The organism is Rhodococcus sp. 15-649-2-2 (assembly GCF_002258645.1).
Lineage (GTDB): Bacteria > Actinomycetota > Actinomycetes > Mycobacteriales > Mycobacteriaceae > Rhodococcoides.
Window position 1 is genome coordinate 115,343 of record NZ_NPFM01000002.1, and the last position, 115,343, is coordinate 230,685.

A 115,343-nucleotide genomic window follows, 5' to 3' on the forward strand; every position below is an offset into this window, starting at 1 on the left:
TGCGCTCTGATCTCACCGTGGAACTGGCCTATCCAGACGTCGGTCATCAAAGTGATCTACGGAATCGCCGCCGGCTGCACGATGGTGCTGAAGCCGTCGGACGCCTCTCCCGCGTCCGGTGTCGCGCTGGCCGAGATCATGCACGAGGCCGAAACGCCTCCCGGTGTTTTCAACCTGATCGTCGGTCGAGGAAGCGTCGTGGGCGATGCCCTTTCGCGCCACCCCGATGTCGACATGGTCTCGTTCACCGGTTCGACCGGCGCCGGCGTCAAGGTCGGCGAGTCGGCGGCTCGCACCATCAAGCGCGTCTGCCTCGAACTCGGCGGCAAATCGGCGAACATCGTCCTAACCGACGGTGACCTGGAGAAGGCTGCGCGGTGGAACGTACAGCGGGGCTTCTCCAACAGCGGCCAGTCATGCCACGCACCGAGCCGGCTTCTCGTGCACGAGTCGCAGGTGAAGGACATCATCCCGTTCATCACGGACGAGATCGGTCGGATGCGCCTCGGCGACCCCCGAGACCCTGCCACGACCCACGGTCCGCTCGTGCACGCCCAGCAATACAACAGCGTGCAGAACCACATCGAGACAGGCCTGAACGAGGGCGGAAGTCTGGTCGCCGGCGGCTTGGGCAGAGCAGACGGCTTCGATCGTGGATTTTTCTGCAAGCCAACCGTTCTCGCGGACGTGGATCGCGAGATGACCCTTGCCAAGGAAGAAATCTTCGGCCCGGTGCTCGTCGTCATGCCGTACCGAACCGAAGCGGAGGCACTCGACATCGCGAACGATTCGATCTTCGGCCTCGGCGGCTACGTCTTCAGCGAGAACCGCGACCGCGGTTACGAATTCGCCTGTGGAATCCGTGCGGGACGGGTGTCGTTCAACGGCGCGAACACCAATTCGGTGACGCCCATGGGCGGCTACAAGCAGTCCGGTATCGGTAGGTCGATGGGCGAGTACGGTCTCGAGGAGTACCTCGAGGTCAAGTCCATCTACGGCTTCGACGGAGAATGACACCTCACTCGCGGGGAATGCGTTCCCCGCGAGTGAGGCTCCTGGTGACCGCAACACCGAAGAGAAGTACGAGCGAGATCGCGACGACCACCCAACCGGTGTGACGAATGCCGTCGTCCCCCACGCTGGGGCCCGCGGTGAACTGCAGAACCACGGCGGCCAGGTTCGCTCCCAGGAATTGCACCGTGCGATACATCCCCATGGCGGTTCCGACTTCCTCGAGGGAAGTCGCGGAGTTGACCATGTTCTGGTTGCTCAGGTTGTTGAACCCGCTCGGAACGCCGAGGACTGCGGCGACCAGCAGCACCACGACGATGGGTGCCGTCGTCCGTTCCACGATCGCCAGGAGCAGTCCCCCTGCGGTCAACGCGACTGACCCGACCGTGAGCGTGATTCGAGGACCGCACCGCCGTAACACTTTCGAGGCGACGTACGTCGACAAGATTCCCACCGCGGCGACCGGCAACATCGTGAGGCCGGTCTGAGTCGCGCTCATGCCACGTTGGTATTGCAACCACTGGGGAACCGAGAAGAACACCGAATAGAACGCGACGTAGGTGAGCAATGTTCGGACCAACGTGGCGCTCAACGAACGATTGTGGGCCAGCGCCCGCACATCGATGAAGGGCTCATCGGTATGCCATTCTCGGACGACGAAAAGGACCAGGGCGATCGCCGGAACAGCGAGCAGGAACCACGGCGGCGATCCCCCGGCCGAAAGCAGGAACATCATGGTGGTGGATGTGAGCACGACGAACAGGCCGACTCCGAGCAGATCCAGCGAACGAAGCAGGCTGCGTCGCGAATCACTTTGTCGTGCTGTCGAATCCGGAGCGACGTAGCGAAGTACTGCAGCTCCGCTGAGGGCTATGACCGGCAGGTTGATCCATAGGATCGATTGCCAGCCGAACGTTCCGACCAGCAGTCCGCCCACAGTGGGACCGAGGGCCGCAACGGATTGACTGCACAGGACGAGCGTCAACAACGCCGATTTCGGATCGCTCCGGTGACGATCGGCGTAGTCGCGAATGATCGTCATCGCGTTCGGAAAGTGGGTGGCCATCCCGATTCCGAGCAGTACATACGCGGCGATGAGCCAGTTGATATCGGGCGCGAAGGACCCTACGACCGTCGCGACGCCGACGATCCCCAGACCCATCAAATAGATCCTCCGCGCTCCGAAGATCGTGCCGAGCTTTCCGCCGATCGGAGCGGAAACCGCTGTGGCGATATACATCCCGGAGATCAACCAGGATGCTCCCGCCGGCGAACCGAAGTGCGTGACGATAGCGACCATCGCCACCGCGATCATCGACGAGTTCAGCGGCTGTAGCACGCTCGCCGAGGACGCGGAGATACTGACCTTCGCCGGTACCGCCGCCCCGAGGGCTCTCTCTGTAGAACTCATCGAGCGAAGCAACTCACGCTCGATGTACGACCTTCGCCGAATCGGATGCGTCGGTCTCGTCGGTACGCCCCGGCACCGCGGAACTGGGCAGACCGTAGACGGACGACCGCAGATCGGTGTTCTTCGTTTCCGGCACAAGCCACACGCCAACCAGTCCGATGAGGCCGATTCCCGCCATCGCGTAGAAGGCAGGAGCGACCGGATTTCCGGTAGCGCTGATCAGTGCTGCTGCGATGAGCGGCGTGGTGCCACCGAAGAGAGCCACGGAGAGGTTGTACGAGATTCCATGGCCACGGCACCGAAGCGCCGTCGGAAAGATCTCGACCATTCCGGTGAACATCGCCGCTCCGTACATCGACAGGCCTATCGAGAGAAGTGCCTGTCCGACGAATGCGCCGGCTACCGTTCCTGACCCGGCAAGTGCGAACGCGGGATACGCGGCGACGAAGAGCCAGATCGCTCCGGCGTAGTACATCGGTTTGCGTCCGAGCCGATCGCACAGCTTTCCCATGACGGGAAGTAGTGCCGCGAGAACCATGATGGCCGCCATGTTCGAGAGCAACGCACTCGTGGCCGGTATACCTCCATGGCTGACCACGAAGGTGTACATGTAGCCGCTGAGCAGATAAGCGCCGATCGCGTACGGCGGCTGCAACAAGATGACCAGAAGCATGGACTTGCGCGTGCCGAAGGCTCCCCGCATCGCGCCGGACACCGTCCCCGCGTTCTCCGGAGTGTTCATCTTCTCGTACTCCGCTGCGGCCTCGACGAACTCGTCGGGATCCTCCAACGTCCGGCGCAGCACGTAACCTACGACGGCCACGACTCCACCGAGGATGAAGGGGATTCGCCATCCCCACGCTTCGAATGCTTCTTCTCCCAACGCCGACCGAAGGCCGAAGATGATCGCAGCCACCGCGGCCACAGGCCAATACGAGAACGACTTCACCGTCCCCATCCAGGACGCTCGTTTCGTCGCGGGAGCCGACTCCACGATGTAGCTCTCGACGCCTGTCGTCTCGCCTCCGATCGACAGTCCCTGCAGCAATCGACACAAGATCAGAATGAGTGTCGCGGCCAGGCCGATGGACTCGTAGGTGGGAATCATTCCGATGAGCATCGTTCCGACACCCATCAGCACGACGGTCCAGGACAAGACGGCAAGGCGGCCGAACTTGTCACCTACGTACCCGAAGAGTGCGCCGCCGAACGGCCTCGCAACGAATGAAAGTGCATACACGGCAAAGGTTCCCAGGATCGCAGCCGCTGGGTTTCCTGCCGGGAAGAAGTGAATCGCGATGGTCGGTGCCATCAGCGCGTACACCGAGTAATCGAACTGCGTACCGATCTCACCTATCGCCCCGCCGAGCTTCTTTCGACGGTCACTGTCTTTGTGCGACTCGGTCATTCGCTCTCCTTTTGTTCTGCGACGAGAACCCCTGCCGGCTCAGGGCCTCTTTGATTGCGGCACAGATGGGTTCGCGTGATGCAACGGACGGCACATCCAGATACATGCTGTATCACAAGGATCTGTATGTCAATAAGGACGTTAGGTAATTGTCATACGTTTTGCCATCAAGGGTATGAGGCACAGCAGGCGGGGTACAGAAAAGCCCGTGGTCACCCGATATTTGATCGAATACTGGGCGAGCAGGTGGGGTGAAACCGGTCGGACACGGACCGCAATTCGACGCGGCTGCGATTCGACGATCGGCACTGGGCTTCCGTCCACTGAACTGCCGGCATCGCAGTCGTGAGAACACCCTTTACGGGGATGCCGCTACATCGAAGGTCGGTGCCGAATCCATCGGCCCTGCAGAGGGTGTGCGTGCCCGGCGCCGTACGAGTCCCACGCCGTACGTGATGGACATCAGGCCGACACCGGCAGCGATGAAATACGGCGCGACGTTCGGATTGGCACCGACGGTGCTACCCACCACCAGCAAAATGGTCACCCACAACGCCGCGGCGGCAAAATTGCACAGCGCGAAAGTTCGGAACGACATCGGGGAGGCCGCCGCCAACCGCGGACCGAAGGTTCTGGTGCCACCGAACAGATGACTCGCAATGGAGGCGACAGTGGCATGGCGATCGAAACCACTCTGTGCCCGCCTGACAAACTTCGATGAAGACATACTGTTCGGGGGAAGGGGCATCGAACTCGCGCCACCACGACGGCGGCGTAGCAAGAAGGCTGTCTGCGCACCCCCGGACGACGCCACTACCATCACTACTGCCGCAACGATCGGATCCACGCGGCCGAGCCCGACGACCGACCCGACGATGAGCACGGTGCTGGTTCCGGGAAGGACGAGACCCACCAGCAGCGCAGACTCCGCTAACAGGACAACCCCGGCTGCACCGAGAAGATACGGCGCACAGACTCCGGCCAGGCAGGCGAGAACAAGTCCGATATCGGGCACGGGCCCCAACCTTCCAGTTGCGTACGAGTAGCGGAGTACGAGGCATCGAGCGCTACCTCGCAGTGCTGCCGGTTATAGACGTCACCGCACTGGCCAGTCGGAGCGCTCAGCATGGACGGCGGATTTCGAAGACCAATCAATCCACGATGCGCGGGCTGAACCGGTCGGATTTCGTGACGGGAACAGCATTGCACGCGAACCCGAAACATGCGACGTTGCGACGGTGCCCCCGCGAAAGGTGTACAGATAGGGCATCGTTCATTGCCGCAATTGACTCTACGCTCAACCCATGGACAACAAAGCGGAGGTACGGGAGTTTCTGATGACCCGCCGAGCCAAGGTCTCGCCTGAAGATGCGGGCTTGACAGGCGGCGGAAACAGGCGTGTGGCCGGATTGCGACGTAGCGAAGTTGCTGCTCTCGCCGGTCTGTCAGTCGAGTACTACGCCCGCATCGAGCGCGGCGCGATCGGCGGTGCGTCGTCATCCGTACTCGACGCGCTATCGCGCGCACTGCGACTCGACGATACCGAGCACGCACACCTTCTCGATCTTGCGCGTGCTGCGGATGGCGTCCCCACCTCCGGACGCCCGCGCCGAAAGACCGTGCGGGCCGCTGCTCCTCGGATAAGCCTCCAGTGGGCACTGGATTCGATTACCGACGGCGTCGCTTTCGTACGCAATCAGCGACAGGATCTTCTCGCCACGAACAATCTCGGCAAAGCGTTCTACGCGCCGATCATCGGAGACGGTGGGCGGGTTCCAAATCTTGCACGTTTCCAATTTTTGGACCCGGTATCCCGCGAGTTCTATCCCGATTGGGATGCATTTGCTCAAATGTGTGTGTCCATCATGCGAGCCGAAGCCGGACGCGATCCACACGACAAGGGCCTGCAAGACCTGGTGGGTGAGCTCTCCACCCGCGACGAAACTTTCCGAACTCTGTGGGGCGCACATAACGTTCGCTCTCACGGCGCTGGTAAGAAGCGCTTCAACCATCCCATCGTCGGTGAGGTCCACCTCGCCTACGAGGAACTCGTCATCACCGCAGATCCAGGTTCCATCCTGATGGTCTACACAGCGGAGCCAGGTTCTCCGAGCGCGGAACGTCTGCACCTCCTCGGCTCTTGGGCCGCCGAACACAGCCCGAGCAGTAGTCGTTCCTGAGGTAGCTCGTCTCGAAACTGCCCCAATTCGTATCCAGCTCTGCCGCAACGACATCGGATCGGCATAGTCGCCGCCTTGGGCAGTCGTCGAGATGATCGTAGAGAACCGCGTCGTGCACCCGCCCTCCGACTGTAGGACGGGTGCACCGACAGACCTCGTGATGTCAGTGGACGTTTCAGTCCGATCGAGTAACGGTCACCGTCACGCTGCCATCGATCGCGCCGACAATGTCGGGTCCGGTCTCGTCCATGCTCCCCAGGATGACAATCCCTGGGAAGTAGCTCTGGTCACCGTAGTAGAGCACGAAATCGTTTCCCGGGGCGTAGTACCCGATGTCACCCGGATTCGGGTCCGCTCCCGAAGGTGAACCCTCGGTTGTCAATTCGACAGGTAGCGGTCCGGTCTTTTCCACCGAACCGTGATCGGCCATAGTGATTGTCAAAGGAAGCTGAGCCAGCAGGTCGCGGCTCGACGCGCTGTCGTTCAGCGTTCCACTCACCGTTCTGTCGCCTACCTGAATTTCGACGCGCATGGATTCTCCATTCTCTGTCGTGACGCTCTCCTCGCTGGTCGTCGCGGTATCCGCGGTCCGTGGCGGGGCAGAAGCTTCCGATGGTGCAACGTCAGGGGCATCGGCTCCCCCGGAGCAGGACGCAAGTGCAAGGACGCACATCAGTCCGACCGCGGACGACGCCCCGCGCATTCTCGACCGGACCCTGGTTGTCGTGCCCGTCTCGCTCACGCGCTGGAGTGACGTTCGTAGGTCACACGAAACCCGTCGGCCGGATCACTCGGCGTCAGGACCAACGTGTCGCCATCGACCTCGTAGTTTCGATCGAGGGTCTGCCCGATCAAATCGCGTGCCAACGCCGATTCGACTGTGATGGTGAATGTTCCGGCATCCGGATCGGTGGTCAGGTCGCCGTAGAACGCCTCGTATCCCTGCACCGTCAGAGCCGTGTCGGGTGCCTCGGTGTCCGGATTCATGGCCTGAACGGACACGGTGTCGCCGGTGAAGGTGATCTGTCCCGAGTACGGAACCGGCTGCAGGTCACCTTCGGTGCCGACCTCGAGCGAGGTCATGCGCCACTCTCCGGTCAGAGGGTCGCTACCCGCACCGTCCGCGCTCTGTGAACACGCGACGATCGAACCCAGCAACCCCAATGTGACGGCCCCGGTGAGTATTTGCTTCTTCATTGTTCCTACCTCAAGTGTGAGAAAAATTGTCCCTACAAACGGTAGGTGCACAAATCGGACAATGGGAGTCCCTGCCAGGGCACCTATCGCGATCCTCGGGCCGTCCGCGTACCGACCGATCAGTCTGTGGAGGCAACCGAACGGGACATTCGAGCGTCGGCCTCACCGGTCCGGTGCGGGCAATGGATTGACATCTGGCGGCATCGGACCACGATCGCCGGCACCGGCGACCGCCCGGTCCGGCAACCAGATGACGAACGTGCTTCCCACACCCAACCTACTGAACAGGGCCAGCCGGCCTTCGTGACTCTCCACGATCTGCCGGGCAATGGTCAATCCGAGGCCACTGCCCCGGCGTCGGCCCTCGTTGCTCTCGACGCCGCCGACGCCCTCGCCCACTCCGCCTTGTCGGAACCGCTCGAACACCACTTCTCGGTCGGAATCGGCTATGCCTGGTCCGGCATCGCGCACTGCGATCCACGCCCAACCACTGTGGCTCCCAACGCCAACCGTCACAGAAGATTCATCGGGGGCGAACCTGATCGCGTTGGACAGTAGGTTGCCCAGTGCGCGCCCGAGCGACTCCGGTTCCGCGTAGACGACCGGTCCGGTGGTCGCTCGAACCACCAATTCCAACGCGCGCTCCTCGGCGGGAAATCGGTACTCCTCGGCAGCATCCGCGGCAATACTTGCAAGGTCCAACTCGCGTTCGACGAAGGCACCGGAACGGCGGCGCGCCGTGGCCAGCAAATCCTCGAGTAATCGAGACATCCGCGCCGTTGCCCGTGACACGATCACCATCGCGTCCGCCCTTTCGGCAGGCGTCGAGTCCTCGTTCGCGAGAACAGCTTCGACATTTGCCTGCAGAACAGCTACCGGATTGCGCAGTTCGTGGCTGACGTCCTCCACGAGAGTCCTCTCCGTCCGAAACGCTGTTTCGAGACGCTCGAGCATTCCATCCATTGTGTCGGCCAGAGCACGTAGCTCGTCGCGCGGGCCGGTCGCGTTGATTCGCCTCGACAGATCGCTACCACTGATTTCGCGAGCCGTCGCGGTGATACGTTCGATCGGGCGCAGCACTCGCCCGGCTACGTACCAGCCGATGACAAGAGACAGCACGAAGATCGACACCAAAGCGATCAGCGAAGCGCTGTGCAAGGTGTCGAGGGTGTTCTGGTTGACCGCTCGTTGCACGCTTGCCAGATCGGCCGCCTGAAATTGCTCCCCCTGCCGGTATTCGATCGTCCCATCGGCGCTTTGAACGAACTTCTTGACGGTGACCGGATCCAGCGGGGCTGCCTCTACCGTGCTGGACAACGTGACATAGACCGCGGTCAGTAGAGCTGCTGTGACAAAAAACAGCAACGCGGAAGTGTTCAGCGCCAATCGCACTCGGATGGTCCGGAACCGCTCCGGAATCGAGATCATGCTGTGTTCCGAAGTCGATACCCTCTTCCGATCATCGTCTCGAGCACAGGCGGCTCGGACCCGACGGTCAATTTGCGCCGTAGAGTTCCCACCGTGACACGCACGGTCTGGGTGAACGGATCGGCATTCTCGTCCCAGACATGAGTCAGCAACTCTTCGGCGGACACCAGGTGATCGGGCTTGCTCATGAGATACCGGAGCACCGCGAACTCCTTGAGCGTCAACGACACTTCACGGTCACCGCGCCGAACGATGTGTCGAGCCGAATCGAGAGTGATCTCACCGACCCGAGCGACGACGGACGGGCTGATCACTTCCCGCCGCAGCAATGCCCGTATGCGTGCCGAAAGCTCCATCAGAGCAAATGGTTTGACCACGTAGTCGTCGGCACCTACGTCGAGACCGCGCACCCGATCAGGTAGCCCGCCCCTGGCCGTGAGCATGAGTACTCGAAGATCGGTACCCGATTCGCAGACGAGTGAACCATCTCGCACCTGCTGGGCGAGAGCAAAACCGTCACCATCGGGCAAGTTGACGTCGAGCAGCATCAAGTCATAGGCGTTCGTGACCAATTTCAGGCCGGCATCCGCGCACGTGTACGAGACGTCGACCGCATACCCCTCCCGCCGAAGTCCGATTTCGAGCGCGCTCACCAAACCTTCTTCGTCCTCGACGATCAATAAGCGCATATCCAGAAGATACCGCCGGCCCAGGCCGAAATCGAATGGTCTTTCGCTCGATTTTCGTCTGCGTTGCCGATGATTTTCGTATCGCGGTGGTGAACTGTCACCACTCTCGACGCTGCACCACGAACAATTCGAGGAGATAGCAATGACCCCGGAATACACAGAGACCCCGCGCCGGACCGTGAGGTACGGAGTCCTCGCAGCGGCCATTGTCGCCTGCTTCGCCTCCGCCGGTACTGCCTTCGCCGACACCACCGACGAACCCGAGGTTACGTACGGAGTCGTCGTCGACTCGGCGGGAAACGACATCACCGAATCGAACACGCCCATCGAACAATGCAACGGAACGGACGAACGACGGTGAACAACATTCATGCAGCTCCCGGAGCCAGGCTCGAACAGGCGCTATTCGAAGTCAAACGCGTTGTCGTCGGACAAGATCCGATGGTCGAGCGAATGCTCGTGGGGCTGTTGGCCCGCGGACACATTCTCGTCGAAGGAGTTCCCGGTGTTGCCAAGACCCTCGCCGTGCGGACAATCGCGGACGTGTTCGGCGGTACATTCCGACGCCTCCAATTCACTCCAGACCTGATGCCCGGCGATATCGTGGGTACCCGGGTGTGGCGGCCGTCGACCGAAACTTTCGACACGGAGCTCGGACCTATCTTCGGCAACCTCGTGCTCGCGGACGAAATCAACAGAGCGCCCGCGAAGGTCCAATCAGCGTTGCTCGAAGCGATGGCGGAAAAGCAGGTCAGTATCGGTGGACGGACCTTCGAGCTCCCCGATCCGTTCTTGGTACTCGCCACTCAGAATCCCATCGAGACCGACGGCGTGTATCGGCTTCCCGAGGCGCAGCGTGATCGATTTCTCTTGAAAATCGATGTGTCGCATCCGACGGAGGTCGAGGAGATGGCCATCGTCCGACAGATGGGGACTTCACAGCCGAGGGCGAAGAACCTGTTCACCCCCGAAGAGGTGGTAGCGCTGCAGGACGCGGCAACCGATGTGTTCGTCCATCACGCGATCGAGCACTACGCAGTGCGTCTCGTGATGGCTACACGGTCGCCGAGCCACTACCGTGTCCCCGAGATCGCCGGCGCTCTCGAGTACGGAGTGAGTTCCCGCGGAACGCTAGGACTGGTCGCAGCGTCTCGAGCGCTGGCGCTGCTGCGAGGCCGTGACTACGTCCTGCCTGTCGATGTGGCGGATCTGGCACCCGATGTCCTGGCCCACCGACTGGTTCTGACCTTCGACGCCGCTGCGGAGAATGTGGATGCGCGGTCCTTGATCGAGACTGTCGTTCGGACGATCGTCCCGCCGCGACTTGCACCGCACGAGAGCGATGCCGAGCGGGTGTCTGCATGAGGACCAGCAACTTTCAGTCTCTGGAATTACAGATTCGTCGGCGTGTGTCCGGTCTTCTGCACGGTGATCACGACGGTTTTCGGCTCGGTCCCGGCAGCGAAGCAGAGGAGATCACTCGCTACCACCCAGGGGACGACGTTCGCAGAATCGATTGGAACGTCACAGCGCGTAGCCAGGAACCGTACGTGTGGCGCACACGAGCCGAGCACGAACTCGAGTCGTGGGTGCTCGTCGACGAGACCCCCAGCATGGCATTCGGATCTGCGAAGACGGAGAAAGTCGATCTCGCACGGCTTGTCGCTGCGGCTTTCGGACTTCTTACCGATGCTCCGGGAAATCGAGTGGGAATCGCACGGGTCACAGTCGACGGCGTGGCCTACTCACGCCCGAGGGCTTCCCGCAAGGCGGCCCATCACACGATGGATACATCGGTGACTGCCTCACGTGACGGTATCGCAGCGCTCGATCTCGCGTCTGCGCTCGGTGAGCTGAACCGACGGGCACGCCGACCCGGCTTACGAATCATCTTGTCGGACATGATGGCTCCCGACGGACGCGTGGAACGCCCATTCGTCTGGGAGCCGAATTTGCGGCGGATGGCGGCCTGTCACCAAGTGATCGTCGTCGAGGTCATCGACCCTCGCGATCTCACGCTGCCCGACGTCGGTTCCGTCGTGTTCGTCGACCCCGAATCCGGCCGTCGACGCGAAATCTGGACCTCGGACCGCAAGACACGCGAGCTGTACAAGCAGCAAGCCATTGCGTTTCGCGCGGACGTCGCGGCTGCGGTGAAAGCTGCTGGGTCCGGACATCTGGTCCTGCACACCGATCGTGACTGGTTGCTCGACCTGTCGCGTTTCGTCCACGAGTGGAATCGATCATGAATTTTCTCACCCCGTGGGGCTTGTTGCTGTTGATCCCGGTGGCCATCATCGCGATCACGTATCTGCTGACCCTTCGCCGCCGCAGCAAATACGCCGTGCGGTTCGCAGCCCTTCCGATGCTCGACCGCATAGTCCCCGAACGACCCGCGTGGCGACGCCACGTTCCGGCCGCGGCTCTCTTGCTCGCATTCGTCACTCTCGGCCTGGCGGCGGCGAGACCCGAAGTGGCGGTTCAGGTTCCGCGAGAGCGCGCCACGGTGATCATCGCGATCGACACGTCGGCGTCGATGCAGGCCACGGACGTCGCGCCCAGCCGCATGGCGGCTGCGGTCGCTGCTGCATCCGATTTCATCGACGATCTCCCCAACAGTTTCGATGTCGGAGTAGTCGCGTTCTCCGGTTCCGCCGCCGTCATCGCGCCACCCAACACCGACCATGCGGCCGCCATAGCGAGCCTCCAGAATCTGCTGGTGTCGAGTTCGACAGCTCTGGGCGAGGCTGTCTTCACCTCCCTCGACGCCATCGCCTCGGTCGACGACGTTCCGGTCGACCCGAGGGCCGAGCAACCAGCCGAGTCGGTTCCCGCACGAATCGTGCTGCTCTCCGATGGGTCCAATACAGCGGGAAGACCTCCGGCCGAGGCCGCGCAGGCCAGCTCCGACAACGCGGTTCCTGTCTCGACTATCGCGTACGGAACACCGAACGGCATGTTGGACAACGCTTTCGGTGGAATGCCGGTACCAGTCGACACGGAGACCCTGAGCGGGTTGGCAGAGCAAACCGGTGGACTCGCGTACACCGCCCAGAGCAGCGACGAACTTGAGGACGTCTACCGCGACATCGGAGCGTCCATCGGTTATCGAACCGAGTACCGAGAGATAACCATGTGGCTCATGGTCCTGGGACTGTCGTCAGCGCTCGCCGCCGCAGCCATGTCGATGCGATGGTTCGCCCGGATGCTCTGACGCTCGACCGACAACAGCCATTCGACGAACCGACAGGGACATTGTGATCGATCGACCAGTCCACCGCTTCCGCCCGGAGTTCATCGCTCCTGATGTTCGGCCGACGCCTGCAACGGCACCGCATCCGTCGGTGCCCCAATTCACCGAACCCGACTTTCCTCCGCCGCGAGCCTTCGAACGCCCGCGTAACGGCACCTGGCGCTTGGTTGTCGGGTGCCTGCTGATCAGCGCTGCGACAGGCGTGGCAACGGCCTACACAATCGACACGACCACTGTGTTCCAGGCCAGGACCGGGCTGACCCAGTCAGCGGCTACGCCGGGGACAACGACCGCCGAAACCGCTGCTGCCCAAGTACTCCCGAGTGTGGTGCAGGTGGTGGCGGGTCGATCGACCGGCTCGGGCTTCGCAATCGACGGTGCCGGCCATATCGTCACCAACCATCACGTCATCGACGGCCAGTCCGCGATCAGCATTCGGCTCGCCAGCGGTGATCGTGTGCGCGCCACTGTCGTGGGAAGCGATCCGGCCAATGACATCGCGGTGCTGCGGGTGGATGGTCCGCCGCCGCCGATCGTGCAACTCGGCACCAGTGCGCCCCTGCAGATCGGGCAACCCGTCCTCGCTGTAGGTTCGCCACTCGGGTTGAGCGGCACCGTGACTGCGGGAATCATCAGTGCACTCGATCGGCAGTCACGTGGAAGCGCCGGAGGTGGTCCGATGATTCAGACCGACGCTTCGATCAATCCCGGTAACTCCGGTGGACCGCTCGTCAACTTGGACGGGCAGGTCATCGGCGTGAACACGCTCATCGCGACGCTGGGCGGGGAAGGGTCCGGCAATATCGGCATCGGTTTCTCGGTGCCGATCGACCGGGTGGTGCAGGTGGCCGAGCGATTGATTGCCTCCGAGTAGCTCAGCGGCCCTCGTACTGGTCGTCGGTGATGTGTTCGGCCCAGGTCGTCGTCGTGGCGGGATCTTCGCCGTTCTGAAGCATGGCGATATGCTCCATGAACACGCCCGGGGCTGCAGCGTGCCAGTGCTCTTCACCGGGAGGGGTGTACAGAGTCTGCCCGGGGTGCACCTCGATGATGGTGCCGTCTCGGCTTCCGAATCGGGCAATTCCTTGCGTAACGCGCAGGTATTGGCCGTTCTCGTGGGAGTGCCATGCCGTGCGGGCTCCTGGGGCGAAACGAACCGTCGCGACGACCATGGTCTGACTCGACTCGTGCGGGAGCGCGATCGGATCCAGCCAGACATCACCGGCGAACTGGGCTGCGGGGTTCTTCGTGGTGGAAACGGGGGGTTCGATATTCACAATTCTACCTTCTATCGATCGGTTCAGCCCAATGCATTTGCAGCTCAGCCTTTTTCGGTACCTGCCTGGTCGTCGAACAACTTCTTCGCAACACCCATCGCCGCCATCCCCTTGGGCCAGCCCGCGTACAGCATGACGTGCGTGATCGCCTCGATGAGCTCGTCCTGCGTCACGCCGTTCTCGATGGCGCGGCCGAGGTGGAACCCGAGCTGCTCGGTGTCACCGCCGGCCGTGAGCACCGCTACCGTGAGGAGGCTTCGGTCACGTGCGGCGAGTTCGGTCCTGTTCCAGACGTCGGCAAAGAGCACGTCGTCGGTGAGTTCGGCGAGCTTCGGGGCGAATTCTCCGAATATCGCCCGCCCACCTCCTACTTGCTTGGGTTGGTCTGTCACGGCGTTCCTTCCTGGTCGATGTCACCAGCATGGCGCGAAAGGCCCGAGGAGGGAAGGCACTGCCGAGGAGCGCACCGACAGGGCACCGTTCATTGCCGCGCCTAACGATACGGACCCGTCAGGCTTCCGCGAATTTTGGCCGGCGCTCTCGAACGACCCCTGCTGCCGATCGACCGAGCTACGTCAATCGAAGACGAAGACACCCTTCCCGATCTCACGTCGATCGAACAGGTCGTACGCGCGTTCGGCATCCGAGATGCGGAACTCGTCGGTGAACAGTGCCTCGATGTCGAGGCCACGCTCTGCAACGAACGATGCGCATTCCTCTTGGAGATTCTTGCTGAACGTGAGCGAGCCCACGATCGTCTTGTGAAGGTGAATCAGTTCGTCACTGCTGATCTCCAACGGTCCGAATACACCTACCATGCACGCAGTCCCCCACTGCCGAATCGACCGAACAGCGTCTTGGCGCACGAGTGCGTTGGCGCTGCACTCGATCGACTTGTCGGCACCTTCGCCGGTGCTGCTCAGCGCTCGAACGGCGTCGACAGCATCCACCTCGGCGGGGTCGACGACGAAATCGGCACCGAAAGACTTTGCCATTTCGAGCCGTGCAGGATCGATGTCGACCGCGATGACGCGAGCTCCGAACGCTTTGGCCAGCAGGGTCGCACTCAATCCGACCGGCCCTTGCCCGAAGATCGCGACCGTGTCCGTAGCGGTCAGACCGATCCTTTTGATCGCCGCGAACGCGGTACCCGTTCCGCACGAGATTGCAGCTCCGGTCTTGAAAGACAGAGAATCGGGCAGTTTGATCAGCGTGTGCGCAGGGACCTTCATGAAGTCAGCATGTCCGCCGTCACCGTTGAGACCCCCGTACACGACGCGGCCGTTCGGGCAGTACTGCGTCCAGCCCGAGCGGCAGTACCGACATGCGCGGCAACCGTCGTAGTGATGAACCATGACCCGATCCCCCACCTGTGCCTCGGCGGGTCGAACCGTAGTTCCGACCGACTCGACAACGCCGCTCGGCTCATGACCTTCGATCACCTGTGCGTCGTCGGCCCGCAGCGGACTGTGCAGGTGATGCAGGTCGCTCCCACACATCCCGGAAGCTTTGACGCGAATCACGACCTCATCCGGTCCCGGCACCGGATCCGGGACCCGCCGAACCTCGATCTTGTTCTCGCCGAGAAAAATTACAGCATCCATTTCGTGGCTTTCCTGTGTGGTCGAGGGTTCAGCGACCGGTCCGAGTGGGTCCGACCGGTGCGTCGGCATCCTTCATGGGTCGAGAGTCGGCTTCTCGACCATCTCCGGACTGAGCCTCCTCGGAAATCTGGCTGAGAGCCTCTCGAGAAGTATCGACACGGGCGACGGCATACATCAGGGTCGCGATCACATACAAGCCAGAGAGAGCCAGAATTACTCCGACAATTCCGAAGTGGGAGTACAACCACAGAACGATGAACGGGGAGAAAATCAAGCCCACCCGACCGACGGTCTGAGTCAGTCCCCCTCCGCGGAATCTGAAGGCAGTGGGGAAGAATTCGGGCACGGTACCCAGACACATCGTCAAGAACGATGCGGCCATGGCCACCAGGATGAACCCGATGACGACAATCAGGGCAGGCTCCTGCATAAAGGGATAGATTGCCGCGAATATCGCCGCAAGCGTTCCGAACATCACGATGCTGGTTCGACGACCGATGCGGTCTGCGATCAGAACGCACAGCAACGGCCCGACCACATACCCGGACATGATCGCGGCGTTGAAGCCCAGGGATCGAGACACGGTCAACCCCTGCTCGACGAAGAACGTGGGCATCCAACCAGTAATCACGTTGGAACCGAACAGACAAATGACAGTGAGGAACAACGCCATTGCCGTCCGAGCGATCACCGGACGGGAGAACAACACCGTGATCGGCACCCACTCTGTCTTCTCGCTGGCCGAGGTCGACGCGGTGTCGGAGCTCGACGGTGAGTAGGTCAGGGTGTTCGGGGTGCCGTTCTGCCTCTCGATCTCCTGCATTACCGCTTCGGCTTCCTCGTACCGTCCGCGTGACTCCAACCAACGCGGCGACTCCGGCATCGAACGGCGCAGCCACCACGCAACGAGCGCACCGACGCCCCCGATCACGAACATCGCGCGCCACGAGAATGTAGGAATCACCAACCAACCCAAGACAGCGGACACCGTCACCCCCAGTCCGCCGAAGAAGCCGAGGATGCCCAAATACCGACCACGGCGAGCACGCGGAATGAATTCGGTGATCATGCCGTAGCAGATGACGTATTCGGCGCCCATTCCGATACTCATGAGAAAGCGCAGAGCAATGAGAATTTCCATGTTGGGTGCCAACGCGGCGCACAACGCCAACACCGCGAACAACCCCAGGTTGAACTGAAATGCGAAGCCTCGGCCGACGCGGTCACTGAGCCAACCCGCAAACGCTGCCCCGATTGCCAGTCCCGCGAAGGTGAACGACAGAAACAGCGAATTCAGTTCCAGCGTCGAAAAGCCGGTAGGCAGCATCGAGGCAAGAACCGCAGCAGAAAGCTTGTTGTCGAACGCATCCCAGAACATTCCGAGCCCAACCAGAATGATCAGGCGCCGATGGAACTTTCCCATCGGCAAGTTGTCGAGTCGCCTGCCCGCATCGATGTGTGTGCTCACTGCCCCGCTCCCCTCGACACCGGGTCGGTATCGAGACCGAGGAGGCGTACACCTCGCATGCATTGATCGACCGGACACCTTCGAAGTCGAGATTTCACAGCAACATACCTTTGGTTGGTTTTCGTATGACGTCGGGCGCAACCGCCGATCACCAGGTGGCCTCTGCCGACTCGTTCAGGAATCCCATCCCGCAGCCCGAATCCTGTCGGGGAGAGTGAAGTCGATCGAACACCTTCGATCTTCGTCGCCTCGTTCCCAATCGAACCCCGCCGAGAACAGGTCGGCCGCGAAGCGCTCCCAACGGTTACCACCTTTGTGCCGATACCGTTGACGGAGACCGGCGCGATGCGGCGCATGGTCGACTGCACTATTACTGGTCCTCCATGTCGCGTAGATCACGTTGGGCTCGTTGACCATTAAGTCGTCACAGCCCGCTCACGTCCAATACCGAAAGCCGATTCGGCTTATAGATCCGAGCGATACGTGCCGACGGACTGCTGGTCGATGGCGGTGCCGAACGCAGCGGATGCGTTTCGCATCCTCGAATTTCGGTCGGCCACAGCGCCAGTCGCCATGCTCGAGCTGAGCCTTCTCGACGATGCGAACGCCCACCGACCGAACGCGGATGTACTCCCATGACATACATGTCACCAAGCAGGAGGGTGTCCACGACAGATGTTCAGCTGCAGTGCTATTCGAGGGCCGACTGCCGTTCTTCGAGAGACTGCTCGGTGCCGACGCCTCTGCGGGATTCAGCGGGTCAGAGTGTCCAGGGTCGCGACGGCGAATGCCTGGGCGGCGTGATCCCACTGCCCCAGCAAACCGAGCAGGTTCTCCCCGTCCGCACGATACGACGGCAACTCACGTTCCAGAACCTCCAGAACGCCAGTTCGCAGCTCCGTGTTGAAGTTGATTTTGCCAACGTTCATCGTTGTCGCCCTGACCAGATCGTCTGCGGGGATTCCCGACGCCCCGTGCAAGACGAGTGGTATCGAGGTGCGAGAAGCGACGTTGCGTAGAACGTCCCATCTCAACTGTGGATCGCCGCTGTATCGGCCGTGAACGTTGCCCACTGCAACGGCGAGTAGCTGAGCACCGGTCCGATCCACGAAGTCCGCGACCAACTCCGGATCAGTGAGGCGGGCATCGGACGCCTCGGTGCCGGACGCGACGTGAGCACGGTCCTCGTCGCCGGCGAGGCCACCCAACTCTGCCTCCATCACGATGTTGGGGCCGATGAGCTCGCGTGCCGCTCGAACCAACGCAATGTTGTCCTCGTACGACAGCGAAGAACCGTCTACAAGAACGGAATCGGCTCCCGCCGCCACGGCGGAGGCGATCATCTCCAAGTCTCCTGCGTGGTCCAATTGTATTGCGACGGGAACGCCTGCTCCGTCTGCGAGACCTCGAAGCGCCGTTATCAGCCGGCGACCGTGCTCGGTCGCTGCCGATTTGGGGGCGACCAACAACGTCGTTCCGCAGCCGGAGGCCTCCGCGGCGGCAACAACGGCGAGCGCCGTCGTGAAGTCGTAACAGGTGAAGGCCGGCACAGCCGACCCATGCGTCAGGCTTGTGCAAACCAGATCATCGAGTCGAGTACGCATCAGAGGACGCCTTCCCAAGTCCCGGCAATCGAACCCAGTTGTAGACCTACCCGTAGTTTCGTTCCGCGATACGTGCTCACGCTCGCCCCCCGACTTCTTGGTGGAACTTGCTACTCAGCTTTCGAGTGACATCGACCAATGACAGATCGTCGCCGACGTTGCCAGGGAAGACGACGTACGGGATACCCCGGCCGGGCCCCTCGGCTGGCTCCCACAACGAGACAATGCCGGGCAGCATCGGCCCACGAACGATCGCGTGGCGGATCTCCATCCCGTGTGCAGCAACGTCGGAGGATGTAATGCCTCCTTTGGCGATGACAAATCGAGGTGGAAAGGCTTCGAGGGTCCGCTTCACCACAGCAACCACCGCCGCCGAGACGGTACGAGCTATTTCCAAACTCGACGACGCGTCGTCGGTCTTGACGAGCGATCGACAGGTGTGGACGATGACATCGCTGCCCTGCAGGCCATCGACAACATCGGCGACGATAGCGTCCACATAAGGATTGTCGAGCGCTTGGCGACCGGCAAGCAGTAGTTGCTCGACATCGATTTCGATGACACGAGCCGAGCCATGAGCCGCTGTGAGGGCGTTGAGCTGACGTGTGGTGATCGCGACATGCGAGCCCACCACGATCAATCCGCCAGCGTCGGCGGAAGTGCTGCCCGCGTAGACATCGTCCGAAACCAGTGCGGCACGAATCTCTTGGCCGATGCGTGCACGGACGAACGGCGGGCCGACTCGGTAGAGCAACTTCTTCCCGCGGCGTTCGGATTCCAGCAGTCCCAACGCCAGCGCTCGAAGGTCGTTCTCGGTGACGACGTCTGCGACGATCGGAGTCGAGTTCGTTGCAGGCTCGATTGCATCGGCGATAGCTTTGGCCGAGATGAGCGGGTCCTGCGCTGCCGCACCCGCTCGAATCACATTCAGATCCAGAACGATCACGGACTGTGAGGGAAGTCGACCGTCCGACTTCTCTTCGATGTACTCGGGCAACGACGAGTGGACGAAGCCGAAGCTGGCATCGTTGGCGAACTCCGTTTCCCCTACGGGGATCAGTTTTCCGGTCTCGGTGCCCGAAGCGCGCATGTAATGAACTCCACCGATGGTTACCCGCCCTGCGTCGGGAAACGCGGGTACCACCACAACGCCATCGGTGCCATCACCGGTCACTGCGGCTACGGTTGCGGCAATGACGTCGGGCTCGAGCGGAAAATGTCCACGCAGGGTCGAATCACCCCGACTGACGAACGACAGAGTCAAATCTCCACCGACGGTGGCCGCTGCTGTCAGCGCGTTTCGTACCGCCTCCTCGTTCCGAGCAGCGGCCTCAGCCGGGCTCAGGCTGCGAGTGTTGGTCAGTACATAGACGGCGGGCTTGGTTCCCTCGTCTCGAATGCGATTGAAGGCCCAGTCGAAATCACTCGGTTCCCAGCTAGTGAGTACCGGTACGTCCCACACGGACTGAGTACCTGTGGGGTCATCGTCAAGAACGACCAACACGCGAGGACTATCGCCGTCGTGCGCAATGTTCTCCGACACTGTCGAGGCCGAAATAGCTACCTCGTCGGGAAAAGCTGACAACACTTCATGTTCGAGCAACACTGCGCACCCCATTGTGACGGTTAGTTCGGTTTCGAGACAGACCAACTGGAATCTGTCAGACGGCCAATTGAGAGACACGTTGAGCCAGGTAGCCAACACCCATCCGCGGACTGGACAACACCGTAACGCCGGTCTTCTCCTGCAATACCTCGGCGAGGCGGTTCATGGAAGCTTGCGCCAGGACGATCAAGTCGACCTTTTCGGCGAGGTTCGTCGCCTGCTCGATGATGAGCGCGTCGTGCTTTTCGCGGTCTCCCGCCATCAGAACCGCGAAAGCGCCTTCGCACAACCGCTGTTCGATCTCCACATCGCGGCCGATCTCGACTGCCTTCTTTTCGATCAGATCGGACGTAGGGCCCAGAGTGGTCGGCACCGTTGCCAGCACGCCGATCCGTCGACCGTCGCTGGCTGCTTGCAAAGCCATTGCCTCGTCGATCTTGACCACGGGCGTCCCGACGTTCTGCGCAGCAACGTCCAAAGCCGGGCCGAGCGAAGAGCACGCGGAAAAGATGATGTCGGCACCAGCGGCCTCTGCAGCCTGAGCAAGACGCGTCATTCGCACTTCACTGTTCGGCGAGATTCCCTGTTCACGAACAACTGTGGCCAAAACATCGGAGTCCACGAAATGCATCACCTCTGCACCGGGGATCAACTCGGCGATCAAGTCGTTGATCACAGGCTCGACGGAGACGAAAACGAAACTCGTGTGAAGAATTGCAATCTTTTTGGTCACGATATCCTCTTTCTTGGTGGCACCTGATTCTGAATCGGCGCGAAGTGGGCGAAGTGGGCGAACACTTCGTGGGACAACCTGCCATATCCACAGGTCGCGAGGCCAACACCGTGTCGCCCCCGAGCAGCGGGCCGGCCGTGACCTCACCAGAAGCGAGACCGGACCGACGGTCAACGCGCTTGCGAAGCGACAGGTCCGCGGATACGGGCGACTGCATGGGCGCAGTCCGATCGATGTTCGAGCGCGATGCCACGATTCCCTTCGCCTTGGACGTCCGGTAGGTCCACCACCATTAACAGGCATCGACTATTCGATGTCCAATATCGGTTTGTGATCAGCCATATAGCCTGCCACTATCGACTCGTGCTCTGTATCACCACACGGGTTCAGTAGGACGGCCGCGCGCGATTGCTCAATTCCTTCGCGTACAACATGTTTGACGATCGACGTAGAGTGTAGTCGACCGCCGGGGCACGGCGCGGTCCCCGATTAGCCTCACCGACGAGTATTCGACGCCCAGAGCAAGGATCGAAATTGGCATCGGCATTACGAGAACGAAATTGGACCATCCGTCTGCTTATCCTCGCCCTATCGGCTTCCATTGCAGTAAGCATCATCTATCTTCCACAAGCGCTCCTGACCGCCATGGCGGAGTCGTTCGGTGTCTCACCGTTGGTCACCGGTGCAGTGGCAACCGCGGTCCAACTCGGATATGCGATCGGAATATTCCTGTTCGTTCCACTTGCCGACCGAGCACATCCGCGTCGACACATTACGATTCAGTCGGCTGCGCTGGGAGTGGCACTGGCAGTTTGCGCCCTGATGCCCAACGTCATTGCGCTCGCGGTCAGCTTCTTCGCGGTTGGGCTGGTGGCAAATATTGCGCAGGTCCTCATTCCGGTGGTCGGTAAATTGGCTCCGGGTGACAGACGATCCAGGGCGACCGGGACCATGGTCGGCGCTCTTCTGGTCGGGGTCTTCGGAGGCCGAATCATCGCCGGCCTGCTGGTCGAATGGATCGGATGGAGGCTCGTCGTCGCCTGTTTCGCTGCGACAATCCTCTGCACCATTCCGCTGACTCGGCGAATTCTGCAGGTGCAGTGGGTAACTCCAGCGCCGGGCAAAAAGTATCGCACGCTTCTGGCAGACACTTTGAGGCTCACCACGCGCAGCCCCGAACTCATCGGGTCCTCGTGCATACAGTTTTTCGCGTTCGCGACGTTCAACATGTTCTGGACTGTCAGCGTGATACACCTGACCTCGGAGACCCACGGCTGGTCTATTGCATCCGCGGGACTATTCGGACTGGTCGGGCTCTCAGCGGTTGTCTTCACCCCACTGTTCGGTCCAATCATCGACCGATTCGGATCTCTTGCAGTGATCGGAGTGAGCCTACCGATCCTGTTGTGCGCGTGCATATCTGTCGCATTCGACTCCAATCACATCGCACTGTTTGCGGTGTCACTGTTCGTCGTGACAGCCTGCAACCAATCGCTGCAAGCGGCGAACCAGACGAGGGTGCTCTCTGCAAACGAACAGTACGAAGCGCGCGCCAACACCATGTTCATGGTCGCCGTCTTCGCGGGCGGTTCGACGGGCGCTGTCCTCGCACCTCTTGCGTACGGGCTCGGCCGCATGCCTGCCGTCGCGGTGATCGCAGCAATACTCATCGTGCTCGATATCGCAGTGTGGTCCGCGGTCCGCGCGCGTCACAAGCGACGCACCGCGGGCCCATCGAGCGATCTGGAGCTGGTCGACGAGTCGACCAGCTCCAGATAGTCCAATACAATTGGCAGGCAGCTTATTTCAGTGGAAGGACCGGCCACCATCGGTCGCTAGCGCTGAGCCTGTGACGTATGACGACTCCGAGCTGGTCAAAAAGAGAATCGACCGAGCAATTTCGATCGGCTCAGCCAATCGGCCCAGCGCATAGTTCCCAACGTTGTTTCGGTGTCCATCCGCCATCGCGGTGTCCACCATCCCGGGGCACACACTGTTGACTCGCACTGTCGGTGCAAGCTCGGCGGCAAGAACGCGGGTCAGGTTCAACACTCCGCCCTTGGAGGCGGCGTATGCGGTGTATCCGGGAGCATTGGGTAGCAAACCTTGCGCTGACGCGATGTTCACAATCGTCGCGGTCTCCTCCTTCTGCAGCCAGGGGATACAACTACGCAGAACTATGTACGCACCGGTCAAATTGACCTCCAGCACGTGCCGCCAGTCACCCGCTGTGACATCGGATGCCAAGCCGCGAAACATAATTCCAGCGGCATTGACTACACCGTCGATGCCGCCCAGCGCAGTGGCCGCCCGATCGACTACGTCCGTGACCGCCTCCTCGTCCGTGATGTCGACTGCGTAACCGGTTCCGCCGGTGAGTTCGGCAGACCGCAGTACGCCATGTTCGTCACGATCCAGTAGCGCGAGCGAAGCGCCCTCACTAGCGAAGAGCTGGGCAGTCGATTTTCCGATCCCCGACGCCGCGCCGGTCACAACAATTCTGCGCCCGAGCAGTCGTTGCCCAGGCGTCGTCAGATGAGCTTCCATGGTTTCCGAAGGCGTCATGATGCCGCGTCTCTCTCTTTCGTATTCCGATCTCAACGATCAACGATCCGACTCAGCGCATCACGAAAGCATTGGATGGTGCACCGTCGTCGGTGGCGATAACAATGCTTTTGGTATCGAGATATCCGTCCACGGCTTCGATTCCGTGTTCGCGACCCAAACCGGACTGTTTGGTACCGCCGAATGGAACCATGTAGCTGTACGTACGGTAGGTGTTCACCCACACGGTGCCGACGTCGAGGGCCTTCGACATTCGTAGCGCGCGCCCGACGTTTTCGGTCCACACGCCAGCCACGAGGCCATACGCCACGTCGTTACCGAGGGCGATCGCGTGCTTCTCGTCCTCGAATTCGATGATCGAAAGGATGGGGCCGAACACCTCCTCCTGCGCGATCCGCATGTCGTTGGTGACGTCTGTGTAGATTGTCGGCTCGATGAACTGACCACCGGTCAGATCCGAGCCACTGGCCGGCTTTCCGCCGAGAAGGCAACGAGCTCCTTCGGCGTTTGCAATGTCGATGTAGTCCAGTACTTTTCGATATTGCGGTGGTGTAGCGATGGGGCCCACATTGGTCAGTGGATCGTTCGGATCGCCGAGTCGGATGCTGCGGGCAATCTCCACCAACTTTTCAGTGAACGCGTCCTTGATGGAACTGTGGACGAGCAACCTCGACCCGGCGGAACACATCTGGCCCGAAGCACCGAAAATCCCCGAGACCACTCCTGTCGCAGCCTTGTCCAGATCCGCATCCTCGAACACGATGTTCGGTGATTTTCCGCCCAGTTCGAGCGACACGCGCTTCATCGTGCGGGCGGCGCTCTCGTACACCTGTGCCCCGGTCGTATCGGACCCGGTAAAGGTAATCTTCGCGACATCGGGATGTTCCACGAGCGCCGAGCCGACGTCCGGGCCGAGTCCTGTCACGACATTGAACACACCGGCTGGGAACCCGGCCTGCCTGGTCAGCTCGGCGAATTCCAATGTACTGGCAGAAGCGAATTCCGACGGTTTCACGATCACGGTGCACCCGGCGGCCAGAGCCGGTGCACACTTGACCGCCGCGAACCACAGCGGCGAATTCCACGCAGTGAGAGCTGCGACAACCCCGATCGGCTCTCGGTACGTGAAAGCAACCGAATCGGACTTCTCTATGGGAATTGTCGATCCCTGAATTTTGTCAGCAAACCCGGCGTAGTAGTACCAAACCTCAGCAAGCGACGCCAACTGTCCGTTGACTTCAGCGAGAAGCTTTCCGTTGTCACGAACCTCGACGGCTGCCAAGTGATCGGCGTTCGCGAGGACGAGATCACCCAACCGGCGCATGATCTTCCCGCGCGCCGATGCCGACATCGACGACCACGGTCCATCGGTCATTGCGCGGCGCGCTGCCGATACCGTCCGTGTGACATCGTTCTGGTTACCGAGAGGGATCTGTGCCCACGCTTCACCTCGATAAGGATCGACGGTGTCGGTCCATTTCCCTCCGTCGGGGTCGACCCAATCTCCGTCGACGAACAGCTGATACTTCTTCATAGTCGGTTCCCTTCGTGCGATTTGTCATGCGAGAAATGCCCTTGCGAGTTCGATCACGGCGCAGGTCGAGCTCCGGCTGCACCGTGCACTGTGGCGGCAACTCCGTCGGTCGTGTATTCGGCCAGCTCGATGTGACGGCCCTCGTCGAGATTGGACACCGCGTATACGGATCCGACAATCACTGCCAAGGTGAACACCATCACCAAGCTTGTGCCACCTACGGCGGCGAGAGCTGCTGCAACGAATGGTGCCGGGGCCGAGAAGATCAGGTTGGCGAACGTATGCGACAGGGCAGCGCCTGAGAAGCGCACCTCGGTCGGAAACTGCTCCGCGAACAGTGCAGGCTGAGCGCCGCTGAGGAATTGAATGGAGCACAAGACCAAGGTCACTATCAAGCCTGTGACGAGTGCGTTCGCGCTGGCAAGGGTGAAGAAGAGCAAGATTCCGGCGAAGCAGCTTGCAAGTCCGATGTAGAAGACTCTTCTACGTCCGATGCGGTCACACACCCATCCACCGGCGATCGAGAAGAGGATGGATACGCCGTTGGCAATCATCAGGATCACGAACGCCGTCTGCGAGGACATCCCCGTCTCACTCGGAAGGTAGCTCAGCCCGTACACCGCGATCAAGTAGAAACTGAGTGACGAGCCGCCCCAGGCAAGAGTCAGCATGAAAACCTTGCGGGGGTGCGTCTTCAAGACCGACAGTCCGGCACTGCGGGACTTCTCGATCTTTTGCTCGACAGCACTGTTGACGACGAACGCCGGGGTTTCCTCGAGCTTCATTCGAATGAAGACGGCTACGACGACGATAAGGATGCTGCCGAGGAACGGTACCCGCCAACCCCACGACTCGAATTGCTCCTGGCTGAGTGTTGCACTGAGAACGACCAAAGCGAGGTTCGCGAGTACCTGACTGACCGGCGAGCCAACGATGATGAACGAGCCCAGTAGTCCTCGCCGGCTCTTGTCGCCGTGCTCCATCGTCATGAGTTGGTTTCCGATGGCTTCGCCGCCCAACGAAAATCCTTGAACGAACCTGAGACCCACGAGCACAGCGGCAATAACGAACCCCTGTCCCGTCGGCAAAAAACCGATCAGGATCGACGAGCCGCCCATGAGAATCAGCGTGGCGAACAAAACGGGCTTACGCCCATGTCGATCACCGAGATGGCCGAATACCACCGCACCTACCGGTCGTGCGACGAACCCGACGCCGAACGTCGCGAACGACGCCAGGAGCGCACCAGTCGACCCCAGACTGTGGAAGAACAGGACCGGGAACAGTGTGGCGGCGAGAGCGCCGTACACGGCAAAATCGAAATACTCCAGAGCAGACCCCAGCGTGCCACTCACGACGGCGCGAGTCTCCATCGTTCTGGGATGCGTACGCGCGGCCGGGATAGGAACCGCCGACTTGGGTTGACTACCTGTGGTCACTTCATTCTCCGAATCTCTCCATTGAGTCGCCAGGCGGTCGCTGCGGTGGACCGGGGCCTGAACGTCCCGATACGGAATAGCTGATCGATTTTTGGTATCGATGTTGCTTCGATCACAACTCCCCTGATCCCATTAACCCCTGTCCGTAGACCCACGTCCAATACCGACATCCGAACACCCGGATAGCCGCTTCCTATTGCCCGCGTATCTTCGCGATGCTTCTTGACCCGACGTTTCATATATGAAACTATTCGGAAATCACGACGACTACCGCGAAAGTTGGGCTAGGAATTGAGCGCAGAAGCACAGGATCAGAAGTACCGAGCGCCCGCCCTGGCGAAGGGTCTCGACATTCTCGAGCTTCTCGCTTCAACCGAAGACGGTCTTGCTCAGGCCGAAATCGGTAAGCAACTGGGAAGAACGACATCTGAGATCTTCCGAGTTCTGATGGTGCTGCGCGAGCGAGACTACGTCCAGGTCGATGAAGCCGACCGTTACCGACTGACGACAAAGTTGTTCGAGATGGCGCACCGCACCCCTACGATTCAGCGTCTCACTGCAATTGCAGGGAGCGAGATGCAAAAGCTTGCCAATCGTATCGGCCAGAGCATTCACCTCTGCATCCTTCATTCTGGTCAATTACTCGTCGTCGCTCAGGTCGATTGCCCCGATACCAACGTGCACACCGTTCGGCTGGGTGCGCTTATTCCGATCGATAATTCCGCATCCGGCCGGGTACTTGCCTCGCAAATGGATCCCGGCGACCTCGACATTTTACTTACCCTTGCCGGGCCCGGTGACAATGACCAACGCACCAGGTTTTTAGCAGATCTCGCCCAGGTACGGGCAGCAGGCTACTGTCAAGGCAGATCCCTTACGATCGAAGGTGTCACGAACATTTCTGCACCTGTCTTCGACTTCACCGGCAATGCCGTGGCTGCGATGACTACCCCGTTCATACACCGACTGACGGGAACCGGAAATGTAGATCCAGACCATGCTCGGTCGTTGTTGGTACAGACTTGCGAAAGCCTTTCCCGCAGAATGGGAGCTGGAGCAAGTTGGAAACACTGATCTTGAATCGGATACCGTTTCAACTCAATCGGCTCAGCTCCGCTGCGCCTTTTCGATCCGGTTACTGCGCGAGGGGTCTCGCTGCGGAACCTTGACGAAAAGCAATAGAATGAAGGCCAGAGATAGTGCGACCAACGGGACGCTCATTCCGACGATGATGTCGCCGGGGGTCGCTATCTTACCGATGAGGAACGGTCCGAAAAACCCGCCTGCGGAGGCGAGCGAGTTGATCACTGCAATACCGACAACGGCCTGGCGCTTGGTCAGAACCTCGCTGATCAAGGCCCAATATGTCGGAATGTTCCCGATGACGCCGCATGCAAGCAGTATCAATCCGATCATCCCCAGCAGCGGCGAGTCTCGGAAGACACCCGTTGTGACAAGACCTACTATCGCAGTGGCAAAGCAGAGCAGAACAATCGGCTTTCGTCGACCACTGATATCGGCGTACCGAACCAAGAGCAACATCACGATGGCACCGCAGACGTACGGAATAGCTCCGTAAATTCCGATGCTGGTGGGTGAATATTGCGGATTCAGCTGGGACACAACCTGCGGGAGGAAGAACGTCATGCCGTACGTGGCAACTCCGGCAAGGGCATTGATGAGTCCGAGGTAGAGAACCTTGCGATTCTTCAGTGTCTTGAGCTCACTCGAGTGCTCCTGATCGTCGTCCGGCATTGCCGCGTACTCGTCCGCAATCGAAGTCTCCAGCCAATTTTTCTCATCGTCGTTGAGCCACTTCGCTTTGTTCGGACGGTCCGCCAACGTCAGCAAGATCCACACTCCGAGCAGGACTGGGGGCAAGCCTTGCAGGATGAAGATCCAGCGCCATGAACTGAGCCCGAACCATTCGACGTGATCGAGAATTAGCCCACCGCTGAGGCTACCGACGATGAGGGCGAACGGCATTGCAAGTGCCATCACACCTATCGCGCGGCCGCGATCGTTGTTGAGGAACCAAAACGTCAAAAACAGAATTAGCCCCGGGAACAACCCCGCTTCAGCGATGCCGAGCAAAATTCGTGCGACGTACAGTTGGGTAACGGAGTGTACGAATCCGGTTGCAACAGTGACCAAGCCCCAGGTAATCGCGATCCGCGCCAGCCATACCCTCGCACCGACCCGAGCAAGGATGATATTGCTCGGAACTTCCAAGAGCACGTAAGCGAGAAAGAAAATTGCCGCAATTGCACCGTAGGTTGCCACATCGATGCCGAGCTCACTACCCATCGTGAGTTGGGCATAGCTGATCGATGAACGATCCATATAGTTGAACGCATACAGCAGAAAGACAATCGGCAGGATCGTCTTGCGTACTTTTCTGACAACGGCCTTGCCGTCGACCGGCGAACTTACCGGCTGAGGATTTGTAGTCACCGCGCTACCTCCATCTTGATTGGACCAGAATGGTTTGAACAGGAATTTAGGAAATCAATACTTCTACGACAACGACCGCTCAGCGAACGAGCTCGATGATTTCGGTCAGGTTGTTGCACTCCTCCAACCCCCAGAGCAGGGTCGTCACGCGGTCGATGTCATCCGTCGGTAATGGCCGAATAGACACACGTGCACAGTCATCGAACTTCTTGGCCAGCTCTTCTACAGTCATCGGTCGCTCCGGCGTGCCTGGAACATCGGAACCCCGGCGGGTAAAGATTTGTCCGTTACGAAGTTGCACCTCAACTTTGCCATCCGGCAATTTCAGATCCCAGTTGAGTTCGGCATCCTGTACCGGAACCACCTTGCTCGCCACCGAAAGGACTTCAGCATCTTTCAAAGTGTCAATAGAGAAGTCGGACAGAAGCATCGATCCCTTCACCAGTGCTACTGCGACTGTGAACGGTAGCGAGAACTTAGCGTCCATCATGGTTTGAGGTGCTTGTCGAGCGTGGAGTGGGAGAGCCATCCGTTCTGCGAAGTTGCCCACGTACACTCTGACCTCGGCGATGTCGGCAGCGTCGAAGGGGTTTTCGCGTACCAGCTCGATTGCGGCATGAATATATGTGTGCGCGTTTCCGACCGCTGGCCAGTACTTGTACGTCATGCCTTCGCTCAGGTAGTCGACTCCCAGGCCCGCAAGCATTTTCGCACGGTCGAAATTGCCACCGAAGTAGACATTGAAAATTCCGGCCTCCCCCTCGAAGAGGTTCTGCATTCCATGCATACCCTTCCCTGCCAGGAGAGTTGCATTCACACAGCTTTGAGCAATGAATCCCGCGTACAGACCACGGACATCGCTACCGACACCGAATATCTGCTCCATGGTGCCGCCCGCGGTGAGGCTCGAGATGCCCAACGAGTGGGCTATTTGCTCTGCGGTCAGCCCCATCAAGGAGCCACAGGCGGCAGTGCCCGAGTACGTCCCGACGACACTCGACAGATTCCAGTCCATGTTCCATCCGACATTGCAACGGAGCCGGATGAACAACTCTTGCCCGATCGCCACCGCAGTGATGAGGTCCTTGCCGGTCACGGAGCCCTTGCGTTCGGCCAGAGCGAGGAGAGCCGGCACAAGTGAGCTGTCCGGGTGCGCACCCCACGGAGTCTGACTGTCGTAGTCGAGACCGTGTGCGAGAGTGCCGTTCGCGAAGGCCGCGGCCGCGGCGGGGACGCGGCCACCGAAGCCGAGGATGCTTGCTTCTTCCTTACCACCCGCATCGGTGACAAGCTCGACGATCGGTCTGACAGCGGGCTCCATTCCACTTGCGCCCAGAATTACTCCAATTGTGTCGAGAATGCTCTTCTTGGCGGCCTCGACCGCGCCAAGCGGCAAGTCCACATATCGGGTGTTTGCAGCGAACTCTGCAAGGTCCTGAGAGAGGTCACGATTCGTCATCGTCAGTTTTCTCCAATTAAGTGATTGGTGTTTTCGGGTTATCGGGGTGGCCGTTTCGACGGCAATGCAGATCTCGAAACAGCAGGCCGCCGATACAAAGTGTCGGTGGTGACCAAGCACCACCACTTCTGTGCCCCTAGAGGCAAGCGGTCTGTCCGCCGTCCACCGAAACGACTGAGCCCGTCATGAAGCTGGCGTCATCGCTGAGCAGAAAAGCGATCGCCGCCGCAATTTCTTCGGGATAACCGATTCGACCAATTGGATGTTTTGCGTTGATCGATGCAGCCTTCACCGGGTCGTTCATCATGTAGTCGGTGAGCGGTGTTCTGGTCATTCCGGGGGCCACCGCATTGACGCGTATCCCTAACGGTCCCAACTCAGGGCACATCGATTTCGTGATTCCGGAGATCGCGAACTTAGACGCGACGTACGAGAGCCGGTTCGGCACACCGAGAATGCCTGCCCCTGAGGAGATATTCACGATCGCCCGCGGTCCCTGGGCGTCCTTCACGGCCAGCACGAAGGCCTGGCACATGTTTATTGTGCCGTCAAGATTGACAGACATGATCTTGCGATGCGCCTCAGGGTCAAGGTCGACGATTGTTCCTGCACCGGTGATTCCGGCGCAATTGACGAGCCCATTGATACCGCCGAGCTTCTGTCGCGTCGTGTCGAGAAGATTCACGGCTGCGGCGTGGTCGCAGACATCCAGCACCGCTCCGTGCACGCGGTCTGCGTTGGACACGTTGGCGATTGCCGCGTCTACCGCCTCCTGCGTCACGTCCACGACGACAACGGTCGCACCCTCGTCGATCAACCGAGCCGAGGTCGCGGCACCAATTCCGCTACCCGCGCCTGTCACAACGACAGTCCGTCCTTCAAATCGCAACATCACTCAATCTCCTACTGATCGGCAGAGGCGCTCAAGCTCACACCTGACGTTGGATGTGATGAGACGCACTTTCGTACATGAAAGAGCGTTTCATATATAGAGGATGCCGTCAAGGCCCGTGAACCCACCGGCTGGGGCGGTCGCTTCAGATCGAGAACCACGACCAGCGCCAGCAGGTCGACTGGGCAGAGGTCCCGCGCTTGCCGGCACTGGCGTTGTAGGGCAGCTCGTTTCGGCAAATCCGTCGGGGTCGACAACAATCGGCGAGTTCTCCTGGGGTTGGCATAAGCCGACTTCGGTCAGGCAACGATGACGATGCAGTTATGCGCCTGAACCACATCGAGGACCATCGGTGACGTCCGGTATTCACCCCAGCCCGGGTTACACGGCCTCGCTGACATTTCAAGCTGTCTCTCAACAACGCGAAGAATCCACAGCGACGGCCGCGAAGCCTCGGTCCGGGGTACGCATCCGGGCGAACCGGATCCGTTCTGCCCCGCCTCCCCCGGGAACACAGCGCAGCTGCGGGCGGACTCGAGCGGCGGTCGCAACGTGCCTGATACCTGCGAATATGCGTGTTGATTCACCCGGGTTTCTCACGTCAGGTTCGGATGCCGCTCTGGTCACTGCGTAGCACTGGTGTGCGGCCGCGGTCGACGCCTCGGTCGAGAGGCCGATTCTTGTCGTTCGAGGAACTGGAGTTCATCGCCAACGGCGTCCGGGACGAGTGGACAATGCCCGCCATCGCGCCGCGCCTGGACCCAGCAGCGCCGATCCTGATTCGAGAATTCGAACAGCACAGCTATTCAGTGGTCCTCGCAAGGATCACCGGGCCCAGCGTGCTGCCCGTAAGTCAGTCACAACCCAAAATCTCGTAGCTGGCATCGACCAGCTGCTTCGGGAACGGGTGCAGGTGCTTCTCGAATGGAGAACTCGCCGAGCAGATCTCGGCGACATTGAGGAAGGAAGTTCCCCACTCGGCGAAGGTGCGTGCATCGCACGAAACGATCTACCGAACCCGCTATGGTCAAAGTGAAGCCGGAAGCCCAAGGAGCTGCGCAGGCAATCCCCTGACGGGCGAACCTGTGAAACTTACGCACGTGCGTACCACCGAGCGCGAATCCCGCGGATGCTCAACATCTCCGACCAGCCCGCCGATGTCGCCGATCGAAGCGTTCCCGGCCACTAGGAGGATGATCTGATCATCGAGACCAAGGGCGGGTCGACGATCTGGACGCAAGTGGTGATGTTTGTGTATTGCCCATCGCTTATTCGGCGTCGTGGGTCAATGATGCGATGAGGGCAAAGATCGCGGAACTGCCTGCGAACCTGGACCCTTCGCTTGGCAGGGATCAGGGTCGGGGAGATGGCCAGATATGCCGAGATCAAAATCGCCACGGGAGCGCAGATCCAGTTCTGCGATCCGCACTCCCCGTGGCAGAGGGGCACCCACGAGAACACCAACGGTCTGCTCCGTCAGTACGTCAAAAAGGTACCGACCTGTCAGCGCACGACCCCGAGCGATCCGACGTGGTCGCGGTCCTACTGAACCCCCGCACCCGCGCAGCCCTGGGATGGGCTACTCCGTTCGAGGAGCAGGAGAGACGAGGGGCTCGTTGCGACCACCACATGAACGCGTCGCGCTTCCCGCACCAGATCGACGCGCCGGTCGTCAGTGGATTATCGGACAAAGCTTTCGCTGAAGAATTGTGAAATCTTGTCGAACGGGATGAGGTCTGTGCGATCGTAAAAGTCGATGTGTCGAGCGCCAGGGACCACGACAAGCTCCTTCGGCTCGGCAGCCTGCTCGTAGACTGTGTCACTGAAGTATCGAGAGTGAGCATGCTCGCCTGTGATCAACAGGATCGGCCGCGGCGAGATGTCCGGCAAATGAGCCAACGCGCCAAAGTTGATGTGCGAGGGACTACTTGTGACAGTGAATCCGCCGATCGACCGAGGGTGGCGACCGCGGTCGGTCACGTAGTACTCGTGGAATTCCGCCGTGACCGGATCGACGGCGTCGGGATTGAACTCGGAGGGAAAGACCGGCGTCAGCGCCGGCTCACCTGAATCTACGTCCAACCAGCGCTGCGCGGCGATGGCTTGCAGTGCTGCCCGACGCTCCTGGTCGGTTTGGGAGTCGAGCCATCCGCCTCGCGCGATGCGGTTGATGTCGTATAACGCGGAAGTTGCAACAGCTTTGATTCGAGGGTCGACCTGGGCTGCGTTCAGCGCGAAGCCCCCACTTCCGCAAATGCCGACAGCACCGATTCGGTTGCGGTCGACGTAGCCGAGCGATCCCAGATAGTCGACTCCTGCACTGAAATCCTCAGCAAAGATTTCGGCCGACGACGCGTGCCGTGATTCACCGCCGCTTTCCCCATTGAAGGAGGGATCGAATGCAAGGGCGACGAACCCGCGTCTGGCGAGTTCGTTGGCGTACACACCGGGGCTCTGCTCTTTCACTCCACCATAAGGCGGTCCGATCACGATTGCCGATTGCGGAACCGACCTGTCGACGTCCTTCGGCGTGTACAGGTCGGCGGCGATGACGATCCCGTATCGGTTCTTGTACCGAACGGGAGTTCGCGTGACCTCGGTCGATGGAGAGAACGTGAGATCGCCTTCTTCTTGTGCCATGGCGACTAGAGCTCCTTCTTGATCGGGTTCCGATCAGCCAGACCCGACTGACCAGCGATAGTGAACGTGCAAGCGTGGTTTCGAGTGGGGAGGCAGGCCGGGACTACGGGGGGGTGCCCGACACACCCCGCTGATACGAAGCTCGCCGTGTTGTGGACAGGTGGACGAGGTAGAAAACAGATTTGCCGTGCAGAGCTTTCTGACGACACGGCGGGCTCGTTTAGGCTCCGAGGACGTTGACTCCGTGCTGGTGCGGGGCTACGCCGCGACGAGGTCGCAGTCTCGGCTGGGGTGAGGATCGAGTGGCATAGCCGGCTGGAAAGTGCACACATCAACCGTATGTCGGATGAAGCAGATGTCTACCGATCGATGAAGTTGACCCTAATATCCCGACAGAATTCCTCGCCGAGGCGGACCGTTATTAGGTCACGGCGTCCGCATCATTCCTGCGGACCGTTCCGGATTGCTTGACATCGATTGTCCACGTTCCAGACGCATACGAACCTACCCGCACATGATCATCGTCCAGGACCAGAATATCCCCGCCTTGCATTAGGCGAACGAGGCATGTCATCGGGTAGCAGTCTGCTGCCCCATCGCTGATCACGTGGATACAGCTGCGGTTCGGACCCGAGTCGTAACGCCCTGAGACCTGACAGTCTTCTGCGATCGTTCCTCTCGTGTTCGTGGTCATTCAGCTGCTTTCGAGATCGTGTGAGTATCGGCTGACGGTCGGAGATCGGACTTCCAAGAACGACCTCGGACCAATTTGACAGCTTTCCCAGAGCCAAGTCCAGTATCGAAAGGCAATACGACTTATAGGCAAAAAGAGTAACTTCTCCTTGACGTCGGTCTCCGTGCGGTGCTGCAGGATAGAGTCCGCTGTGCAACGGCAGCTTCACCTTGCGCCCGAAGGGGGTGGGACCATCGGACCGAGGTCTCCATCGGGAGCCACATCCAGGTCCATCAGCACTGGGGCGTGGTCGCTGGGTCGTGATCCTTTTCGGGCACCGCGATCTACCCAGGCCGCACACACGCGTTGTGCCACAGGAGCACCCGACAGGATGATGTCGTAACGCACCCCAAGATTCTTGTGAAACATTCCGGCTCGATAATCCCAATAGGTGAACACACGCTCGTCAGGCCACCGCTGACGTACCACATCGTGCAACCCCAAAGACGTCAGTCGCAGAGCGACAGCGGCTTCTTCTTCGGTAGCCGCCACGCCGACCTCGAAGGCCTCGGGTCCGTACACATCAAGCAGAGACGGCGAGACATTCAGGTTGCCTGCCAGCACCACCGTATCCGGACCAGTTGCAACCAGTTCGCACAAGGCAGCCAGCCATTCGAGCCTGTAACGATGTTTGGGAGACGCATCGCCAGGCCCGCTGGGAACGTACAGAGAATGAAAGCTCACCCCGGCACACGTAGCCATGACGGCCCTACCTTGCGAACCCGCCAATCCCGATGCAACGTCATCGAGTCCGACACGAGAGAGGAGGGCTACGCCGTTTCGCCCACCCTCCCCTGTATGCGAGTACTCGTATCCACGTTCAGACAAATCGACGTCGAGCAAATTTGCAAAATCAGTATCCGAGACCTTGGTTTCCTGCAAGCAAACTACATCGGGTCGCCGCAAATCGAGCCAATCGACGAACTGAGTTCGTCGTTGCCTGATGGAATTGACGTTCCATGTGCTCACACGAATTTCTGTTCACCTCACCAAAGTTGCATTGCCGTCTTCTCGTCGAGTTGATGGGTGAACCCTAGTGCACTTTCGCATCCGACAATCGATCCATCACCGAGCGGACTGCCCAGATTCATTCGACTCACGTCGTACCGCGACGAGAATCCTGTTCGGTACCGATCCGAGGGCCGAACCGTCCACGACTGCAACCCAGGCGGATAGCTACCCGATGCCGCCGAACACAGCCTTCGCAACGCTGCACGTCGTCGTCGACGGCACCTAACGACCACCGGCACTCGTTACACGTACGCCTAGACGCAACCATCTTCTGCTCCGTCATGGTCTTGACCCGAAACGGCATACCCGTATTAGTTGATTCCAGCTCGAGTCCCCAGGCCACGCTAAGCGATCCGTTTCGCTACGGCGTCTGGCCATTGGAACACGAAGTACAGGGCACCCCGCGCCGGGGCTGGTTGGACGCGTGGGACAGTCTCTGTCATCGAGTACCAGCTCGAGATCTCGAGGCACCGTGGTCGCGGGCAAGAGCTTCTGCATCAGTCTGAATTGCTGAGATCAATAAGCGGTATCGAGTTTCGATATTGGACTTGACTCGCCGGATGGTGGATAAAGAAGGCGTATCTGTGACAGCACCTACCACTGCAGCGGATGCGCACAGTAGTGACCCCGACGGTTTCCTGATTCGGCGAATGCTCGACAGCCGTATCCCCGTCCCGGATATGGAAGGACACCACGATTCTCGTATCTGACACGCCCGAGCTCACCCCTGCTCTCGCGCAGCGCATCCACAGACACCACGTCGTCATCATCGGCTCCGGGTTCGGTGGATTGTTCGCGGCGAAACAGTTGCGTAAGGCCAATGTGGACGTCACTCTCATCGCGAAGACCACCCACCACCTTTTTCAGCCCCTGCTTTATCAGGTGGCCACCGGCATCCTCTCGGAGGGCGAGATCGCTCCATCGACACGGCTGATCCTCAAGAACCAGCACAACGCGTCGGTCGTCCTCGGCGACGTCACCACCATCGACATCGATAACAAGGTCGTCACCTCACGCTTCCTCGAGCGGATCACCGTCACCGAGTACGACAGCATCATCGTCGCCGCGGGCGCGGGCCAGTCTTACTTCGGCAACGACCACTTCGCCGAGTACGCACCCGGAATGAAGACCATCGACGACGCCCTCGAACTACGCGGACGCATCCTCGGCGCATTCGATCAAGCCGAAGCCGCCACCGATCCAGCCGAGATCGAAAGGCTGCTCACCTTCGTCGTCGTCGGTGCCGGACCTACCGGAGTCGAAATGGCAGGCCAGATCGCCGAACTCGCACACAAGACCCTCGACGGCACCTACCGCCACATCGACAGCCGCAACGCGCGCATCATTCTGCTCGACGCGGCCCCGAAGGTGTTGCCGCCGTTCGCGGATTCCCTCGGTCAGGCCGCCGCGAAGCGGCTGTCCAAGATGGGCGTGGACATTCAGCTCGGGGCGATGGTCACCGATGTCGACGCCGACGGTCTGTCCGTCAAGCACGCCGACGGAACGATCCGACGCATCTCGGCGCGCACCAAGGTGTGGTCTGCCGGTGTTGCCGCCAGCCCCCTCGGCAAGCAACTCGCCGATCAGTCTGGAGCCGAGGTCGACCGTGCCGGGCGCGTGCTGGTGGGCAAGGACCTCACGCTTCCCGGTCATCCAGAGGTGTTCGTGGTCGGCGACATGATGAGTCTCGACAAGCTCCCCGGTGTCGCGCAGGTTGCTATTCAGGGCGGACGTTATGCTGCACGGGTCATCGAAGATGGCGTCGAAGCTGTACGGGCGGGCCGAAAAATGCCTGCGCGCAGTGACTTCAAGTACTTCGACAAGGGCTCGATGGCCACGGTGTCTCGTTTCAGCGCCGTCGCGCAAGTCGGTCCGATCAAGATCACCGGGTTCATCGCCTGGGTCATGTGGCTGCTCGTCCACCTGCTTTACATCGTCGGCTTCCGCAGCCGACTGACCACCGTGATCTCCTGGCTGACGGCGTTCTTCTCCAAGGGGCGAGGTCAGCTCGCAGTGACCGAACAGCAGGTCGAGGCGAGGGCAGCAATGGTCTACTTCAACGCGCCGGATACGAGCGATGCAGGCATCGAAGTCACCGCACCGGAACCGGCGCTCGCCGCGCACCCACTGCAAGCGACCCGCGCGTAACCAGTAGAAACACGCACGATTCCGCCGAATGCAGTACTGCAAGCTCTCGGAAGAGGTAAAGCATTTGCCGTTGATCGGTCGGACTTCGCACATTTCTGATCGATTTTATGAAACTATGACCCGAAAGAGTAAACATGCTCCTGAAATCAGACAGAGCTATTTTGGATTTCGCTTTAAAGTGGCTCCCGTGGGGAGGGGGGTCTGACGAAGACATTATGGTTGGATTCGGACTATCGGCTGTGCAATTCTACTCACGCTTGCAGGCGTTTCTTGATTCCGGAGCGCGTCCGCAAGATCTGAACGAGACAAAAGTGATCGAATTATATCGACTGTGCAATTCACATCTTGCACAGGTTCGACGCCTGCGAAAGTAAGTCAATTCAGCACACACCAGATCTCGCACAACATTTCACGCTGGACTCTCTGCCTCCTTGCACACACTACATGCGTTGCGTCGGAACATGCCCTCGTCGGTCTGTCTCGAACGGCAGCTTTGGACGACACAGCCAATAACATCTTAGTCAATTCCGTGGGTACCAGATATTTGGACCGTCCGCCCCTCGCGAACAGAGATCCGGCCAAGCTTGATGCTGCGGCTGCAATCCAGCCGCTAGGTCGATTGGCTCGATCAATGGAAAAGCATCCATGATCGTCTTCCTGTGCATTTCAGCGGTGGCCTTCGCAACCCGGGGCACATGTTCCCGTCGACGGTGGATACCTGGACCGCTGACTTCTTTGCGGACATATGCCGGCCTAAATGAGCTCGCTCAAACATTATTTCGTTCCTACATTTCTACAAACTCGCTCTGATCAGAAAGCAACCCTATGACCGCTGATCCAAGAATTACGAGACACACCAAAGTCGGCGTCCTCCGCGAGTCATCGGACGGTGAACGCCGTGTGGCTCTGGTTCCCAAGATTGTTGGCTCCTTGATCGGCAGGGGTGTGGCGGTTGTTGTCGAGTCGGGGGCCGGTCTGTCCGCCCTCATTCCGGATCAGTTGTACGTCGAAGCAGGAGCCGAGATCGGCGACCCGTGGTCTGCCGACGTGGTGGTGAAAGTTGCCCCTCCCACCGACGCCGAAATAGCGAAATTGTCGCCGGGTACGACGTTGATCGGCTTCCTCGCACCTCGTAACGCCGACAACAAGATCGAGGCGCTCGCCGCAGCAGGAGTGCAGGCATTCGCCGTCGAGGCAATTCCGCGTATCTCTCGTGCCCAGGTGATGGACGCATTGTCCTCGCAAGCGAACGTCGCGGGTTACAAGGCAGTGATTCTGGCGGCGTCGGAGTCCACTCGGTTCTTCCCGATGCTCACCACTGCCGCGGGCACGGTGAAGCCGGCGACAGTACTTGTGCTCGGCGTCGGTGTCGCCGGTCTGCAGGCACTGGCCACGGCGAAGCGTCTCGGCGGTCGACCGACCGGGTACGACGTGCGTCCCGAGGTTGCCGATCAGGTGCGTTCGGTGGGTGCTCAGTGGCTCGATCTCGGCATCGATGCCGCTGGCGAAGGTGGGTATGCGCGTGAACTGACCGAAGACGAGCGCGCCCAGCAGCAGCAGGCTCTCGAAGAGGCCATCAAGGGCTTCGATGTCGTCATCACCACCGCATTGGTGCCGGGTCGTCCCGCGCCTCGTCTGGTCACTGCCGCAGCGGTCGAGGGCATGAAGCCCGGAAGTGTGGTCGTCGACCTCGCAGGTGAGACCGGCGGCAACTGCGAGCTGACCGAACCGGGCCAGACCGTCGTCAAGCACGACGTCACGATCGCCTCGCCGCTGAACCTGCCCTCAACGATGCCCGAGCACGCAAGCGAGCTGTACTCAAAGAACGTATCTGCACTGCTCGAGTTGCTGCTCGACGAGAACGGTGCCCTCGCACCCGACTTCTCCGACGAGGTCATAGCACAGTCCTGTGTGACCAGAGCGGAACCGGACGAGCAAAGCGAGACCGCAAATGCTGGCTGAAGTGACTTCTCTCGGACGTCCCGCGAAAGCAATGGCCGACCGGTTGACGTCACTTGTCGGCCACCTGGTTTCTGCCCTCAGCAAGCCCCTCGAAGCTCGGCATCTCAGCCTTGAATTGGACGCGGCATCGCGTTCCCTGATTCCGGACAGTGAGTATTGATGTACACCCCACTTCTCGCGAACATCGCGATTCTTGTGCTGGCCGGCTTCGTCGGCTTCGCGGTCATCTCCAAAGTTCCCAACACTCTGCACACGCCGTTGATGTCGGGCACCAACGCCATTCACGGCATCGTCGTGCTCGGCGCGCTCATCGTCCTCGGTCGCTTGCCGGAGGACGCGTCGTGGGGCGTGCGCATCATTGCGTTCGTCGCGCTGATCTTCGGCACGCTCAACGTCGTCGGCGGGTTCCTGGTCACCGACCGCATGCTCAGCATGTTCAAGTCCAAGCCGGTGCCCGCCAAGACCGAGAAGGGTGCCGACTCCTGATGAACAACCTTGTCAACATTCTCTACATCGTCGCTTTCGGCATGTTCATCTACGGCCTGATGGGTCTGACCGGTCCGAAGACCGCCGTGCGCGGCAACTGGATCGCCGCCGTCGGTATGGGAATCGCTGTGATCGCAACGCTGATCGAGGTGCGCGACGCCGCCGCGATCAACTGGATCCTCATCGCCGCGGGCCTGGCGATCGGTGTGCTCCTCGGAGTTCCACCGGCCAAGCGCACCAAGATGACGGCAATGCCGCAGCTAGTGGCACTGTTCAACGGTGTCGGCGGCGGCACAGTGGCGTTGATCGCGTGGGCCGAGTTCATCGAGACCGACGGATTCTCGGCATTCCAGCACGGTGAAGAACCGACGGTCCACATCGTCGTCGGATCCTTGTTCGCTGCCGTGATCGGTTCGGTGTCGTTCTGGGGCTCGCTGGTGGCGTTCCTCAAGTTGCAGGAACTGCTCAACAAGAACGTGGAAAAGGCGTTCGTCAAGAACGCACGAACCTTCCAGCTGACCAACATCGTCCTGCTGATACTCGCCGTGGCGGTCGCGATCTACATAGGAATCGAATCCACCCCGGGTCATGGCACCTCGGTCCTGTTCATCGTGCTGCTGCTCGTCGCTGCCGGTCTGATGGGCCTGTTAGTGGTCTTCCCGATCGGCGGCGCCGATATGCCCGTGGTGATCTCGCTGCTCAACGCTCTGACAGGTCTCTCCGCTGCGGCTGCCGGTCTCGCACTCGACAACACAGCGATGATCGTGGCAGGCACGATCGTCGGTGCCTCGGGCTCGATCCTGACCAACCTGATGGCAACAGCAATGAACCGGTCCATTCCGGCGATCGTGTTCGGATCGTTCGGAGGCGGCGGTGCCGACGCCGCTATCGGAGCAGACACATCCGGCGGCGTCGTCAAAGCAACGTCAGCAGCGGATGCAGCGATCCAGATGGCCTACGCCTCGCAGGTCATCGTCGTCCCCGGTTACGGCCTTGCCGTCGCGCAGGCCCAGCACGCAGTAAAGGACATGGCGGCAATCCTCGAAAGCAAGGGCGTTGAGGTGAAATACGCCATCCACCCCGTAGCGGGCCGTATGCCAGGGCACATGAACGTGCTTTTGGCCGAAGCCGACGTCGACTACGACGCGATGAAAGAAATGGACGACATCAACGGCGAGTTCTCACGCACCGACGTCACCATCGTGATCGGTGCCAACGACGTCACCAACCCGGCCGCGCGCAACGACCCGTCCAGCCCGATCCATGGCATGCCAATCCTGAACGTCGACGAGTCGCGCTCGGTGATCGTGCTCAAGCGCTCGATGAGCTCCGGCTACGCAGGCATCGACAACCCGCTGTTCACAGCCGACCGCACCTCCATGTTGTTCGGCGACGCCAAGAAGTCGGTCAACTCTGTGATCGAGGAGCTTAAAGCGCTCTAAACACCATTGTTGTAAGTGAAATGTAGGCCGGCTATCTCTTCGAGGTGCTAAACCACTCCGCAGAGATACCCGAAAGGTGATGACGCGACTTTGAGCACGAAGGGTAAGTGGTTATGGCGAACGGCACCGTGAAGTGGTTCAACGGGGAGAGGGGCTTCGGCGTCATCGAGCAGGAGGGTGGCGGATCCGACGTGTTCGTCCATTACTCCGAGATCGAGGGGCAAGGTTTTCGCAACCTGGATGAAGGTCAGCGCGTGGAATTCGAGATCGGTCAGGGCATCAAGCGCCCGCAAGCAACCGGCGTTCGCAGCCTCTGATAACGCGGAACACGCACCAGGGCAACCGCATCGACACCTGTTCGAGCAGGGAGGGGCGGTTCGCATCCCCCTCCGCTGCAGCACGATTCGCCGTCAGCCATGCCGCCGGCCTCGACTGGCCCGACATCACCGTCACCATCACCATCACTCCAGTCTCCGACGGCGCCGACGACGTCTGTGTGTCCGGTACCGCGGGCGAGATCGACTGCACGCTCGCCGCCATCCCGGCCTACAGCGCCGGCATCCGCACAGCGCGGATACCGGCACCGGGCTACCTGCGTGCCGCCGTCGACGAGGTCGCCCTGCCGATCCAGTGGCAGGGCGGCGTCGGCCCCGATGGCCGCGTGAGTGCTGAAGCCGGCGTCGATGTGCGTGTGCTCTCGACTCGGCCCGACCCGCTGCCGAACTCGACGCTCCCGCTCGGACAGTGGGCACCGGACCTCGCGCACGACCTCGCCCGCTCGATCACCGAGCGCAGTGGTCAACGCACCCCGGCCACCGCGACATACCTCCCCGACCAGGGGCTGTACGAGATAACCCATCCCGTCCCGATCTCCGATACCGACGCCGCCGCGGTGGCCCGGTACATCCGGATCACCCGACTACGAGCCAACCTCGCCGCCCTCGACCCGGTGGCCGACGCGGACTGCGCTGTCGGTCTCGCCGCCGAGCTGCATGTGCTCGAAAGCTATTCCCGCCGTGTCCCTTCCACCAACGACAGGACAGTTCGATGAGTGCGATGCAATCCCCTCCCCGTAGGCCCAGCGATCCGTTCGTTCCGTCCGAGGTCTGGGTCGGTGCCGCTCTGATCGTTGGGCTGGTGTTCGCTGTCGCCGGCGGCGGCATGGTCTCCTCGCTGGTCTCGGGCACGGTGATCGCGATGCCCACCAGCCTCGCTGAGCTGTTCTCGATCTTCCGCGGACTGGTCACGAACCCGTCGGACCCCGCGGCCGCGTGGCCGGCGACCGCGCAGCCGGGCCCGGCGTGGGTGACCTGGGTGTGCATTCTGGTGCTCGGTGCGCTGTATACCGCTGTGGCCCTGTGGATCAACTCCGAGATCGACGACTGGCAGCACCACCGCGATCAGGCGCAACGTGGATTCGCTGGCCGACGTGAACTCACCCGAGCAGGCATCGACGAGAAGAGTGTCCGCACCGCTGCCGTCGCCACCCGTTCGTCGTTGAAGGGCACGCGGGCCTCGAGACTTGATTCGAGCGAGGTCGCGATCGCGTTGGGCCGCAACATGGTCGACCCCGACAGGGTCGTCTACATCAAACAGAACGACTGCATGCTCGTCGAGGGCGTCACCGGCTCGGGTAAGACCTGGCGCGTAGCGTATCAGCGTTCCATGGACGCACCCGGTCCACTGCTGGTGACCTCGACGAAAGTAGACCTGATCTCGGCAACGTACGAGCACCGCGCCGCGCTCGGGCGGGTATCGATCTTCGATCCGGACAACATCACCGGATGGCCCGATCCGATCCGCTGGTCGATCCTCTCCGGTTGCCAGGATCCGGACGTGGCGATCCGCCGCGCACAGAGCTTGGTGTCGGCAATACCGATGGGAGACACCAAGAACGGCGGCTACTGGGAGGACAAGGCAGTAGTGCTGCTGCGCTGCTACCTGCACGCCGCCGCGATCAGCGGCGCGGACCTGGCCACGCTGCGCGTATGGGTGAACTCGCGTAAAGGCCGCGAACCACGCGAGATCTTGATGCGGACGACGCCCGGCTGGGAAGCCGAACTAGGCCAGATCCTCGACTCGGGATCGGATTCCTCCGACGACATGATCGGCGCGGCCAGCAGACTCCTCGCCCCGCTCGCCTCCCCCGCATTGCTCAAGGCGATCGATGTACCGATGCGCGAGTCGTTCGACATCAACGAGTTCATTCGATCCGGCGCGGACACGCTGTATCTGGTGTCGAAGGGCAAGGACAATTCTGCGGCACCGTTCATCGCGGCCCTGGCCAGCGAAGTGCACTACCTCGCCGATCGCCACTCGCAGTCCTTGCCCGGTGGCCGATTCGATCCCCCGATCCGGTTCGAGCTCGACGAAGTCAACAACGTCGCCCCGATCCCGGGCCTGCCGGATCTGATGTCGGACTCGGGCGGCCGAGGCATCACCATCCACGCCTACGCCCACAACGAAGAGCAGAACAAGCTCCGCTGGGGCGCCGTCGCCGGCAAGATGTTCGCCGACAACTCCCCCGCGCGCCTGATCCTGCCCGGCCTCAAAGGCGATGAGCTGCGGGCGATCTCGAAGATGCTCGGCGACCGATACGAGTGGCAGCCCTCCGGCAACGCCCAGTCCGGCCCGACGCTACGAGAGGTACCGGTGATGTCGCCGGCGCAGATCCGCCAGATGGACCCCGACCAAGGCCTGCTGATCTACCGGACCGCGCCGCCGATCCTGGTGCACCTGCCGACGGTGTGGGACGAGAAACCATCACGTGCCGCGGTGCTGCAATCCCAAAAGGTGTTCGACGAGATCGTGGCATCGGGCACCGCACCTCGTGCCGAGGCCGAGTCCGGCGCGGTGGTGCTCGACAAGGTCGGTGACGGGACGACGCTGTCGTGACCGCACCGCAGGCCGAGCAAGAAGAATTGGTGCCGTCACGGTTCACCTGGCGCTACCTCGACGCCGAACAGGCGCGGGCCCTGTGGTCGGAGCTGATCGACTGGACCACGTGGCTGCGTGAGCGCTACGAGCTCGGCACCAAGATCCCGCCGTGCTGGTACCGCCACGATCCCGTCGTCGAGGAACTGAGCGCCCTGATGGCGGCGTGGACCGATGCCTACTATCGCGGTGACGGGTACCGGGACGACCTCACCGCCTGGCACACCCAATGGTTTCGGCCGCTCTTGGCGCGTATCCGTGACATCTCGGACTTCGACAGTTGCACCCACAATCGGTGCGCACACCGCCCGTTGCCGTCGGCCACGCTCGCCGGCGTCGAGGAGTTCGTCGACGCCATCGTCGACGCCCGCCCCGAACCATCGCCGACCCCGCCGGCACCGGTCGTCGACGTCACCGCGGCCGAGGAAGTGCGCACCATCTCCGCCGACGACATGGACATGGCCATCGACTCCGGCCTCGCCGAACCGCTCGACCCCGCCGATCCCGCCAGCCCGATATTCTTCGAGAACCAACATTGGACCTTTAACGCTCGGATGAAGAGTTGGACACCTCGTTGGAATTGACCTTCAACCCTAGATGTGCGATCCATACCGTCGAGATGAACGCCCATCCCATCGGGCCCATGGACTTCACCACTAGACATCGATGAGACCCTCAGCCCGCGAATTCGCTTAGCTCGTACCAGTTTCCGATACATCGGCCCCGTCGTTGGGGTCGATTCCGTCGAACTCCATAGGCGGCCGAAAGTCTTGGTCTGCACCCGAAGCTGTTTTCGGCTCTCCGGTCGTCGTGCCAACTCCTCCTGCGCCGTCATCGTTGCCACCTTTAGGGTCGGCGGCGCTGGGTCGATGCGGGAGTGGACCTGGGGTTGATTCCTGTTGAGTGAGGTCTTCTGGTTCGTGTTTCGCGCGGTCACGAGCCTTTCGCGTTTCCTTGGTCTCTCTTCGTACAATCGTCCGAGCAGCGCTCCGATTGCTAATATTCTGCAGGTCTTCCCTGCATGTATGCGTTCGCTTCTTTCGTCCCGCCAGCTCGCGCGGCCTACTTAATACCTCATCGAAAGCTACTGCCTCTTCCGCGAGCAGCTGAGCACTTCGCAGCCTCTCGCCGTCAACAGAAGCGGGCAATTCGCCAAGCAACTCATCGCACCATTCCTCGTGCAATTCAGCCTCAATAAACACGTGTGCATTGCTGAGCATGAACGACTCATGCTCAGCAACATACTGCGTCTGCCGCCATGTACGCCTCTGCAACAGCGCCGCTATGCCTGACTCAGACAGACAGGCTTTCCTCGAAAAGACCTCCAACTTGGCGCTCGGAACACGACCTGCTAAGTCGAGCGCAGCGTAGAACTCATTTCCCTCCGTCAAACCCATACCTGCCAAACCCGGTAGCGGGAGCTTGGTTTTGTGCAAGTTCCAAGCACTTCCGGGAACCGGAGTACCTTGCAGAATCCTCACAACCTCGACTCGAGGCTTCAGAACCGGGCCGTCGCGCATGGCGCACGGATGCGATACAACCATCGCCAACTCGGACCCGTGGCTCTCAGTTTCGTCGACGCCAGGGATGGGTCCAAGGTGGAAGACGTCTCCCGTCAAGATGGGCCGGTTGGGGTTCAGCTCCTCTGGCCCTTTCGCAAGCCACAGGTCCTCGTCTCGGCGAGGTGCCCATAAATCAACCACGCTATGTCCTATGGATCGAGACGGACCCGTCGACTTCAACCACCAGGTCGTGTTCGACCCTAGCCGCAGTCGACCGAAGAGTCGGGTCCAGGAAGTCTAAAAGCATGTGGGGGTCCATCCCTGCCTGCGCTGCGTACTCCAAAAGCGCTACCGGAGCATCGTCGTAGCGGGCGTACAACCATCGAGGGGTGATGTAGAAGTCCCTGGGCAGAACAGGCGTATCCATCCACGCTGCAACGTCGTCGATTGCGTACTGCGACAATGTGTCAAAAAATGCGCTCAGCTGGTTTAATCGAGCTCTGTTCGGCCCAGATACGCCGCCTGATTTGCGCCATTTCCTGAGTGCGGGAACACTGATTTGCAGTAAGTCAGCAATTGATGCCCATCCAAACCCCCGGTCGTCGGACAACGACGAAAGCAACTCGATCGCAGACTTTCTCGACTTTGTATTAGAACGTGCCCGCAAAGACGTTGCGAAGGCCTCGCGGTGAGTCCCGGTGATGTCTTCACTGAGGTGACCGACCTGATCGCGAAGTGTCCCGGCCACGTCTACGGCATTCTGGGCGGTTCCCGCAAGATCCTGGTTCCAGTCGAAATCCGACGCACTAGGATCTGGCTCGGACGTCGAATCATCGGCGGATACCAGATCATCACGGTCCAACTTTGAATGGCGCGACATCAATTCTCCTCTCCGATATTTTCAAATGAACTAGCAACTGACTCTCCCGGAACACGTCGATGGTATCCTTCATACAAGTCAGTTACGCATGCCTTGAATATCCCATCGATAGGCGCCTGCAGCTCTTTGAGCACATGATCCACTGTCACCTGGTCGGCTGAAAGTGAGCGTTCGGAGTAGCTGTCAATATCAATCATGAAAACTCCACCGGGAGACTTTCGGGGCCGCGTCCGGAGTCTGGCCGGACTTATACGAAGAGCAGGACTGGGAAGCGCACCGTAATTCAGATTGATCTCATGCTCATCACTTAGAGAAAACTGTAAACGACCTGACAGTCGGCGAAAGTCAGGAGAATTACCAAAGAGCTCTAGGGGAGCGAGCAACGGCTCGGCAATCATACCTTTCCACTGTCGAGGATCTCTGCCTGACCAGGGCAGAGAAATTTCGTCCACAGTCCTGAAACCAACTCGACGCAGCGAAGCTACGGTTCCAACCTCCTCCAATGCGACTACAACCTGAGACACAAAATCCCGGAAGCGGTCGTGCCCGTCGTACAGACCCACCTCCAGTCGGATCAATTCAGGCCGAATGCTGACGGCTCTACTGCGATCTCGGTCGAGGAATTCAGCAGTCCTCGTCGTGTACCTCGCAGACGCGACTTGTGAACCAGCAGCAGAACCTGACCAGTTGGCATCGGGCAGGAAGTACTCCACCCCCGCAAACAGCGCCTCGGCCGTACGCTCGAACGCATCCGGACTTAAAACTTCGTCAAATCGCGCCTCGAAAGCCGCGAGGACCAGAGGAAGCGGCTTCCCGACCCTCACCACCTCACAACTCCACCCATCTAGTTCGAGCTAAACCGCTACACATACTGACACTGTAACCGAAGCCGCAACCTCCAGTGCCCGCAGACAGGTGCGCACTACCCATGCACCTCGGGTCGCAAACAGGACGCGTGCAAGGTGGTCCAGACAATGGCGTCGCAACGCATTTAGCTCGGTGGCGATGTTGGGGCGGAAGTACGGGTCGTGGGTCTCAGATGCGTAGCCCATGGGTCGGTCCGGGTCGTCGGGCTTGTTGTTGGCGAAGTTGTTCGCGGCGTTCGGCTTTACGTTGCTCGGCGAGGCAGCGTTGTTCGGCCGCCCGCTGCTCCGCGGCCTCTCGGCGTGCCCGGTCGGTGTCGACGATCGGATCGGGTGTCGCGGGTTGCGGGGTCGGTGCCGACTGCGGTCCGGGGCCTGCGTGTGCGGGCACCTGAGCGGGCGCGATGACTGTCTTGATGCGGGCGTTGACCTGATCCCACGCGCGAGCCGCTTCCCGTGTTCGGGTCGATCGCCGATGAGAGTGCGGTCGGTGTCGATGCCGAACTGTTCTCGGTAGGCCCCGACTTGGCCGGCGGTTATCTGCCAGTGCAGTCGGGCACCGCCGGAGTCGGGAACCTCGCCGAGGTGGCGGGTCCAGGCAGGTTGTTCGTCGACGGCGTTCTGCCCGAGCTCGCGGGTGCGTTCGGCGATCTCGGTGTATCGGCGGCGGCTCCAGGCGACGAGTTCGGGGGCGATTCCCTCGCGGTCCTGCATCGGCGGCAGCACCCAGCTCGGGGCACTGTGGTCGCGTGCCTCTCGGCCGAGGGGCCAACGCCGTTCGGCGTCGTCGAGCAGATCCGCTGCACTCGGGTCGGGGTCGGTGACACCGCGCCGCAGTTCCACGATCGCGGCTTGGGGGTCTTTGCCGGCGCGTTCGGCATTGCGTAGGTGCGCGGCGAGGTCTGGCCACGCCCCGTCGTCGCCGAGGATGGTCTCGGCGTGCTCACCGAATTGGGTGCGCAGCGTCGGTTCGATGCTCTGCGCCCACGCGTGCATCTCGTCCGCACCGTTCTCGATGTGCTTCTCGAGTCGCCAGTGCATCACGGCGGAGACGGAGTCGGCGCTGGCAAGTTCGCGCTCCGAGCGGGCGGAGGCGAGGGTCGGGGCGGCGTCGAGCCCGAGCTGCTCGGCGCGGCGGTACTGGTGGACGAAGGTGTCCCATTCGGCTTCGGCGATCATCGTGTTAGCCAACTCCGGACCCATGTTCTCGCGGACGATCGCTTCGATACGGTGCGCGTCGATGAGTTCGCCCGCGTACTCGTATCCGCCGACGTTGTAGTCGAGCTTGCGGTGCGCGACGGCGGCGTCGCGCTGCTCTTCGGTCGCCGAGACGTCAGAGCCGTCGCGGCCGATGATGGTCCGCACGACTTCGTCGGCGATCTTCTTGTCCGGATGCACGTGGATCAGGTGCGGGTCGACGATCCGGTCGATGGGCACGTACAGCTGGTTTCCGTCACGGCCGCGTGTGAGGGCGACGTAGAGAGCTTGCCGGTTCATGGTGTCGTCGACGAGGACGTGGACCTGGTCGACGGTCATCCCTTGCGACCGGTGGATGGTGGCGGCATAGCCGAGCTCGCAATACTCCTTGACGTAGTCGGCCGGCAGGCGGATGCTCCCGCCGTGTTCGAGGTGGCGCACGGTCAGCGACCCGTCGCGGTGCGCGGTCTTGACCGTCCACAGGTCGCCGTTGCGCACTCGTTCACCTCGTGTGCCGGTGACGCGCAGGCTGGTGCCGTTGCGGCGGGTGACGATGCGGTCCCCTGCGCTGGCGCGCAGTCCGTCGGAGAGGTCGTTGCCGCCTTTCTTGACCAGTCCCTTGGCGAGTCGTTCGGTGCGGGCCCGGTCGTTGAGATCGCGGACGGCGTGGTTGCTGCTGGCGATCATCAGCGACGTCGTGTCGGTGTCCGAGGTCTTCGCCCAGGCGGTGAAGACCTTTTCAGCGAGGTCATCGGCCATGCCGTGTTGGACGCGGTCTTTCGCGGCGTACCAGGCGGCGACGGAGGTATCACCGTCGCGCAGTCGCAGCGAGATCTCGGCTTCTTCCTTGTCGCGGAAGCGGTGGACGTCGACCAGTTCCGGTGCCGCGCTCGATCGGGCGACCAGGCGCAGTGCACCTCCGGTGTCGACGGCGGCGAGCTGCTGCGGGTCGCCGAGCAGTCGGACCACTGCGCCGTGCTCGGCGGCGATGTGGGTCAGCCGGTCCAGATCGTGTGTCGAGGCCATGCCTGCTTCGTCGACGAGGATCATCGCGCCCGGGGTGATGCCGGTGTCGAGTTCGTTCTCGTAGCGGGTGAGGACGTCGGCGATGGTGCGGCCGGTGACACCGAGTTCGTCGCCCAGGACGCCGGCGGCTTTCGCGGACGGTCCGAGGGCGATCACGTCGTATCCGGTACTGCGCCAGGCGTCGACGACGACGCGCATGGCGGTGGTCTTGCCGGTGCCGGCCGGGCCGACACCGGCGGCCAGGAGGGCACCGGAGAACAGGAAGTGCTCGACGAGTGCTTTCTTGTCCGCGCCGAGGTCCCAGCCTTTGCGTTGGGTGTGCGCGGCGAGGGCGGCGGTGTAGGCGTGGGCGGGTGCCATGACTGCGGTCGGGGTGTGGGCGGCACCGACGAGGCGGTGTTCGGCGGCGAGGATCGCTGCGCTGGTGTAGGTTTCGTTGCCGTGCACGGTCAGGATCGACGCACCGTCGCTGCGCTGCAACGCTGCCGGGGTCGCGTCCACCTGCCGGGTCAATCGAATCGACTCTTTGCCGAGCGCGGCTTCGGTGACCTTCTCGGCGGCCGCGTCCCGCTCGGCGGCGGTGGCGAACACCAGTGGCCGTAGTTGTCGTTGGACTTCGGCTTGGATGTGCCAGCGGTTCCAGCTCGAGCGTTGCTGTGCGATGCGTGCGACTGCGGTGCGGGCGATCTCGCGGTGGTCGGTCGAGGCGGCATCGGTGACGGTGATTGTGTTCCCCGTGCTCGTCTTCAGTGCGGAGTTCAGGGCGCGTCGGCCGACGACGTCGAGTGCACGTTCGCGCCATTCCGCGCGTTGGGCACCGAGCGCTTTCGGGGGTGCTTTCTCGTTGCGCGTCTCCAGGGTCGCTTGGTCGGCGAGGCGCATCTGCATCGAGGTCGAGGGGTCTTTGCCGTTGGTCTTGCGGTAGTCCGAGACGAGCTTTTCCAGGCGTGACTCGATGGCGTCGCGGCGGGAGAACTCGCTGAGCAGTGCGGTGGGGATGTCCTCGATTTCGCGGACGGCGCGTTTGTTGATTCCGGTGCCGGGTCGGTCGGCGAACACGGTGCCCAGCTCGCGGGTGACGTACTCCTCGATGAGGGTGTTGTAGCGCTCGGATGCGGCGACGGCGAGCTTGTGCAGCACGCGCCCGTCGAGGCTGCGCCATTTGCCGTCGACGCCTTGCACTTTGGTGGAGATCGCAACATGGGTGTGCAGGTTCGGGTCACCGTTGCGGTTGTCGCGGTGATCGAACCGGGTGTACATCAGGCCGGTCGATTCGATCTGTCCGACACCGGCTTTGCCGACGCGGGTGTAGGAGGCGTTGTCCTCGACCCAGCCGATGGCATCGCTGACCGCGGCGCTGTGTGCGTGCTCGATCGCGACACGGGTGTCGTCGTCGCCCAGCCCCCAGAGAACGGACACCGATTTCTGTGGAGTGAACACGCAGTCGTAGCCGGCGACGGGTTGGCGTTCGCGGCGTTGCTGCGAGGCGATGTAGCGGACGAGCTCTGCTTCGCTGGCCGGTGATCGGCCGACTTCGCGGTGGAACTCGTCGGCTCCGACGCGGTAGCGGATCTGCTGGCACCGCTCCGCGGTGAGCGGCTTTCCGCTTGCGGCGCGGTCGTTGTCGATCTCGGTGCGGATGCGTTTCATCAGCGGCACCTCGTTGCGGAAGCTCGCGAACTTGCGGCCGAGCCGCACGCTCTCGATCGCCGCATTCGCCTTCGTACCGTCGACGACGGCGGCCTCGATCAACGCCTGGGCTTCCGGGTGCAGGCCCTCACCGAACAGCGCCTTCATCTGGTCCTCGCGGACGTACCCGGACATGCCAAGTTCGGCCGAGGCCCGCCCTCCCCAGATGCCCGGTTCGGTGCCTTCGGCGGCGTAATAGTCGGTGAGGTCTTGGCCGCGTTCGAGGCGAATGTCGGCGCTGGCCACCTCGCGGGTGAGGTAGGTGTAGCCGTCGCCCGCGTGCAGCGCGTGGACAGTCATCATCGTGGGCACCGACGCCGGCGAGCGGGTATGCAACTAGATCTCACGGGTCGACCTCGCTCGAATTCTGCTCTCGAATCACGCGGCACAGTCGCGATGGTACCCAGATTCCGCCCATGGACACTAATAGTGCAAGAGGTGTGTGGCGTTTAGTTTGGCATTTCGCGAAGTAATACAGGAAGTTTGAATTCAATAGTATCTAGATTTCGGACGAATTAGAACGTGCATGGACGATGAGGGACGAAAGCTGTAGCAGGACCGATCAATCAGGGCGACTGTGGGCGCGTATGACCCTTTCGCCGGCCAGCATTTTGGCGGTAGCCTGTCCAGCATGACTCCCTCGAACGGTGGACCGGTCAGCGCTCGGGAACGGGCTCGGCGGGCGAATGCGAAGCGATTATCGGACGCACAGTTGCGTTTGAAGAATCAGGAGCAGGACTTGATTTCGTATTTCGATGCCACCCGCGACGAACAAAAGATCAACGACGATGTGACCACAAAGATCGAGCGGTTGCGGCGGGACGCAGAAGCCAAACTGGATGCGGCTCGTGAGCGGCGCGCCGAAGCACTGGCCGAACTCAAGAAGCGTGGCGAAACGTACGCGACTATTGCAGCGTTGGTGGATCTTTCGGTGCCGGAAGCGACGCGCTTGGTGAAGTCGACGATGGCGTCACGTGCGACCGGCAGGCCCGATGTTCGTTCGGCAGAAGAGGATGACTCGGGTGGCTCAAGCAGCACGGAGGGGAGTTTCGAGAGCCCTAGGGCTTCCACATCAACTGCGTCTGCAGAGCCTTCGGTAGATGGAGACGCGGGGGCGGACGGAGAGGGCGCGCGCAGTATCGCCTAACCAACGAGCAGAGCTAGCGCCGCAGGCTTCACTACCGCACACATCGAAGGTTCTAACTCACTGCAGCACAACGGTAGTTCGAAAACGCATTGGGAACGCACGCCCACTGCACATGGTTACGGCGAAATAACTATGTCGTTGGATTGGTGTTGAATCCGGCTCGAGGTAGGAGGTGAACGATTGTGATCGCACTTGTTGCCATCGGCTTGATTGTCGTAGGGGCGCTATGGCTCGCTGGGAACTCCGAGACTGGTTGGCGATTCGCTCCTCTGAGGGCAACGGGAGTCATCGCCGGCGGCGTGTTTCGCATCTGCGTGATTGGTGCGTCAATCGTGTTTGCATTCGTCGTCGCTGCCGTCGTCGGCGCGTTGCGCAGCATCTTCCGCCCTGGCCAGTGACACCCGCATCTTCATGCCCTCGGGCGCAGCAGCGGAAACCTTTTCAAACCCAGACGGTACGACCCGCCGGTTGATGCGTGTGTGCAACCAGTCGGCGCAGCTCAGCGCCCGATCGTCACCCGAATCAGAAACCCATTACCAATGATAGCGGGCCGAGGGGAAACGTCACACCCAAGCAGTCATTGGCCTGGCCCGCGCCGAGCGAATGTCCTGTGGGCAGTGCTTCGCGACGAAGACCATACGTGTCGGCCTCTGGTTTTGAGAAGGTGACTGCTGCGTAGAGAACTTCGAGTTCATCATTGCGGGTCGACGCTCGGCCGATTCGTTGTTGAATTTCGGGCCCCAACTACGTCGTTATTAGACGAAGCGGCCGAGGCTGGGGTGGATGGCAAAGATGCGCCGCCGATTAGAGCTCTCTTGACGTCGGTGCGCCGCTGTCGTCATCGGCTGGTTGGGACGCGCGCTCCCAATATTGCTGCTGCTCGGCGGACTTCGGCCACGACCTTGGTGCGGGTGCCCTCGCCGAACGACTCCGCCGGGCCTGTCACACCGAGAACGGCGGCCAGGGCGCCGTCCTGAGCGTGTACCGGTGCGGTGACCGATGCAATCCCGAACAGTCGTTCGCTGATGGAGAAGGCGTATCCATCTTGGTGGATCTGCTCGAGTTGACCCCGAAAGTCGGCTTTGGTCAGGACGCTCCCGTCGGCATGCGCGATCTCGCCGACCCCGGCCATGGCGTCGTCTATCTCCGAACCGCTCATTTCGGCGAGGATCGTCTTGCCCGCCCCACCGAGATGAAGCGGGAGTCGCTCGCCTACAGGGAGGACGTAGCTCAGCGGATGATCGCTCTCCACACGTGCGATGAGCACTCGGCTGTGCTCGACACGCACGTAGATCGACGCGGTGAACCCGGTGTTGGCGGCGAGCTGTTGCAGGATCGGCTGGGCGAGCACGCTCAGCGGGTTGGTCACCATGAATGCGTGTGCCACGGCGAGGGCAGCGGGACCAGCGGTGTACCCATCTGCCGATCGTGCTGCAAAGCCTCGCTCCATCAACACCCCGAGGATGCGTTGCACCGTGGCGACATGCAGATCGGCCAGACGGGCAAGTTCGCTCAGCCGAAGGGGTTGCTTGGCCGACTGAAGAACCGTAAGGACATCGAATGCGCGGTCGAGAGATCGCATGTTGCCTGCCGGCGCTGCCATAGTCGTCCTCTCGAAAAATCGCTCAAGAGAACTTATCACCGTGCGATAAACAAACGTCAGCGTAGGGCAGCCGCGTTGCACGGTGATCCGACACCGCCGACGATCGGTAACGGTTTAACAGTGACCATGGCCTCCCACGTTCCGGTGGCGCGGCTGTCTGCCACCAGATCGGTGAGGTTCCACAGCTCGCCCAGTGGAACACCGAGTTTCCCGATCAACTCCTGGTGCATCATTCCCTTGTCCTCAGGTGCCGAGTCCAGGAACGGGCTGCCCTCGAGCACCGGCAGTACTTCCACGGCGAACGTGTCGGTGGCGAACAGTGCGATCTTGTTGTCCCACAACCACTCAAGTAACGCCGGGTGTTGCGCGAAACCGGTCGCGCGCCGCCCCTCGCGGACCGAGTTCTGCTCTTCACTGGTCGCGTTCAAGTACCACCGAGCCCAACCGGTATGAACGAGGATCAGATCTCCCGGTAGGACGTCCACATGCTGTCGACGGGCGGCGTCGTCGAGTATGTGCGCGTCAAGTGCCGGTCCCTTGAGGTGGTCGAGGGGTGTGCCGTCCTCGATCATTATCCCTTCGATGTCGAGGACCAATCCGCGCCCGACGATCGGATTGTCTGCCCACGCCTGCACTCCCAAGCGTGGTGCGCCGACCACGATAGCTGCGTCGTCGACCCCGTCGTAAAAGCCGTGACCGGAGACCCTGCGGTGACGAAGACCGTCGAGGTGGCTGCTCGTCTGCAGAAAGAAGCGGTCCAGGACGTCGTCACGAGATTGTTCGTGGGCGCTGAGGATAGTGTGCGTCGGGGCGGACCGTAAACGCGCCATCGGCGGATCGAACGCTCCCACCGCATAGTCGAGACTGAAACAGTCTCCGCGAGTGACGATCCGGGCCGCCTCCACGATGTGCGCAGGGCCGGCGAAATTGGCGGTGCCCCGATCGGGATCATCGAACAAACCCCAGCTTGATCCGGCCGGTGCAGCGTCGGTGCGCGTCACCAGGTCTGCATACGGGGACCCCGTATGCAAACCCGGTGCCACATATCGATCGGTCATGCGTGTTCCGCAGTTGCCGTGCGAGCAGGATCCTCCGTCGACGACGATTCGTCGTCGGGTCGGTGAAAGTACGACAGTGCGAACGCGAGCAGCCCGGCAACGCCGGCGGACCCGTATGCCCATGGGGCGAGCAATTCCTCGATGTGCGTGACGAACTCGCCGTTACCGGCAATGAGTCCGCCGCCCTGAAGGACGACGATGGCCAGTCCCCCGAGCAGGAAGGCCACCACGCTGACCCTGAAGATCGTCGAGATGCATTTTTCGAGCATGGACTTTCCTTTCGTAGTGGTCATCAGCTGACTGGCAGGAGCCCGAGAGCAATGAGAACTCCAACGCCGAGAATCGGGATGCAGTAGTACTTCAACAACGGCACGAACATCTTTGCCGGGTCGACGCGTGCGATACCTGCGGCAACGTAGATCGGGGCTCCAGACGGGGGCGACGCGCCCTCGGTGGATGCGAAGACCAGGACGGCTGCGGCCGCAACCGGTGCGGGTATCCCGACACCGACCAGTGCAGCGACGGCGACGCCGCCGACGGCAGCCATCGTGGCCGATGCGGTGAGCGGGATGGCGATGACAACGATGATGACGCCGACCAGAATGGCCATCAGCCAAGCGGGTGCGCTGAGGTTAGCCAGCATGGTGGTCAGCTGCTCGGGAAGCCCGAGATCGCCGAGGACGTTCGAGGCGGAGAACGCTGCCACGATCGTGACACCGATGACGCCGAACTGAGGTGCTGTGTCGCCGAGAATCTTCCACCATCCTCGACCGGTCTTCGGCAGATGACGACGGCCGAGGAAGAACACCAGAAGAATCATCAGAACCGGGATCCAGGTGATGAGGCTGAGTGCGCTGGACATCACGAGATCGGTGTATTCGGCGATGGGAACCGCAATCGGACCGCGGGTGAGCAACAACGGAATAATGATCGGAACGAAGAGCAGCAGTGACGTCCATCCGGCGCGCAGACTCTTGCGAGCGGGAATGCGGTCTTCCTCGGCTATGGGCTGCAGACCGTTCTTGCGGACCAGATAGTAGTTCAGCGCCAATCGGTAACCCAGGCACCACAATCCGGCCAAAGCAAGGGGAAGGATGATCTCATCGGGTTCCATCAAACCGGTGACGGTGGTGGAGCCGACGAGGATGAACATGGTCGCACTGAAGGGGAAAGTCACACCCATTCCCGCGCAGCCTGCGACGACGGTGGCGGACAGTTCGCCGCTGACGCCGGATCGCTTCATCCACGGCACCGTGACGGATCCGACTGCGGCGGTGACGGATGCACCGACGTGTGCGATGGCACCGAACATGCCACCCGCCACCGTCGAGGTATAGATCGGTCCGCCGCGCAGGCGGCCGAAGAAGGTGTTCAGGATGTCGATGAGGCGGTCGAGTACCGGGGTCTTTGCCAGCACGAAGCTCATGAAGATGAAGGCGAGTCCGGCGAAGGTGACCTCTTCCTGCATCGAGTCGAGGAATCCGTGCCACATGTATTCGGGTGCGCTCCGGCCGGCGAACGCACCGACTACCAGGAACCCGACGATCATCGCCTCGCCGATGTTTCGTTTGAGCACCGCGTTCCAGAAGATGATGGCGACGATGAACGACACCAGCGCCCAGATGGCGATCATGACGCGGTCCTGGCTGCGATGATCGCGGCGCGGCGTTGCGCTTCGTCGGCCTCGACGGCGCGGCCACCGGCCAGGCTGCCGAAGGCTTCGGCGGCGGGGACGATGATGACGCCGTCGTCATCGGCGACGACGAGATCACCGGGGTTGCAGACGACTCCTCCGACCGCGACGGGGATGTCGTTGTAGCCGGGGCCGTCCTTGTACGGGCCCGCCGGATTGACCGCCCGGGCCCAGACTCCGAAGCCGATCTCCTTGAGTACATCGATGTCGCGCGCAGCGCCGTCGATGACCATGCCGACACATCCACGGGACCGGGCGCGCTCGGCGAGCAGTTCGCCCATCAGGGCACGGTTGAGGTCGCCATGTCCGTTGATGACGATCACCTCACCGGGGAGCACCTTCGCCACGGCCGCTTGCAGGGCCTTGTTGTCTCCCGCTCGCGTCCATACCGTACGCGCTCGCCCGACGGTACGGGCACCTTTCCACATCGCATGAATGCCCGAGTCGACCATTCCCATTCGTTGGCGTGCATCGCCGATGTTCGCAACCGGAAGCCCCGAGTAGGCGCCGGCGAGTTCGCCGGTGTCGCGTCCGTCGGCGTCGGCCAATGAAGCGTGCAGTTCCGCGGCGGCCGCGGCGAGAACCGGCCGAACACCGAGCTCGTCGAGCAATTCAACCGATGCTGCGGCTTCCACCGCGCGACGGGCGGCGTGCTTGCGGGTTCCGTCGTGCAGTCGATCGAGGGCATCGAAGCCATCCGACAGTTCGGCGGCGATCTGGCCGCGTACCCACTGTTCGGCACCGGCCGCAGCACCGGCTTCGGTGGATTCGACGATCAGCGCTCCGAGGCCCTTCATGAAGCTGCTACGCAACAACTTTCGCCGTGACGCATCGCCGGGCGCACCGCCGATGTCTTCGACCGGAGCATCCAGCGCGCGAAAGTGCTTTGCCGCGGTGCCAGAGCCCGAACCGCTGACGACCAGTGCAGTGCGGGCCCCGTGCGCCGGGACGGAACCGACGACGGCGACGTCGGCGAACGCGACGCCGACGGTGGCCGATACCGCTGCGGCCACGTCATTTTTCACGGCAGCGGATGCGGAGTTCATGTCCGCGTACGTCGTTCCCGCGCTCAGGTGCGGGGCCGCTGCCGTCGCGGCCTGCACGGCCACCTTTGAGCTGGTCAGGCTCAGAACCAGGTCTGCACCGGCCACCGCGTCCGATACGTCGTCGAAACGGACGACGTCCGACGGTGTGGCGGTATCGGCGGGGTCGAAACCTGTTACCTCCCAACCGATTGCCGCAAAGCCCGACGAGTAGAGGGTGCCGGCTTCGCCGAGTCCCAGGATGGCTACCTTCATGTCTTCCTCTCATAGAGTGATAATTACTATCACTTGATGCTGTAATGGTGGTCACAGCAGAGGGCTGATGTCAAGTAGGTCGCATAGACGGCTCCCGCGATGCAGGGCGCTACTCGTCCAGTTCATCGCGCTCCGAATAAGTCACCTGGCACGCGAGGGGTCCGTTGCGGATAGGTGGCTCATCGGCCGACGTTGCAAACTTCACCAAATGAAGTCCGGACCAAAATGCGTCGCCACCCGGCGACATGAAAGCACCGGTACGCGGCGGTTCGGCAACAATCATTCGACCGTAGGACTGAAACAAGAATTCGGCGACGCCACTGATTGCGCAGGCCAGTGCGTATTTCACACGAAGCCGGGCCTCGAATCCTTGGTGCGCGGCCCTCTTCGACGTGGGGTGACGGGATTCACCAACGCGCCTGTCGGCAGGTGGCCGCTCGCAGCGGCTGACGGCTGACACCCGGGGTGTCGGGATCGAACGCCGTGCAGTCGTAAAACGACAGTGCTGCCGGTTGCACCACCTACGGGTGTTGTCGTGCGCGATGCGTCCGAGTACACCTTCGGCTTCTTCGATGAGCATTGGAAGCTCTCCTGCGATGGCGAGCGCGAGACCTTGCGTGGCCTAACGCTTCGCGTGCGGATGTCCAGCGGCGGCATTCGCGGCCGCGCCTATGAGATTCTGATGGCCTGGTAATCGTCCACGACAGGGGTACCTTCCAAAGGATCGGACCAGACATCCCCGCTCGACATGACGAAGGTGGTCAGTCAACCCCGAAGAGGGAGCCTGCGACCGCGGGTGGATTGGTCGGGGTCCCCTGCATGTCAAACTCGGAGGACTCGTACGACCAACCTGGTGACCGTAGGGGCGGCTCAGAAGGGGACGTGCGAGCGTGGTCATACGGTCGAATACCGTTGCAAGGCAATGATTATAGTCTGCTCGACAACTTCGCGATGCGACGGAGGCGGCACTGCCGCGGCACGTGTCAGGTCGAGTGCGGAGCATCGAATCCGAACGTGCGGCGGCTCGATCGATTGTGTCGATGCCGAATGCAGGTCTTGGCGCTGGTTACGATCATCAGTACGGATGCGGTCGCGCATTGCAAATGTATCAACGAAAGGTTCTCCGACTGTGGCCAAAAAAGTGACAACCCAATTGGTGGACGATATCGACGGGACGGTCATCGGCGACGAATCCGGCGAGACGATCGAATTCGTAATCAACGGCGTCGAGTACTCGATCGACCTGAAGGCGAAGAACGCGAACGACTTTCACAAGAAGCTCGACTACTACGTCGGACACGCGACGCGAGTCGGTGGCCGCAAGCGCAAGCCCTCCCCCGCTGCCGCGTCGGCCACGACAGCGGCCGGCGGATCGGGCAAGCGTGATCCCGAGCAGACGCGGGCGATCCGGCAGTGGGCGTTCGACCAGGGCTACGAAATCAGCGAACGCGGCCGCATCCCGGCCGACATCGAAGAGGCGTACAACGCCGCACACTGACGGGCGGCGAGCCGCCTCGTCTACGTGAGGGGGCGGCTTCATGTTCCCTCTGCTGCCCGGGCTCTGGCAGGACGGAGCGCAGTGGAGTTCGATTCGCCTGCCGCCCGCATGGCGGCCAGTCGGTCTTCGTAGTCGATGGCGTCGATTCCCGATGTGCGCGACATGACGAAGGCCCGTCCCCAGGTTTGAGGGCAGGCCTTGTCAGGTAGATGGGGTTGTCAGTCAGTCGGCGGCTTGGTGTCTTTGCCTGCGGCGACGTCGCGTAGCCACTGTGGGACTGGATCGTTGTCGTACTCGCGGAGCTTGATCGAGGCTCCTGCGGCTGCGGCGCGGACCTTCCGGCGTTGCTCGGGGGTCCATGCCCGGCGTGGTTCGGTGGTGGTCATGGGCGCTCCTCGCGGGGTGTTGTAGGTCCATTGTCGCTGTTGTCGCCGGTTTCCGCTAGGTCGTCGCTGCTGGGCGCAATACCTCGGTCGGCAATTGCTCGGAGTGTGCGACGATCGGTCTTGGCAATGAAGGGCGTTGCGGCGACGGTACCGAACACGGTCCAGCCGAGCGCAACTTCGTCCGGGTTGTCGCTGACGGTGCGTTCGAGGCACCAGGTGATTCGTTGCCAGGATTGGGAGCGGTTGTCCGCTCGGGTGCGTTGGTTGACGGTTCCGGCGACGCCGACGACGGCGAACACGCCGACTATGAGGGTGATCCAGGCTTGTGCGGGCACGGCCGGGTTCCTTTCGTGTGGTGGGTTCGAATCGCTGCACGCTGCGCAGCACCCCCAACAACTCGTCGAAGTTTCGGCAAGCGGCCGATCTTGCGGCGTGGGCGGGACGTTGCTTTCTGCATTGGTGCGCACCGCTTCAGCGTCGTGGCGTTGACGCAGGTTTGTATCCGGTCTGCAACGGTCGATCGATACCGTGCAGGTCAGATCACTAGGTCATGGGCCCACTCGTAAACCCAGCGAGGCAACTTGGGTGCATCGAACGGTGCGACGGCGAAATTCGATTCGCTGCGAACTGCGCACTCGGGGATCGCATCGACGGTGCGGGAGCCGAAGGATCGAGCGGCGACGATCCACTGTCCGCGGTGATTCAATCGGACAGCGGTCGACATTGTGCATCGCCCACCGGAGTATCCGGCGGTGAGCTTGTGGCATTCCCATTCGACGTGCTGGTTCTGTCCGAAAAAGTGCGTCAGCGTCTCGGCGAAGGATGGCCCGTAGAGGGAGCCTCGGTCGGTGTCGATGCGGATGAAGTTCATGGCATAGGCCTTTTCGAGTCATGGCGGCAATGCGAGGTGTGCGTGAAAAATTTCAGAACAGGGGAATTTGGTTCCGCGCCGCGAGACTGTCGCGGAACTCTCGGAACTTGCCCAGAAGGTCTGACGCGACTGCCTCGGTGTAACCGAGGGACAGCGCAACGTCACTGAGTGCGTTGCCGGCGGCCAACGCATCATCTATCTCACGCCCGGCAGCGAGGTCCACGACTTCGTCTGTGTCGAGATGCGCGACATCTGCGGCGGCCAACCGGACAGAAGCGAGGGCAGCTCGACGCCGCTCATCGCCCGACTCTGTCTCTCCCCGCGCCGTCACTGTGTGCTGCCGCTGCGGAAGGCGTTCAGGCGGTTCGTCGCTTCACGTTGCGCCATTCCAATTTCGACGAGCTGGTCGAACAGAAATTCTTCCGGCGCTTCCTCGGCGAGCTGCTGAATTCTAATCCCAGCGTCGAAAAAACTACGTCGGTAACTTTCTGACAGGACCATGCCGGCGTAGTCGGTTGCCGATGCTCCGCATGCGTTCGCTGCGGTGACGTCGGTCAGTGTTCGACGCAGCCGTGCACCGCGGTGTCCACTGGCACCTGACCGGACGAGGACGCCCAGAACACTCGCGGGGTCGTGTGGGAGGTTGTCGATGATGAGCTCCTGCACGATGCCGTACAGCTCGCGATAGACGGGATCATGGAAATCGTTAGCCTGCAATGTCGCTGCGATGCGGGCGGCCTCGTCGGTGTCCTGCAACCACATCATTGCGCAGATCGCCAGTGCTTCCGGTGCCGTCTCCGGATGGTCCGTCAGATCAGCGTGATCGTCGTCGGCGGGTTCGACTGCTCTCAACGGGGTCATCTGTTCACCTCGTTTCTTTTTGCGGGGTCAGTTGTGGGAGAACTGGATTCGGTATTCCGGTGGCGCTTTGCTCGGTCCTGCCGAGTTCATCGTCATCGCAGAAATGTGGATCAGATGTAGAGAAGGTTCGGTGGCGCAGAGCCGTCGAACTGCTCGAGGCTGTCGAGGACGGCGTTGTAGTTCTCGGGCCTGCAGCTTCCGAGTCCGATGATGAGGGCACAGGTTCCGTCGAGTGTGACGAGATAGGACGGCGGGCTGCCGTTGTCGGACGATGCGTGCTCGCGCGCGTCGAGGAGGGCGATACGGACGGCATCGGCGGCGGCGCGTTTCGCAACCTGGAGATTGGGTTCTGCTCCGGTTGCGGCCAGAATCTCCGGGTTGTCCTCAGGGTGTGTGGTGACTGTCCAGGTGATCATCGTTGGTTCCTTGTCGCTCGTGCCGGCCAGCTGCTTCTAATCGAGCGTCACACGAGGTCCGTAACAAAGCGTTCGCTGCGGAGACCAATCCAGCGAGGGTGTGGACAACTGTCGTGTCGAGTCAGCCTGTGGATAAACGACGTTCGGCCCCGGGGTTGGGGCCGAACGTGTGGTACTAGACGTCGTCGAAGACATCGAGGAGTTTGGCGGGGTCGCGGCGGTAGCGGCTGCCGTCGAGAAATACTCCGACGGCAGCACGGTGAACGCGTCGGAGTTCGGCCATCAACGTGTCGTACCCGATGCGGTCGGTGATGCGCCAAGTCACAGGTCCCATGTGCAGGTCTACCCAGTGGATGGTGCGACGTTGTTCGGAGCTGTAGCGGTGGTGCGGCACTGCGGTGTGTTCGGGGCTATCGAGCCACAGGACAGAGATCGCGGCGGCCCCGAATTCTGCGCCTGGTTGCGCGGGGTGAGGGGCTTGTCCATCGGCTCCGGCGAGTGCGGCCCGGACGGTGGCAAATCCAGTGATGACTGCGGATACTGTTTCGGCGCTGCGGAAGGTCATCATGACGTGACCTAGTGCGACGATCATCTGCGCTTCGTCGGTGGCTGCGGAGGTAGCGGTGATAGTGGCCTGTTGGGGTCCGGAGACCAGGACGGTTGTGTGGGTGACGATTCCGGTGGTCCGGGCGTTGTGTGCGGCGGTGGTCCGTCGTCCTGTGCTGGAAGTATTCTGCGGCACGTCGGGCTCTCTTTCTGTTGCGGAACCGGCTCCCCCGGCCCTTTCGCTCTTCCAATTTCTTTCGCCGTCATCTGGCGCGAAGGAGAGAAGGCGGCGCACTGGACCGGCGTCCTGGCGCTGATCCGGAAAGTTTTCAGCCGCAGGCGCTTTGAAAAGTTTTCGGAGCCCATCGGGCCGGAGCGACGCGGAGTCAGGGTTGGGTAAGACGGGTCAGGGTGTTGCATGCTCGACCGGAGCCAGATGTGCGAAAGAAATTGTTCTTTCTGTAGTGCGGAGCGCAGCGGAGCTCAATCCGGAGACCGCCGAAGGTGGTCCCTGGGCAGCGCGTGTTTTGACGCGCGCCGAACCGTCCGAGGTGACCACCTCACAGCCATCAATAGCGTGGGGCGACTGTGCGGGAGCGACGGAAAGTAACAAAGCTCTGTGCCGCGGCAGCACCCCTAGTCCGCAAACATGTGATCACGCTCGCTGGATGGCGGGGTATCGAAATCCGATTGCCCGTCATGGTGGCCCTCGACGATCCCTGCAGTGACTTCTTCCCACTTCCGATATCGGCGCATCGCGGTCGATGCAACGGAGCCGTCCGTTTCTCTACCGATTCGTGCCCACGACCATTCGCGGTGGGCGTGTCGAAGCCGCGCTGTTTCCGCAACTTCCGGTGTGAGGCCGTCTGGAGGTCGCCGATAAAAATCCGACGCGTCGGCCTGTTCTCCTCGCGAGCCGTCTTCGCCCTCTGGATCATCCCCGCTCAGGCCATGGTCTTTGTGGCTGAGCTCGGTATTCGTCCGATCCGGCTCTTCTGCTGCAGCACGCGCGAACTCCGCCCCTACGGTCCCGCGGGGCGCACGAAGGATCACAGCCAGCACTTCCGTCATAGCAAGGAGTGCAATAGGTGCAATGGTGGCAATACCCGCCGACACCACGGCCGGAAGCACCGTCGCGCTCAACACCGCGTGGTACGAGTTACCCGCAATCGATGCCGAGGCGGCAACACGCAAGATCGTGACGACGAAGCGACGGCCCTTGATCGTGCGGCTGTCCGTGTGATTGGACAGCGCAATGGCTGTCACAGTTGTCGAGACGATTGCGCCGTCCAACACCGTCGGAATCACCCACGCCTCGCCGGGACCTATCCCAGCCATCACCGCGAGATCACGCAGCACAGCGAAACTGAGCCAGAAGGACGCCCCGGCGATGCCAACTGTCAGCGCAACGGCTGTTGCGAGAGCCCACTGCAAAATCGCTGGATGCAGCGCAACGACGTCTGACGGCTTCGTTGTCAACGGGGTTGCCGCGGAGTGTGATCGGCTCATCGGATTCTCGGTCCTCGTGCGAGAGGGCCAGTTCGTTGCGGGAACGGCAACCCGTCGTTGAACCTGTTGCGCAACAACTCCAAGTAGTCTTCGATTGCCGCATTGACAAGATCCGACGGGCCCCGTGGCGCGCCGGGCGTAGCGGACAACGCTTCGGCTGCGTTGAGAAGATCTTCGACGGTGGACTGGTACAGGTAGTACGACCGCTTCTGTTTCGCGTCGTCCGGTGACGGTTGCGCACCGGTCTCGGCCGACACAACGGTCTCGGGTGGCCGCTGCGCATGCTCCGGCGGATCGACCGGGCTCGACCCGGCGAGTGCGCTCTTCATACGTTCGGGCCGGGCCATCACAGGTGGCCCTTCGTGAGCAGCGCAAGAGTGTCGCGATAGATCGTCGACAGGCTGCGCGATTGTGTGGTCCCCCAGTCAACCAGGCTGGTTTGGGCCTCCATCGAGTCTTTGATGACAACACGCTTGGGAACGGCATCGCCGAGGATGTTGATGCTTGCGGCGATCTCGATCAATTGCTCTCGACCGCTGATCGTCGCGATCTCGTGAAGGTTGACGATCGCGCCGAGCATGTCGAGGTCCGGGTTGTAGCTGCGCTTGACTGCATCGATGGTGCGCAGCAATCGCGCGAGTCCATTAGCTGAGAACAGCGCGGACTGAGTCACGACGACGGCTGCGCGCGCTGCAACGAGGGCGTTGATGGTCAGCAGATCGAGGCTAGGTGGGCAATCGATGAGGATCACGTCGTACACGCCTCGTACGCCGTCGATTGCGTCGCGAAGCCGCCGTTCTCGGCCGGCACCGGCGACGACCAATTGATCGCGGACATAGGCGAGGGACTCGTTTCCCGGCGACGTGGGTACCAGGTCTACGCCGGGCCAGATGGTGGGGACGACAGCATCTGCGATGGTCGCGTTTGACGACTCGGCGAGAACGTCGGCAACTCCGACATCGTCGCTCTCGAGCTCGGTTCTGGTCAGGACTGTGCTGGCGTTGCCTTGCGGATCCACGTCGATAACGAGTGCTCGCTTCCCTGTTTGGGCAACGGCGTAGGCGAGGTGAAAGACGGTGGTGGTCTTGCCCACTCCGCCTTTCTGGTTGCAGAACGCAAAGATGTCAGCGGGCATGGTGGGTCTCACTTTCCATGGATGAATGGGACGAACTGGGGATATAGCGGGAATGGGATATCAAGCAGGCCTAGGAACCGAAGGATGAGTCGCACCCTGTAGAGGTGTTGGATGTATTGCAGATAATGGGCTCGATGCGTGAGCCACGTGCCATAAGCGAAAGGCGCGCCATAGAGGCATGAGAAGCGTTTGCTGTCAATACATCCCGAGCATGACTCCCATCCCTTTCGGGTATCGCCGGCGTAACCACCGCAGGACGCATGACATCCATCGCCAGCGAGTCATCTGAGGCACTCTTTACGGGTAATTCAGGTATGGCACTCGCGGGGAACGCCGCCGTACCGCTCGCGGGAGCGGCCTGCACCGGCGGGCTGCTGCGATCGTGTCCAGAAAACCAAGTGTGTTGCCCTGGTTGCATCTTCGAGGATTTTGCGTACACAACGGAAACGAGCAAGAGCGCGGCAAGGATTGAAAAATCGAGGTCTGAATGACGGTTCGCGATGCCGGGCAACCTATTAATGTCAGCATTGCAGATGGGTCGAGAGCTCAACTGGTACCTCCCTAGTGGTGTCGCATGAAAGACAAGGGACTTCGTTCGTTCCCTCCGGACCCCCCATGGCCCCTGAGCCAATTTCCGCACCCACGTTGTCCGCTCCACGCCCGATAGCCCCGCGCCTCGATGGGCGCGCGGCTAATCGGTATCGCCACCCGTTCGATGATCAGTCGAGCTGGTGGTGCCTCGGGGCCGGTCTCCGAGGATTTACAAAGGGTGCACAGGCCGGCGGCAGGCTGGTTGTTCGTCGGGCTCTGCCAAAAAACGACGCTGCGACAGCGACTGCGGGCGGAGTTCAACGGCACGCCGGACCCCGCAGGGGTACGGCGTGACGCAGACAATCGCGTAAACAGCGCGTACGCAGATGGATTCACCTAGACATGGGTGAATCGAGCCTCCACTCATCCCCGCTCGACGTCGACAACATGTCGAAGCAGAGTGAGGGCAAGAGTGCGGCAAAACGCCTTGTGAGGCGCGTCAGGACCGATTAGTATCCGTGGGTGAAACTCCTTCCTGCAAGGTGGGGATTTCGAGGACGCCCTCGGCACCGGTGCTCGTAACACCGGAACTCGCCGAGGGCGTCTCTAGTTCGTACGGGTCTGCAGTGAGAGTCATGTCAGGCAACGCCCGAGCTGACGCGTGCCGCCTCCTCCAGTCCGACGATGTATTCGTCAATGGCCGTGTCGGGAATCAGTCGGCGCTTACCGACCTTGACACTGCGAATCTCACCGGACGCAAGCTTGTTGAACAGGTTGGAGCGTCCGAGACCCGTCCGAGCCATCGCGTCCTGGACCGAATACAACCGTCGAGACATGGTGCTTCCTTTCCGCATTTTTGTGTGATTTAGCCACAATCGCGTACTCGATCGAGTCCCGTCCATGTGGTTCCACCACAACGTAGCAATTCAGTAGCGTTGCCACAACACTTGCGCCAAATCGGCTAGACTGCGTGCTTATGACACAGGCTTGGGCTGAACAGCTAGTGGCCCGCGTCGCCGGTGAAGTCCGGCGGCTTCGAGGCAAGGACCACTCGGCAATGTCAGCGGCGAAGCTTGCGGATCGCACCGAAGAGATCGGACATGGAATCTCCCGGTCGGTGGTCGCTGATCTGGAGACAGGGCGCAAGAAGAGCATCGACGTACCGGAGCTTCTGGTTCTCGCCGCGGCCCTCGGTGTTTCGCCGGCCCAACTGGTTTTTCCTGATCTCCCCAGAGGCAAAGTAGAGGTACTCCCAGGGCTCGAACAGGAGTCCCACGATGCACTGCAATGGTTCAGCGGTGAAGCGGGGTTGATGAAGCCTTCGACCGACTGGTCGGAACGTGGGGACGAAGAACCTATGGCCGTGTGGGTCCGCGAGCAGTTCGATCCCAAGAACGATCGGGTGGGCATTGCACGCGAGTGGCTACAGGCGTTGCAGGCGATGCGGCGCGCACGCGTTCAGATGCGGAACGGCCTCTCCAAACAAGACTCGGTGGAGCACGTCGAGGCGATGAAGTTCATGTATGAGGACGCGAGACGACGCTCCGAGGAACTCTTTCGTCAGATGACCGAGCTCGACATGAACGTCGGTGATGAGGTGTTCGATGGTTAGGCAACAACTACCCCCACAGATCCGCAAAATTTCCGTGCGGGACCGAAAGTCCGGCCGACAACTCACACGCTACGAAGTCACGGTAGACACCGGCAGCAAGACGACCGTGAAGGTGGACGCAGCCGGTGTACCGCAAACGGTGACTCGCCGGACGCAGAGTCGCCGTCGATACTCGACCGAGCAAGCAGCCCGAAGCGCACTTGCGGAGACGCTCAACTCGGTGAACAATGGCCTGTACGTTCACACTTCACAATTGACAGTCGAGATGGCAGTCGACTACTGGCTCGAATCGAAACACTCTTTGAAGCCGTCCTCCCTCCATGGCCACCGAACCAATTTGCAGCCTGTGATCTCCGAGCTCGGGCATATTCCGGTTCAGAAGCTCACGAAGCCCAACGTCGAGTCCTTGGTGAGAAACCTCCGCAACGGAGGACTTCCGACAAAGCAGGGACGACCGCGGAAACCATGGTCAGCGAGGACCGTGAACTACATGCTGGGACTGATCACTGCGATCCTCCAAGATCAGATGAAGCAGGGCAATGTAATTCGGAACGTCGGTGCGATGGTCGATCGGCTTCCCGCCGAGGCTGCCGAAATGCAGACACTCTCCAAACTGGAAGTCGACAAGTTGCTCGCGCACGTGGCTCGCGAGCCGATGCAGCATGCCTGGCAGCTAGCGATGCACGGGATGCGGCGAGGCGAAATCGCCGGCCTCCGTTGGGAGGATGTCGACCTGGACAAGGGCAAACTGAATGTCGCCAACACCCGCATCGCGGTTGGCAGCGACATTATCGAGGGTCCGCCAAAGACGAAGAAGTCTCGACGGACGCTTCCCATCTCCAAACCACTCGAGGCAGCGCTACGGGCGGCACGAGCGCAGCAAGCCAGGGACAAGTTGAGCCTGGGTGAGCACTACCAGGAATCTGAGTACGTAGTACGGCTCCCCAGCGGGCAGGCCGTCCACCCGAATCTGCTGACCTTCCGGTGGAAGAAGATCCTCGAATCCGCGCAGCTCAAGCACGTCCGTCTGCACGACGCACGGCATACCTGTGCGACGCTCATGCATCTTCAGGGCATCCCGATCGTAGTAATCGCGGCCTGGCTCGGCCACTCTTCCGCTGCCTTTACGTTAAGCGTGTATACCCACTCGCAGGAAGATGCTCTGCTCGACGCGGCCAGCAGCTTCGACTAGCGTTGGTCGGAGCACCTTCCGTTCTTCGACCTTGGATCAGAACTTTCGGTTCTTTAAGAGAAGTCGATCTCCTGCTGACCGTCATCCAGGATCGTAGGTGTTACAGCTCTATACCTGACATTTTTACTTTGAGGCTTTTCACTACCAGCGATGACTACAGATTCCTCATTTCTCATTATTCGAAGCCACCGGCGGATCACTTGATCCTGGAGGCCTGTTCGATCGGCGATGTCCTTTGTAGACAATTCCATGTCAGCTAAAGTCTCCAAAATCAGACCGCGCCGGTCTGCGGGCGCACGTCGGCTAACCTGACCGACGACATTCACCGACTCTGCCGCCTTAGTACGCGATGCGATTTCGTATCGCGCCCATCTTCTTCCACCTGTTTTAAGCACGAGCTCACGGCCGACTAAGTCTTGCAACTCAGATGTCGCGACTCTAGAGTCGACTCCGGTCAAGGTCCTGTACGATTCATTGTTCAGCTCTCGACCCTGCTTGAGTGCTGCGAGCGCCACACATTGCGTGCTTGTCAGATCGGGGCTATTCAAGCTCCCAATCCAATCGATCATCTCGTCATTTAGCAAAGCGTGATTTGGGAACGTTACTTCAAACCTAGATATCTTGTTGCGGAACTGCGGAAGGCTCATATTGGCGGCACGGAGCGCATTTATCATCGCGCTAATTCCTGATCCTCGATTTTCACAAACTGTACGAGACTCCCCCGGAAGGGGAACGTCTTCTAAAATCCGAAGTAGAACCGCATTCCGTGACGACGACAACCCCTCCTCACCCAAGGTCTGCTCGCTCACAGGACCGTACAGGCCGCCAGGGTTTCTGACTACTAGCCGATCAGGGTACATCTCAATCTGAACCTGAGTCCCGTGGGACATCGGTGATAAGTCTCTGTGAATACACGCGTTTACAATCGCCTCCCTCAGGGCCGTTTCCGGGTACTCCCAGGTATCAGTCCGGCCCGCCCCTGACACAATTGACCTTCTCGACATGTTCCGCCGTAAAGCGCGCAACGCATCTCTAATCATTACGGGTATCGGACCATCGAGGGAAACGTTGTCGATAAAACGCTCACCACTTTGCGGATCGTCGCCCTTAGGAGACGGATAATGCACGAAAGTAATGTTTAGCTGTGGAAAAAACTCCTGCGGGTACTTCCCGAGACTGAGCAATCCCGCCAACGTGGGTGTTATCTGACCGTTCCGCTTGACCGTTATATGCGCACGCAGAAGTAATTGCTCGAGATCAAGATCGGCGAACGCATACGGTCGGCTGTCGCGGAGGCGTGTGGCAAACAATTGAATAAGCGATTCATCCAAGTCGTTAATAGTCGCCTGATCGACTGCGGCACCATCATCAACCGGCTGACCCCGATTAGCCAGGAGAAGCTGAATCTCGTATTGACTTAAACGTTGGTCCCCGTCATGTACTCGAACATAGCTCCCATTAGCCATTCCCGAGCTAGTAACGTAACAAGGTTTCTCCGGCGAAGGTAACTCATCTACTTCGCATACGATCAAGTCGACTCCCTCAAACGACTGAAGCTCGATATGAGACCGGAGCGGGGGCGTCATTCCGGTAGCACAAAGCGATGCGAGATCTTTCATCAGCTTGGCAGGCTTCGTGACCCCTGTAGCGGCAAACCCTGCACTCTCATCCAATCCAAGAATCAGCACCCCGCCACGCGTATTCGCGAAAGCAGACAGCGACTCTTTGCAGGATTTCGGTAAAGTCTGCGTACCCGCGAGTTTGGCCTCAACCTCGGCGACATCGTCGCCGGCCCGGCGGATGCCCGCGATCAGGTCGGTTAGCTCCTGCGAAGTCAAGACACTTCCCCTCGTATGTGGCGACGATCATGCTGATGAACATGATGATCACCTACTGACTCGACTTACCGTCAGTTTGGCCGACCGCTGGTGATCATGTTAATTAACATGATGCCCTACAACTGGCGGGCCTAGTTGCACCGACGTCAGAAACATGTCTTCAAGGTGTCACAGTTCCCGTCGCCGTTGCGCACCACCGCTAACGCCAGGATTGGCAGACACCAGACCCTCAACCGCCCACCAACTGAGCAGGAACTACGGTATCGACGCCCTTCTGTTGTATGAATTCAGGACCATCGCCCTTCACCGCGACACCTCGGCTCACGGTGAGATTCGCCGTTGAGTCCCGAAGCAGTTATTTTGAGTTGTGACATTCTGTGACACCGAGGTGCGTGTTCGAACCATGATCGAAGCGGCATAACGCTCTGACCAGTTGAAACAGAGTGCCCCCAGTCGGACTCGAACCGACACTGTGCGGATTTTAAGTCCGCTGCCTCTGCCAATTGGGCTATAGGGGCCACCGCTGAACTTTCGCTCCAGCGGTGACGATCATATCGGGCTACTACTGCGCCGGGATGACCGGCGGCACGAAGTCGAAAGTCATGCCGAGAAGCCATACGAGCAGCAGGACCACCGGGAAGTGAAAGATGAACTGCAGGAACGTGAATCCGATCAAGTCTCGCGCTCGCAGGCCTAGAACCGCCAGCAGAGGCAGCATGAAGAACGGATTGATCAGGTTCGGCAACGCCTCTGCGACGTTGTAGATCTGGACTGTCCAGCCGAGGTTCATCTGCACGTCCGTCGCCGACTGCATGACGTACGGCGCTTCGACGAGCCACTTGCCGCCGCCGGAGGGAACGAACAGCCCGAGCACGACGGTGTACACCGCAATGACCACGGCGAATCCGCCACCGCTACCGATGTCGGTGAAAAAGCTCGCGAGGTGCTCGGAGATCGTGACGCCTCCCCTGCCCTCCGCCTTGGTCAACATGGCCGCCATCGCCGCATACAGCGGAAACTGCACCAGGATCCCGGCGGTCGCGGGCACCGCCTTGCTGACCGAATCGAGGAAGCGCCGCGGGGTGCCGTGCAGCACGAGCCCGAGCATCAGGAACACCAGGAGGTACCCGTTGAGGCTGCTGACCACCGACAGCACCGGCAGCGTCAACAGCTGGGAGACAAGCCATCCCAGAGTCATCACGCCGGCGAACAGTGGCAGGATGCGGCTGTACTCGAGCCACTCACCCGGCCTGGTGCGCGGTGCCGGTTCCGCGACGGTGTCGTCGAGATCGACCTCCATGTCCGCGGCAGTCTTGATTGCGGCACCCTTGGGAGCAGACACGTGTGCGATGACGACCGTCAACACGATGATGATCGCGCACATCAGCAACGACTGCCACGTGAAAATTGTGGTTCCGAAATCGAGCACTCCGGTGACCGAAAGCAGTGTCGCCGGAAGCGATTTCGCAGTGGCCTGCAGCTGCGCAGCCGAGGACGACATTCCGAGTGCCCAGACCGCTCCGAGTCCCATGAATGCCGCAGCCCCGAGTGCTCGGTAGTCCGTTCGCAGATCGTCACGGCGCGCGATGGCACGGGCTAGTAGACCGGCGAACACCAAGCTCAAGCCCCAGTTGAGGAACGAGACCGAGCAAGACAGTAGTGCCACGAAACTGACTGCGCTGCTGGAACTCTTGGGCACTTGCGCCAGCCGAGTGATGAGCCGCGCGACCGGCGGAGAGGTGGCCACGACGTAGCCGGTGAGAACGACCATGGCCATCTGCAGGGTGAAGGCGGTCAGATCCCAGAAGCCGTTTCCGAATGCGTCGACCACATTCTGCGGAGACGACCCGTTGGCGAAGGCAGCGACCGCCACCACGACCACGCCGACGAGGGCAAAGATGTACGCATCGGGGAACCACTTTTCGGTCCCCTTGGCGAGCGCTTGCGCTACGCGGGCCAAACCTTTCTCGGCCGGTGCCTGGTCGGCCGGAGCCTGTTCGGCGGGTGACGTCATCGGTGGTCCTCACCTCGAAGGGAGCCGTGACGTGGGCCACAGCACCTGTAAGGGTTCACCGAAACATGCAGCGATGCAACCTACATCGCCGCAGACCGCATCTGCAGAATTGCAGATCAGATCTTGATGGACATTGCGATGCCGTCGAGGATGTCGTGCTCACTGACCGTCAACGAGCTCACGGCACCGCGTCGCTCGAATTCCTCGGCCAATACGCTGCACACAATTGCACCGCCGCCGATGACGTCGACCCGACCTGGATGCATGGGGCCCAACGCACTTCGCTGCGTATGCGTCATGCCGATCAGTCGCTCGCACACCTCGAAGAGCTGATCGAAGGGCACTCGCGACAGGTGCACCGCGTCTGCGTCGTACTCGGGCAGGTCCTTGGCGATGGCAGCGATGGTCGTCATCGTGCCGGCCACACCGACCCAGCTCGACGCGTCGCCGATCGACACTTCCTCGAACGCCTCCGCCAACTTCTCGCGGGCGTACTCACGCGCGCCGTTGATCTCGTCCACGGTGGGAGGATCCGAATGCAGGAATCGTTCGGTCAGACGGACACACCCAATGTTGGCAGAGAACGCAGACTTCACGCCTTTGGCGTCGCCCAGTACGAGCTCGGTAGAACCGCCGCCCAGATCGACAACCAGGAAAGGCCCTGCTGCAGAGTCGAGTTCACCGACCGCACCGGCGAAAGACAACCGCGCTTCCTCGTCACCGGTGATCACTTCGGCTTCGGCACCGGGGATGACCTTGCCGAGCACCTCGCGCACCATGGAGAAGAAGTCCTCGCGATTCGACGCATCCCGGGTGGCAGAGGTGGCCACCATCCGCACTGCGGTGGCCCCGGTCTTACGAATGATCTCCGCGTACTCGACCAATGCCACGCGGGTGCGTTCGATAGCCTCGGGCACGAACGCTCCCGTCGCGTCGACTCCCTGACCGAGTCGCACGATCCGCATCTCGCGGGCGACGTCGGCGAGGGACTTCCCGTTGTTGTCAGCGACGAGCAGGCGGATCGAGTTGGTGCCGCAATCTATTGCTGCAACCCTGGTCATGATTTCTCCGCACGTAGTTCTTCGATGGTCGGCCAATCGGCCGGAATAGCCTTGCCGCGCAACGAGTTCTCGGCGGCAAGGGCCACCGACTCGTCACCCAGCGGGTTGACGCCCGGGCCCTTGGCCAACGAATGGGCTATCAGGACGTGCAAGCATTTGACCCGATCGGGCATGCCACCACCGGTGAAATCCGTTCCGAGGGATTCGATCTCGTCGCGCTCGGCCAGGTACGACTGATGGGCGCGCAAGTAGGCAGCAGCCAATTCGGGATCGGTGCCGAGCCGCTCCGTCATCTCCCGCATGACCCCGGCCGATTCCTGCCGACTGGCCTCGGCCGTCAACCGCGGGTCGGTCAGATAGAACAGGGTGGGAAACGGCGTGCCGTCGGGCAGCTTGGGGGCGGTTTTCACCACGCCCGGCTTGCCGTCCGGAGATCGATATGCGATCTCGAGTACGCCACGCGGTTCACGTCCGAGCTGCGATGCGACCGCATCGAGATCTTCCTGCGAGACTGCCGAGGAATTCACCCGACCGGTCCTCCTTCTGATTGTGGTGCCGGCGAGGCCGGCACGGGTTCTGGCTGTACGACGGGCATCGGTGCGGACGTCGGCTCCGCTGGCTCGTTCGATCCCTGCGGCTGAACTGCGGTGTTCCAGAGGTCGGTGTACCAGGGACCCGTCGGCGCACTGTCGGCCGCGAGTTCCTCCGGTGTCTTGCCGTAGTCGCCGGGCAACTGCACCTGGTACGGCGTCTCCCCCGGCATGACGAACCGCAGGCGCTCACGCGCATCGGCCGCGATGCGGGACGGCTCGTCGAGCTGAGATTTCTGGGTCTGCAGCGCTTGTACGTCGTTCTCCAACGCTTGCCGCTCGGCCAGCACGGACTCGAGTTCGCTGCGCTGCGAGAAGTAGGTGCGTAGCGGTACTGCCAGCGTCAACGCCAGCGCGCACACCACAACGCCGAGAATGACGGCCCGTCCGGTGGACAGTCCGAGGAACGTCCGCTCGGGCATCTTGGGCCGACGAACACCGACGCGCCGGGGAGCGGCCTTGCCGCCGACCACCGCGTCGCGCACCTGCTCCGATGGTTCCGGCGGGGTGGCCGTCCGACCGGAGGCGTTCTCGTCACGAGAGACGCCCCCGGCCTTCGACCGAGTCGAAGAGGAGGAGCGGCCGCGGGGTCGGGGATCACGTCCACCTGGACTGGTCCCGGACCTTCCGCGCCGTGCCATCATTCATCTCCACTTCGTGCGATACGTACCTGCCTGCTATCCCTCGTAATTGAACCGGGGGAAAGACAACTCGCCGGCGTAACGCGCCGCGTCGCCCAGAGCTTCTTCGATACGCAGCAACTGGTTGTACTTGGCCACGCGCTCGCTCCGAGCCGGAGCACCGGTCTTGATCTGGCCGCTGCCGACGGCAACTGCCAGGTCAGCGATGGTGGTGTCCTCGGTCTCGCCGGACCGGTGGCTCATCATCGTCTTGTAACCGTTGCGGTGAGCGAGATCGACTGCGTCGAGGGTCTCGGTGAGCGTGCCGATCTGGTTGACCTTGACCAGCAGCGCGTTGGCCGCACCCTTGACGATGCCGTCTTCGAGACGCTCGGGGTTGGTGACGAACAGGTCGTCTCCGACGAGCTGAACCTTGTCGCCGATCGACTCGGTGAGTGCAACCCAGCCGTCCCAGTCGTTCTCGTCGAGCGGATCCTCGATGGAGACCAGCGGGTAGGCATCGACCAGTTCGCCGTAGAACGCCGACATCTGCTCGGCCGACTTGGTCTCACGCTCGAAGGCGTAGCCGGTACCTGCGGTGTAGAACTCGGTGGCCGCCACGTCGAGCGCGAGAGCAACGTCCTGGCCGGGCTTGAGGCCGGTCTTGCCGATGGCCTCGAGGATCAGGTCGAGAGCTGCCTTGGTGCCGGCGAGATCGGGAGCGAAGCCGCCCTCGTCGCCGAGTCCAGTGGACAGGCCCTTGGCCTTGAGCACGGACTTGAGCGCGTGGTAGACCTCGGCACCCCAGCGCAGCGACTCCTTGAACGTGGGAGCACCGATCGGCGCGATCATGAACTCCTGCACGTCGACGCCGCTGTCTGCGTGTGCGCCGCCGTTGATGATGTTCATCATCGGCACGGGGAGGATGTGTGCGTTCGGTCCGCCGAGGTAGCGGAAGAGCTCCAGGCCGGTGGACTCGGCCGCAGCCTTGGCGACAGCGAGCGAGACACCCAGCAGGGAGTTCGCGCCGAGGCGAGACTTGTCGGGCGTGCCGTCGAGATCCAGCAGAGCCTGATCGACCGTGCGCTGCTCGATGGCGTCGAGGCCGATGACCGCGGGCGCGATCTCGTCGAGCACCGCGTTGACGGCCTTCTCGACGCCCTTGCCGCCGTAGCGGTCTCCGCCGTCACGAAGCTCGACGGCCTCGTGCTCACCGGTGGATGCGCCGGAGGGGACGGCTGCGCGGGTCAACGTCCCGTCGTCCAATGCGACCTCGACCTCAACCGTGGGGTTGCCACGGGAATCGAGGATCTCGCGAGCTCCGACCTGCTCAATGATGGCCACGAATGCTTCTCCTAGTAACGGGGACCGGCGGACTGTGCCGGGTGCAAGACTAGCCGCTCTTGCGTGGTGCCCGCGATGCACGGAGTTTCTACGGCCTGGTGCCCACCGAGTACGCGGCCGCGCGATCTCGCACGTCACGCAGATACTGGCCCGAGAGGTTGTACGCCATCAACGCCGTCTCCCAGCCCTGTGCCGTCCGCAGATCGCCGCCGCGGGCGCACAGATAGCGAGCTGCCGTCAACGCCGCATCGTCGATGTTGTCCGGATCTGCGATGCCGTCGCCGTTGGCGTCGACACCCCATTTCTTCCACGTCTCGGGGATGAACTGCATGGGACCCATCGCACGGTCGAACTCGGCGTCACCGTCCATGACGCCGCCGTCGGTGTCGGGAATCTCGGCGACACCCGGCCCGCCGTCGAGAGGAATACCCCGGATCGGCGGTGCGACCAGCCCGTCGGGCTGCACCGAGGACCCCTGGAACGTGCCGTGTCGGCTCTCGATGTAGCCGATGCCGGCCAGTGTCGTCCACGCAATTCCGCAGTCTGCGTCCGTCTCGGTCATGATCGCGGCCGCGTGCCCGTACGACGCGAGAGCCGTCACCGAGATACCGAGCGCGTCGGTCTGAGGTTCGGCCCACACGAGCAACAGATCGGCTGTCCGGCCGGGGGCATTGAAGTCGATCAGCGGCACCTCGGTTCCCGGACCGGGCGGAATGCCCTCGGGAATCTCACGCTTCGGCTCGCTGCTGCCACATGCGGTGAGCGCAAGGAGGAGCGATGCGGTGGCGAGCACGCAGATTCGTGAGATCACCTCACCATCCTGCACACGCAAGGTAATAGAAAGCTAAAGACCCGTAAAACCCCAGTTCAACGTGCATTCGACTGGCGATGCAGGGTGTATGTTTCTGTCAACCTTCACGCATGAGGGTCGCCTACCCTTTGAGAGGGAAGGCGTACCAATGTTCATTGCAAAACAGGAGAAGTGCCCGTGTCCGTTCTCGCCGCCGCAGGATCCGCGCCGTCGATCGCCACTCAGATGTTCGGCAGCGGTCTGATCGGTCTTCGCGAGGGCCTCGAGACCGGCATCGTGGTGATGATCCTCGTTGCGTTCCTCGTCAAGGCCAACCGACGCGACGCGCTCAAATGGGTGTGGCTGGGCGTTGGGCTGGCCGTCGCCATGGTGGCCGCGATCTTCTTCGTCATTCACTACGGCACATCGACGGTCACCGGCCTGACCGCCGAGATCATCGCAGGTGCAGCATCGCTCGTAGCCGTGGTCATCGTGACGGCGATGGTGCTCTGGATGCGGACCGCCGCGAAGAACATCTCCGGCGAGCTGCGGGCGAACATGGAGAAAGCACTCACCGTCGGGCCTGCTGCAGTGCTGACGCTCTCGTTCTTCGCCGTCGGCCGCGAAGGTGTCGAAACCGCACTGCTCATGGTCGGCTACGCCGAGAACACGAACGGCAGCCTGTGGCCGCTGCTCGGCCTTCTGCTCGGCATCGTCGTCGCTGCCGTGCTGACGGTGTTCCTGTACTTCGGTGCCGTGCGCATCAACTTCGCCGTCTTCTTCAAGTACACCGGCATCTTCCTCATCGTGGTCGCCGCCGGAATCCTCGCCTACGGCATCCGCGCACTGCAGATCGGCGGAGTTCTGCCCGGTGGCAGCGCTGTCGCCTTCGACATCAGCGCGCACTTCGACGCCTCGAGCTGGTACGGCACCGTGCTCGGCGGCATCTTCAACTTCCGTCCCGAACCCACTGTCTTCCAAGCGATCGCATGGGTGCTCTACATCGTCGCCGTGTTGTTCCTCTTCCTCCGGCCGGTCCACGTTCCCGCGGCTCCCGAGCCCGTACTTCAGAACTCCTGAAAGGCACCACCATCATGCGTCGTTCCACCTTCGCTCTGGCCGCGGTCGCGGTTCTGCCGATAGCCCTGGCCGGATGCACCGAAAAGTCTTCCAACGAAGCCGCATCGGGCGATATCGCCGTCACCGCGACCGACTCCTCCTGCGACGTGAGCGCATCCGAAGGCACCACCGGTAACTCGACGTTCCAGATCACCAACAACGGCAGCAAGGTCACCGAGTTCTACGTCTACGGCGCGGGCGACCGCGTCATGGGTGAGGTCGAGAACATCGGACCCGGCCTGACGCGTCAGCTCATCGTCGCCCTGCCCGACCCCGGCACCTACCAAACCGCCTGCAAGGCAGGCATGGTGGGCGACGGTATCCGCGCCGATTACGTCGTCTCCGGCGACTCGGTCCGCACCGCCGACGAGAACGGCCTCCTCACCGAGGCCGCCGCCGGCTACAAGCGCTACGTCGTCAGCCAGATCGACGCGTTGCAGGACACCACGGCATCGTTCGTCACCGCCGTCAAGAGCGGCGACGTCGACGCAGCCAAGGCCCAGTTCCCCATTGCGCGTAGCTACTACGAGCGCATCGAGCCCGTGGCCGAGAGCTTCCCCGACGACCTCGACCCACGCATCGACCTGCGTGAACCGGACGTGGAGCCCGGTGCCGAGTGGACCGGATTCCACCGCATCGAGAAGGACCTGTGGTCGCAGGGGCTGCAGCCGGACACCAACGCGATGGCCGATCAACTCGAGGCCGACATCACCGAACTCGCCGACAAGATCAAGGCCGACGATTTCACCATCGACCCCATTCAGGTCGCCGGTGGCGCACAGGGATTGCTCGACGAAGTTGCCAAGACCAAGATCAGCGGTGAAGAGGACTTCTTCTCACACACCGACCTGTGGGACTTCCAAGCCAACGTCGACGGCTCCCAGGCCGCCATCGCTGCGGTGCGTCCCATCCTCGACGAGCGCAACGCCGAACTCGGTACCGCCATCGATGCCCGCTTCGCAGAACTCGACGCCGAACTGGCCAAGTACCGCAGCGGCGACGGCTTCGTCTTCTACGACACGGTGACCGAACCACAGCGCCAGGAACTCTCGAACAAGATCGACGCATTGTCCGCCGAAGTGAGCCAGGTGCAGGGTGTCGTTGCCGGACAATAAGACTGGACAATTCTCCCGACGGCGCCTGTTCGGTGCCGTCGGGACGGGGGCTGCACTCGTCGGAGTAGGAGCCATCGCTGGACACGCGACCGCCTCCGGAGCCGAGGCACCCGCTTCGGACGTCGTCGAATTTCGCGGAGACCACCAGGCCGGAATCGTCACCCCGGCACAGGATCGCATGCACTTCGTCGCCTTCGACATCACCACCGACTCACGCGACGACGTTGTTGCGCTGCTGAAGAAGTGGACCCTGATGGCCGAACGGCTCACCAAGGGCGAAGAGACGTTCGACGGCGGTGCCGTCGACGGTGGCCAGTACAACCCGCCGTCGGATACCGGCGAAGCTCTCGGTCTGACTGCGTCGTCGCTGACGCTGACGATCGGATTCGGTCCGTCGATGTTCGACCGATTCGATCTGGCCTCGAAAAGGCCTGCGTCGCTCGCCGATTTGCAACACTTCCCGGCCGACAACCTCGATCCCCGACGCTCCGGCGGCGACCTCTGCATCCAGGCCTGCGCCGACGACCCCCAGGTTGCCGTCCACGCGATCCGCAACCTCGCCCGTGTCGGCTTCGGCACAGTGTCGGTCAAGTGGTCGCAACTCGGCTTCGGTCGCACCTCGTCCACCTCGACCACCCAGGCGACCCCGCGAAACCTGTTCGGATTCAAGGACGGAACGGCCAACCTCAAGGCCGAGGACCCGTCGCTGCTCGACGAGAACGTGTGGGTCGCATCCGATGACGATCAGGAATGGATGGCAGGCGGTTCCTACCTGGTCGCCCGTCGCATCCGCATGCTCATCGAATCGTGGGACCGCACCACACTGAAGGAACAAGAGCGAGTGATCGGGCGCAGCAAGGGGTCCGGCGCGCCACTCGGCCAGAAGGACGAGTTCGACGCACTCGATTTCGAGTCACAGGGCCCCGAGGGCACCTTCATCGACAAGACCGCGCACGTGCGTCTGGCATCGAAGGAAAACCTCGGCGGCGTCCAGATCCTGCGTCGGGGATACAACTTCACCGACGGATCCGACGGCTTCGGACACCTCGACGCCGGACTGTTCTTCATCGCCTACTGCCGCGACCCACTGACCCAATTCGTGCCGATGCAATTGGCCCTGTCCCGCAAGGACGCACTGAACGAATACATCCAACACGTGGGTTCTGCGGTATTCGCCTGCCCTCCCGGCGTCGGAGAATCCGAATACTGGGGTTCGACGCTGTTCGAGTAGGTCGGTTCCCCGCGTCGCGTCAATGGACCCTTGCACACGTCTGACCCGTGCAGTGGTTCATTCACGCAATAGCCCGGTCCGCGTCAATGGCGCACTGCATACGTCCGACCGGTGCAACGGTCCATTGACGCGGGCGGGTGAGCCCTGAGTCCAGCGGAGAACACCGAACCATCTGGGTGTCAAATTTCGACGTAGGGTCATAAATTCCGTTATTTTGCAACAGCTTTCGGAATTATTTCGAGTTTGACAGAACTGTGCGGTCTGCTTATGTTCTAGCGGTTCGGATTCGTCGCCGACTGCTTCTCGAAGGGATTCATGCCCCTCCCCCAGACTGCCGATACTCAAGCGACCTACCTACTCGATCGTCACATGTTCGCCCTGTGGACCTGGTCATCCGGCACTGTCGGACCTCCCCCACCCGTCGGCGATGCCCAGACGGTCACGCTGGCAGTTCCGACTCCAGACCTTTCGGGTTTCGAGGTGTCCGACGTCGACTGCGCGTTGATAGAGCCCGATCGACTGGCTGACGTTGTCCTCGACACTTCCGGTGCCTCGGTCGATGCGTGGCGGACGCACCTGGCGGGCGGCGGTTCTGCGCTGCCTATCGCGGGGCATGTGGTTCCCGATGCCACCGGGAGAGCGGTGGCATCGGCGGAACACGCCGTCGCCGCTTTTCGCCACACGACGGCCGTCGCCGCCGAACTGCGCACAGCGCTGGTCGCAGAGATGCGGCCCTACCAGGTGCGCGGCGTGAGTTGGCTGCGTGAGACGGTGACCGCCCACGGCGGTGCGGTGCTCGCGGACGAAATGGGGCTCGGTAAGACGCTGCAGGCAATCGGCTACCTCGTCGGGCGCGCAGACGAGGGACCGCAGGTGGTGGTGAGCCCCACCTCCCTGGTCGGAAACTGGGCGCACGAGATCGCTCGGTTTGCGCCGAGCCTCTCGACCGTGACCTGGCGCGGAGGGCCACTGCCGGCGATGGACCCGAGAACGGTGATGCTCACCGGGTATCCGACGTTGCGCACGCACGGTCCACAACTCGCCGATCTTCACTGGGCCACTGCCGTATTCGACGAGGCACAGGTGCTGAAGAATCCGCGCACCCAGATCTCGAAGGCCGCGCGACTCATCCACGCCGACGCGACGATCGCGATAACCGGCACGCCCGTCGAAAATCATCTCGACGAATTCTGGGCGCTGCTCAACCTCGTCGCACCGCACGTGTTCGGGAACAAGACTCAGTTCCGCCGTCGCTTCATCAAGCCGATAACGGACGGTTCCGGCGCCGCCGCCATTCGGCTACGGGCAGCGATCGAACCGGTTGTGTTGATGCGAAAGAAGTCTCAGGTCGCCGCATCACTTCCACCGAAGATCCATGCAGACCTGATCTGCGACCTCACCGAGGAACAGCAGCGGTTGTACGACCGCGTCCTGGATCAGGCGATCGACGACGGATTCGGCGATGGCGTGCAACGCCAGGCCCGGGTGCTGGCGGCTCTGACCGCACTGAAGCACGTCTGCAATCACCCGGCACTGGTCACGGGCGACTCCGACGATCTGTCGGGGCGTTCGGGGAAGCTCGACCTCTGCACCGACATCGTGGCCAACAACCTCGAAACCGATTCGCCGACAATCATCTTCACCCAGTATCGCAGGACCGGCGAGCTTCTCGCGCGACACTTCGGCGAGCAGTTCCGAGTGTCGGTGCCGTTCTTTCACGGTGGCCTGAATCAGGAGCAACGGGCAGATATCGTTCGACGTTTCCAGTCCGACGACGGCCCTACCGTACTGGTGCTGAGCCTGAAAGCCGGCGGCACCGGACTCACCCTGACTCGCGCAGCCGACGTCGTCCACTTCGACCGATGGTGGAACCCAGCCGTCGAGGCGCAGGCCTCGGATCGAGTCCATCGGATCGGGCAGACCCGCACGGTCACCATCACCACCCTCACCACCGACACCACCATCGAGGAGCACATCGCGGCCATGCATTCACGAAAGTCGACACTGTCCGACGTCGCCGATACGTCGGGTGTAGCCGAGCTGGCGAAGTTGGACGACGACCGCCTCGTCGACACGCTGCGCCGCAAGCGAAGCCGCTGACATGGCGGACGACGACTTCGGCTACACAGTGTGGGGGCGGGACTGGGTTCGACTCGCCCAGCCGTTACGCGTGACCCGGCCCGACCCCCGGCTGCCCCGCGCCCGCGCGCTGGCGAAGGGCGGAAAAGTGGAGGTGACGATCAGTGCCGGCAAGATCCGAGGAGCCGTCGACCACGGCCGCACAACACCTGAGGTGTCTATCGAGGTGGCACCGATGCCTTCACCTGCTCTGAACATCATCACCACCCAATTACAGGGAACCCGAACAATTCTCACCGACGAGATGTACAGCGAATGCACTGATCGAGGTCATCCGCCTGTACCCACACTCACCCGGGTCGAATGCACCTGCTCCGACAGCACCGATCGCTGCGTCCACGTGCTGGCAGTCTTCTACGACGTGGCCCGGCGCATCGACGACGACCCTCGACTGGCACTCGATATCCAGGACTTCGTCCGAGCCACGTCCGGCAGCACACAGGGCGACGCTGCGGTTCCGCACAGATGGATCGCACTCGACGGCCTCGATCCGGCCGACTACTTCACGGTTCGGTGATCGATGACGTGTGCCGCCGGACTAGTCTGATCCGATCCAGTTCAGCGATGAGTTTCTACACGCGGCTCGGTCTACACGTCGTAGATCTTCATCATCGACATCGGGAGCACACATGGGACAGCTGGTTCGGGTACAGAACTTCACCATTTCGAGCGATGGGATCGCTGCGGGAGTGGACCAGAGCTTCGAGAGCCCGTTCGGTCTCGATCATGGAAGCCTGATGGCGTGGTGCGGGGCAACCGCGAGCTGGCCGAACCGCACCGCTCCAGGCGGCAGTCGTGGTCTGGACGACTACTTCGCCCGCGACTTCGCGAACAACATCGGTGCCGAGATCATGGGCCGACACAAGTTCGGCCCTCAACGCGGTCCGTGGGCCGACCACGAATGGCAGGGCTGGTGGGGCGAGGAACCACCGTTCCACACACCTGTCTTTGTCCTCACCCACCACGAGCGACCGTCGATCACACTCTCCGACACCACGTTCCACTTCGTCGACGGCGAGCCGTCCGAGGTACTGAAACAGGCAAAGGAGGCGGCCGATGGTAAGGACGTGCGCCTCGGCGGTGGCGTCACCAGCATCCGGGAATTCCTCGATGCCGATCTCGTCGACACCATGCACATCGCTGTCGCTCCCATCGAATTCGGCTCGGGCCTGAAGCTGTGGGATTCACCCGACGAGTTGGACGACAGATTCGAGCACGAGGTCGTCCCCAGCAGCAGCGGCGTCACACATCACCTGTTCTGGCGTAAGTAGTCGATCCGGATCAATGCGGCTTTGTTGCACTCTGAGCGACTGAAACCCACATTGATCCCATAACCGAGGGACGAGGTGAGGGGTGGAGCGGGTGGTGTAGGACTACCCCCGCAGACCCCAGTGCTCGATCCAATCCAGTGCAGACATTTCTCCCGGCGCGATGCCCGCGTTACGGGCGGAGGCTTCGGCATTGCGGATGAGGGATGCAAAATCCAATACCCGACGCCGCAGTGCGTCCTCGGCGCTTTCTCCACCGTGCGAATGGTCGACCCCGATATGCACGACGCGAAGACCGTCAGGAACGAGTTCGTCGGGTAGGCCGGCCTTGGTGGCTCGTCCGATCACCTTCTGCGCCAGGGCGAGTGACGGCTGCGACAAAGCAATGCCGTCGATGCAGGATCGCCGCGCCTTCTCCGACGCCTTCTGCTCTTCCCAGGCGCGCTCTTGTTCGACGATGTCGATCGGTCCGCCGTCCTGGCGAGCGAGGTGCGGGCTGCGGTGGGTCAGTTTGGCAACAAGTCCCGCGGCGACGTCGTCGATATCGAACGCATTCTCGGCGGCGTTCTGAGCGATTCTGGAGTGAAAGAGTACCTGCAGCAACAGGTCTCCGAGTTCCTCGCGCAGGTCGTTCAAGTTCCCTGCGGCTATGGCGTCGAGAAGTTCGTAGGTTTCTTCCAACAGGTAACCACGCAGCGATTCGTGGGTCTGCTGCGCTTCCCAGCCACCGACGGTGTGCAATCGGTCCATCAAGTGCACCGCTGCGATCACGTCGTCACCGGGCAACTTCTCGGCGGCGATGACTCGTTCTCCGCGCGCGATCCGGTCCTGGACGTCGGGGTTGGCCCGGTCGGTGCTGACCAGGACGGGATCGACGGCATCGGGCGCAGCGGTGCCGGAGAACAGCCACCGCACCCGCACCGGTACCTCTTCGGTGAATTGCACCGCACCACCGAGGAATTCGACAGCATCCACGGGTACCTGCGCCGGACGAACGGGGTCGAGCAGAACTACCGTCACCGCTACACCCCCACTGTTTGCTCCAACAAGACCGACCGAGATGGCTTCCCGTCCAAGGATAGGATGAGATCGGCGATGAACTGCACCAATTCGACGTCGCGCACGCGCGCCGCGCCCACTCCGCCACCCTCGACGCGCGGCAGCGGTAATTGCACCACCCCGGTCGTCGCCCGGTAGGTGGCGCTGGGATAGAGCCGCTTGAGGCGAATCTGCTTGGAATCGGGCAACTCCATCGGAGCCAGTTTGACCTGCGTTCCGGCGACGTTGACGTCGGTCAAGCCGTATTCCTTGGCGATCAGCCTCAACTTCGCGATGGAGACCAGGCGGCCGACCTCCTCGGGAAGGGGCCCGTACCGGTCGACGAGTTCGTCGATGACGGCGTCGATACCAGCAGAATCGGCTGCCGCAGCGAGCTTTCGGTAGCCCTCGAGGCGCAACCGGTCGCTGGTGACGTAGTCGGGTGGAATGTTGGCATCGACGGGAAGGTCGATGCGCACTTCCTTCGGAGCCTCGTCGGTCGTGATGGGCTTTCCGTCCGCAGCGGCGCGGTAGGCCTCGACCGCCTCACCCACGAGCCGCACGTACAGGTCGAATCCAACGCCTGCGACGTGCCCGGACTGCTCGGCTCCCAGAACGTTTCCGGCACCGCGGATTTCGAGGTCCTTCATCGCCACGGCCATACCGGCACCGAGGTCGGAGTTCTGCGAGATGGTCGCCAGGCGATCGTAGGCGGTCTCGGTGAGCGGCTTCTCCGGTGGATACAGGAAGTACGCGTAGCCACGCTCGCGACTACGACCCACTCGTCCTCGGAGCTGGTGCAGCTGAGAGAGGCCGAGCGAATCGGACCGCTCCACGATCAGCGTGTTGGCATTCGAGATGTCCAGACCGGTTTCGATGATGGTGGTACACACCAGCACGTCGGTCTCGCGCTGCCAGAAACCCTGCACGGTGCGTTCGAGTGTCTCCTCGTTCATCTGACCGTGGGCGGTCGCGACCCTGGCCTCGGGCACCAGATCACGAATCTTCTTGGCGGCCTTGTCGATCGAACTGACTCGGTTGTGGACGAAGAACACCTGACCGTCACGCAGCAACTCGCGCCTGATGGCCGCGGCGACCTGCTTGTCGTTGTACGCCCCGACGTAGGTGAGCACCGGGTGCCGCTCCTCGGGCGGGGTGAGAATGGTGGACATCTCACGGATGCCGGCCAGGCTCATCTCGAGGGTTCGCGGAATCGGCGTGGCCGACATCGTCAGCACGTCCACGTGGGTTCGAAGCGACTTGATGTGCTCCTTGTGCTCGACGCCGAAACGCTGCTCCTCGTCGACGATGACCAGACCGAGGTCCTTCCAGGCGACACCGGTCTGCAGCAATCTGTGTGTCCCGACGACAATATCGACTGTACCGTCGGCCAACCCGGCCATGACCTCTTTGGACTCGGACCCGTGCGTGAAGCGGGAGAGCCCCTTCACCGTCACCGGGAACGACGCCATGCGTGCGGTGAAGGTCTGCAGATGCTGTTGTGCCAGAAGCGTTGTCGGAACCAGGACGGCGACCTGCTTGCCGTCCTGCACAGCCTTGAACGCGGCGCGTACTGCGATTTCGGTCTTGCCGTACCCGACGTCGCCGAGGATGACGCGGTCCATCGGGACCGCCTTCTCCATGTCGGCCTTGACGTCGGTGATGGCGGTCATCTGGTCGACCGTCTCGGTGAATCCGAACGCATCTTCCATCTCGAGCTGCCACGGAGTGTCGGGCCCGAAGGCGTGCCCGGGAGCTGCCTGACGAGCGGCGTACAGCTGCACCAGCTCGCCGGCGATCTCACGAACTGCCTTGCGCGCCTTGCGTTTGGTATTGGCCCAGTCGGATCCGCCGAGCTTGCTCAACGACGGCAGCTCGCCGCCGACATAGCGTGAGAGCTGATCGAGCGAGTCCATCGGGACGAACAGTCGGTCGCCGGGATGGCCCCGCTTGCTCGGTGCATATTCGACGACGAGGTATTCGCGTCGGGCACCACCGATGGTGCGTTCGACCATCTCGACGAATCGACCGATGCCGTGCTGATCGTGCACGACGCTGTCGCCGGCGACGAGAGCAAGGGGATCGACCTGATTGCGACGCTTCGCCGGGAGCTTGCGCCCCTCCCCCGCTGCGGCGACGCGGTTGCCGGTCAGATCGCTTTCGGTGACGACGACGAGCTTGGCATCGGGGAACACCAGGCCGTCGTGCAACGATCCGCAGAGGACGTTGACGACGTCCGCGACCGGGACCGCACCGGACTCGAGATGTGCTGCAGGCACTTCGGCCTCGGCGAGGCGTTCGATGATGCGAGTGGCGGTACCGGCACCCGCCACGGAGATGACGGCGCGGCCACCGGTGGCAATGTGCGCCCGCAGGGTGGCGAACAGGGCCGTCAGCGCTTCCTCGGACCCTCGGACCTCCGGGACCGAATCGACGGCGAGTTCGACTTCTTCGCCGTTGCCGGAGGCGAGTGGGCTGATGGTCCACCAGGGACGGCCGTGCACCTGCGCGGACTCGCGAACCTGTCGAAGAGACCGATACGCCGAGGCACCGAGATCCAGTGACGCGCCTTCGAGACTGGACGTGTCGAGGGTGGAGGTATCGAGCGGCGCAGCTCCACCGATCGAGGCTGCCGTCCAGGATGCTTCGAGGAACTCTTGGCCCGTGCGCACCAGATCTGTTGCGCGCGTGCGGATTCGCTCAGGATCGCACAGCAGTACGTGCGTTCCGGCGGGGAGGGTATCGGCAAGCAATTGCAGTTCGCCCGGCTGCAGCAGCGGAAGCAACGCTTCCATTCCCTCCACGGGAACTCCGGCGGAGAGCTTGTCCAGCATCTCCACCAGCGCCGTGTCACCCGCGTTGTCGGCGGCGAGCACTGCGGCGCGGTCGCGGACCTCCTGGGTGAGGAGCAGCTCACGGCACGGCGGCGCGATGACGAGTTCGACCTCGTGATCGGGCAGCGACCGTTGATCGGAGACCGCGAACGCGCGAAGTTCGGTGATCTCGTCGCCCCAGAATTCCACGCGCACCGGGTGATCTGCCGTCGGCGAGAAGAGGTCGAGGATGCCGCCGCGGACGGCGAACTCGCCGCGCTTGCCGACCATGTCCACGCGCAGGTATCCGAACTCGACGAGTCGGTGGATCAAGCCGTCGAAGTCGATGTCGAGCCCGACCTTCAGGGTCACGGGTTCGATCTCGCCGAGACCGGGAGCCATGGGCTGCACCAGCGAGCGGACGGTGGTGACGATGACGCGCAGAGGATCGCCGTAATCGGTGTCGCCGGGACGAGCGAGCCGGCGGAGCACGTCCAGTCGCTTGCCGACGGTGTCTGCACTGGGCGACAGGCGTTCGTGCGGAAGCGTCTCCCACGACGGGAACATCACGACGCCGCCGCCGAGGATCTGGCGGAGTTCGTCGGTGAGGTCGTCCGCTTCACGCCCGGTGGCGGTGACGATCAACAGCTGAGTGTGCTGCGCGATCGCGGCCGCGACGAATGGGCGAACCGAGTGCGGTCCGATGAGGGTGTGCTCAGCGGTGCCGATCGCGTCGGCGACGGCCACCATCGACGAATCCGTCAGCGCAACGCTGGCCAGACCCGACAGTTGCAGCGCCGCGTCGGGAACGATCGGGGCCGGCCCGGATGGCGACACGGCAGGCAGAGAATCGGAAGACAACAGCAATGCTCCTACAAGCGATTCGAGGCGACGGCTGCGCATGCACAGTCGCCGTCGAGTCTATGGGAGTACGCCGACACCCTGGCAGGCGGGAGACACGCGAGCTCAGCTCAGAGCTGCGTCGAGCATCGCTGCGAGTGACTCGCCGGCAGCAGCCGAATCGTAATCCGGGTCGTGCAGGCATTCGGTGACGATCGCGTCGACCGCGCCGCCGGTGATGATGGCGAGCGTTCGTGAATCGACACCGTCCGTCCCACGTGCACGGACCGACGCGTCGATGAGGTCGGCCAACGGCCGCCATCGCTGCTCCGGCGTGTGTCCGGCGGTGGAGTTTGCCAGCGCCTCGATCAGCATGCGCGTGTGCCGGGGGTGAGCGCGGAGGTGGCCGACCATGGCCCGGACGTACGCCTGAGGACCGTCCTGCGCTGGAACATCCCCGACCGCAGCAGCCACGTCCTGGACGAGAGCATCGAGAACGAATCGATACGCCGCTTCCACTACCGCATCCTTGGTTCGGAAGTGGTACAGCACAGCCGCTTTGGTGATGCCGGCGTTGTCTGCGATACGCGCGAGCGAGACGTTCGAGTATCCGTGCTCGGCGACCGCAGTGATCGTGACGTCGATCAGCTGCGCGCGCCGGGTGCGTTCGATGAAGCTCGGTTCTCTCGTTGCCACAACCGCCAGCTTACCGTACGGTCGAAATACTTACCGATCGGTTAGGAGACCGGACATGAACGATCGAGTACCGAAAACACGCCGTCGATACCTGAAGATCGCAGCCGGGGCGTTGACCGTCGGCGCGCTCGCCCTCACGTTCGCGCTCCGATCCCCCTCACCTGTCGGGCACTGGAACAGCGCAGAGAGCGAGGATCGATCTCTCGCCGCATACGACCTCGCTTTCGACGATCTACCCACCCCGGCAGAAACAATCGACGTTCGCACCGACTATGGCGTCGTCCGCGTCTATCGGTTTGCCGGCACGGGCGGCTCGACGCACCCGCTACTACTCCTACCTGGGCGGTCCTCCGCGACCCCGGTCTGGGCAGCGAATCTTCCGGGCCTGCTGACGATCGGGGACGTCTACACCGTCGATCTACTGGGCGAACCGGGTCGCAGTATTCAAGAACGTCCGATCTCCGGTGACGAAGATCAGGCAGACTGGCTCGCGCAGACCCTCGCGGCTCTGCCCGTCGACAAAGTGCACGTGATCGGGCTGTCCATCGGCGGGTGGACGGCGGCGAACCTGGCACTGCACGACAGCTCCCGCATCGCCTCCCTCACACTGATCGACCCTGTGGAGGTCTTTTCCGACATCCCCTGGAGCACCGCGATCCGCGCGCTCCCTGCCGCCGTACCGTGGCTGCCGAAGTCATGGCGAGACGGCTTCAACTCGTACACCGCAGGCGGTGCCGAGGTCCAGAACGTTCCGATTGCAGACATGATCGAGGCCGGAATGCAGGGCTACTCGCTGAAACTGCCGCGGCCCACGCGAATCACCGAAGAACGCCTAGCGACACTCGAGGTGCCGCTACTGGCCGTCATCGCAGGAAAGTCCGTGATGCACGACGCCACGGATGCCGTCGCCACGGCAGAACGGGCGCTTCCCGACGGGACCGTGCGGCTCTATCCCGACGCCTCACATGCCGTCAACGGCGAATATCCGGATCGCCTCCAGGGCGATATTGCAGACTTCGTTGCGGAGAACTCGTGAGTTACGGGCCGAAGCGGATGACTCGACGAGCCGCGAACTCGCGGAAGTAGTCCAACTTGTTGGCAGGAACAAGGGCCGGCAGGAGGTAGTACCAGAGTCGCTCCATGCGCGAGGGCAATTCCTCGGTGGTGGAGGTGGCGACCGCAACCATGTGCACGCCGGTGAGAATCTCGAGTACGAGCGAACCGATAGTGCGTGAATCCGAGTTGGGATCGATGTCGCCCTGCGCGATCGCCTTGCCGGCGAGCCTGTCGAACGACTCGCTCCAGCCGGCCATCACATTGCCCTCGGTGCCTCGGTAGTCACCGATCTGATGGCTCAATCGGAGCATGGCCGAGACCATGGGATCGCTGACCGAGAGATCGACGACGATGTAGGAGATGCCGATAGCCGCTTCGAGTGCGGGGATTCGACCATCGTTGAACTGCGAGCAGGCAGTGGTCAGACGAGTGTTTCCCTCGTCGATGACCGCACGCGCCAATTCTTCCTTGGAACCGAAATGGAAGTACAGAGCGCCTTTGGTGACCTGAGACTGAGAGATGATCTCGCTGAGACTCGCGTTCGCGTACCCGAGGCGCAGGAATACATTCGCTGCGCCCGCGAGCACGGTGTCGCGGGTTATCTCAGCGCGGGCCTGCCTGACCATAGGATCCGCCTTCGCGATTCTGTACTGACACTGCGCAAATTACGCCCGAACGGTACCACTGAGTGGCTTTACGTCTCATGCCAACATGCATCGGTCCGGTTGAGCACTGTGCCGTGAGTGACACAGCTCTCATGGCCGACAAAGGGGACGATACCCCCTCTTTCACCGCAAAGAGACGAAACCGGGTACTCATTCCTCGGTCAGTCGAGGGTCCGCTTCCAGGTTTGTCAACCCGTTCCAGCACAGGTTGACCACGTGTGCAGCCACCACTTCCTTCGAGGGAGTGCGCACGTCCAGCCACCACTGCGCCGTCATCGACACCATTCCGACCAGGGCCTGGGCATACATCGGGGCGAACTCGGGATCGAGGCCGCGACGCGAGAAGTCTCCGGCCAACATGTGTCCGACGCGTCCGATGGCCTCGTTGAGCAGGGACGAGTACTTGCCGTCCTCGGCAGAGGCAGGGGAATCACGAACGAGTATGCGGAAACCGTCGGTCCGATCCTCGATGTAGGTCAGTAGCGCGAGCGCGACACGTTCCACGCGGATTCGCGACCGATTGAGATCGAGAGATTTGGTGATCATCCCCAGCAACGTGGACATCTCACGGTCGACGATGACGGCATAGAGGCCTTCTTTGCCGCCGAAATGTTCGTAGACGACCGGTTTGGACACGTTGGCCCGACCGGCGATCTCCTCCACCGACGCGGCCTCGTAGCCACGTTCGGCGAAGAGCGTCCGTCCCACCTCGATCAACTGCTCACGACGTTGAGTCCCGGTCATCCGAACCCGAGGTGAGCGTTCTTGCTCCGAGGCTGACATGGAAACCGCTTCCGTTACCGACCGTGCACGTCCTGACGCCGGAATCGACGACCACCTCACCCTAGCGATGCCCGATCCATCCCATTGGTGTGCCTGTGGGAACGACAGAGGAGGTCTGTTATACGTCGCGGTTCGACTCACCACTACCTCTCATGCGAGGATCGTTGCGCTCGGTGGGAGCGCAACGGCTTGACGAATGCGTCGTTCGATTCGTCGGCCACTGTCTGTACCACCGGTCGATTATCCGCCGTGGTGTAATGGCAGCACCTCTGATTTTGGTTCAGATAGTTCAGGTTCGAGTCCTGGCGGCGGAGCGAGCAACATCATTCACGCATTCCCGTCTTTCGCGTTACCGCCTGAGGAGCTCAATGCCTGTGCAGACCGCCGTGGTCGTTCTCGCTGCGGGTGCAGGTACCCGAATGCGCTCGAAGACCCCGAAAGTTCTGCATCCTCTCGCCGGACGCACGATGCTCGCGCACGCCCTTCACGCGGCCGCCGACCTCGGGCCCGACCACCTGGTTACCGTCGTCGGACACGATCGTGAACGAGTCTCTTCCGCCGTGCACGATCTCGCGGCCACCTTGGGTCGAACCATCCATACCGCTGTTCAGGATCGACAGTTGGGTACCGGACATGCCGTGCAGTGCGGCCTGGCCGCGCTCCCGGACGACTTCGAGGGCACGATCCTCGTCACCGCGGCCGACGTCCCTCTGCTCGACGGCCACACCCTCAAGGCATTGCTCGACGAGCATCTGAGCGCTCCCCGTCCCGCAGCCGCGACGGTACTGACCTTCGTTCCGGACGATGCCAACGGCTACGGCCGCATCGTTCGCACCGACGACGGCGAGGTGGCCGAGATCGTCGAACACGCCGATGCCACCCCCGCTCAGGTGCTGATCGGCGAGGTCAACTCCGGCGTCTACGCGTTCGACGCGGTGGCGCTGCGCACCGCACTCGGCAAGCTCAGCACCGCCAATGCCCAGCACGAGCTGTATCTGACCGACGTCGTCAAGATCAGCAAAGCCGACGGCAAAGCCGTCTACGGCACCCAACTCGCCGATCCCGACCTGGTGGTGGGCGTCAACGATCGCGTGCAGCTGTCGCACGTCACGTCGGTACTCAATCGCCACATCATCGAGCGGCACATGCGGGCAGGCGTCACCGTCGTCGACCCGTCGACCACGTGGATCGACATCGATGTCACTCTCGGTGCGGACGTTCGCCTCGAGCCCGGTGTCCAGCTGCACGGCAAGACCCATATCGCCGACGACGCGGTCGTCGGGCCGGATTCGACCTTGCGTGACGTCGAGATCGGGGAACGCGCGTCGGTGGTGCGCACCCACGCCGAGCAGGCCGTGATCGGACCGGATGCGACGGTCGGACCCTTCACCTACCTGCGACCGGGCACCGTTCTCGGCACCGGCGGCAAGCTCGGTGCCTACGTCGAGACCAAGAACGCGACGATCGGCAACCACACCAAGGTTCCGCACCTGACCTACGTCGGCGATGCCACGATCGGCGACCACAGCAACATCGGTTGCTCCAACGTCTTCGCCAACTACGACGGCGTCAACAAGAGCCGCACGGAAATCGGATCCCATGTACGGACCGGTTCCGACTCGACGTTCGTCGCTCCCGTTCACGTGGGCGACGGCGCTTACACCGGCGCAGGGACAGTGGTTCGGGAAGATGTTCCTCCCGGCGCGCTGGCCGTCTCCGGTGGCAAGCAACGCAATATCGAAGGCTGGGTCATCGACAACAGGCCCGGAACCGAAGCTGCGCAGGCAGCGGCGCTCGCAGATCGTGATCGGCACGAACAAAAGGACGGCGAACAGCAGTGAGCACCCCCAATTGGATCGACAACCAGAAGAACCTGATGTTGTTCTCTGGTCGAGCACATCCGGAGTTGGCCGAGCAGGTCGCCAAGGAACTCGGCATCGAGATCACCCCGCAGACGGCACGTGACTTCGCCAACGGCGAGATCTTCGTGCGCTTCGAGGAGTCGGTCCGCGGATCGGACGCGTTCGTTCTGCAGTCGCATCCGTTCCCGCTCAACACCTGGCTGATGGAACAGCTGATCATGATCGACGCTCTCAAGCGTGGATCGGCCAAGCGCATCACCGCGATCCTCCCGTTCTACCCGTACGCCCGCCAGGACAAGAAGCACCGCGGCCGCGAGCCCATCTCCGCTCGCCTCGTCGCCGATCTGCTCAAGACCGCAGGTGCCGACCGCATCATCACCGTCGACCTGCACACCGATCAGATTCAGGGCTTCTTCGACGGCCCCGTCGATCACATGCACGCGCACAGCCAGCTCGCCGATCACATCCGCGGCAAGTACAGCCTCGAGCACATCACCGTCGTCTCCCCCGACTCCGGCCGCGTCCGCGTCGCCGAGAAGTGGGCGGACTCCTTCGGCGGCGCACCGCTGGCCTTCATCCACAAGACGCGTGATCCGCTGGTGCCCAACCAGGTCAAGTCCAACCGCGTCGTCGGCGAGGTCGAGGGCCGCACCTGCATCCTCATCGACGACATGATCGACACCGGCGGCACCATCGCGGGCGCGGTGAAGGTTCTCAAGGAAGCAGGCGCGGGCGACGTCGTCATCGCCGCCACTCACGGCGTTCTGTCCAACCCGGCCGCCGAGCGCCTCGCCAACTGCGGTGCCAAGGAAGTCGTCGTCACCAACACCCTCCCGATCAGCGACGAGAAGCGCTTCGAGACGCTCACCGAGCTGTCGATCGCACCCCTGCTGGCCCGCACCATCCGCGAGGTCTTCGAAAACGGTTCCGTCACCAGCCTTTTCAACGGCAGCGCATAACAATAGGTCTGTTTCACTCGACCGGAACCCGCCCCACCCACTCTCCGTCCGCACTGCATGAACTACGTCACGTCGACGACCGGAATATGCAGCTCGCGAGACGGGGGTGTGTGGGGCGGGTTTTGTTGTCACCTAAGATGACTCGTCGTGATCGACGCGCACTCTCTCAACGGCCCGGCTGGAACTACTACCGTCAGAATTGCTCGATGGACGCCGGGCGGGTGCGTCTGGTGCGGCAGCACCGACAGCGTCGAAACCTTCAGGAACGAGCCTCGCTGCGGTCTGTGCCGCGAGAAGGAAGCCGTCATCGACGAGGCCAAGCACTTCATCGGCATGTACGGTCTGCGGCCCCTGGGCGGCACCCTGGCGTCCGAGGACGACGAGGAGCGCGAGTACCGCGTCACCGCCCGCGATGCGCGTGAGGTCCTCAACCGCATTCGGCTCGAGAAGCTCCCCGACCCGGCCGCCGTACGCAAGGCGTTGCGCCCCAGGGCCGCTGCCGCGGTGAACGCACCGGCCTCACCCTCATCGACCTCCGCTCCGGCGAAGGCACCGACGAAGAAGTCGCAGGCCGGTGTCACCGGAATCGATGCGATCGAACTGCAGTCCCGCGTGGAGAAGTTGCTCGGCCAACTCACCTCCGTCGACGAGCAGATCAGCGCACTCGACGGCGTTCAGGGCCTCCCCGCACGCGCTCGCATGAAGGATCTCGAACGTCAGCGGACCACCGTGCTGACAACACTGGCCGCGCTCGAGAAGGCTCGTCGCCGCACCAACTGATCCACGTAGTCTGATCGAGTGCTGCGCAAGCGTTCGACCTCACGGCAGGTGCTCGATGTCACCTACGCCGTGGTCTTCGTTCTGCTCCTGCTGCCGTCGACTCTGAGCCAATCCTCCGGTTCTCCGGGCGCAGCTGTTCTGATCGGGTTCGGCATCGCATTGGCCATCCGGCGCCGATCGCCACGATGGTCCTTGGCGCTCGCCTGGGTCCTTGCCGTCGTACAGATGGTCAGCGGAGTGCTCCCCCTGTCGGCGGATACAGCGATCTTCGCGATTCTGTACTGCTCGGCCGCGTACGGCGACAACGTGGTTCGACGCCTCGGTCTCGCCTCGGCCGTCGTCGGCGGAGTGATAGCGGCGCTGTACCTGGCGTTCGTGGACGGCAATCCATTCGGGGCGCCCACCGATGCAGGATTTCAGGAACCGAGGCTGCTGCAGGCCGCCGTTCTCCTCGCTGCGCTGTGGGCCATGCTCGGGCTGTCCTGGGCGCTCGGTCGACTCGCCTACGCCCGGCGTACAGCCATCGAATCGGCACACGCGCGCGAGCTCGCCGAGGTACACCAGGCGCGAGCCGAGCATGAAGTGGCAATCGAACAAGAGCGCAACCGAATTGCCCGGGACATGCACGACATCGTGGCGCATTCCCTGGCCGTGGTGATCGCTCAGGCCGATGGCGCACGCTACGTGCGTGCACTGGACCCCGCGGCCGTCGACACTGCACTGACGACGATCTCCGACACAGCGCGCGAGGCACTGTCCGACGTCCGGGTGCTGCTGGGACAGCTCCGCCACAGCCAAGGCGATCTACCGACCCCCGGTCCGGGCGACCTGGAGCGTCTGCTCGACCAGATGCGCGCCACCGGCCTGAACATCGACTCCTCGATCGACACCGGCGACGTGTCGTTGGGTGCAGGAGCGCATCTGGCGTTGTACCGCATCGCGCAGGAATCGTTGACCAATGCACTGCGCCATGGCGATCCGAACGCGCCGGTGACCGTCGCCATCGAATCGGATTCTGCCGGCGTCGAACTGACGGTACGAAACAGTGTGTTCCCGGGGCTTCCCGCCGCGGAATCGTCCGGCCACGGAGTGGCCGGCATGAAGGAACGCGCCGGCCTCTCCGGCGGCACGTGCACAGCGACCGGCGACGCCTCGTCATGGACTGTGACGGCGTGGTTGCCCACCACCACCCCTTCGACGAAGGGCACGACGTGAGTTCCGATCGCATCGAAGTTGCGCTGGTCGACGATCAGCAGCTGTTCCGAGCCGGCATTCGCATGCTGATCTCCTCCCAGCCCGACCTGGAATTCGTCGGGGAGGCGGGCAACGGACGAGAAGCCGTCGAACTCGCAGCGTCCGTCACTCCCGACGTGATGCTCATGGACATCCGGATGCCGGTGCTCGACGGTATCGCCGCGACCGAGCAGATTTTGGCCGCCTCCGACACACCTCCGCGCATTCTGGTACTCACCACGTTCGACCTGGACGAGAGCGCTGCGCGAGCCATTCGTTCGGGCGCAAGCGGATTCGTGCTCAAGGATGCCGACCCGGAGTTTCTGCTCGCTGCGATCCGTACGGTCCATGCCGGAAACTCGGTGATCGCCGCGTCCGCGACGACCGGCTTGCTGGCGCATTTCACTCCGACACCTCCGGTTCCGACGGTGCCGGCCGCATTCGAGACCCTCACTGCGCGGGAGAAGGAGCTCTTCCGGCTCACAGCCCGCGGGCTGAGCAACTCCGAGATCGCCGAGCTGGAGTACCTGAGCGAGGCGACGGTGAAAACACACATCAGCCGCATATTCGCCAAGCTGCACCTGCGCGATCGAGTGCAGCTGGTGGTCTACGCTTTCGAGCACGGACTGAACTCGCCTTGACCTCGGGACTGACGCCGATGTCATCCTGCAGATGTACGACGCGAAGACTCGCGCCTGATTACTTCGATCCGGCGCGTTCATAGCGTTGTGGGCATGACGATCACAGCAGGCCCTGTTGCACGGGCATTTCAGGTCAGTAAGCACTTCGGCGACTCGTCCAATCCGGTGAGCGCCCTCGACAACGTCTCTCTCGACATTCACGCCGGCCAGTTCACCGCCATCATGGGACCGTCCGGTTCCGGCAAATCGACGCTCATGCACGTCATGGCCGGGCTGGACAACGCCAGCTCGGGTCACTTGATGCTGGCCGGTGCAGACATCACCTCGGCCAACGACGACGCTCTGACGACGTTGCGACGCAAGCAAGTCGGGTTCATCTTCCAGTCCTTCAATCTTGTTCCCACTTTGGATGTTCGGGGCAACATCCTGTTGCCGTTCGAGCTCGACGGCCGCGCACCCAGTGCGCAGGAGTCGGCCTGGATCGAGCAACTCATCGACACCTTGGGACTACAAGGTCGGGTGAACCACCGTCCACATCAGCTCTCGGGCGGACAGCAGCAGCGCGTTGCGATCGCCCGTGCGCTGGGGACTCGACCGCATCTCATCTTCGCCGACGAGCCCACCGGCAACCTCGATTCCCGCACCGGCCGCGAGGTTCTCGGCCTCCTGGCCGCGGCGGTGCGCGAGTACGGCCAGTCGATCGTCATGGTCACTCATGATCCGATCGCAGCCAGCTACGCCGATCGCATCGTCTTCCTCGCCGATGGGCGCATCGTCAACGAGCTCGGGCGTTCGAGCGCAGAACAGATTTCGAGCTACATGCTGGGAATGGAGAGCGTCCGATGAGTGCGTTGACTTCTGCTCAGGCGTCGAAAGAGCACGGTGCCAGCATTCTGGTGACATCGCTGGCGTCGTTCTTCGGAGTTGTGTTGATTCAGGCAACCGCGTTTCTGGTAGACATCTTCGGGGATTCAGACCTCGACGGTGCTGCCGTCAACGCGCTGTACAGCGTGGCGCTGGTGTTCATCGGCCTCGCGTTGTACGTCGCGGCGGTGGTCACCTCGAACACGTTCGCGACGATCGTCGCGGGGCGCACCCGCACCATCGCACTCCTTCGACTGTTGGGAGCCCGCTCTCGTGACCTGCGCCGATCGGTAGCACGCGAGGGCCTCGTCGTCGGATTGTTCGGTGGCGCAGTCGGTATGGTCCTCGGCGTCGGCGCGAGTCACCTGGCCCGGGCCGTTGCGGTCTCGGCCGGTCAGCTGCCGGATGTGCAGTACACGACCGTTCAGCCGGTGGTGCTTCTGCCCGTCGTGATCGTGGTGCTGACGACCACCGTCGCGTCGTATGTGGGGTCACGAAAAGTCCTGGACGTCACACCTGTCCAGGCAACCGGAGGTGCGGTCGACACGGGCGTGGAGGCTCCGCGGTCGCGTCGGATCAGGACCGCGCTCTCTATCGTGCTCATCGCCGGCGGCGTGGCTCTGCTGGGGCTCGGTGTCCTGATCGGGATGGTCAACCCGGGCGGTGTTCTGGTCGCGTTCCTCGGTGGTGTCGCATCGTTCACCGGAATCATGGTCGGGGCGTACCGCATTCTGCCCGCGACACTGAAACTGGTCGGGAGACTGTCCGGCCGTGGACCCGCTGCCCGATTGGCATCCGCCAACGCGATTCGCTATCCGGATCGCAGTACCCGTACCGCGGTGGGACTGTTGATCGGGGTGACGTTGGTGACGACGTTCGCGGTCGCGATGTACAGCTACCGGTCGATGCTCGTCAACGAATACGACGAGGCCACGGTCGGCCAAGTGCTCACCGTGACAGTAGGAATCATGACCGGACTCATCGGCTTCTCGGCCGTCATCGCGGCCGTCGGAATGGTGAACAACCTGCTGCTGAGCATTCTGCAGCGCACCCGTGAGATCGGTCTGCTGCGTGCACTCGGATTCACCCGCAAGCAGATTCGAGCGATGATCGTTTCGGAAAGTACTCAGATGGTGGTCGCGTCCATGGGCTTCGGTCTGATCCTCGGCATCGTGTACGGCTGGGCCGCAGCACAATCGCTGCTGGGCTCACTCGATTCCCGCGGACTCACCGCGCCCACCCTGCCATGGGCGGTCATCGCCGGAACCGTGTTGTGCGGTGGACTCCTCGCACTCGGGGCCTCACTGACCCCGGCTCGTCGGGCGAATCAAATTTCGCCGGTACTCGCGTTGGCGGACGCCTGATCGCGTGGTCTATAGCGCTCGGCGATTGCAAGGGCCCGGCCGTACAGACCATCCCGCAACGACTGCGGCACCAGGACTTCCGCGTCGGTACCGAGTTGCCACAGAGCCCACTCAGCGTGCCGCGCATCCTGGAAAGTCATGTCCATTCGCAACCGACCGTCACCGTCGAGATCCTCGTCGGTGACGGTCAATGCAGTGTCTGCCAGTTCTTCCCGGCGCCTCGGGTCGATGAGCGCCGACACCGTCACAGGGGTGCCGCCGTTCCTGAATCGGGTGCTGCGCTCGTGCCACATCCGATCGAGATGCACGCTGTCCGGCCGTTGGGCCGGCTCGAGAAGCACCTCGGCGTCCTGCACCCGCGAAAGTCGGTAGGTGCGGTCTTCGCCGTCTCGGGTCGCCAGCAGGTAGCTCCGGCTTCGCACTGCGACCAAGCCGACAGGATCCACCGTGCGCCACTGCGCATCTCGGTCGTTCGGCGCGTAGAGAATCCGGAGCTTGCTGCCGTCGAACACGGCCCTGCGAACGGAGTCCATGATGGGAGCGGGTATCTGCTCGCTGACAACCCGTCGAGACAGAAGGTCTGTCTCCGGCTCGATGAGTAGCCGGCGAGCGGCAGTACGCGCGGTGTCGTGATGGCCGTCGGGCAACGCGTCCATCACCTTTCGGAGCGCTGACACCACTCCGGATCCGAGGCCGAGCGCGTGATCTCCGCCGTTCGATCCCACTGCGGCCAGTAGCGACAGGGTCTCATCGTGGTTGAGGCCCGGAAATTCGGTCCTGAAGCCAGGCAGTAGCGCGAACCCTCCCAGCCTGCCGCGCTCCGCGTAGACAGGGACGCCCGCAGTCGACAGAGCGTCGATGTCGCGGAGGACGGTGCGAGTCGACACTTCCAGTTCGACGGCGAGAGAGTCGGCCGTCATTCGGCCGCGCTGGCGCAACAGAAGCACCAGCGAGACCAACCTGTCCGCACGCATGCGCGAACGGTACCGAAATACACGACAGAGGGTGTCGTGTATCGCTGTCAATCTTGCTTCGTACTGATCGGAAACGAACGAGACGGAGACGAAGATATGGAAAGAACTGCAGTCGACCCGGTGAACTGGTCAGTCGCTCTGGGCTTTAACCAGGGCGAGCTGGTCACCGGACACACCAGGACCCTCTACTGCTCCGGGCAGACCTCGACGAACAGCGACGGCACGCCCGTGCACGAGGGAGACATGGAAGCGCAGCTGACGCTGAGTCTCGACAATCTGGACGCCGTGTTGGCGGGGGCCGAGATGTCGATCTCGAACGTGGTGAGGCTGGGTGTGTACACCACCGACGTCGACCTTCTGTTCCAGCACTACGGCGTACTCATGGCGAGACTGGGAGCCGCAGGAGTTGCGCCGACCATGACGATGCTGGGGGTGGCCAGGTTGGCAATCCCGGGTCAGATGATCGAGATCGACGCCATCGCCGTGGGCTGACGCCTCTGCTCAGGCTTCGCTGTCGAGTTGCGCCATCTGTGCCTCGGCGTAGCGCTCACCTGCTACCGCATCTTTCGGCACGGCATTCTCGATGCGCGCTACCTCGTCGGAGGTCAGCGAGATCTCCGATGCAGCAATGGTTTCCGTCAATCGCTCGACCGAGCGGGCACCGACCACCGGGACGATGTCGTCACCACGAGACATGACCCAAGCGATGGCGAGCTGCGCGACGGTGATGCTGCGGTCGTCGGCGATCTCGGCGAGTAGTTCCACCAACTCGACGTTCCGGGTGAGGTTCTCCCCCTGAAATCGCGGGCTGTGTGCCCGGAAATCGTCGGCGGACAGTGGCTTGTGAGCTCGAAACGTGTTGCTGAGCAACCCACGTGAGAGCACGCCGTACGCCGTGATTCCGACGCCGAGTTCACGCGCGGTATCGAGGATGTCTGACTCGATACCGCGCGAGACGATGGAGTATTCGATCTGGAGATCGCTGATCGGGTGCACCGCTGCCGCTCGCCGCAGTGTCTCGCTACCGATCTCGGACAGACCGATGTGGCGGACGTAGCCCGCCTCGATCATCTCGGCAATGGCACCGACAGTATCCTCGATTGGCACGCGTGGATCGAGGCGGGCCGGCCGGTAGACGTCGACGTGATCCACACCCAGCCGCTGCAACGTGTAGCCCAGCGAACTCTTGACGCTCTCCGGTCGGCCGTCGAAGCCGAGCCATCCACCGTCGGGCCCGCGCAGGGCTCCGAATTTCACCGACAGCACGACGTCGTCCCGGTTGCGCTCTTTCAGTGCCCTTCCTATCAGCATCTCGTTGTGGCCGGCACCGTAGAAGTCACCGGTGTCGACAAGATCGACGCCTGCGTCGACAGCAGCATGGATGGTGCGGATCGATTCCCGGTCGTTCGATTCGCCGTATGCACCGGACATCCCCATCGCGCCGAGGCCGATACGCGAGACGGTGGGTCCGGAGTTTCCCAATTGTGTTCTGTTCATGTCGTCCACTGTGCGTTCCCGACGAGAATTGCGGCAGAGAGCAGTTGTCGGAGGACTGCCGATCCCTGGCTCGAACCGGCGACGAGGCGCACACTCGATACGTGGAACGTGACGAACTGGCCGATTTTCTCCGACGACGTCGGGAACTTCTGACTCCCGGCGACGTAGGTGTCGCACCGGGACCGCGACGCCGCACGCCCGGGCTGCGTCGCGACGAGGTGGCACTGCTGGCCGGGATGTCCACCGACTATTACACCCGCCTCGAACAACGCCGCGGGCCGCACCCGTCGACTCAGATATTGAGTGCGCTGGCCCGCGCCCTGAGGTTGGACGACGACGAGCGAGACCATCTCTACATCCTCGCCGGCCAATCACCACCGACGCGGATGGGTGCGGACAAACACGTCGGCCCCGGCCTCATGCACCTGTTGACCAAGCTCGACGACACACCCGCCTGCGTCGTGACCGACCTCGGTGAGATCGTGGCGCACAATGCGATGTACCTCGCGCTGGCCGAGGACCCGCGCAGGTACACCGGGCTCGGCAAGTACGTGGTGTGGCGTTGGTTCACCGATCCCGGCACGCGCCGCAACTTCGTACGCGAGGACTGGGATCGCATGGGCCACAAGCACGTCGCCGATCTTCGAGCAGTGTCGGCCAGACGAGCAGGCGATCCTGAGGTCGCTGTACTGGTCGAGCGTCTACGCGCCGCCAGTTCCGAGTTCGAGACGATTTGGAGCGAACACCGAGTCGCATACAAGACGTCGGCGTCCAAACGCTTCGTGCATCCCGAACTCGGCGTAATCGCGGTCCACTGCGAGACACTCGTGACTCAGAAAGAGGGCCAACACCTCCTGGTCTATTCGCCGCAACCGGGAACCGATGCCCGAGAGAAACTGGATCTACTCGGCGTCATCGGCACTCAGCAACTGGATGTGACTCTCGCCGAATAGGTCGCTACCCACCCTTGCGCGCGAGGATGAGCGCGAAGCGAGATTCTGCATCGGTCCATAGATGGTCGACGTCGAACCCTGCGGCGGCGAGTTCTTCGGTGATGCCTTCCGGTCGAAACTTCGCCGAGATTTCGGTGCGCAGATCCTCACCGGCGTCGAAATGCACGGGCAGATCGAGATCGGCGAGATACACCTCCTGCGGCGACGAGGCCCGTAGCCGCATCTCGATCCACTCCTGCTCGGCATTCCAGAGCGCAACGTGCTCGAACGCGTCGGCATCGAAGTTTCCGCCCAGGCGAGAATTGATCACCGACAGCACGTTTCGATTGAACTCCGCCGTCACCCCGGCCGCGTCGTCGTACGCCGGAACGAGAACCTTCGGGTCGATGACCAGCCCGACACCGAGCAGCAGGTGCTCTCCTGGATCGAGCGCGTCGGCGATGGCCTTCAGAAATTCCTCGCGCTCCTCGGGGATGAGGTTGCCCAAGGTGCCGCCGAGAAACGCAATGGTGCGTGAGTTACCCGCCGGCAGATTGTGCAGTGTGTCGGTGAAATCACTGACGATGCCGTGCACCTCGAGAGCGGGGAACTCCTGGGCGATCTGCTCGATGGCTCCCTCGAGCGCCGTAACGGATACATCCTGCGGCACATACGTTTTCAGTGATCCGTGCTTGACCCCTGCAGCGAGCAGAATCTTCGTCTTCTCCGACGAGCCCGAGCCCAACTCGATCAACATCGTCGATCCGGTTGCCTCGGCGATGTCGAGGGCATGTTCTTCGAGGAGTGCCCGCTCGGTGCGGGTCGGATAGTACTCCGGCAACACTGTGATCTGCTCGAACAACTCGCTGCCGAGTGCGTCGTAGAAGTACTTGGGCGAGAGCCACTTCGGCGAAGACGTCAACCCGTCTCGCACATCCTTGCGTAATTCGTCCACCAGTGCTGTGTCTGCGAGGTGTACCTCGACAGTGCTCATGTGTGCTCCTCTTCGTCGAGACGGGAAACGGTGAACTCCGACGCCGTGGCAACGACAAGACTGCGGTCGTCGATGTGCGTCCAGTCGGTACTGTCGTCGGTCGGTTCGGATGCGATGGTGACGGCGTCATCGGAACGACGGACCGACAATGCGTGATGCACTGCGGTGGCGTACATGTTCTCCCCATCGCCGAGGAGAAAGTTGAGCCTGGACCCCGGCGCACGCGCTTCGATGCGCCGAACCAACGTGGCGAGGGCTGCCGGCGGGTCGAGAGTGTCGAGTAACTGCCGCAACACGATCCAGACTGCGGCTGCGTCGGTCGGAGCAGGCAACGTGAGTGCATCGACCGGTGGCACCTCGGACCACAGGTCGGTCAGCGAGTGGGGCCAGCCGCGAACCACACCGTTGTGACTGAACGCCCAACGGCCGTCGGTGAACGGCGCGCAGGCCGATCGTTCCACCGGCATTCCTACCGTGGCCGATCGCACGGCGGCGATCACCGACGTCGAATGGAGCTGCGGCAGAACATCATCGACCGCCGGATCGGTCCAGATGGGCATCGGATTGCGGTAGCTGCGCACCGAACCGTCCTGCCACCACGCGACGCCGAACCCGTCGGCGTTGATGGTGCCCCCGCCGCGCATGTCGTTCGGGGCGTACGACTGCACACGCAAACTGTGTTCACCGTCGGTGAGCACTCCCCCGACGGACGTGCGGGGGCCGAGATATGCCAGGTGACGGCACATTCAGCTGGGCTCGACGTCGCGGGCCAACCGGAAGCCGCTGAAGATCTGCCGGCGAATCGGGTGGTCCCAGTTACGGAACGTGCCTCGACACGCCACTTCGTCGGTGCCGAAGGAGCCGCCGCGTAACACCTTGTAATCGCCTCGCAGAAACACCTCGGAGTATTCGGCGTAGGGGAACGCCTCGAATCCGGGGTACGGCTCGAAGTCCGACGACGTCCATTCCCAGACGTCACCGATGAGTTGGTGCACGCCGTCCGCGGACGCACCGTCCGGATACGCGCCCACGTCCGCCGGTTCGAGGTGCCGCTGATTCAGATTGGCATGCGCCGCAGTGGGTTCGGCGTCGCCCCACGGGTAGGCACGGCTGGTACCGGTCTCGGCATCGAAGCGCGCGGCCTTCTCCCACTCCGCCTCTGTCGGTAGGCGCTTGCCCGCCCACCGGGCGTACGCGTCGGCCTCGAACCAGCACACGTGAACGACGGGTTGGTGCGGACGCACCGGACGGCGCACCCCGAAGCTACGACGCCACCACGTGCCGTCGGAATCGCGCTCCCAGAACTGCGGAGCGCTGAGATCGGCGTCGACGCGGTGCTGCCAACCCTTCTCGGTCCACAGATCGCGGCGTCGGTATCCGCCGTCCTCGATGAACTCGACGAACTGTGCGTTGGTGATCGGGGCGCGGTCCATCGCGAACGTGGGCACGTGCACCGGGTGGGCCGGACGTTCGTTGTCCAGCGCCCACGGGTCGAGTGAGGTGCCCATCGAGAACGACCCACCGGAGATGATCGCCTCACCCGAGACCTGAACCGCAGACGACGGCGGCGCAGGGGCGGCGAGAACAGCGGGCCCCGAGCGCAATTGATGCGTCGCCAGCATGGTCTCGTCGTGTTGCTGCTCGTGCTGCGCGATCATGCCGAACGCGAATCCGTGCTTCTCGACCGGCCTGCCCGCAAATGTGCTGCGGTCGAGCACGTCCCAGGCCTTGTCTCGAACGGTTTGCACGTAGACGCGCGCCTCGTCGGGAGTGAGCAGCGGAAGCGACGTTCGTGAAGAACGCGAGTGCTTGAACGCATCGTACAGCTCGTCGATATCGGGACGCACTGGGTCACGGCCACCGACGTCGCGAACCAGCCAGAGTTCTTCCTGACTTCCTATGTGCGCGAGATCCCAGACCAGCGGGCTCATCAACGGCGAATGCTGCGCCATCAGTTCGGTTTCGTCCACGCAATCGGTGAGTGCTGCGCTGCGGGCGCGGCTGCGTGTGAGGACCGTTTCGATCCTGTTCCTGAGTTGTTCGGCGCTCACACCGATTCCTTTCGAGTGTGGAATTCCCGCGTCGCAGAGTCGAATTCGCTCGGGGGCTCGCCCGAGTGACATCGGCGAGCGGCCGCCGACAGGTAGTCGTCGTGCTCGCCGCCGAACTCCGCCGCGAGTTTCAGCAATTCGGTTGCGGCCGATCGGAGATCGCGGTCGCCCAGCCCGACGCGCGCCGCGTCGATCCAACGTCCGGCGGTCCCTGCTCCGATCTCGGTCGCGCGAGCCACCAGCTCGGGTGTCGACAACAGCGCCTCGAACGCCGCCGCAGGAACCACCCACTGCCCGTCCGGCTGGGCATCGAGGTAACGGATCTCGAGGTGACCGCACGCTCGAACCTGAGGAAAGAGGGTGGTCAGGTGGTAGTCGAGATCCCCGTATGTGGGGGCACGTCCGACGACGCCTGGATCGGCCAACCATTGTGCGAACGTCGTACCCGCGGGCGCTTCCCAGTTCTGGTCGATGCCCTGTATGCAGAGCAGCGGCACGTCGAGAGCCCACCGTGCGTAATCGGCAATCGGATCTCCGGTAGTGGGAACCGCGGTTCTGCTGGAATCCGTTCTACTGGAATCGAGTTCGAGCCACGTCCGCATGCGCTGGGACGCCCATACTCCTTCGGGGGCTCCCTCGAGTTCCGGGGATCGCGCGAATGCCGCCACGAAGGCCGGGCCGATGACGTGGAGCATTCGCCAACGCGCGGCAACCTCGGCTCGATCACGACCGGCGTCGACACTCACCTGCGCGGCAGCCGTGTTGCACATCATCAATTTGCCATAGGGGCCGATGGTGGTGAATCGGTTCTCCATCGCGCAGTATCTCGGCAGGACGAGGAGCCGTTCCGGAGCACGCGCGGTATCGGCCGGAACCGCCAGGATGCTGATGCCGGAGTCCTCGAGCATGTCTCGCAACAACCGGGCATCGGCGTCGAGCATCGATGCGAGATCGGAAACGGATGTATAAGGCGAACTGGACAATTCGACTTGGCCGCCGGGTTCGACGGTGACCATACTTCCGCCCGGCAACGTCAGGGCGGGTGACTCGGGGGCGATACTGCGCGGGGAGTGATCACCGAGTGCAGTTGCAAGCGAAGAGAGGCTGGGACGCGTTCCGTCGTCGAGGGCGGTGAGCCACTCGAGTTCGGCACCGATCAGGGCCGGTGGACCCAGCTTGAAACACACTTTCGACACGTATGCCTCGGCTGCTGGGCGTGTGCTCAGCTCGAGGGATTTCTCGTTGGACGACACTTTTTCCTTCTTTCCGCACTCACCACGTTCTTCGCTATCGAACGTACCCAGCTGCGGGGATCGAAAACGCCGTGATCCCGCGTCGTATCGAGGCTACCGATTGTGCAACCCTGATGCCGAGAGTTCGTGACAGGAAGGACGACCATGCTCGATCACGACCGCATTCGCCGCGACACCCCCGGTGCGTCGGGTCGGGTATTCCTCGACAGCGCCGGGTCCTCGTTGCCGCCGACCGTCGTCGTCGACACCGCCGTCGCACACCTGCGCCGGGAAGCGGAAATCGGTGGCTACCGGGCCGCAAACGAACGAGCGAACGACCTCGCCGCGGTGAAGACATCGATCGGAACGTTGATCGGGGCTTCGGCGTCGAGCATCGCACTGAGCGACTCCGCAACGCGAGCCTGGACCGACTTCTTCTACTCGGTGCCGCTCTCCCCTGGTGATCGAATCCTGCTGTGCGAGGCCGAATACGCCAGCAACGCAATCTCCGCCCTCCACCGCGCCGAGGTCACCGGAGCGATCGTCGACGTGATTCCGAGCGACGAGTCGGGACGAATCGACGTCGACGCGCTGGGAACCATGCTCGACGATCGCGTCAAGCTGGTCTCGGTGGTGCACGCACCCACCAACGGCGGTCTGATCAATCCCGCTCGCGCTGTCGCAGATCTCGCCCACCGACACGGTGCCCTGGTACTGCTCGACGCCTGCCAGTCCATGGGGCAGATGCGTGTCGACGTCGCCGAGCTCGATGTCGACGCTCTGTCCGCCACCGGACGCAAATGGCTTCGTGGCCCGCGCGGAACCGGATTTCTCTACCTGCGTCCAGGATTGGCGTCGACGCTGCATCCACCGGCCCTCGATTTGCACAGCGCTCAGTGGGAAGACACCTCCACCTACCGAATGGCCGACGACGCCACACGATTCGAGTTCTGGGAATGCGACGTCGCGGCCAGGCTCGCACTCGGCGCTGCCGTCGACTACCTACTCGAGCTCGGTATCGACCACGTCGAAGAAGCCGTCGCCGAACGTGCCGAATACCTGCGCGCCGGACTCCGAAAAATCCCCGGGGCGACGGTGCAGGATCTGGGCGATCGCAGGAGTGGCATCGTCTCCTTCACCGTCGACGGTGAAGATCCCGTGACTGTCCGCGATCGACTCGCCGCCGAGGAAGTGACGGTGACGGTCAGCCACCGCAGCTCGACACGACTGGACATGACGGGCCGGGGACTCGACGCCGTGGTGCGCGCATCTCCCCACTATTTCGTCACGTTCGCCGAACTGGACACGATGCTCGCTGCGCTCGCAGGTGAGTGACCGGCTCTCCGGTCGTTCCACACTTCCGCTCACATAGGCAGCCACACCGATTGCCGAGACCACGAGGCCACCCACTCCAACCCAGGTGATCGCATCGCCGAACATGAGCCAGGCCCACACCATGGTCGTCGGCGGAGTCAGGTAAAGCAGCACACTGGCGCGGGTGGGCCCGCTGCGACGCACCACGAACAGATACGCGCCGTATGCGCCGAAGGTCGACAGCACCACGGTCCAGGCGACGGCCAATCCGAAACCCACCGTCATCGGCGGTGCGGCATCTCCGGCCAGCATGCTCCATGTCATGAAACCGGCTGCGCTGACCGAACATTGGATGGCCATCGACAGCGCGATCGGCTCCTTCGGTGCCAGGATTCGCTGACCGATCGTCCCTATCGACAGAGCCAGCATCCCGGCGGCCGGTAGCAGGTAGACGGGCCAGGCGAGATCCGCACCGGACATGTCCCCCACCACGACCAGCGTTACCCCGACGATCCCGACGACGAGCCCCAGACTCTGCCTCGCCCCGACGCGTTCGCCGAAGATCCTGCTCGACGCCAACGCGACCAGCAGAGGCTGCAGGGCGGCGATCAGCGCGGCGACACCTGGCGGCACGCCCATCCCGATGCCGGTGATGGTGGCCCCGAGGTAGAGGAACTGGCAGAACAGGCCGAGGACGGCGTGAATTCGGATGGCGTGCCAGGTCGGTGTCAGCCGTCGATATCGGCACCAGGCGATCAGTAGCACCACGGCCGCGACATAGCGCCAGGCCAGCAGCGTGTGCGCGGGGGCTTGCGCTGTACCGAGCTCGGCTCCGATGAACCCCGAACTCCACAGCACCACCAGGGCAGTACCTGCGACGGCGTCGACATTTGCTTTCATGCAGCGATGTAAACATACAGGTCTGTATACTCGCAGTGCACCTGCTTCCCACCAGCGCTTTCGGAAGGCAACCATGCTCGACAAGCCACTCACCCCCGCCGGAGAACGCATTCTCACCGTCGCCAGCGAGCTGTTCTACGCCCGCGGAATTCGCGCCGTCGGCGTCGACCTCATCGCCGAGGAAGCCGGCACCACCAAGAAGACCCTGTACGACCGCTTCGGCTCCAAGGACGGCCTGGTGCAGCGGTACCTCACCCGCCGCTACGGCCTGTGGTGCGAGCACGTGAGCCGGTACGTCGAATCCCTCGCCCCGGGAGACGCGCGCATCCTGGGGGTGTACGACGCCCTCGATCTGTGGATGCGCGACAACCATCGCGGCTGCGGATTCGTCAACGCGTTCGCCGAGTTCGGCGGCACCGACAGCCCGGTACTCGAGATCATCAAGTCCGAGAAGGAATGGACCAGATCGCTGTTCGCGCGATTGGCCGACGACGCCGGGTATGCCAACGCCGAACAGCTGGGATCGCGACTGTCGGTACTGCACGAGGGCGCGGTGGTGATGGGAACCGCGGGCGGCCGTGACGATGCGATATCCGTGGCGCGTGATGTTGCCGCCGAGTTGCTCGCTGCGCTCGCAGGTGCGCGAAAGTTCGTAGCAGGGGTCGAACTTCCGCGCACATGACGTGGTCGTGTATTGTCTTCCAGGTTGTCTCGGCGAGGGTAGATCCACGATTTCAGGATCCACCGTTATCGACGCGGCTCGGCCCCGTTGGCCGCGCTCGTTCGTGTCCGCCCCGACGAGCTTGACCGCCCGACGAAGTACGCCGCACGAACCACAGTTATCAGGAGCATGTAGCACCATGGCATCGAAGGTAAACAATCTCACCGCGCAGGTCCGCACCGAATTCGGCAAGGGCGCAGCTCGCCGCGCACGTCGCGACGGCCTCGTTCCCGCCGTTCTGTACGGACACGCCACCGACCCCCAGCACCTCGCGCTGGACGCTCGCGCGTTCGCGGCTGTGCTGCGTAACGACGGCACCAACGCTGTGCTCACCCTCGACATCGCCGGCAAGTCGCAACTGGCGCTCACCAAGTCGATCGTCGTGCACCCGATCCGTCGCAGCATCGAGCACGCCGACCTCCTCGTCCTGAAGAAGGGCGAGCGCGTCACCGTCGAGGTCAACATCATCGTCGAGGGCGACGCCGCACCGGGCACCCTCGTCACCACCGACTCGACCGCGGTCGAGATCGAGGCCGACGCACTGGAGATCCCCGAGAACTTCGTCGTCTCCGTCGAAGAGGCTCAGATCGGTACCCAGATCACCGCAGCTGACCTGGACCTTCCGTCCGGCGTCACCCTGGTGTCCGACGGCGAGACGCTCCTCGTCAACGTCGTCGAGGCTCCGTCCGAGGAAGACCTCGAGGCCGACGGCGAAGGCACCGAGCCCATCTCCGAAGAGGGCGAAGCAGAGACTCAGGAAGAAGCAGAGTCCACGGACGAGGAAAGCTCCGACGAGAGCTGATTCTCACCCACCACGTCGAACGGCGCGTCGCTCCCCCACGGGACCGGCGCGCCGTTCGTTTCGAATCACCGATGAGAGAATGACGACCGTGAGTGTTGACCCCGAAGCGCCGGCCCTGATCGTCGGGCTCGGCAATCCTGGCCCGCAGTACGAAAAGACCCGCCACAACGTCGGTTTCATGGTCGCCGACGCGTTGGCCGGACGCATCGGCGGGGCGTTCTCCTCGCACAAGAAGTCCAATTCCGACATCGTGCAGGCTCGTCTGGGTCGTCGCTCGGTGGTCGTCGCCAAGCCGCGGACGTTCATGAATCTCTCGGGCCAGCCGGTGGCCGCGTTGGCACGGTTCTTCTCCATCGACGCGGCGAACATCGTGGTGGTGCACGACGAGTTGGACATCGACTTCGGTGCTCTACGACTCAAACTCGGCGGCGGTGAAGGCGGACACAACGGGCTGCGCTCGATCTCGCAGCATCTGAGCACCAAGGACTACCTGCGGGTTCGCGTCGGCGTCGGACGCCCACCCGGACGAATGGATCCTGCATCGTTCGTCCTCAAGCCGTTCTCGGCCGCCGAACGCAAGGATCTCGGCGTCGTCGTCGAAGAAGCCGCGGACGCCGCCGAACTTCTACTCTCGGCCGGGCTCGAAGCAGCCCAGAACAGGGTGCACCCGCGCTGAACCCCACACCCCTGTTGTGAGGTGCGCGCCTGTTCTCGCTTCCGAACGCACGCGCGCACCCCGCAAAAAAGGTGTGAGGTCTCCTGCCGTTTCAGGCGATCAGTGACGCCGAATTGGCCCGTCGCAGCTTGCCGCTCGACGTCTTGGGAATGCTGCCCGGTCCGAGTACGGCAACGGTGCGGGGTCGCACTCCGACCTCCGAGTGCACGGCGTGGACCACCTCACGTTCGATGCGCTTGACCTCGTCCGCATTGCCGATGTCGTTGGTTTCCACGGCTACAGCGAAACTTTCACGCTTGTCGCCTGCATCGAGCCGGATGGCAACGGCATTGCCGGGCCGCACACCTGCGACGGTTTGTGCTGCCCGTTCGATGTCGGTGGGATAGATGTTGCGACCGCCCATGATGATGACGTCCTTGATGCGTCCGCAGACGACCACCAGTTCTTCCTCGGTGATGTAGCCGACATCGCCCGTGTCGAGCCAGCCGTCGGCGTCTTGCGTCGAGACCGGCCCCTCGACGGTGATGTACCCGGGGGTGACGGCCTTGCCCCGCACTTCGATGATGCCGACACCTCTAGCGGTCAGCACCTGCCCCTCCTTGTCGACGACGCGGCCCTCGAGGCCCGGCACGAATTTGCCGAGGGTGGCGAGAGATCTTGTGTTGCCACGGGTGGACGGAACGGCTCGACCCAGAGTCTCGAGCAGGTCCGCGTCGACCACGTCGATCACCTGACCGCGAGCTGGGTCCGGAATCGACACCGCCAGAGTGGTTTCCGCCATTCCGTACACCGGCGCGAGAGCCAACGGGTTCAGCTTGTACCGGGCGCCGGCCTCTGCCAACGCGATCATCGTGTCCGGATCGACAGGCTCCGCCCCGTTCCAGGCGTAACGCAGAGTGGACAGGTCGAGGTCCAGATCGTCCTCGGCCTGGCGCAACCGACGCGCAAGCAGTGAGTACGCGAAATTCGGTGCCGCCGTGACGGTTCCGCGGTACTTGTGGATGAGCTTGGCCCACAGCAGCGGCGAACGCAGGAAGTCCAGCGGAGTGATGCTGACGACCTCGGCACCGACTTGCATCGGCACCGAGAGAAAGCCCACCATACCCATGTCGTGGAACAGCGGCAGCCAACTGACCATCACGTCGGACTCGACGTCGAACTCGATGCGGTCGATCATCGCGTACGCATTGACGTAGAAGTTCTCGTGCGTAATTCGTACTGCCTTGGGTGAACCGGTCGAACCGGACGTGAGCTGCTGCAACGCGATATCGGATTCTGCCGTCGGCACCGGGTCGATATCGCGACCGGTCTTCATGTCCTCGATCTTCAACACGGTGATGCCGCGCTCCTCGAGCACCGGGGCGGCGATGTCGAACGGGGCCCCGAGAACGACGGCCTTGGCCTCGATCATCCGCACGACGGTCTCGGTGTCCTCGCCCCACACGGCGAGGTCGGTCCGCGGAGTCGGCTGATGCAGCATCGTCACCGACGCTCCGCGCATCCACGTCGCCTGACACGCGGGTGCGATGTCCACCGGCTGACCGGCCAGAATGCCGATCGCGTCACCGTGCACGACGCCCGCGTCGGCCAACGCGCCTGCCATTCGACGCGCCTGCTCGTGAATTTCGCCCCAGGACTGCCGCAGCGCCTCATCGGGCTCGCCGGTGACGAGACCTCGCTTGCTGGTGCTCGCGGTCTCGAACATTTCCTCGGTGAACTTGCTCAACGCGCGTCTCCTCGTGAGGTGGATCCCGCCCCACCGAACACAGTAGGCAGTCCCGCCCCGCCCGCGAGGCACAACAGGCCGCGTATCCTGAGAATTCGAACGCAGGATTTCTGCCCGGTCACCGTGTCGGTGCCGCCTTCTACGAGAATGAGGTTTTCGTGAGTACCCCGTCCAGTACCCCCGACGTCGACGCAGCGCTCGAAGGGTCCGGACCGGCAGTGCGCGGCGATTCCGGGCCTTCTCGAAACCCCTCCAAAGAGCTCGAGACCGAAGTCGCCCGGCGTCGAACATTCGCGGTGATCTCTCACCCCGACGCCGGTAAATCGACGCTCACCGAGGCACTGGCACTGCATGCCCGCGTCATCTCCGAGGCCGGAGCCATCCACGGCAAAGCCGGCCGCCGCTCCACCGTCTCGGACTGGATGGAGATGGAGAAGGCCCGCGGAATCTCGGTGAGTTCGACTGCCCTGCAGTTCAATTACCACACATCACCCGATGCCGAGATCACCAACGTCATCAACCTCGTCGACACTCCGGGCCACGCCGACTTCTCCGAGGACACCTACCGCGTGCTCACGGCCGTCGACGCGGCCGTGATGCTCATCGACGCTGCCAAGGGCCTGGAACCGCAGACTCTCAAGCTGTTCCAGGTGTGCCGCCAGTTCGGCATCCCGGTCATCACCGTGATCAACAAGTGGGACCGCCCGGGCCAGTCGCCGCTGGAGTTGCTCGACGAGATCGAGTCGCGGATCGGCCTGACTCCGACGCCGCTGTACTGGCCCGTCGGAATAGCAGGTGATTTCCGCGGGCTGCTCGACGTGCAGGACGGCAGCTACATCCGCTTCACGCGCACCGCGGGCGGTGCCACCATCGCTCCCGAGGAATTCATGTCGGCCGAGGCAGCCGCAGAACGCGAGGGCGTCGACTGGGAGACCGCGGTCGAGGAAAGCGATCTACTGATCTCGAGCGGTCAGCGGCACGATCAGGAGATGTTCCTGGCCGGCCAGACCTCGCCGGTGATCTTCGGCTCGGCGATGCTCAACTTCGGCGTCCGGCAGATCCTCGACACCCTGGTGGCCCTGGCCCCCGCGCCTGGGTCTCGTGACGACGTCTCCGGCGGCGTGCGCGAGGTGACCGATCCGTTCAGCGCTGTGGTGTTCAAGGTGCAAGCGGGTATGGACACCGCCCATCGGGACCGACTCGCCTTCATGCGCGTGGTGTCGGGCGTCTTCGAGCGCGGAATGGTGGTCACGCACGCCCAGACCAAGAAGCCGTTCACCACCAAGTACGCCCTGACGGTGTTCGGCCGCGATCGCACGACGGTCGAGAACGCCTACCCGGGAGACATCGTCGGTCTCGTCAACGCGACCGCGCTGGCTCCGGGCCACACCCTGTACTCCGACAAGAAGGTCGAATTCCCGCCGATCCCGTCGTTCGCGCCCGAACACTTCTCGGCACTGCGCGTCGACAGTGCGGACAAGTACAAAAAGTTCCGCCGCGCCGTGGAGCAGCTCGACTCCGAGGGCGTGGTTCAGGTGCTGCGCAACGACATTCGCGGCGACGCCTCCCCGGTGCTCGCGGCCGTCGGTCCGATGCAGTTCGAGGTGGTCACCGCACGAATGAAGACCGAATTCGGCGTCGACGCCCGGATGGAACCGCTCGGGTACTCCCTTGCCCGGCGGACCGACGCGGCATCGGCCGTCGAACTGGGTCGTCAGCG

At 62.3% G+C, this 115,343-nt stretch carries 106 protein-coding genes, 2 tRNA genes and 1 pseudogene (2 of these 109 running past the window's edge); 47 read left to right on the plus strand and 62 right to left on the minus strand.

The annotated features are described in order from the left end of the window. Positions 1 to 1,014, plus strand: the 3' portion of a protein-coding gene (locus CH305_RS01295) for an aldehyde dehydrogenase family protein (protein ID WP_037189069.1). It extends 414 nt beyond the left edge of the window; only the last 1,014 of its 1,428 coding nucleotides appear in the window; the start codon falls outside the window, past its left edge; the stop codon is at positions 1,012 to 1,014. 4 nt (positions 1,015 to 1,018) lie between these two features. On the opposite strand, the gene CH305_RS01300 is transcribed toward CH305_RS01295, so the two are convergent. The 3 genes from CH305_RS01300 to CH305_RS01310 all read right to left on the minus strand — a co-directional run bounded on the left by CH305_RS01300 (position 1,019) and on the right by CH305_RS01310 (position 4,845). Continuing rightward, positions 1,019 to 2,422 carry an MFS transporter gene (locus CH305_RS01300; RefSeq protein WP_094702185.1) on the minus strand — a complete coding sequence of 468 codons (1,404 nt, stop codon included), beginning with the start codon at positions 2,420 to 2,422 and terminating at the stop codon, positions 1,019 to 1,021. A 13-nt stretch (positions 2,423 to 2,435) separates the two neighbouring features. Beyond that, entirely contained in the window at positions 2,436 to 3,830 is a 1,395-nt protein-coding gene (locus CH305_RS01305; protein ID WP_256983440.1) for an MFS transporter, read from the minus strand. 358 nt (positions 3,831 to 4,188) lie between these two features. After that, the gene (locus CH305_RS01310; RefSeq protein ID WP_037189066.1) at positions 4,189 to 4,845 is read right to left on the minus strand and encodes a DedA family protein; all 657 of its coding nucleotides are present in this window, start codon (positions 4,843 to 4,845) and stop codon (positions 4,189 to 4,191) included. 289 nt (positions 4,846 to 5,134) lie between these two features. Between CH305_RS01310 and CH305_RS01315 the strand changes: the two genes are divergently transcribed. Further along, a complete protein-coding gene (locus CH305_RS01315) occupies positions 5,135 to 6,010 on the plus strand; it encodes a helix-turn-helix transcriptional regulator (RefSeq protein ID WP_094702187.1) in 876 nt (291 codons plus the stop codon). Between the two features lie 175 nt (positions 6,011 to 6,185). On the opposite strand, the gene CH305_RS01320 is transcribed toward CH305_RS01315, so the two are convergent. From CH305_RS01320 to CH305_RS01335, 4 genes are all read right to left on the minus strand, one after another. Beyond that, positions 6,186 to 6,542, minus strand: a complete 357-nt coding sequence (locus tag CH305_RS01320; RefSeq protein ID WP_256983441.1) for a cyclophilin-like fold protein — start codon at positions 6,540 to 6,542, stop codon at positions 6,186 to 6,188. 206 nt (positions 6,543 to 6,748) lie between these two features. Then, positions 6,749 to 7,207: a lipocalin-like domain-containing protein gene (locus tag CH305_RS01325; protein ID WP_094702191.1), complete on the minus strand. Its 459-nt coding sequence runs from the start codon at positions 7,205 to 7,207 to the stop codon at positions 6,749 to 6,751. A gap of 162 nt (positions 7,208 to 7,369) precedes the next feature. Next, on the minus strand, positions 7,370 to 8,635 hold the full coding sequence (locus CH305_RS01330; RefSeq protein ID WP_094702193.1) for a cell wall metabolism sensor histidine kinase WalK: 1,266 nt from the start codon (positions 8,633 to 8,635) through the stop codon (positions 7,370 to 7,372). Then, positions 8,632 to 9,324: a response regulator transcription factor gene (locus CH305_RS01335; protein ID WP_094702195.1), complete on the minus strand. Its 693-nt coding sequence runs from the start codon at positions 9,322 to 9,324 to the stop codon at positions 8,632 to 8,634. Before CH305_RS01335 ends, CH305_RS01330 begins: the two co-directional genes overlap by 4 nt. Positions 9,325 to 9,466: 142 nt before the next feature. On the opposite strand from CH305_RS01335, the gene CH305_RS01340 reads away from it, so the two are divergent. Genes CH305_RS01340 through CH305_RS01360 form a run of 5 tightly spaced genes read left to right on the plus strand, consistent with a single transcriptional unit; the run spans position 9,467 to position 13,451 of the window. Beyond that, positions 9,467 to 9,685, plus strand: coding sequence for a hypothetical protein (locus tag CH305_RS01340; RefSeq protein ID WP_094702197.1), 219 nt, complete (start codon positions 9,467 to 9,469; stop codon positions 9,683 to 9,685). Further along, positions 9,682 to 10,689: a MoxR family ATPase gene (locus CH305_RS01345; RefSeq protein ID WP_306436909.1), complete on the plus strand. Its 1,008-nt coding sequence runs from the start codon at positions 9,682 to 9,684 to the stop codon at positions 10,687 to 10,689. Before CH305_RS01340 ends, CH305_RS01345 begins: the two co-directional genes overlap by 4 nt. Then, positions 10,686 to 11,573, plus strand: coding sequence for a DUF58 domain-containing protein (locus CH305_RS01350; protein ID WP_094702201.1), 888 nt, complete (start codon positions 10,686 to 10,688; stop codon positions 11,571 to 11,573). The genes CH305_RS01345 and CH305_RS01350 overlap by 4 nt, the downstream gene beginning before the upstream one ends. After that, entirely contained in the window at positions 11,570 to 12,538 is a 969-nt protein-coding gene (locus CH305_RS01355; RefSeq protein ID WP_094702203.1) for a VWA domain-containing protein, read from the plus strand. Before CH305_RS01350 ends, CH305_RS01355 begins: the two co-directional genes overlap by 4 nt. 43 nt (positions 12,539 to 12,581) lie before the next feature. Next, entirely contained in the window at positions 12,582 to 13,451 is an 870-nt protein-coding gene (locus CH305_RS01360; RefSeq protein ID WP_218828560.1) for a S1C family serine protease, read from the plus strand. A gap of 1 nt (position 13,452) precedes the next feature. Here the strand turns inward: CH305_RS01360 and CH305_RS01365 are convergent, their stop codons facing one another. The 7 genes from CH305_RS01365 to CH305_RS01400 form a co-directional block, all read right to left on the minus strand. Then, positions 13,453 to 13,854, minus strand: coding sequence for a cupin domain-containing protein (locus tag CH305_RS01365; protein WP_094702207.1), 402 nt, complete (start codon positions 13,852 to 13,854; stop codon positions 13,453 to 13,455). A 44-nt stretch (positions 13,855 to 13,898) separates the two neighbouring features. Continuing rightward, complete coding sequence (locus CH305_RS01370) at positions 13,899 to 14,246, minus strand: carboxymuconolactone decarboxylase family protein (protein ID WP_094702209.1); 348 nt, start codon at positions 14,244 to 14,246, stop codon at positions 13,899 to 13,901. 183 nt (positions 14,247 to 14,429) lie between these two features. Next, on the minus strand, positions 14,430 to 15,458 hold the full coding sequence (locus CH305_RS01375; RefSeq protein ID WP_094702377.1) for a zinc-binding dehydrogenase: 1,029 nt from the start codon (positions 15,456 to 15,458) through the stop codon (positions 14,430 to 14,432). A 28-nt stretch (positions 15,459 to 15,486) separates the two neighbouring features. Next, positions 15,487 to 16,926, minus strand: coding sequence for an MFS transporter (locus tag CH305_RS01380; protein WP_094702211.1), 1,440 nt, complete (start codon positions 16,924 to 16,926; stop codon positions 15,487 to 15,489). 752 nt (positions 16,927 to 17,678) lie between these two features. Further along, positions 17,679 to 18,530: a class II fructose-bisphosphate aldolase gene (locus CH305_RS01390; protein WP_094702215.1), complete on the minus strand. Its 852-nt coding sequence runs from the start codon at positions 18,528 to 18,530 to the stop codon at positions 17,679 to 17,681. Positions 18,531 to 18,606: 76 nt separating this feature from the next. After that, positions 18,607 to 20,148 (minus strand): four-carbon acid sugar kinase family protein, encoded by a 1,542-nt coding sequence (locus CH305_RS01395; protein WP_218828561.1) that lies wholly within the window; start codon positions 20,146 to 20,148, stop codon positions 18,607 to 18,609. Between the two features lie 43 nt (positions 20,149 to 20,191). Continuing rightward, positions 20,192 to 20,869: an aspartate/glutamate racemase family protein gene (locus CH305_RS01400; RefSeq protein ID WP_094657889.1), complete on the minus strand. Its 678-nt coding sequence runs from the start codon at positions 20,867 to 20,869 to the stop codon at positions 20,192 to 20,194. A 534-nt stretch (positions 20,870 to 21,403) separates the two neighbouring features. Here CH305_RS01400 and CH305_RS01405 point away from each other — a divergent pair. Next, entirely contained in the window at positions 21,404 to 22,648 is a 1,245-nt protein-coding gene (locus tag CH305_RS01405) for an MFS transporter (RefSeq protein WP_094702217.1), read from the plus strand. Positions 22,649 to 22,675: 27 nt separating this feature from the next. Here CH305_RS01405 and CH305_RS01410 read toward each other — a convergent pair whose 3' ends face one another. From CH305_RS01410 to CH305_RS01420, 3 genes are read right to left on the minus strand one after another with little or no spacing between them, the layout of a single operon-like run. Then, positions 22,676 to 23,434, minus strand: coding sequence for an SDR family NAD(P)-dependent oxidoreductase (locus tag CH305_RS01410; protein WP_218828562.1), 759 nt, complete (start codon positions 23,432 to 23,434; stop codon positions 22,676 to 22,678). Positions 23,435 to 23,486: 52 nt separating this feature from the next. Then, positions 23,487 to 24,968: an aldehyde dehydrogenase gene (locus CH305_RS01415; RefSeq protein ID WP_094702219.1), complete on the minus strand. Its 1,482-nt coding sequence runs from the start codon at positions 24,966 to 24,968 to the stop codon at positions 23,487 to 23,489. 53 nt (positions 24,969 to 25,021) lie between these two features. Beyond that, complete coding sequence (locus CH305_RS01420; protein ID WP_143545223.1) at positions 25,022 to 26,407, minus strand: MFS transporter; 1,386 nt, start codon at positions 26,405 to 26,407, stop codon at positions 25,022 to 25,024. Positions 26,408 to 26,698: 291 nt separating this feature from the next. Here CH305_RS01420 and CH305_RS01425 point away from each other — a divergent pair, with 291 nt between their 5' ends. Beyond that, positions 26,699 to 27,481: an IclR family transcriptional regulator gene (locus tag CH305_RS01425; RefSeq protein ID WP_094702223.1), complete on the plus strand. Its 783-nt coding sequence runs from the start codon at positions 26,699 to 26,701 to the stop codon at positions 27,479 to 27,481. Between the two features lie 33 nt (positions 27,482 to 27,514). On the opposite strand, the gene CH305_RS01430 is transcribed toward CH305_RS01425, so the two are convergent. The 3 genes from CH305_RS01430 to CH305_RS01440 all read right to left on the minus strand — a co-directional run bounded on the left by CH305_RS01430 (position 27,515) and on the right by CH305_RS01440 (position 31,212). Beyond that, positions 27,515 to 28,861: an MFS transporter gene (locus tag CH305_RS01430; protein WP_256983444.1), complete on the minus strand. Its 1,347-nt coding sequence runs from the start codon at positions 28,859 to 28,861 to the stop codon at positions 27,515 to 27,517. 79 nt (positions 28,862 to 28,940) lie between these two features. Beyond that, positions 28,941 to 30,320 carry an MmgE/PrpD family protein gene (locus CH305_RS01435; RefSeq protein WP_037189052.1) on the minus strand — a complete coding sequence of 460 codons (1,380 nt, stop codon included), beginning with the start codon at positions 30,318 to 30,320 and terminating at the stop codon, positions 28,941 to 28,943. Positions 30,321 to 30,456: 136 nt separating this feature from the next. Continuing rightward, on the minus strand, positions 30,457 to 31,212 hold the full coding sequence (locus CH305_RS01440; RefSeq protein WP_094702227.1) for an SDR family NAD(P)-dependent oxidoreductase: 756 nt from the start codon (positions 31,210 to 31,212) through the stop codon (positions 30,457 to 30,459). A 1,366-nt stretch (positions 31,213 to 32,578) separates the two neighbouring features. On the opposite strand from CH305_RS01440, the gene CH305_RS28865 reads away from it, so the two are divergent. Then, positions 32,579 to 32,761 carry a hypothetical protein gene (locus CH305_RS28865; protein WP_052047443.1) on the plus strand — a complete coding sequence of 61 codons (183 nt, stop codon included), beginning with the start codon at positions 32,579 to 32,581 and terminating at the stop codon, positions 32,759 to 32,761. 131 nt (positions 32,762 to 32,892) lie between these two features. On the opposite strand, the gene CH305_RS01455 is transcribed toward CH305_RS28865, so the two are convergent. Next, positions 32,893 to 33,852 (minus strand): alpha/beta hydrolase, encoded by a 960-nt coding sequence (locus CH305_RS01455; protein ID WP_037189049.1) that lies wholly within the window; start codon positions 33,850 to 33,852, stop codon positions 32,893 to 32,895. Between the two features lie 898 nt (positions 33,853 to 34,750). Continuing rightward, entirely contained in the window at positions 34,751 to 35,554 is an 804-nt protein-coding gene (locus tag CH305_RS01460) for an exodeoxyribonuclease III (protein ID WP_256983445.1), read from the minus strand. A 738-nt stretch (positions 35,555 to 36,292) separates the two neighbouring features. Here CH305_RS01460 and CH305_RS01470 point away from each other — a divergent pair. The 10 genes from CH305_RS01470 (at position 36,293) to CH305_RS01525 (ending at position 46,938) form a co-directional block, all read left to right on the plus strand. Next, on the plus strand, positions 36,293 to 37,744 hold the full coding sequence (locus tag CH305_RS01470) for an NAD(P)/FAD-dependent oxidoreductase (RefSeq protein WP_094702231.1): 1,452 nt from the start codon (positions 36,293 to 36,295) through the stop codon (positions 37,742 to 37,744). A gap of 134 nt (positions 37,745 to 37,878) precedes the next feature. Next, positions 37,879 to 38,118, plus strand: coding sequence for a DUF3263 domain-containing protein (locus CH305_RS29720; RefSeq protein WP_082323718.1), 240 nt, complete (start codon positions 37,879 to 37,881; stop codon positions 38,116 to 38,118). Between the two features lie 451 nt (positions 38,119 to 38,569). Next, positions 38,570 to 39,706 carry a Re/Si-specific NAD(P)(+) transhydrogenase subunit alpha gene (locus CH305_RS01480; protein ID WP_094702233.1) on the plus strand — a complete coding sequence of 379 codons (1,137 nt, stop codon included), beginning with the start codon at positions 38,570 to 38,572 and terminating at the stop codon, positions 39,704 to 39,706. A 159-nt stretch (positions 39,707 to 39,865) separates the two neighbouring features. Then, the gene (locus tag CH305_RS01485) at positions 39,866 to 40,192 is read left to right on the plus strand and encodes an NAD(P) transhydrogenase subunit alpha (RefSeq protein WP_094702235.1); all 327 of its coding nucleotides are present in this window, start codon (positions 39,866 to 39,868) and stop codon (positions 40,190 to 40,192) included. Continuing rightward, positions 40,192 to 41,634, plus strand: coding sequence for an NAD(P)(+) transhydrogenase (Re/Si-specific) subunit beta (locus tag CH305_RS01490; RefSeq protein ID WP_094702237.1), 1,443 nt, complete (start codon positions 40,192 to 40,194; stop codon positions 41,632 to 41,634). Before CH305_RS01485 ends, CH305_RS01490 begins: the two co-directional genes overlap by 1 nt. A gap of 113 nt (positions 41,635 to 41,747) precedes the next feature. Continuing rightward, complete coding sequence (locus CH305_RS01495; protein WP_037192129.1) at positions 41,748 to 41,951, plus strand: cold-shock protein; 204 nt, start codon at positions 41,748 to 41,750, stop codon at positions 41,949 to 41,951. A gap of 179 nt (positions 41,952 to 42,130) precedes the next feature. Next, positions 42,131 to 42,685, plus strand: coding sequence for a hypothetical protein (locus tag CH305_RS01500; RefSeq protein ID WP_094702239.1), 555 nt, complete (start codon positions 42,131 to 42,133; stop codon positions 42,683 to 42,685). Continuing rightward, a complete protein-coding gene (locus tag CH305_RS01505) occupies positions 42,682 to 44,529 on the plus strand; it encodes a type IV secretory system conjugative DNA transfer family protein (RefSeq protein ID WP_094702241.1) in 1,848 nt (615 codons plus the stop codon). The genes CH305_RS01500 and CH305_RS01505 overlap by 4 nt, the downstream gene beginning before the upstream one ends. After that, positions 44,526 to 45,152 carry a DUF4913 domain-containing protein gene (locus CH305_RS01510; RefSeq protein ID WP_094702244.1) on the plus strand — a complete coding sequence of 209 codons (627 nt, stop codon included), beginning with the start codon at positions 44,526 to 44,528 and terminating at the stop codon, positions 45,150 to 45,152. Before CH305_RS01505 ends, CH305_RS01510 begins: the two co-directional genes overlap by 4 nt. A gap of 1,606 nt (positions 45,153 to 46,758) precedes the next feature. Beyond that, a complete protein-coding gene (locus tag CH305_RS01525) occupies positions 46,759 to 46,938 on the plus strand; it encodes a hypothetical protein (RefSeq protein WP_094702250.1) in 180 nt (59 codons plus the stop codon). 11 nt (positions 46,939 to 46,949) lie between these two features. On the opposite strand, the gene CH305_RS01530 is transcribed toward CH305_RS01525, so the two are convergent. Next, positions 46,950 to 47,774, minus strand: coding sequence for a TIGR04255 family protein (locus tag CH305_RS01530; protein WP_179278144.1), 825 nt, complete (start codon positions 47,772 to 47,774; stop codon positions 46,950 to 46,952). 30 nt (positions 47,775 to 47,804) lie between these two features. Continuing rightward, on the minus strand, positions 47,805 to 52,028 hold the full coding sequence (gene mobF / locus CH305_RS01535; RefSeq protein WP_256983446.1) for a MobF family relaxase: 4,224 nt from the start codon (positions 52,026 to 52,028) through the stop codon (positions 47,805 to 47,807). Positions 52,029 to 52,356: 328 nt separating this feature from the next. On the opposite strand from mobF, the gene CH305_RS01540 reads away from it, so the two are divergent. After that, positions 52,357 to 52,872, plus strand: coding sequence for a hypothetical protein (locus CH305_RS01540; RefSeq protein ID WP_094702381.1), 516 nt, complete (start codon positions 52,357 to 52,359; stop codon positions 52,870 to 52,872). An 838-nt stretch (positions 52,873 to 53,710) separates the two neighbouring features. Here CH305_RS01540 and CH305_RS01550 read toward each other — a convergent pair. Genes CH305_RS01550 through CH305_RS01570 form a run of 5 tightly spaced genes read right to left on the minus strand, consistent with a single transcriptional unit; the run spans position 53,711 to position 58,524 of the window. Beyond that, positions 53,711 to 54,475 (minus strand): IclR family transcriptional regulator, encoded by a 765-nt coding sequence (locus tag CH305_RS01550; protein WP_094702256.1) that lies wholly within the window; start codon positions 54,473 to 54,475, stop codon positions 53,711 to 53,713. Positions 54,476 to 54,531: 56 nt separating this feature from the next. Continuing rightward, on the minus strand, positions 54,532 to 55,533 hold the full coding sequence (locus tag CH305_RS01555; RefSeq protein ID WP_094702258.1) for a cyclase family protein: 1,002 nt from the start codon (positions 55,531 to 55,533) through the stop codon (positions 54,532 to 54,534). Then, positions 55,530 to 55,826, minus strand: coding sequence for a hypothetical protein (locus tag CH305_RS01560; RefSeq protein ID WP_256983448.1), 297 nt, complete (start codon positions 55,824 to 55,826; stop codon positions 55,530 to 55,532). Before CH305_RS01560 ends, CH305_RS01555 begins: the two co-directional genes overlap by 4 nt. Beyond that, positions 55,826 to 57,166, minus strand: coding sequence for a TRAP transporter large permease subunit (locus tag CH305_RS01565; protein WP_037192097.1), 1,341 nt, complete (start codon positions 57,164 to 57,166; stop codon positions 55,826 to 55,828). Before CH305_RS01565 ends, CH305_RS01560 begins: the two co-directional genes overlap by 1 nt. Next, positions 57,163 to 58,524 carry a DUF1932 domain-containing protein gene (locus CH305_RS01570; RefSeq protein ID WP_094702260.1) on the minus strand — a complete coding sequence of 454 codons (1,362 nt, stop codon included), beginning with the start codon at positions 58,522 to 58,524 and terminating at the stop codon, positions 57,163 to 57,165. The genes CH305_RS01565 and CH305_RS01570 overlap by 4 nt, the downstream gene beginning before the upstream one ends. A 535-nt stretch (positions 58,525 to 59,059) precedes the next feature. Between CH305_RS01570 and CH305_RS28870 the strand changes: the two genes are divergently transcribed. Beyond that, complete coding sequence (locus tag CH305_RS28870; RefSeq protein ID WP_179278145.1) at positions 59,060 to 59,218, plus strand: hypothetical protein; 159 nt, start codon at positions 59,060 to 59,062, stop codon at positions 59,216 to 59,218. Positions 59,219 to 59,653: 435 nt separating this feature from the next. Next, positions 59,654 to 60,022 carry an Lsr2 family protein gene (locus tag CH305_RS01580; protein WP_094702262.1) on the plus strand — a complete coding sequence of 123 codons (369 nt, stop codon included), beginning with the start codon at positions 59,654 to 59,656 and terminating at the stop codon, positions 60,020 to 60,022. Between the two features lie 38 nt (positions 60,023 to 60,060). On the opposite strand, the gene CH305_RS29325 is transcribed toward CH305_RS01580, so the two are convergent. The 12 genes from CH305_RS29325 to CH305_RS01630 all read right to left on the minus strand — a co-directional run bounded on the left by CH305_RS29325 (position 60,061) and on the right by CH305_RS01630 (position 67,113). Beyond that, the gene (locus CH305_RS29325; protein ID WP_256983449.1) at positions 60,061 to 60,186 is read right to left on the minus strand and encodes a hypothetical protein; all 126 of its coding nucleotides are present in this window, start codon (positions 60,184 to 60,186) and stop codon (positions 60,061 to 60,063) included. Positions 60,187 to 60,240: 54 nt separating this feature from the next. Further along, entirely contained in the window at positions 60,241 to 60,408 is a 168-nt protein-coding gene (locus CH305_RS28875) for a hypothetical protein (protein ID WP_155290214.1), read from the minus strand. Beyond that, positions 60,405 to 60,743: a hypothetical protein gene (locus CH305_RS01585; protein ID WP_179278146.1), complete on the minus strand. Its 339-nt coding sequence runs from the start codon at positions 60,741 to 60,743 to the stop codon at positions 60,405 to 60,407. Before CH305_RS01585 ends, CH305_RS28875 begins: the two co-directional genes overlap by 4 nt. A gap of 200 nt (positions 60,744 to 60,943) precedes the next feature. Then, positions 60,944 to 61,279: a hypothetical protein gene (locus CH305_RS01590; protein WP_094702264.1), complete on the minus strand. Its 336-nt coding sequence runs from the start codon at positions 61,277 to 61,279 to the stop codon at positions 60,944 to 60,946. Positions 61,280 to 61,331: 52 nt separating this feature from the next. Then, a complete protein-coding gene (locus CH305_RS29330) occupies positions 61,332 to 61,502 on the minus strand; it encodes a hypothetical protein (RefSeq protein ID WP_256983451.1) in 171 nt (56 codons plus the stop codon). A gap of 104 nt (positions 61,503 to 61,606) precedes the next feature. Then, a complete protein-coding gene (locus tag CH305_RS01600) occupies positions 61,607 to 62,140 on the minus strand; it encodes a DnaB-like helicase N-terminal domain-containing protein (protein ID WP_094702268.1) in 534 nt (177 codons plus the stop codon). Positions 62,141 to 62,250: 110 nt separating this feature from the next. Next, positions 62,251 to 62,556 (minus strand): hypothetical protein, encoded by a 306-nt coding sequence (locus tag CH305_RS01605; RefSeq protein ID WP_094702270.1) that lies wholly within the window; start codon positions 62,554 to 62,556, stop codon positions 62,251 to 62,253. A gap of 175 nt (positions 62,557 to 62,731) precedes the next feature. Then, positions 62,732 to 63,298, minus strand: coding sequence for a hypothetical protein (locus tag CH305_RS01610; protein WP_094702272.1), 567 nt, complete (start codon positions 63,296 to 63,298; stop codon positions 62,732 to 62,734). Positions 63,299 to 63,738: 440 nt separating this feature from the next. After that, complete coding sequence (locus CH305_RS01615) at positions 63,739 to 64,611, minus strand: DUF2637 domain-containing protein (RefSeq protein WP_094702274.1); 873 nt, start codon at positions 64,609 to 64,611, stop codon at positions 63,739 to 63,741. Further along, positions 64,608 to 64,958 carry a hypothetical protein gene (locus CH305_RS01620; RefSeq protein WP_094702276.1) on the minus strand — a complete coding sequence of 117 codons (351 nt, stop codon included), beginning with the start codon at positions 64,956 to 64,958 and terminating at the stop codon, positions 64,608 to 64,610. The genes CH305_RS01615 and CH305_RS01620 overlap by 4 nt, the downstream gene beginning before the upstream one ends. After that, positions 64,958 to 65,746 (minus strand): ParA family protein, encoded by a 789-nt coding sequence (locus CH305_RS01625; protein WP_094702278.1) that lies wholly within the window; start codon positions 65,744 to 65,746, stop codon positions 64,958 to 64,960. The genes CH305_RS01620 and CH305_RS01625 overlap by 1 nt, the downstream gene beginning before the upstream one ends. A 1,169-nt stretch (positions 65,747 to 66,915) precedes the next feature. Continuing rightward, entirely contained in the window at positions 66,916 to 67,113 is a 198-nt protein-coding gene (locus CH305_RS01630) for an excisionase family DNA-binding protein (RefSeq protein WP_094702383.1), read from the minus strand. A gap of 140 nt (positions 67,114 to 67,253) precedes the next feature. On the opposite strand from CH305_RS01630, the gene CH305_RS01635 reads away from it, so the two are divergent. Beyond that, positions 67,254 to 67,889: a helix-turn-helix transcriptional regulator gene (locus CH305_RS01635; protein ID WP_094702280.1), complete on the plus strand. Its 636-nt coding sequence runs from the start codon at positions 67,254 to 67,256 to the stop codon at positions 67,887 to 67,889. A gap of 490 nt (positions 67,890 to 68,379) precedes the next feature. Further along, positions 68,380 to 69,081: a site-specific integrase gene (locus CH305_RS29335; protein WP_256983465.1), complete on the plus strand. Its 702-nt coding sequence runs from the start codon at positions 68,380 to 68,382 to the stop codon at positions 69,079 to 69,081. A gap of 53 nt (positions 69,082 to 69,134) precedes the next feature. On the opposite strand, the gene CH305_RS01645 is transcribed toward CH305_RS29335, so the two are convergent. The 8 genes from CH305_RS01645 to CH305_RS01680 form a co-directional block, all read right to left on the minus strand. Continuing rightward, on the minus strand, positions 69,135 to 70,919 hold the full coding sequence (locus CH305_RS01645) for an ATP-binding protein (RefSeq protein ID WP_094702284.1): 1,785 nt from the start codon (positions 70,917 to 70,919) through the stop codon (positions 69,135 to 69,137). 444 nt (positions 70,920 to 71,363) lie between these two features. After that, a tRNA-Leu gene (locus CH305_RS01650) sits at positions 71,364 to 71,437 on the minus strand. Positions 71,438 to 71,481: 44 nt separating this feature from the next. Beyond that, positions 71,482 to 72,933: a short-chain fatty acid transporter gene (locus CH305_RS01655; RefSeq protein WP_094702286.1), complete on the minus strand. Its 1,452-nt coding sequence runs from the start codon at positions 72,931 to 72,933 to the stop codon at positions 71,482 to 71,484. A 116-nt stretch (positions 72,934 to 73,049) separates the two neighbouring features. Beyond that, a complete protein-coding gene (locus tag CH305_RS01660; protein ID WP_094616817.1) occupies positions 73,050 to 73,994 on the minus strand; it encodes a Ppx/GppA phosphatase family protein in 945 nt (314 codons plus the stop codon). Continuing rightward, positions 73,991 to 74,521, minus strand: coding sequence for a DUF501 domain-containing protein (locus tag CH305_RS01665; RefSeq protein ID WP_094702288.1), 531 nt, complete (start codon positions 74,519 to 74,521; stop codon positions 73,991 to 73,993). The genes CH305_RS01660 and CH305_RS01665 overlap by 4 nt, the downstream gene beginning before the upstream one ends. Continuing rightward, positions 74,518 to 75,069 (minus strand): septum formation initiator family protein, encoded by a 552-nt coding sequence (locus CH305_RS01670; protein WP_256983452.1) that lies wholly within the window; start codon positions 75,067 to 75,069, stop codon positions 74,518 to 74,520. The genes CH305_RS01665 and CH305_RS01670 overlap by 4 nt, the downstream gene beginning before the upstream one ends. A gap of 192 nt (positions 75,070 to 75,261) precedes the next feature. Beyond that, the gene (gene eno, locus CH305_RS01675) at positions 75,262 to 76,548 is read right to left on the minus strand and encodes a phosphopyruvate hydratase (RefSeq protein WP_008718800.1); all 1,287 of its coding nucleotides are present in this window, start codon (positions 76,546 to 76,548) and stop codon (positions 75,262 to 75,264) included. 88 nt (positions 76,549 to 76,636) lie between these two features. Continuing rightward, positions 76,637 to 77,347 carry a lytic transglycosylase domain-containing protein gene (locus tag CH305_RS01680; protein WP_373454516.1) on the minus strand — a complete coding sequence of 237 codons (711 nt, stop codon included), beginning with the start codon at positions 77,345 to 77,347 and terminating at the stop codon, positions 76,637 to 76,639. 189 nt (positions 77,348 to 77,536) lie between these two features. Between CH305_RS01680 and efeU the strand changes: the two genes are divergently transcribed. The 6 genes from efeU to CH305_RS01710 all read left to right on the plus strand — a co-directional run bounded on the left by efeU (position 77,537) and on the right by CH305_RS01710 (position 84,213). Beyond that, entirely contained in the window at positions 77,537 to 78,418 is an 882-nt protein-coding gene (gene efeU / locus CH305_RS01685; protein WP_094702389.1) for an iron uptake transporter permease EfeU, read from the plus strand. A gap of 14 nt (positions 78,419 to 78,432) precedes the next feature. Next, positions 78,433 to 79,572, plus strand: a complete 1,140-nt coding sequence (efeO, locus tag CH305_RS01690) for an iron uptake system protein EfeO (RefSeq protein ID WP_032404266.1) — start codon at positions 78,433 to 78,435, stop codon at positions 79,570 to 79,572. Next, the gene (gene efeB / locus CH305_RS01695; RefSeq protein ID WP_094702290.1) at positions 79,553 to 80,803 is read left to right on the plus strand and encodes an iron uptake transporter deferrochelatase/peroxidase subunit; all 1,251 of its coding nucleotides are present in this window, start codon (positions 79,553 to 79,555) and stop codon (positions 80,801 to 80,803) included. The genes efeO and efeB overlap by 20 nt, the downstream gene beginning before the upstream one ends. Before the next feature lie 369 nt (positions 80,804 to 81,172). Beyond that, on the plus strand, positions 81,173 to 82,903 hold the full coding sequence (locus CH305_RS01700; RefSeq protein ID WP_094702292.1) for a DEAD/DEAH box helicase: 1,731 nt from the start codon (positions 81,173 to 81,175) through the stop codon (positions 82,901 to 82,903). Position 82,904: 1 nt separating this feature from the next. Beyond that, complete coding sequence (locus CH305_RS01705; RefSeq protein ID WP_094702294.1) at positions 82,905 to 83,459, plus strand: hypothetical protein; 555 nt, start codon at positions 82,905 to 82,907, stop codon at positions 83,457 to 83,459. A gap of 112 nt (positions 83,460 to 83,571) precedes the next feature. Then, positions 83,572 to 84,213, plus strand: a complete 642-nt coding sequence (locus CH305_RS01710; protein WP_094702296.1) for a dihydrofolate reductase family protein — start codon at positions 83,572 to 83,574, stop codon at positions 84,211 to 84,213. A 102-nt stretch (positions 84,214 to 84,315) separates the two neighbouring features. On the opposite strand, the gene CH305_RS01715 is transcribed toward CH305_RS01710, so the two are convergent. The 3 genes from CH305_RS01715 to CH305_RS01725 all read right to left on the minus strand — a co-directional run bounded on the left by CH305_RS01715 (position 84,316) and on the right by CH305_RS01725 (position 89,597). Beyond that, positions 84,316 to 85,230, minus strand: coding sequence for a MazG family protein (locus tag CH305_RS01715; protein WP_032404271.1), 915 nt, complete (start codon positions 85,228 to 85,230; stop codon positions 84,316 to 84,318). Positions 85,231 to 85,232: 2 nt separating this feature from the next. Continuing rightward, complete coding sequence (gene mfd / locus CH305_RS01720; RefSeq protein WP_255182558.1) at positions 85,233 to 88,811, minus strand: transcription-repair coupling factor; 3,579 nt, start codon at positions 88,809 to 88,811, stop codon at positions 85,233 to 85,235. A gap of 216 nt (positions 88,812 to 89,027) precedes the next feature. After that, positions 89,028 to 89,597 carry a TetR/AcrR family transcriptional regulator gene (locus CH305_RS01725; RefSeq protein WP_094702298.1) on the minus strand — a complete coding sequence of 190 codons (570 nt, stop codon included), beginning with the start codon at positions 89,595 to 89,597 and terminating at the stop codon, positions 89,028 to 89,030. A gap of 55 nt (positions 89,598 to 89,652) precedes the next feature. On the opposite strand from CH305_RS01725, the gene CH305_RS01730 reads away from it, so the two are divergent. Next, entirely contained in the window at positions 89,653 to 90,633 is a 981-nt protein-coding gene (locus CH305_RS01730; RefSeq protein ID WP_094702300.1) for an alpha/beta fold hydrolase, read from the plus strand. Between the two features lies 1 nt (position 90,634). Here CH305_RS01730 and CH305_RS01735 read toward each other — a convergent pair whose 3' ends face one another. Together CH305_RS01735 and CH305_RS01740 are read right to left on the minus strand one after the other, a co-directional pair. Beyond that, positions 90,635 to 91,279, minus strand: a complete 645-nt coding sequence (locus CH305_RS01735) for a ScbR family autoregulator-binding transcription factor (protein WP_032404274.1) — start codon at positions 91,277 to 91,279, stop codon at positions 90,635 to 90,637. A gap of 189 nt (positions 91,280 to 91,468) precedes the next feature. Beyond that, positions 91,469 to 92,101, minus strand: coding sequence for a TetR/AcrR family transcriptional regulator (locus CH305_RS01740; protein ID WP_080730482.1), 633 nt, complete (start codon positions 92,099 to 92,101; stop codon positions 91,469 to 91,471). A gap of 243 nt (positions 92,102 to 92,344) precedes the next feature. Here CH305_RS01740 and CH305_RS01745 point away from each other — a divergent pair. From CH305_RS01745 to CH305_RS01780, 8 genes are all read left to right on the plus strand, one after another. After that, positions 92,345 to 92,415: transfer RNA gene (locus CH305_RS01745), tRNA-Gln, on the plus strand. 54 nt (positions 92,416 to 92,469) lie between these two features. After that, on the plus strand, positions 92,470 to 93,942 hold the full coding sequence (gene glmU, locus CH305_RS01750) for a bifunctional UDP-N-acetylglucosamine diphosphorylase/glucosamine-1-phosphate N-acetyltransferase GlmU (protein WP_032377256.1): 1,473 nt from the start codon (positions 92,470 to 92,472) through the stop codon (positions 93,940 to 93,942). Next, a complete protein-coding gene (locus CH305_RS01755) occupies positions 93,939 to 94,922 on the plus strand; it encodes a ribose-phosphate diphosphokinase (protein ID WP_032377257.1) in 984 nt (327 codons plus the stop codon). Before glmU ends, CH305_RS01755 begins: the two co-directional genes overlap by 4 nt. Before the next feature lie 147 nt (positions 94,923 to 95,069). After that, on the plus strand, positions 95,070 to 95,702 hold the full coding sequence (locus CH305_RS01760) for a hypothetical protein (protein ID WP_230592568.1): 633 nt from the start codon (positions 95,070 to 95,072) through the stop codon (positions 95,700 to 95,702). 18 nt (positions 95,703 to 95,720) lie between these two features. Further along, the gene (locus CH305_RS01765; RefSeq protein WP_094702302.1) at positions 95,721 to 96,917 is read left to right on the plus strand and encodes a sensor histidine kinase; all 1,197 of its coding nucleotides are present in this window, start codon (positions 95,721 to 95,723) and stop codon (positions 96,915 to 96,917) included. Continuing rightward, a complete protein-coding gene (locus tag CH305_RS01770; protein WP_032404276.1) occupies positions 96,914 to 97,576 on the plus strand; it encodes a response regulator transcription factor in 663 nt (220 codons plus the stop codon). The genes CH305_RS01765 and CH305_RS01770 overlap by 4 nt, the downstream gene beginning before the upstream one ends. Positions 97,577 to 97,669: 93 nt before the next feature. Beyond that, entirely contained in the window at positions 97,670 to 98,422 is a 753-nt protein-coding gene (locus CH305_RS01775; protein ID WP_032377260.1) for an ABC transporter ATP-binding protein, read from the plus strand. Then, complete coding sequence (locus CH305_RS01780) at positions 98,419 to 99,804, plus strand: ABC transporter permease (RefSeq protein ID WP_094702304.1); 1,386 nt, start codon at positions 98,419 to 98,421, stop codon at positions 99,802 to 99,804. The genes CH305_RS01775 and CH305_RS01780 overlap by 4 nt, the downstream gene beginning before the upstream one ends. Here CH305_RS01780 and CH305_RS01785 read toward each other — a convergent pair. Next, positions 99,768 to 100,778: a YafY family protein gene (locus CH305_RS01785; protein WP_094702306.1), complete on the minus strand. Its 1,011-nt coding sequence runs from the start codon at positions 100,776 to 100,778 to the stop codon at positions 99,768 to 99,770. The genes CH305_RS01780 and CH305_RS01785 overlap by 37 nt on opposite strands. A 96-nt stretch (positions 100,779 to 100,874) precedes the next feature. Between CH305_RS01785 and CH305_RS01790 the strand changes: the two genes are divergently transcribed. After that, on the plus strand, positions 100,875 to 101,270 hold the full coding sequence (locus CH305_RS01790; protein WP_094702308.1) for a RidA family protein: 396 nt from the start codon (positions 100,875 to 100,877) through the stop codon (positions 101,268 to 101,270). A 9-nt stretch (positions 101,271 to 101,279) separates the two neighbouring features. Here the strand turns inward: CH305_RS01790 and CH305_RS01795 are convergent, their stop codons facing one another. Beyond that, positions 101,280 to 102,275: an aldo/keto reductase gene (locus tag CH305_RS01795; protein ID WP_094702391.1), complete on the minus strand. Its 996-nt coding sequence runs from the start codon at positions 102,273 to 102,275 to the stop codon at positions 101,280 to 101,282. Between the two features lie 101 nt (positions 102,276 to 102,376). Between CH305_RS01795 and CH305_RS01800 the strand changes: the two genes are divergently transcribed. After that, positions 102,377 to 103,228: a helix-turn-helix transcriptional regulator gene (locus CH305_RS01800; RefSeq protein ID WP_094702393.1), complete on the plus strand. Its 852-nt coding sequence runs from the start codon at positions 102,377 to 102,379 to the stop codon at positions 103,226 to 103,228. Between the two features lie 4 nt (positions 103,229 to 103,232). Here CH305_RS01800 and egtD read toward each other — a convergent pair whose 3' ends face one another. Genes egtD through egtA form a run of 4 tightly spaced genes read right to left on the minus strand, consistent with a single transcriptional unit; the run spans position 103,233 to position 107,505 of the window. Continuing rightward, positions 103,233 to 104,201 (minus strand): L-histidine N(alpha)-methyltransferase, encoded by a 969-nt coding sequence (gene egtD / locus CH305_RS01805; RefSeq protein ID WP_094702310.1) that lies wholly within the window; start codon positions 104,199 to 104,201, stop codon positions 103,233 to 103,235. Continuing rightward, a complete protein-coding gene (egtC, locus tag CH305_RS01810) occupies positions 104,198 to 104,947 on the minus strand; it encodes an ergothioneine biosynthesis protein EgtC (RefSeq protein ID WP_094702312.1) in 750 nt (249 codons plus the stop codon). Before egtC ends, egtD begins: the two co-directional genes overlap by 4 nt. Then, positions 104,948 to 106,252 carry an ergothioneine biosynthesis protein EgtB gene (gene egtB / locus CH305_RS01815; RefSeq protein WP_179278147.1) on the minus strand — a complete coding sequence of 435 codons (1,305 nt, stop codon included), beginning with the start codon at positions 106,250 to 106,252 and terminating at the stop codon, positions 104,948 to 104,950. Further along, positions 106,249 to 107,505, minus strand: coding sequence for an ergothioneine biosynthesis glutamate--cysteine ligase EgtA (egtA, locus tag CH305_RS01820; RefSeq protein ID WP_094702316.1), 1,257 nt, complete (start codon positions 107,503 to 107,505; stop codon positions 106,249 to 106,251). Before egtA ends, egtB begins: the two co-directional genes overlap by 4 nt. Positions 107,506 to 107,649: 144 nt before the next feature. On the opposite strand from egtA, the gene CH305_RS29340 reads away from it, so the two are divergent. Further along, a complete protein-coding gene (locus CH305_RS29340; protein ID WP_094702318.1) occupies positions 107,650 to 108,819 on the plus strand; it encodes an aminotransferase class V-fold PLP-dependent enzyme in 1,170 nt (389 codons plus the stop codon). A gap of 48 nt (positions 108,820 to 108,867) precedes the next feature. Here CH305_RS29340 and CH305_RS29270 read toward each other — a convergent pair. After that, positions 108,868 to 109,809, minus strand: a pseudogene (locus tag CH305_RS29270) (DMT family transporter); the annotation flags it as partial. Between CH305_RS29270 and CH305_RS01840 the strand changes: the two are divergent. From CH305_RS01840 to pth, 3 genes are all read left to right on the plus strand, one after another. Beyond that, entirely contained in the window at positions 109,772 to 110,380 is a 609-nt protein-coding gene (locus CH305_RS01840) for a TetR/AcrR family transcriptional regulator (protein WP_052058788.1), read from the plus strand. The pseudogene CH305_RS29270 and the gene CH305_RS01840 overlap by 38 nt on opposite strands. Before the next feature lie 178 nt (positions 110,381 to 110,558). Next, positions 110,559 to 111,221 (plus strand): 50S ribosomal protein L25/general stress protein Ctc, encoded by a 663-nt coding sequence (locus CH305_RS01845; protein WP_032404287.1) that lies wholly within the window; start codon positions 110,559 to 110,561, stop codon positions 111,219 to 111,221. Between the two features lie 88 nt (positions 111,222 to 111,309). After that, positions 111,310 to 111,897, plus strand: coding sequence for an aminoacyl-tRNA hydrolase (pth, locus tag CH305_RS01850; protein WP_230594531.1), 588 nt, complete (start codon positions 111,310 to 111,312; stop codon positions 111,895 to 111,897). A 91-nt stretch (positions 111,898 to 111,988) separates the two neighbouring features. Here the strand turns inward: pth and CH305_RS01855 are convergent, their stop codons facing one another. Further along, the gene (locus CH305_RS01855) at positions 111,989 to 113,623 is read right to left on the minus strand and encodes a fatty acyl-AMP ligase (RefSeq protein WP_032404289.1); all 1,635 of its coding nucleotides are present in this window, start codon (positions 113,621 to 113,623) and stop codon (positions 111,989 to 111,991) included. A gap of 218 nt (positions 113,624 to 113,841) precedes the next feature. Between CH305_RS01855 and CH305_RS01860 the strand changes: the two genes are divergently transcribed. Continuing rightward, positions 113,842 to 115,343 carry the 5' portion of a peptide chain release factor 3 gene (locus tag CH305_RS01860; protein WP_249305014.1) on the plus strand. The gene runs 133 nt beyond the window's last position, so only the first 1,502 of its 1,635 coding nucleotides appear in the window; the start codon lies at positions 113,842 to 113,844; the stop codon falls past the right edge of the window.

What these genes read in the sequence shown, in the direction of transcription:
- CH305_RS01350 (WP_094702201.1), top strand. Translation starts at nt 10,686, where the DNA reads ATGAGGACCAGCAACTTTCAGTCTCTGGAATTACAGATTCGTCGGCGT.
- CH305_RS01565 (WP_037192097.1), bottom strand. Translation starts at nt 57,166, where the DNA reads ATGATCGCCATCTGGGCGCTGGTGTCGTTCATCGTCGCCATCATCTTC.
- CH305_RS01710 (WP_094702296.1), top strand. Translation starts at nt 83,572, where the DNA reads ATGGGACAGCTGGTTCGGGTACAGAACTTCACCATTTCGAGCGATGGG.
- CH305_RS01480 (WP_094702233.1), top strand. Translation starts at nt 38,570, where the DNA reads ATGACCGCTGATCCAAGAATTACGAGACACACCAAAGTCGGCGTCCTC.
- CH305_RS01605 (WP_094702270.1), bottom strand. Translation starts at nt 62,556, where the DNA reads ATGATCACCTGGACAGTCACCACACACCCTGAGGACAACCCGGAGATT.
- CH305_RS01635 (WP_094702280.1), top strand. Translation starts at nt 67,254, where the DNA reads ATGACACAGGCTTGGGCTGAACAGCTAGTGGCCCGCGTCGCCGGTGAA.
- CH305_RS28865 (WP_052047443.1), top strand. Translation starts at nt 32,579, where the DNA reads ATGGCCAGATATGCCGAGATCAAAATCGCCACGGGAGCGCAGATCCAG.
- CH305_RS01540 (WP_094702381.1), top strand. Translation starts at nt 52,357, where the DNA reads ATGACTCCCTCGAACGGTGGACCGGTCAGCGCTCGGGAACGGGCTCGG.
- CH305_RS29325 (WP_256983449.1), bottom strand. Translation starts at nt 60,186, where the DNA reads ATGTCGCGCACATCGGGAATCGACGCCATCGACTACGAAGACCGACTG.
- CH305_RS29340 (WP_094702318.1), top strand. Translation starts at nt 107,650, where the DNA reads ATGCTCGATCACGACCGCATTCGCCGCGACACCCCCGGTGCGTCGGGT.
- CH305_RS29720 (WP_082323718.1), top strand. Translation starts at nt 37,879, where the DNA reads ATGCTCCTGAAATCAGACAGAGCTATTTTGGATTTCGCTTTAAAGTGG.
- CH305_RS01735 (WP_032404274.1), bottom strand. Translation starts at nt 91,279, where the DNA reads ATGGTCAGGCAGGCCCGCGCTGAGATAACCCGCGACACCGTGCTCGCG.
- CH305_RS01590 (WP_094702264.1), bottom strand. Translation starts at nt 61,279, where the DNA reads ATGAACTTCATCCGCATCGACACCGACCGAGGCTCCCTCTACGGGCCA.
- mfd (WP_255182558.1), bottom strand. Translation starts at nt 88,811, where the DNA reads ATGGTGGCCGTCGCCGACGCGATCGGCACCGCTGAGCACACCCTCATC.
- mobF (WP_256983446.1), bottom strand. Translation starts at nt 52,028, where the DNA reads ATGATGACTGTCCACGCGCTGCACGCGGGCGACGGCTACACCTACCTC.
- CH305_RS01620 (WP_094702276.1), bottom strand. Translation starts at nt 64,958, where the DNA reads ATGGCCCGGCCCGAACGTATGAAGAGCGCACTCGCCGGGTCGAGCCCG.
- egtD (WP_094702310.1), bottom strand. Translation starts at nt 104,201, where the DNA reads ATGAGCACTGTCGAGGTACACCTCGCAGACACAGCACTGGTGGACGAA.
- CH305_RS01740 (WP_080730482.1), bottom strand. Translation starts at nt 92,101, where the DNA reads ATGTCAGCCTCGGAGCAAGAACGCTCACCTCGGGTTCGGATGACCGGG.
- CH305_RS01600 (WP_094702268.1), bottom strand. Translation starts at nt 62,140, where the DNA reads ATGACCCCGTTGAGAGCAGTCGAACCCGCCGACGACGATCACGCTGAT.
- CH305_RS01340 (WP_094702197.1), top strand. Translation starts at nt 9,467, where the DNA reads ATGACCCCGGAATACACAGAGACCCCGCGCCGGACCGTGAGGTACGGA.
- CH305_RS01305 (WP_256983440.1), bottom strand. Translation starts at nt 3,830, where the DNA reads ATGACCGAGTCGCACAAAGACAGTGACCGTCGAAAGAAGCTCGGCGGG.
- CH305_RS01505 (WP_094702241.1), top strand. Translation starts at nt 42,682, where the DNA reads ATGAGTGCGATGCAATCCCCTCCCCGTAGGCCCAGCGATCCGTTCGTT.
- CH305_RS01570 (WP_094702260.1), bottom strand. Translation starts at nt 58,524, where the DNA reads ATGAAGGTAGCCATCCTGGGACTCGGCGAAGCCGGCACCCTCTACTCG.
- CH305_RS01785 (WP_094702306.1), bottom strand. Translation starts at nt 100,778, where the DNA reads ATGCGTGCGGACAGGTTGGTCTCGCTGGTGCTTCTGTTGCGCCAGCGC.
- CH305_RS01485 (WP_094702235.1), top strand. Translation starts at nt 39,866, where the DNA reads ATGTACACCCCACTTCTCGCGAACATCGCGATTCTTGTGCTGGCCGGC.
- CH305_RS01655 (WP_094702286.1), bottom strand. Translation starts at nt 72,933, where the DNA reads ATGACGTCACCCGCCGAACAGGCTCCGGCCGACCAGGCACCGGCCGAG.
- CH305_RS01435 (WP_037189052.1), bottom strand. Translation starts at nt 30,320, where the DNA reads ATGACGAATCGTGACCTCTCTCAGGACCTTGCAGAGTTCGCTGCAAAC.
- CH305_RS01325 (WP_094702191.1), bottom strand. Translation starts at nt 7,207, where the DNA reads ATGAAGAAGCAAATACTCACCGGGGCCGTCACATTGGGGTTGCTGGGT.
- CH305_RS01315 (WP_094702187.1), top strand. Translation starts at nt 5,135, where the DNA reads ATGGACAACAAAGCGGAGGTACGGGAGTTTCTGATGACCCGCCGAGCC.
- CH305_RS01375 (WP_094702377.1), bottom strand. Translation starts at nt 15,458, where the DNA reads ATGGATGCTGTAATTTTTCTCGGCGAGAACAAGATCGAGGTTCGGCGG.
- CH305_RS01790 (WP_094702308.1), top strand. Translation starts at nt 100,875, where the DNA reads ATGGAAAGAACTGCAGTCGACCCGGTGAACTGGTCAGTCGCTCTGGGC.
- CH305_RS01555 (WP_094702258.1), bottom strand. Translation starts at nt 55,533, where the DNA reads ATGACCGATCGATATGTGGCACCGGGTTTGCATACGGGGTCCCCGTAT.
- CH305_RS29335 (WP_256983465.1), top strand. Translation starts at nt 68,380, where the DNA reads ATGCTGGGACTGATCACTGCGATCCTCCAAGATCAGATGAAGCAGGGC.
- CH305_RS01355 (WP_094702203.1), top strand. Translation starts at nt 11,570, where the DNA reads ATGAATTTTCTCACCCCGTGGGGCTTGTTGCTGTTGATCCCGGTGGCC.
- CH305_RS01300 (WP_094702185.1), bottom strand. Translation starts at nt 2,422, where the DNA reads ATGAGTTCTACAGAGAGAGCCCTCGGGGCGGCGGTACCGGCGAAGGTC.
- egtC (WP_094702312.1), bottom strand. Translation starts at nt 104,947, where the DNA reads ATGTGCCGTCACCTGGCATATCTCGGCCCCCGCACGTCCGTCGGGGGA.
- CH305_RS01660 (WP_094616817.1), bottom strand. Translation starts at nt 73,994, where the DNA reads ATGACCAGGGTTGCAGCAATAGATTGCGGCACCAACTCGATCCGCCTG.
- CH305_RS01495 (WP_037192129.1), top strand. Translation starts at nt 41,748, where the DNA reads ATGGCGAACGGCACCGTGAAGTGGTTCAACGGGGAGAGGGGCTTCGGC.
- CH305_RS01415 (WP_094702219.1), bottom strand. Translation starts at nt 24,968, where the DNA reads ATGAAGAAGTATCAGCTGTTCGTCGACGGAGATTGGGTCGACCCCGAC.
- CH305_RS01630 (WP_094702383.1), bottom strand. Translation starts at nt 67,113, where the DNA reads ATGTCTCGACGGTTGTATTCGGTCCAGGACGCGATGGCTCGGACGGGT.
- CH305_RS01490 (WP_094702237.1), top strand. Translation starts at nt 40,192, where the DNA reads ATGAACAACCTTGTCAACATTCTCTACATCGTCGCTTTCGGCATGTTC.
- CH305_RS01550 (WP_094702256.1), bottom strand. Translation starts at nt 54,475, where the DNA reads ATGGCAGCGCCGGCAGGCAACATGCGATCTCTCGACCGCGCATTCGAT.
- CH305_RS01845 (WP_032404287.1), top strand. Translation starts at nt 110,559, where the DNA reads ATGGCATCGAAGGTAAACAATCTCACCGCGCAGGTCCGCACCGAATTC.
- CH305_RS01795 (WP_094702391.1), bottom strand. Translation starts at nt 102,275, where the DNA reads ATGAACAGAACACAATTGGGAAACTCCGGACCCACCGTCTCGCGTATC.
- efeO (WP_032404266.1), top strand. Translation starts at nt 78,433, where the DNA reads ATGCGTCGTTCCACCTTCGCTCTGGCCGCGGTCGCGGTTCTGCCGATA.
- CH305_RS01780 (WP_094702304.1), top strand. Translation starts at nt 98,419, where the DNA reads ATGAGTGCGTTGACTTCTGCTCAGGCGTCGAAAGAGCACGGTGCCAGC.
- CH305_RS01335 (WP_094702195.1), bottom strand. Translation starts at nt 9,324, where the DNA reads ATGCGCTTATTGATCGTCGAGGACGAAGAAGGTTTGGTGAGCGCGCTC.
- CH305_RS01840 (WP_052058788.1), top strand. Translation starts at nt 109,772, where the DNA reads ATGCTCGACAAGCCACTCACCCCCGCCGGAGAACGCATTCTCACCGTC.
- CH305_RS01730 (WP_094702300.1), top strand. Translation starts at nt 89,653, where the DNA reads ATGAACGATCGAGTACCGAAAACACGCCGTCGATACCTGAAGATCGCA.
- CH305_RS01330 (WP_094702193.1), bottom strand. Translation starts at nt 8,635, where the DNA reads ATGATCTCGATTCCGGAGCGGTTCCGGACCATCCGAGTGCGATTGGCG.
- CH305_RS01560 (WP_256983448.1), bottom strand. Translation starts at nt 55,826, where the DNA reads ATGACCACTACGAAAGGAAAGTCCATGCTCGAAAAATGCATCTCGACG.
- CH305_RS01615 (WP_094702274.1), bottom strand. Translation starts at nt 64,611, where the DNA reads ATGAGCCGATCACACTCCGCGGCAACCCCGTTGACAACGAAGCCGTCA.
- CH305_RS01455 (WP_037189049.1), bottom strand. Translation starts at nt 33,852, where the DNA reads ATGGCACAAGAAGAAGGCGATCTCACGTTCTCTCCATCGACCGAGGTC.
- CH305_RS01775 (WP_032377260.1), top strand. Translation starts at nt 97,670, where the DNA reads ATGACGATCACAGCAGGCCCTGTTGCACGGGCATTTCAGGTCAGTAAG.
- CH305_RS28875 (WP_155290214.1), bottom strand. Translation starts at nt 60,408, where the DNA reads ATGACCACCACCGAACCACGCCGGGCATGGACCCCCGAGCAACGCCGG.
- CH305_RS01390 (WP_094702215.1), bottom strand. Translation starts at nt 18,530, where the DNA reads ATGCGTACTCGACTCGATGATCTGGTTTGCACAAGCCTGACGCATGGG.
- CH305_RS01700 (WP_094702292.1), top strand. Translation starts at nt 81,173, where the DNA reads ATGTTCGCCCTGTGGACCTGGTCATCCGGCACTGTCGGACCTCCCCCA.
- CH305_RS01440 (WP_094702227.1), bottom strand. Translation starts at nt 31,212, where the DNA reads ATGTTGCGATTTGAAGGACGGACTGTCGTTGTGACAGGCGCGGGTAGC.
- CH305_RS01320 (WP_256983441.1), bottom strand. Translation starts at nt 6,542, where the DNA reads ATGCGCGTCGAAATTCAGGTAGGCGACAGAACGGTGAGTGGAACGCTG.
- CH305_RS01705 (WP_094702294.1), top strand. Translation starts at nt 82,905, where the DNA reads ATGGCGGACGACGACTTCGGCTACACAGTGTGGGGGCGGGACTGGGTT.
- CH305_RS01395 (WP_218828561.1), bottom strand. Translation starts at nt 20,148, where the DNA reads ATGGGGTGCGCAGTGTTGCTCGAACATGAAGTGTTGTCAGCTTTTCCC.
- CH305_RS01625 (WP_094702278.1), bottom strand. Translation starts at nt 65,746, where the DNA reads ATGCCCGCTGACATCTTTGCGTTCTGCAACCAGAAAGGCGGAGTGGGC.
- glmU (WP_032377256.1), top strand. Translation starts at nt 92,470, where the DNA reads ATGCCTGTGCAGACCGCCGTGGTCGTTCTCGCTGCGGGTGCAGGTACC.
- CH305_RS01410 (WP_218828562.1), bottom strand. Translation starts at nt 23,434, where the DNA reads ATGACGCCTTCGGAAACCATGGAAGCTCATCTGACGACGCCTGGGCAA.